A 112,458-nucleotide genomic window follows, 5' to 3' on the forward strand; every position below is an offset into this window, starting at 1 on the left:
CTCGAAGCTCGAAGCTCGAAGCTCGAAGCTCGAAGCTCGAAGCTCGAAGCTCGAAGCTCGAAGCTCGAAGCTCGAAGCTCGAAGCTCGAAGCTCGAAGCTCGAAGTAGTATGCCGAGCTCCTCCCTTGAAACGTCAAACCCTCCGAGGTGATGCCTCGGAGGGTTGTTCTTCCCGCTTCAAGCTGACGGCTTATCGCTCCCGGCGAAGCCGGCTCGCTTATTTTTCGACGAAGGCGCGCTCGATCACGTAATCGCCGGGCTCGCCCATGCGCGGCGAGATGTTGAAGCCGAGCTCGTCGAGCAAGTCGCTGGTGTCGTCGAGCATCGCCGGGCTGCCGCAGATCATGGCGCGATCCTGCTTGGGGTCCAGCGCCGGCAGGCCGGTGTCCTCGGCGAGCTTGCCGCTGCGGATATGGTCGGTCAGGCGCCCCGTGGTGTGGAACTCCTCCCGGGTCACCGTGGGGTAGTAGACCAGCTTCTCGCTGATCTCCTCGCCCAGGTACTCATGGGCCGGCAGTTCCTGGGTGATGAAGTCGGCATAGGCCAGCTCGCTCACGTTACGCACGCCGTGCACCACCACGATCTTCTCGAAACGCTCGTAGGCCTCCGGATCCTGGATCAGGCTCATGAACGGGGCCAGCCCGGTGCCGGTGGAGAGCAGGTAGAGGTTGCGCCCCGGCAGCAGGTCATCGGTGACCAGGGTGCCGGTGGGCTTGCGGCTGACCATGATCTGGTCGCCGACCTTGAGGTGCTGGAGGCGCGAGGTCAGGGGGCCGTCGGGCACCTTGATGCTGAAGAACTCCAGGTGATCCTCGTAGTTGGGGCTGGCGATGGAATAGGCCCGCATCAGCGGCTTGCCATCCACCTCCAGGCCGATCATCACGAACTGGCCGTTCTTGAAGCGCAGGCTGCGCTCCCGGGTGGTCTTGAAGCTGAACAGGGTGTCGTTCCAGTGATGGACGCTGAGGACTTCTTCCAGGGCGAATTTGCTCATGCCGGCTCCCATATATTCCAGAAACGCATAAATGCGTCGATGTGTCTTTGCAGGGGATTCTAAGAGACGCGACAATATCTGTTAAATGGGTTGTATGGATAAAGCTTATCTATACTGCCGATATACCCCCGTGGAGATCGCCGGATGCGCTATACCCTGCGCCAGCTCGAGGTGTTCGTGGCCGTGGCCCAGCACGAGAGCGTCTCCCATGCCGCCCGCGCCCTGGCACTGTCCCAGTCCGCGGCCAGCACCGCCCTGGCGGAGCTCGAGCGCCAGTTCGACTGCCGCCTGCTCGACCGCATCGGCAAGCGCCTCAAGCTCAATGCACTGGGCTTCCAGCTGCTGCCCAAGGCCGTGGCCCTGCTCGACCGCGCCGAGGAGGTGGAGGAGCTGCTGCGTGGCCAGCAGGGCATCGGCACCCTCGACGTGGGCGCCACCCTGACCATCGGCAACTACCTGGCCACCCTGCTGATCAGCGACTTCATGCAGCATCACCCGGGCAGCCGTATCCGCCTCCAGGTGCGCAACACCCGCACCATCATCGAGGGGGTCCGCCACCACGAGCTGGACCTGGGCCTGATCGAGGGGCAGTGCGAGGACGACGACGTCATCACCCAGCCCTGGGTCGAGGACGAGCTGGCGGTGTTCTGCTCGCCCCGCCACCCCCTGGCCGACCAGGGACCGGTGGAGCTCGACCGGCTGCTGCGCGAGGCCTGGATCATGCGCGAGCAGGGCTCCGGCACCCGCCTGACCCTGGAGCAGGCCGCACGCCACCGGCGCGGCCGCTTCAACACCCTGCTCGAGCTGGAACACACCGAGGGCATCAAGCGCGCCGTGGAGTCGGGGCTGGGCATCGGCTGCGTCTCCAAGCTGGCCCTGCGCGATGCCTTCCGCCGCGGCAGCCTGGTACCGATTCCGACCCCCGATCTGGACCTGAGCCGACAGTTCGCCTTCATCTGGCACCGTCACAAGTACCTGGCGCCCGGCATGCGCGAGTTTCTCAAGCTCTGCCGGCAGATGACCGAGGGCATCCGCCGCAGCGACCAGATCGACCTGCCCCCCTACTCCTGAGCCTGCCGGACGGGCCGAGCCGGGGCCCCGCGCCACCGCGAGGGCATCGGCCCCCGGGCGGGCAATCCCGTCGCGGGGCCGGGCGGCCCCGTGGCGGGAAGGGAGGGCGGTTCAGCGCAGGTCGCTCACCGCCTCCTGGATATCGGCCAGGCTGGCCTTGGTGAGATCCTTGGACAGGGTGTGGATCACCCGCTTGGCGGTGGGGGGGTCGAGCTTGTCACGCAGCTGGCCGAGAAAGCGCGGGGGGGCGACCAGGATCAGCTTATCCAGGGTGTTCTCGACCCGGGCGCGATAGAGGCGATCGGCGACTTCCCGGGCGAAGATCGTCTCGTGATGCTGGGTCGCCACGCTCTCGCCGCCGGCGGAGCGCGCCGTCGTGGATGTCGACTCGTGGACATCCCCACTGCGGTCGGTCACCAGATCGCCCTCGTGCAGCCGCCCTTCGGCATGCACCAGGCTATCCTTCTCTTCAAGCTTCAGTGCATCCCGGGTGAAGACCCGGGCCCTGGCTGCATCGGCCACCACGATATAGGTCGTCATAGTCGCTCCTTGATGCTGGAAGGCACGCGAAGGACTCTCCGCCTGCCTTCTCAACATTGGCAAGGCACCCCCGGAGCGTCAACTGGCGGCGTCGAGCGACACCCGGCGTCGGCGTCCGCGGACACTGCCGCCGGGCCGTCGACTGGGGTAGGATGCCCGCCCACCGGCCCGGATCGCCGGTGCCATCGCCCGGCACGCCCATCCCGCCGCCCCGGAGGATTCCCCATGCGGTCTTTCCTGTTTCCTCGACACCCCCTGCCGCGACGCACCCTGCTGTTCTGCCACGCCGCCCTCCAGATCGGCCTGCTGATGGCCGGCGGGCTGTGGCTGGCCGCCCAGACCCCCTGGCTCGCCGATACCGGCTGGCAGGACGCCGCCCCCCGTCTCGCCCTGGGCGGCAGTGCGCTGCTGCTGGCCATCGTCGGGCTGCGCCTGCTCGCCGAACTGTGGCTGCTGCCGTACCACCTGGCCGGCCAGCGCGCCGGCTTCGCCCCCGCCGCCGTGGTCACCCGCTCCTTCGAGCGCCGCCCCGCGGTCCACGCCGCCGAGCAGGCCTGGACCTCGGCGGCGAAGCCGATGGCGACCGAGGACACCGTGCTCGGCAGCGCCCGGGTGAGCCGCACGGCGCCGCGTCCCCAGGACGAGCCGACCCTCGACCTGGCCGGTGGCCAGGCGGAGCCGGCGCCGGAACGCGAACCGCGACTGTGAGCCCCGGGACGACGAACCCCGGCCAAGGCCGGGGTTCGTCGTTCTCGTCCTGCCCGCGGGCTCGCTCAGTCCTCGAGCAGTCGGCGCATGAAGGGCGGCAGCGCCAGGGCCCCGCGATGGGCCGCGGCGGTGTAGTACTCGAGGGGCATCTCGGTGGCCACCACGGCGGCCTCCCGGAAGCTCGTGACGTCGGCGCCCTTGCCGGCCAGGGTCACGCTCCACCAGCCCGAGGGATAGACCGGCTGGGGAAAGGGTAGCGTGGCCACGCTGTCGAAGCCGGCCTCGCCCATGTCGCGGCGCAGCTCGCGGATGATCGAGCCGCTGTGATAGAGCGGCGACTCGCTCTGCTGTACCAGCACGCCGCCGGCACGCAGCACGCGATGGCAGCGGCGCAGGAAGTCGGTCTTGAACAGCCCCTCGGCCGGCCCCACCGGGTCGGTGGAGTCGATGATCAGCACATCGACGCTGTCGTCGGCCGCCTCCTCGATCCACTTCACGCCGTCGGCGAACAGCAGTTCCGCGCGGGGATCGTCGTTGGACGCGGTGAGCGACGGGAAGAAGCGCTCGGCGGCCCGGGTCACTTCCTCGTCGATGTCGATCTGGGTGACCCTGTCGACACCGGGATGACGCAGCACCTCGCGCAGGGTGCCGCAGTCACCGCCCCCGATGATCACCACGCGCTTCGGGTCCGCGTGGGTGAACAGCGCCGGATGCGCGATCATCTCGTGGTAGAGGAAGTTGTCGCGGTCGGTCAGCATCACGCAGCCATCCAGCACCATCAGGTTGCCGAACGTCTCGGTGGCATAGACCGCGAGGTGCTGATAGGGACTCTGCACCTCGTGCAGCGTCTCGGTGACCTTCAGCGAGAAGGCGCTGCCATGGCTGTCGAAGACTTCGGTGAACCAGCCGGAATCGAGAGACGTGCTCATCGGGGACCCTCAAGGTGACGTATGGAGTGCCGTGGCCGCCACGGGAGCGGCGGCCGGCAAGGTAGCCTAAGAACGCTCGGGAAGAAAGCCCCGACGCACTCCGGCGAGCGCCAGCACGGCGACCGCCGCCCCCAGGCCGTTGGCCAGGATGTCCGTGACATCGCCACCGAAGCGCCCCGCCACGGGGATCTGGGCCAGCTCGATGGCCACGCCGAAGAGGACGGCGGCGAGGAAGGCCAGCGGCAGGCGCAGCCCGGCGAGCCCCGTGAGGCCGGCGAGCCCGGCATAGCCGAGGAAGTGGCTGGCCTTGTCCCAGGGCAGGACCTCGGGCAGCTCGCTGGCGGGCGTCAGGCTGCCCCAGGCGACGACCAGGGCCGCCGCCACCGCCAGGCAGGCCCACAGGCGGCGCCGGTCGTGCCAGCGCTTGAGCCAGCCCGGCTCAGGCATGGGCGATACCGCGGTGGTAGGCCGGACTCAGCTCGTGCAGGGCCTCCACGAAGGCCGTGACCCGGTCCGGGTCGGTGAACTGGCTGATGCCGTGGCCGAGGTTGAAGACATGCCCGGGCCCCTCGCCGTAGCTGTCGAGGATGCGGGCCACCTCGGCGCGAATCGCCGAGGGCCGTGCGAACAGCACGTTGGGGTCGAGGTTGCCCTGCAGGGCGACGCGGTGGCCGACCCGGGCCCGGGCCCCGGAGAGCTCGGTGCTCCAGTCCAGCCCCAGGCCGTCGGCGCCGGTCGCGGCCAGGTCCTCGAGCCACTGGCCGCCGTTCTTGGTGAACAGGATCACCGGCACCTTGCGGCCCTCGTGCTCGCGGATCAGGCCGGCGACGATCTGCTCCATGTAGCGCAGCGAGAACTCCAGATAGGCCGGCGTGGACAGTGCCCCGCCCCAGGTGTCGAAGATCTGCACCGCCTGGGCGCCGGCGCGGATCTGGGCGTTGAGGTAGTCGGTCACCGCCTGGGCCAGGGTATCGAGCAACTGGTGCATGGTGTCCGGGGTGTCGTAGAGCATGGCCTTGACGTGGCGGAAGTCCTTGCTCGAGGCGCCCTCGACCATGTAGGTGGCCAGCGTCCAGGGGCTGCCGGAGAAGCCGATCAGCGGCACCCGGCCGTTCAGCTCGCCGCGGATGGTCGAGACGGCATTCATCACGTAGTCGAGGTCGCGCTCGGCATCGGGCACGGCCAGCGCCGCGACCGCCTCCGGGGTGCGCACCGGCTTGCGGAATTTCGGCCCCTCGCCGGTCTCGAAATACAGCCCCAGCCCCATGGCGTCGGGAATGGTGAGGATATCCGAGAAGAGGATGGCGGCATCCAGCGGATAGCGCTCCAGCGGCTGCAGGGTGACCTCGCAGGCCAGGTCTCGGTTGCGGCACAGGTCCATGAAGCTGCCGGCCTGGGCACGCACCTCGCGGTACTCCGGCAGGTAGCGGCCGGCCTGTCGCATCATCCACACCGGCGTGCGGTCCACGGGTTGACGCGCCAGGGCGCGCAGAAGGCGATCGTTCTTGAGTTCCATGCGGGCGCTCGTCCACGGAAAATGTCGGCGTCATTGTAACCCATCACGGCGGTAGGGACTGTGGTCGTGAGCCCGCCCCGGCTTCCTGATAGAATGAGCGGAATCCGACGGCCACGCCCGGTCTTCCATCGAGGTACATCGTGACGATTCGCTACATCGCCGCCTCCCGGCTGCCCACCCCCTGGGCCACCTTCACCATGCACGGCTTCGAGGACGAGGCCACCGGCAAGGACCATATCGCCCTGACCCTGGGCGAAGTCGGCGATGGCGAGCCGGTGCTGGGGCGAGTGCACTCCGAGTGCCTGACCGGCGACGCCCTCTTCTCGATGCGCTGCGACTGCGGCTACCAGCTCCAGGAGGCCCTCAAGCGCATCGCCGAGGAGGGCCGCGGGGTGCTGCTCTACCTGCGCCAGGAGGGCCGGGGCATCGGGCTGCTCAACAAGATCCGCGCCTACCACCTCCAGGACCAGGGCGCCGACACCGTCGAGGCCAACGAACAGCTCGGCTTCGCCGCCGACCTGCGCCGCTACGACCTCTGCGTGCCGATGCTCGAGACCCTGGGCATCGGCTCGCTCAAGCTGATGACCAACAACCCGCGCAAGGTCGCGGCCCTGACCCGGGCCGGCGTCGGCGTCAGCGAGCGGGTGGCCCTGACCACCGGCCTCAACCCCCACAACGAGCACTACCTGTCCACCAAGGCCGGCAAGCTCGGCCACATGATGGCGCTGGGCGATTTCACCCAGGCCAGCGACGTGGACATCGAACGCAAGCCCTGAGCTCCTGACGGGAACCTCCCCCTCGACGCCGACGTCGAAGCACAAAGGGAGGACCCGTCATGCATCGGCCACCCGAGCACCCCGGCGACCCCGACTACTCGCTCCTCGAGGAACTGCTGCACAGCGCCAGCCATGGCCTGGGGGCGATCCTGAGCGTCGCGGGGATGGTGGCGCTGATCGCCCTGAGCAGTCGCGGCATGGCGGCCACGCCCCACAAGGTCGCCGCCGTCTCGCTCTACGGCACTACCCTGGTGCTGCTCTACACCGCCTCGACCCTCTATCACGGCACGCGCCACCCCCGCCTCAAGCGAGCCTTCCGGGTGCTGGACCACTGCGCCATCTACACCCTGATCGCCGGCACCTACACGCCCTTCCTGATGGTCAACCTTCAGGACTCCCTGGGCGAGCCCCTGCTGGCCGTGATCTGGACCCTGGCCGTGGCCGGGATCGCCCTCAAGCTGTGGCGCCCCTTCGTGCTCGGCGGCCTGCACATGGCCGTCTACCTGCTGATGGGCTGGCTGATCCTGGTCGCCGCCGGCGAGCTCGACGACGTCCTCTCCCTCACCGGCCTCGGCCTGCTGATCGCCGGCGGGGCAGCCTATTCACTGGGCATCGTGTTCTTCGCGGTGCGGGCGATCCCCTTCAACCACACCATCTGGCACTTCTGCGTGCTGGGTGGCAGCACCTGCCACTTCTTCGCCGTGGTCACCGACGTGCTGCCCTACTCTCCCTGAGGCTCCGGCCGGGCCGATCGCACCAGCGAGCCCGGCACCATGCACAAGCCCCCGACGAGGTCGGGGGCTTGGTGGATCAGGCTGCGGAGGAGGCGAGTCAGTCGGCCAGCGCCTCCCGCCTGCGGGACGCGGCGTTGCCCAGCAGGCGCAGGGCCAGCGCCGCGGCCACCAGGGCGATGACACCGGCGCCCCCGCCGACCAGGGCACTGCCCGACAGCCCGGCGACGAAGAAGGCCAGGATGCCCGCCACGCCGGCGGTGATCGCATAGGGCAGTTGGGTGCGCACGTGGTCGATATGGTCACAGGACGCCCCCGCCGACGACAGGATGGTGGTATCCGAGATCGGCGAGCAGTGGTCGCCGAAGATGCCGCCGCTCAGCACCGCGGCGATGGCCAGCGACAGCGACAGCTCCATGGCCATGGCCACCGGCATGGCGATGGGGATCATGATGGCGAAGGTCCCATAGGAGGTGCCAGTGGTGAAGGCCACGAGGGCCCCGATCAGGAACAGCAGCACCGGCACCAGGCTCGGCGCGATGCTGGCCTCGGCGAGGGTGACCAGGTAGTCGGCGGTGCCGAGCTCGGCGGTCACGCTGCCGATGGACCAGGCCAGGGTGAGGATGATGTAGACCAGGGTCATGCTCTTGATGCCGTCGACCACGATGTCCATGGCCTCGCGGAAGTCGAACAGTCTCTGGGCCATGCCCATGGCGAGGCCCACGGCCACGGCCACGAAGGTCGCGATCAGGATCGACTGGCCGCCATCGGCCTCGCCCACCGCGGTGACCAGGTCGTTCTCGGGGAAGCCGCCGGTCCACAGGAACAACGGCGGGATCATCCCCACCAGCACGGCGATGGGCACCAGCATGTTGCGCTTGCGCGCCTGGTGCTCGGGCACCGTGGCCATCTCCTCGACCTCATGGCCCGAGGGCGGGGTGGCGCCCTCGGCCATCACCGCTCCAGTGGAACGGGCGCGCTCCTCGGCCCGGACCATGGGGCCGAAGTCCCATTGGGTGACGACGATGTAGACGATCAGCCCCAGCGCCAGCCAGGCATAGAAGTTGAGGGGGATCGAGGCCAGGTAGATGAGGTACTCGGAACCGCTGGCGTCCATCGCGGCGAGCTGGGTGCCGATCAGGCCCATCACGAAGACCACCCAGGTCGAGACCGGCCCCAGCAGGCACATCGGCGCCGAGGTGGAATCGACGATATAGGCCAGCTTCTCCCGGGATACGCCCATGCGGTCGGTGATCGGCCGCATCACGCTGCCCACGGTCAGGGCATTGAAGTAGTCCTCGAAGAAGATCAGCACGCCGAGCCCGAGGGTCGCGCCCTGGGCGCCCCGCCGCGAGGCCACTCGCGCCGAGATGGCGCGGGCGATGGCCTGGGCGCCGCCGGTCCGCTGCAGCACGCCGATCAGCACCCCGAACAGGCCGCAGTAGATCAGTACGGTGACGCTCCACTCGTCGCCGACGCTGGGGATGATGAAGTCGCCGAAGCTGTCGTAGAGGCCGGCGGCCGGGTTGCCGCCCGCCAGCATGGTGGCACCCAGCCAGACGCCGCAGAACAGCGCCGGTATCACGTTGCGCGTGACCAGTGCCAGCACGATGGCCAGCACCGGCGGCAGCAGGGAAAACAGACCGAAAGTCATCAGGGGATCTCCAGGGAATTCTTGTGGACCACCGTGCGCGGGCCCGTCAGGCCGGGGCCGGCCGCCATCGGGAGTGGCGTCCGCCGGCGGCGGCGGCAGCCGCGCATCCTAGGCCGCCCGGGGCGATCCGGCAACCGCGATGTCCCATCGCGAAAAGCCGCGGCCGACGAGACGAAAGTCTCGCCGACCGCGGCGGGAGGGAGGGCGACGCGCGGGGCGTCAGGGGCCGGGCAGGCCCAGGCCGGCGCTCGGCGCCGGCTCAGGCGGTGGTCCGGGCCTTGCGGATGCGCTCATAGGCACTGCCGATCTCGCTGGTGCGCTCCTTGGCCATCTCGCGCATGCTCTCGGGCAACCCCTTGGCGGCGAGCTTGTCGGGGTGGTTCTCGCTCATCAGGCGACGATAGGCCTTCTTGACCTCGGCATCGCTGGCCTCGGCCCCAACCCCCAGCACCCGGTAGGCATCCTCCAGGGAGAGGCCCTGCTCGCCCGCCGCCTCGGGGCCGCCGCGCAGCATGGCCTCGATCTGGGCGATCTCGGCCTCGGAGCAGCCCAGGCCCCGCGCCACGCGCAGCAGCATGTCATGCTCGGCGGGATGCAGCCGGCCATCGGCGGCGATCGCCGCGAGCTGGACCTGCAGGAACACCTGCAACAGCGCGCGCTGGCGGCCCACCACCCGGCGGACCTTGGCCAGCTCCGCCTCCAGGTCGAAGTCGGGGGCCTTGCCGCGGGTGAAGGCCGCCCGAGCCTGGGCCCGCTGCGCCTCGCTGAGCCGCAGGCGATCCCACAGCTGCCGGGAGGCCTCGAGCTCGGCCTCGGTGACCCGGCCATCGGCCTTGCACATGCAGCCCATGACCGCGAAGGTCGACTCGAGGAACTGCGCCTGGGCCCCGGCCAGCCGGCCCACCAGGCTCTTGCGCAGCCGCCTCACCAGCCAGTAGCCGAGGCCGCCACCGATCAGCAGCCCCAGGGGACCGCCGATCAGGAAGCCGAGTACCGCGCCGATCAGCATGGCCATCAACATGGCGTCTCTCCGTATCGCGTGAATCTCAGGCGGCCGCCAGGCGCGCCCGGATGGCGGCCTCGATGCCGTCGGCGTCGAGGCCGCATTCGGCCAGCAGCTCCGCCGGCTTGCCGTGCTCGACGAAGGCATCGGGCAGGCCCAGGTTGAGCACGCTCACCCGCCGCCCCTCGGCCGCCAGCAGCTCGTTGACCCCGCTGCCGGCCCCACCGGCGACCACGTTCTCCTCCAGGGTCACCAGCAGGTCATGCTCATCGGCGGCCGCCAGGAGCGCCTCGCGATCCAGGGGCTTGATCGAGCGCATGTTGAGGTGCGTGGCATCCAGGGCCTCGGCCACCGCCGCCGCCGGGCCGTTGAGGCTGCCGAAGGCCAGCAGCGCCACCCGGGCGCCGTCGCCGCCGGCCCGCCGACGCGTCTCGGCCCGGCCGATCGCCAGGGGCTCGAGGTGGTCGGGGATCGCCACCCCGGGACCGGTGCCGCGCGGATAGCGCACCGCCGCGGGGCCGGGATGGTGGTAGGCGGCACTGAGCATGGCCCGGCACTCGGCCTCGTCGGCCGGCGCCAGCACCACCAGGCCGGGCACGCAGCGCAGGAAGGACAGGTCGAGGGCGCCGTGGTGGGTGGGGCCGTCCTCGCCGACCAGGCCGGCGCGGTCGATGGCGAAGGTCACGTCGAGTTCCTGCACGGCCACGTCGTGGATCAGCTGGTCGTAGCCGCGCTGCAGGAAGGTCGAATAGATGGCCACCACCGGCTTCATGGCCTCGCAGGCCATGCCGGCGGCCAGCGTCACCGCGTGCTGCTCGGCGATGGCCACGTCGTAGTAGCGTCCAGGGTACTCCTGGGAGAAGCGGATCAGGTCCGAGCCCTCGCGCATCGCCGGGGTGATGCCGATCAACCGCTCGTCGGCCGCCGCCATGTCGCACAGCCAGTCGCCGAAGACGTTGCAGTACTTCTTTTTCTTCTTGGCGACAGGCGCCGGGGCCAGCGGCGGCTCGTCGTTCTTCTCCAGCTTGGTGATCGCATGGTAGCCGATCGGGTCGGCCTCGGCGGGCAGGAAGCCGCGCCCCTTGCGGGTCTTCACGTGGAGGAACTGCGGGCCTTCCATGTCGCACATGTTGCGCAGGGTGTGGACCAGGGCCGGCAGGTCATGGCCGTCGATGGGCCCGATGTAGTTGAAGCCCATCTCCTCGAACAGGGTGGCCGGGCTGACCATGCCCTTCATGTGCTCCTCGGTGCGCCGGGCCAGCTCCAGGGCGCCGGGCAGGTGCGAGAGCACCTTCTTGCCACCCTCGCGCATGCTGGTGTAGGGCTTGCTGGCGAGGATCCGCGCCAGGTAGCTGGCGATGCCGCCGACGTTCTCGGAGATCGACATCTCGTTGTCGTTGAGCACCACCAGCAGGTTGGCATCGACATGGCCGGCATGGGCCAGGGCCTCGAAGGCCATGCCGGCGGTCAGGGCACCGTCGCCGATCACCGCACAGACCCGCCGCGGCTCGCCCTGGGTGCGGGCGGCCAGGGCCATGCCCAGGGCCGCCGAGATGGAGGTACTGGAGTGGCCGACGCCGAAGGTGTCGTACGGCGACTCGGCGCGCCGCGGGAAGGCCGCCAGGCCGCCGTACTGGCGGATCCGCGTCATCCCCTCGCGACGCCCGGTGAGGATCTTGTGGGGATAGGCCTGGTGGCCGACGTCCCACACCAGGCGGTCGCGGGGGGTCTCCATGGCATGGTGCAAGGCCACCGTGAGCTCCACGACGCCGAGGCCGGCACCGAAGTGCCCGCCCGAGACGCCCACGCTGTAGAGCAGGTAGGCGCGCAGTTCATCGGCCACCTGGGCGAGCTGGGCATCGTCCATGGCGCGCAGGGCGGCCGGCGTCTCCAGGGTGTCGAGCAGCGGCGTCGCCGGACGCTCGACCGGAATGTCATCGAACAGCTTCATGTGGGCTCTGTCTGTCAGGGAAGCCGCGGCGATGCGGGCTTCCTCAGTGGTCACGCTCGATCATGTATCGGGCCAGTTCGGCCAGGGGCGCGGCGGACGCGCCCAGCGGCGCGAGCGCCGCCACGCCCTCCTCGACCAGCTCGCGGGCCTTGGCCCGGGCGCCCTCGAGCCCCAGCAGGGTGGGGTAGGTCGGCTTGTCACGGGCGGCATCGGCCCCGGAGGCCTTGCCCAGCGTCGCGGTGTCGCCGGTCACGTCGAGCACGTCGTCATGCACCTGGAAGGCCAGGCCGATGGCGGCGGCATAGCCTTCCAGGGCCGCCAGGCGCGGGTCGTCCTCGGCCACCGCGACCAGCCCCCCCAGGCGCACCGCGGCGCGGATCAAGGCACCGGTCTTGTGGCCATGCATGGTGGCCAGCGCCGCCACGTCGGGGTGGCCGCCCACCGCGGCCAGGTCCAGCACCTGGCCGGCGACCATGCCATCGCGGCCGGCCGCCCGGGCCAGGGCAGCGACCATCGCCGGCAGCCGGGGGTGGGCGGTGCCCGCCAGGACCTCGAAGGCCAGGGCCTGGAGGGCGTCGCCGGCCAGGATGGCGGTGGCCTCGTCATAGGCGCGGTGCACCGTGGGCTGACCGCGACGCAGGTCATCATCGTCCATGGCCGGCAGGTCGTCGTGGACCAGCGAGTAGGCATGGATCAGCTCGAGGGCCGCCGCCGGGGCATCCAGGGCCTCGTCGGCGGCCCCCAGGGCGCGCCCGGCGGCATACACCAGGACCGGGCGCAGGCGCTTGCCACCGACCAGCACGCCGTGGCGCATCGCCGCCTCGAGGCGTGGCGCCGGGGCCTGCCGGGTCTCGAAGAGGGCCTCCAGGCAGGCATCCACCCGGGCCCGGTCCGCGGCCAGTCGGGCCGCCAGCATATCAGCGTTCACCGTCGTCCTCCGCCGGCGGCGCGAAGGGCTCGAGGTCGACGCCGCCGCCCTCGCCCTCGGTCAGGGTCCGCACCTTGAGCTCGGCCTCGTCGAGACGCCGCTGGGCATCGCGGGTCAGGCGCACGCCCTGCTCGAAGGCCTCGAGGGAGCCCTCCAGCGACAACTCGCCGGATTCCAGCCGCTCGACCAGCGTCTCGAGTCGCTCGACGGTCGCGGCGAAGTCCGCCGGCGCCTCGCCGGCGTCGCCCTGGTGCTGCCTGTCCTGTCCCGCCATGGCTCCCCTCGTCGCTCGCTCCCACCATGAGGGCGACAGTATACACGCTCCCCGGGGGGGGTCGTCTGCCCCATCGCCACGGCCGGGGCGGCATCCGCCGGGCCCTGCCATGCAGAGGGCTCATGCCCGCAGCGCAGCATTTTCATCTTGGCCACCCCGGGCTGTGGTAACATACCGGCCCTTGTTTCGAGCCTGACACCTTGCCGGAGAACCCTGACGTTCCCGGGCTTGCGGGCTCACCTTCCTGAACCGATAGCGGCGCGCACCGAAGAAGGGGTTGATTCGACCATGGCCAAAACGTCCCTGGACAAGAGCAAGATCAAGATCCTGCTGCTCGAGGGCGTCCACCAGAGCGCGGTGGACAATTTCCTCAACGCCGGGTACACCAACATCGAGCACCTGCCGACCTCGCTGGACGAGGCCACGCTGATCGACAAGATCCGCGACGTCCACTTCATCGGCATCCGCTCGCGCACCCAGCTCAACGAGCGTGTCTTCGCGGCCGCCGAGAAGCTCGTGGCCGTGGGCTGCTTCTGCATCGGGACCAACCAGGTCGACCTCGACGCCGCGCTGGCCCGCGGCATCCCGGTCTTCAACGCCCCCTACTCCAACACCCGCTCGGTGGCCGAGCTGGTGCTGGCCGAGTCCATCATGCTGCTGCGCGGCATCCCCGAGAAGAGCGCCAGCGCCCACCAGGGCGGCTGGCTGAAATCGGCGAAGAACGCCCACGAGGCGCGCGGCAAGTCCCTGGGCATCATCGGCTACGGCAACATCGGCGCCCAGCTCTCGGTGCTGGCCGAATCCCTCGGCTTCGACGTCATCTTCTACGACGTGGTCGCCAAGCTGGGCATGGGCAACGCCCGCCAGGTGGCCAGCCTCGAGGAGCTGCTGGCCCGCGCCGACGTGGTCAGCCTGCACGTGCCGGACCTGCCCTCCACCCGCTGGATGATCGGCGAGGAGCAGATCGCCCTGATGAAGCCGGGCGCCATCCTGATCAACGCCTCCCGGGGCAGCGTGGTGGTCATCGAGGCCCTGGCCGAGGCCCTCGAGGCCGGCCGCCTCAACGGCGCCGCGGTCGACGTCTTCCCGGTGGAGCCCAAGGGCAACAACGAGGAGTTCGTCAGCCCCCTGCGCGGTCAGGCCAACGTCATCCTCACGCCGCACATCGGCGGCTCCACCCTCGAGGCCCAGGAGAACATCGGCATCGAGGTCTCCGAGAAGCTGGTGACCTACTCCGACAACGGCACCACCGTCACCTCGGTGAACTTCCCCGAGGTGGCCCTGCCGGCCCACCCCGGCAAGCACCGCCTGCTGCACATCCACGACAACGTCCCGGGCGTGCTGTCCGAGATCAACCGGGTGCTCTCCGAGAACGACATCAACATCCTCGGCCAGTACCTGCAGACCAACGAGCGCATCGGCTACGTGGTCATCGACGTCGACAAGGACTACGGCCCCAAGGCCCTGGAGGCGCTGAGCCGGGTCGCCCATACCAAGCGGGTGCGGGTGCTCTACTCCGAGACCAGCTTCGAGGGCTGAACCACGCCCTCGACCGTGGGACCCGCTGCCGCCGCGTCATCGACGCGGCGGTTTTTTTGGTGATAATGATTCGTCGGCGACGTTTTTCCCGCCTTCGATTCATTTGCTCAAGGATCCTGCCATGCCGACCGGACCGGCGTATCTCATCGTGGTGCTGGTGTGGGCCACCACGCCGCTGGGCATCAAGTGGAGCGCCGAGGCCGGAGCGCCCATCGGCAGCGTGATGCTGCGCATGCTGATCGCCCTGATCGTCGGGACGCTGATCCTGGCCGTGCTCAGGCGCGGCCTGCGCCGCGACCGCCGGGCGCTGGCGAGCTACGCCGCCGCGGTGCCCGGGGTGTTCGGGGCCATGGCGCTGAGCTACCACGCTTCCCAGCAGCTGCCCTCGGGGCTGCTCTCGGTGATGTTCGGCATGGCGCCCTTGATCTCGGGGCTGATCCTCCAGACGCTGCCCGGCGCCCGGCAGCTGCGCCGCTGGCACTGGTTCGGCTGCGTCCTGGGCGTGGTGGGGCTGGGCGTGGTGTTCCTCGACGGCCTCGAGGTGGGGGGTGGCCAGCTCGGCGCCCTGGCCATGATGCTCGCCGCGGTGACCCTGTTCAGCGGCAGTGGCATCGCCGTGCAGCGCGTGGCGGCCGGCCTCGGCCCGCTGGAGCAGACCGTCGGTGCCCTGGCGCTGAGCCTGCCCTGCTTCCTCGCCCTGTGGCTGACCAGCGGCGAGCCGCTGCATATCCCGCTCAGCGAGCGGGGCCGCGGGGCGGTGCTCTACCTGGCGGTGTTCGGCTCGCTGCTCGGCTTCCTCTGCTACTACCTGATCCTCTCGCGACTGCACGCCGCCACCGTGGCCCTGGTGACCCTGATCACCCCGATCCTGGCGCTGGGGCTGGGCATGGCGCTGAACCAGGAACGGCCCTCGGCCTCGATGCTGCTCGGTGCCGCCCTGATCCTGGTGGCCCTCGGCGCCTACCTGTTCGGCGATCGGCTGACTCGCCTCAAGGCCGCCTCGGCGGGCTGAGCGGCAGGCCGACGAGGCGGCTCGACACGGCCGCGCTTGACAGGGGCGCAAAACCCTCTCACTTTGTACACAATCCATATTGATTATTGGATGACACGGCACGTACACACAACGTCGAAGGCACCTGAACCAAGGCTCTGGTCCGACGCGAGACTTGGGTAACCCTTTGCCCATGGCAGGGGCCGCCACGCGCGGACACCCGGGAGGACGGCATGACCCCGCAGCAACAGACCCTATGGATCCGACACCCCTGCGCCTGCAGCGATGCCCGCGCCGCCGGCGGCGTGGTGGTCCGGGACGACCGCATCGTCGAGGCGGTCCCCGCGGGCGCCACGCCCGCCACCCCGGTCGACGCCACCTTCGACGCCTCCCGGCACGTGCTGCTGCCGGGCCTGGTGAACACTCACCACCATTTCTACCAGACGCTGACTCGAGCCTATTCACCGGCGCTGAACAAGGCACTCTTCCCCTGGCTGACGACGCTCTACGAGGTCTGGGCGAACCTCGACGAGGAACAGCTGGCGGTGGCCAGCGAGCTGGCCATGGTCGAACTGCTGATGTCGGGCTGCACCACCGTGGCCGACCACCACTACGTGTTCTCCGGGGCGCTCGCGCACGCCATCGACGTCCAGGTGGAGACCGCCCGGCGACTCGGCGTGCGCGCCGCCCTGACCCGCGGCTCGATGAGCGTGGGCCGCGACGACGGCGGCCTGCCGCCGCAGTCGGTGGTCCAGGACGAGGCCACCATCCTCGACGAGAGCGCGCGGCTGATCGACGCCTATCACCAGCGCGGCGACGGCGCCATGACCACCATCGCCCTGGCGCCTTGCTCGCCGTTCTCGGTGAGCCGCGAGCTGATGCAGGACAGCGCCCGCCTGGCCGAAGAGAAGGATGTGCGCCTGCACACCCACCTCGCCGAGACCGAGGACGAGACGGCCTACTGCCAGCGACTGTTCGGCATGCGCCCGCTGGACTACCTGGAGGCCGTGGGCTGGCTCTCGGCGCGGACCTGGCTGGCCCACGGCATCCACTTCGACGACGCGGAAGTGGCCCGGCTCGGCGCCGCCGGCACCGGCATCGCCCACTGCCCGTCGTCGAACATGGTGCTGGGCTCGGGGCTGTGCCGCACCCTGGAGCTGGAGGCCGCTGGCTGCCCGGTGGGCCTGGCCGTGGACGGCTCCGCCTCCAATGATCACTCCAACCTCGCCGAGGAGATGCGCCAGGCGCTGCTGCTCGGCCGACTGCGCTACGCGCCGAGCCGGGTGACCCATGACGACGTGATCCGCTGGGCGACCCGGGGTTCCGCGGCGTGCCTCGGCCGCGACGACATCGGCGGCCTGGCGGCCGGCCAGCAGGCCGACCTGGCGCTGTTCCGCCTCGACGAGCCGCGCTTTTCCGGCGCCGAGAACCCCATCGCCGCCCTGCTGCTGTGTGGCGCCCACCGGGCCGACCGGGTCATGGTCGCCGGACAGTGGCGGGTGACCGAGGGCCAGCCGGAGGGCGTCGACCTCGACGCCCTGCTGGCCCGCCATGACCAGGCCGCCCGGGCGCTGAGGCGCACCCGCTAGGGCGGCAGGACCATCCCCCAGGTTTCCAACAACGACAACAGGAGAAACCACCCATGTCGACGACCGACACCACCACCGAGGCCGCCTCGCCGAAGGTGCGCTCCACCCACGACGTCAATGCCATGCCGCCGCTCGGCCGGGCCATCCCGCTGGGACTGCAGCACGTGCTGGCGATGTTCGTGGGCAACGTCACCGTGCCCATCATCATCGCCGGGGCCGCCGACCTGCCGGCGGACCAGACGGCCTTCATGATCCAGGCCGCGATGTTCGTGGCCGGGGTCGCCACCCTGGTGCAGTCCCTCGGCCTGGGGCCGATCGGGGCGCGCCTGCCCATCGTCATGGGCACCAGCTTCGGCTTCGTGCCGGTGCTGATTCCCATCGCCGTGGGCATGGGCCTGCCGGCGGCGCTGGGCGCGGCGCTGTGCGGCGGGATCGCCATGGCCCTGGTGGGGCTCTTCCTGCCCTGGGTGCGCTTCCTCTTCCCGCCGGTGGTCACCGGCACCTTCGTGATCATGCTCGGCACCCTGCTGATGCCGGTGGGCTTCGCCTATGCCGGCGGCGGCTTCGGCGCCGAGGACTTCGGCGCCACCCACAATCTGGTGCTGGCCGCGCTGGTGCTGATCGTCACCCTGGGTCTGCACCAGTTCGGCCGCGGCATCTGGTCGGAGACCGCCCCGCTGGTCGGCCTGGTGGTGGGCTACGGCTCGGCGGTGGCCTTCGGGCTGGTGAGCTTCGGCGAGATCGCCGCCGCCGACTGGGTCTCGCTGCCCATGCCGCTGACCATCGGCCTGGAGTTCCACCTGGCCGCCATCCTGCCGGTGGTGCTGCTGGCGGTGGTGACCTGCGCCGAGTCGATCGGCGACATCGTCGGTACCACGGCCGGCGGCCTGGACCGTGAGCCCACCGAGAAGGAACTCTCCGGCGGGGTGATGGCCGACGGCCTGGCCAGCGTCTTCGCCGCCATCTTCAACGCCTTCCCGCAGATCAGCTTCAGCCAGAACGTCGGCATGGTGGCCCTGACCGGCGTGGTCAGCCGCTTCGTGGTGGCCATCGGCGGCGTCTTCCTGCTGCTGGCCGGCCTGCTGCCCAAGCTCGGCGCGCTGGTCTCGAGCATCCCCAACGCGGTGCTGGGCGGGGCGGTGCTGATCATGTTCGGCATGATCGCCAGCGCCGGCATCAAGATGCTCTCCCACATCGACTTCAACAAGCGCAACATGGTGATCATCGGCGTCTCGCTGTCGGCGGCGGTGGGCCTGCCGGCCCAGGAAGGCCTCTATGCCGGGCTCGCCGAGAACGTCCAGGCGATCATCGAGTCCGGCCTGATCCCCGGAGCGCTGTGCGCCATCCTCCTCAACCTGGTGCTGCCCAAGCACGACCGGGCCTTCCGCGACGACGTCTGAGGCGTCTCACTCACTCGCCGACCGCCCCGCCCGGGGCGGTCAGAAGCCGGTGGCCAGGGCCTCGATCACCGCGAGGTCCTGGCCCCCCGGCACAGCCGCCGCCACTTGTCGAAGGTCCGGCAGGGGGCGCAGATGCCGGACGCCATCCACTACCCCCGGCAGGGCCGCGACAAGGCCCGCCACGCCTGCTATGGAAACCATTTCCGAAGACAAGACAGCTCGCCCGTGACACGGTATGCTGGGGCCTGGGAGTCATCGACGCGGGAGAGCAGGCAGTGAGTGAAGGCAAGCGCAGAACGGCGGGACGCCCGGCATCGGGAAAGAGCAGCGGTGGCCATAGCCAGTCCCTGGTGCGCGGCCTCAACCTGCTGGAACGCCTGGCGGGCAGCCCCGGCGGCCTGGCCCTGTCCGAGATCGCCGAGCAATCCGAGCTCGCCCCCTCGACCACCCACCGCCTGCTACAGGCCCTGCAGAGCCAGGGCTATGTCACCCAGGACACCGAGCTCGGCGTGTGGAAGATCGACGTCAAGACCTTCCGCATCGGCAACAGCTTCCTCGAGGCCCGGGACTTCGTCGGCACCAGCCGCCCCTTCCTGCGCCGGCTCACCGCGCTGACCGGGGAGACCGCCAACCTGGGCGTACGCGATGGCAGTACCGCGGTCTTCCTGGCCCAGAGCGAGTCGCCGCAGATGATGCGCATGATCACCCGGCTGGGCTCCCGGGCGCCGCTGCATGCCTCCGGCGTGGGCAAGGCCCTGATGGCCTGGCTGCCCGACGACGAGCTGGCACGGGTGCTCGAGGAACGCGGCCTGGCGCGGGTCACCACCAATACCCTGCACGATCCCGCGGCCCTGGATGCGAGCCTGGCCGAGATCCGTCGCCAGGGCTACGCCTGCGACCGCGAGGAACACGCCATCGGCCTGCACTGCGTGGCGGCCTGTATCCACGACGAGCATGGCGTCCCGCTGGCGGCGATCTCCGTCTCCGGCCCGGTGGCGCGGATCCCCGAGGCCCGCCTGATCGAGCTCGGCGAGCTGGTTCGCGAGACCGCCTGCGAGATCACCGCCCGCCTGGGCGGCCGCATCCCCCAGGCGGACGAACTGCCGGCCTGAGCCGGGCCTGACGCCCCGCGCGCCGGAGCCCTCGCGGGGCCCGGCCGGACGTCGGTTGCGCTGAGACCGACCTCCACCGCGACCGTGACACCCTACCGGATACCACGACTCGCCCTGGCCGGCTTCGCCAGCATGGCCTCGATGCGCCTCAGCGCAGCCGCTTCAACAATTCGCGGATCAGCTCGCGATGCTCGCCGTGCAGGTGGTAGGCCACATAAGCCTTGAGCTCGATCAACGGCGCCTCCTCGACGACGAACAGCCGCTCGCGGCGACACCAGGGCGCCACGATGTCCCGCGGCAGGTAGGCCGCCCCGCCGCACTCGAGCAGCAGGTTCAGGGCGATCCGCCCGCTGTTGACCCGTCCCCGGGCCAGCAGGCGCTGCGGGAAATGGCTCTCGTGGACGCTGGCGAAGGCCGTCCCCCACTCCACCCGGATGTAGCCCTCGCCGACCGCCCGTTCGGCGTCGATGCCGGGGTGAGTCGAGACCATCACCAGGGGGATGGTCGCCACCTCCTCGACGCCCACTCCACGCATCCGCGGCGTGTCGTAGAGGAAGCCCACATCGATCATGCTCTGCTCCAGCTTCTCGACCACCCGCAGCGGCGTGCTCTCCTCGGCGCGCACGCCCAGCGTCGGGTAGGCCCGGTAGATGCTCGTGAGCCAGTCCTGCAGGAAGATGTCCCAGAGGCTGGCGACCCCGGCCACCACCAGGCGCCGCTGGTGCCGTTCGCTGAGCGCGGTGTCTTCGAAGGCCCGCTCCCAGGCGCCGAGGATGAAGCGCGCATGGCGCTCCATGCGCTCCCCGGCCGGGGTCAGGTCGATGCGGTGATGGCCACGGGTGAACAGCGAAAGCCCGAGGTGCTCTTCCAGCTGGCGGATGCGCGCGCTGACGGTCGACGGTGACACGCAGAGGCTCTCCGCGGCCTTGCCGAAGTTACGCAGCCGGCCGACCTCGAGAAAGGTTTCCAGCAATTGGGTATCCATGGCAGTCACCTTCGATTTTTCTGTTCAAGAAGGCCAAAAAATTTTGTTTTCCAGGATAGCGGGTTTTCCCTAGGCTGGCTTCCCCACGCTCACCTCGAGGTTGTCATCCATGGCGTCCAGACTCTCGCGCAGCCTGCCCTTCCTGAGCTGGGGCCGGACCCTCGACCGCCGGATGCTCGGCGCCGACCTGATGGCCGGCCTCACCGGCGCCATCCTGGTGCTGCCCCAGGGGGTCGCCTATGCCTTCATCGCCGGCCTGCCGCCGGAAGTCGGCCTCTACTCCGCCATCGTCGCCGCCAGCGTGGCCGCGCTGTTCGGCAGTTCCTGGCACATGATCTCCGGCCCCACCGCCGCGCTGTCCATCGTGCTGGCCAGCGTGGTCGGCAGCCTGGGCGCGTTGACGCCCTCGGAATACCTCGCCGCCGCCCTGACCGTCACCCTGCTGGTCGGCGTCATCCAGCTGGCGATGGGGCTGCTGCGGCTGGGCAGCCTGGTGAGCTTCATCTCCCACACGGTGGTCATCGGCTTCACGACGGGGGCGGCGATCCTGATCGTCACCAGCCAGATGAAGCACCTGCTCGGCGTCTCCATCGACGGCCAGGGCTTCCTGATGGAGCTGGCGGCCCTGGTGCAGACGCTGCCCGAGACCAATCCCTACGCCCTGGCCATCGGCCTGATCTCGCTTGTGACCTCGGTGGTGACAAGACGGATCCATCGCCGCTCGCCGCACCTGCTGCTGGGCCTGGCCGCCGGCAGCCTGGCCTGCTGGCTGCTGGACGGCGAGGCCCACGGGGTCGCCCTGGTCGGCGCCCTGCCCGGCACCCTGCCACCGTTGTCGCTGCCCGAGCTGTCGCCGGACAGCCTGCGCACCCTGACCTCCGGCGCCTTCGCCATCGCCCTGCTGGGGCTGATCGAGGCGGTGTCGATCGCCCGCGCCATCGCCCTGCGCTCGGGCCAGGTGATCGACGGCAACCAGGAGTTCATCGGCCAGGGGCTGTCCAACATCGTCGGCGGCTTCTTCTCCTGCTACGCCAGTTCCGGCTCCTTCACCCGCTCCGGTGCCAACTACGACGCCGGCGCCCGCACCCCGCTGGCCTCGGTGTTCGCCGCCGCCCTGCTGGCGCTGATCCTGGTGCTGGCCCCGGGCATCACCGCCTACCTGCCGCTGCCCGCCATGGCAGGCGGCATCCTGCTGATCGCCTGGAACCTGATCGACGCTCACCATATCGCCCACCTGGTGCGCGCCAGCCGCCACGAGGCGATGATCCTGGCGGCGACCGTCGCCGCCACCCTGCTGGTCGCGCTGGAATTCGCCATCTACATCGGCGTGCTGCTGTCGCTGGTGCTCTACCTCAAGCGCACCTCGCGCCCGACCGTCATGGAGGTGGCGCCCCGCCAGGACCACCCGCGCCGACACATCCGCAACGTCGCGCGCTACGACCTCGCCCAGTGCCCCCAGCTGAAGATCCTGCGCATCGACGGCTCGCTGTTCTTCGGTGCCACCGACCACGTGCAGCGCCGCCTCAGGGCGCTCAGCGCCGCGCCGGGCACCCGAGTGCTGATCATCGGCAAGGGCATCAACTTCATCGACACCGCCGGCATCGAGATGCTGCTCCAGGAAGCCCGGCGCCTGCGCGACCAGGGCGGCGAGCTGATGATCAGCTCGCTCAAGGGCACGGTGCTGGACGAGTTGCGCCACCGCGGCGATCTGGCCCGCCTCGGCGAGCAGCGCGTCTTCGAGACGCCTGAGGCGGCGATCGGCGCCACCACTCCGAGCCTGGATCCGGAAATCTGCCGTAGCTGCCACAAGCGGATCTTCACCGAGTGCGGCCCGATGCCTCCGGAGGAAGACATCCTGGCGCGACAGGGGTAAGCCACGGGGCCTGCCCGAGCGAGACGAGCCCACGAGGGGCGCCGGGGACGGCTCGAGGTGGCGACACCCGCGCGAGAGGCTGAAGCCGGCGGCCACGGGAGGTACACTAGCGGCCGTCCACCAGCCGCCAGCCGAGGCCCGCGCATGAGTTCTCACCTGCTCTCCGTCGATTCCCTGTCCCGAGACGCTGTCGATCACCTGATGCGCGTGGCGGCGCGCATGGAGCCAATCGCTCAACGCCGCAAGGTCACCCGGGTACTGGAGGGGGCGGTGCTCGGCAACCTCTTCTTCGAGGCCAGCACCCGCACCCGGGTCAGCTTCCACGCGGCCTTCTGCCGGCTGGGCGGCAGCGTCTGCGACACCACCGGCTTCACCTTCTCGTCCATGGCCAAGGGCGAGTCGCTCTACGACACCAGCCGGGTGATGAGCGGCTACTGCGACGCCATCGTGATGCGCCACCCGGAGCAGGGCTCGGTGGCCGAGTTCGCCAAGGCCACCAACGTGCCGGTGATCAACGGCGGCGACGGCCCCGGCGAGCACCCCAGCCAGGCGCTGCTCGACCTCTACACCATCGACAAGGAATTCATCCGGCGCGGCAAGACGCTGGCCGGGGCCCATGTCCTGCTCACCGGCGACCTCAAGTACGGGCGCACCGTGCACTCGCTGATCAAGCTGCTGTCGCTCTATGCGCCGATGCGCCTGACCCTGGTCTCGCCGCCGGGCCTGGAGATGCCGCGCCACCTGATCGACCTGGTCGCCTCCCGCGGCCATCGCGTCGAGACCCGCGAGAGCCTGGCCAGCGACTTCGCCGATGTCGACGTGGTCTACACCACCCGCATCCAGAAGGAGCGCTTCACCGCCGAGATGAGCGAGGGCTTCAGCCTGTCCCGGGACTACACCGTGGACAAGGCCTTTCTCGACGGCCGCTGCAGCGACCACACCATCGTCATGCACCCCCTGCCGCGCGACAGCCGCGCCGACGCCAACGACCTCGACGTCGACCTCAACGGCGACCCGCGCCTGGCGATCTTCCGCCAGACCGACAACGGCATCCCGGTACGCATGGCGATCTTCGCCACCCTGCTGCAGGTGGAGGACCAGGTCGAACAGGACCTGCGCGACGTGCGCTGGTTCGTGCCGGCGACCGTCGGCGTGGACGACGCCCGGGACTGAGCGGCGCCAGAAGGGCGAGCCCGCAGGAAGGAGGGAATCGGGCCGGCGATCCGCCGGCCCGTTCCGTTCAGGGGAAGGGCGGGTTCAGGGACGCGGCGGCAGTCCCTCGGCCCGGGCCAGCCAGGCCTCGAGGATCAGCGCCGCGGCCAGGCCGTCGACGCCGTCGTCGCGGTAGTTGCCGCGGTGCCCGGCGTCCCGGGCGATGGCCTTGGCCTCGCGGGTGGAGCCGCGCTCGTCGGCCATCTCGCAGGGGATGCCGTAGCGGCCGAACAGCCGCTTGCCGAACTTGCGCGCCCGGGTGCTCATCACGCTCTCGCTGCCGTCCATGTTGAGCGGCAGGCCGACCACGAAGAGGTCCGGCCGCCACTCGTCCACCAGCCTCGCCACCCACTCCCAGTCGGGGATGCCGTCGCGGGCGGGGAGCGGCTCCAGGGCACGGGCGCTGCGGGTCAGTTCGTTGCCCACCGCCACGCCGATGCGCCGGGTACCGAAGTCGAAGCCCAGGATCAGGCGCTGGCCATTCATCGGCACCACTCCCCGACGCGGCACCCTGCCCGCGAACGCGCCGAGCGAAGCCCAGGCAAGGCGCCCGGCGACGAGCCAGCGGAGTCGACGCGGGGCTCAATGAGCATGGCGAGTCGCCGGGCAACGCCGCATGGGCGAGCGCAGGCCGTTCCCGACATGTCAGCTATGTCCTGCCTCGCGGGTCATCAGGTTCAGGTCGATCCCCAGCAGGTTGGCGCTGGCGCCCAGGCGCTGCTCCGGCGGCACGTCGAAGAGGATGTCGGGACGCCCCTCCACGGTCAGCCAGGCGTTGTCCTTGAGCTCGGTCTCGAGCTGGCCGGACTCCCAGCCGGCGCAGCCGAGACAGACCAGGAACCGCTCGGGGCCGCGCCCGGCGGCCAGCGCCTGGAGGATGTCCAGGGAGGTGGTCAGGGCGATGTCATCGGCCACCTGGAGGCTGGAGTCCCAGGCCTCGCTGTCGCCGCGGTGGAGGATGAAGCCGCGGTCCTTGTGCACCGGGCCGCCGTAGTAGACGGGCGCGTTGAGGTGCGGACTGCCAGCGCTCTCCAGCTCGAGCTGCTCGAACAGGGCGTCCAGGGTCAGCTCCAGGGGCCGATTGACGATCACGCCCATGGTGCCGTTGTCGTCGTGGTCGCAGAGATAGCTGAGGGTGCCGGCGAAATTGGGGTCTTCCAGGTGCGGCATCGCCATCAGGAAGTGGTTTTTCAAGCTTTGCATGGGACTCCCCGGCGGAGCTAGTGCACGCCGTAGTGGTGGCCTTCGCCGAACCGCCAGACACGGGTGATGGACAGGCTGTCCAGGTCGCCCATGCCCGCATCGAAGGGACGATAGGGCGCGGCGCCATGGACGGTATCCAGCGCCGCCTGGTCGAGCTCGGCATGTCCCGAGGATTGTATCACCTCTGCCCGGCGAACCTGACCGTCACGACCGATCACCACGCGAATCCGCAGCTGGCCGTCGAGTTCGCGGGGGGCGGGGTGCACGCGGTTGCCGTAGTCCTCCACCCGCCGGGTCCAATCGTCGATGTAGCGGGCCTCGGCGGCCTGCTGGGCGGCCGGTCGCGGCCGACCGGCGGCGTCCCCGGCATGGTCGGCGGACAGGCCCTGCTCGCGGATGCTGGAGGTCGCCTGGGCCAGCAGGTCGCGGCCAGAGGCGGAGGGCGCCGTGGCCGACGGCGTGGCGGGGGTCTCGGCGGGCCGGGGGGCACTCTCCCGCGGGTCGGGGGTGACCCGGTCCTCGCTGGGCCGCTCGGCGGCGGGAGGCGCGGTCTCCTCGGGAGCCGCCTGGTCGGCCTGACGGCTCGGGGTCTCGGCCTCGGCCGGGGTGGCGGGATCCACGGCCCGTTCCGCCGCCTGGCGGTCGGGCAGGGTCTCCATCGGCGCGGCCCGGGCCTCCGCCGGGGGCGACTCCGCGACCTCGCCGGCGGCCCGCTGGGCGGCCTCGGCCAGCGCCTCGGCCGCCACCGGGGCGTCGGTGGCGCGGCTCACCAGCACCACGTCGAGGCTGGTGCGCTCCGGCGGCGACGGCGCGAACTGGCGGCTCGCCACCACGCCGATGATCGCCAGGTGCAGCAGCAGCGACACCGACACCGCCAGCCAGCGCCGGTGGGGGCGGGTGACCGGCGCATAGCGGATGGGGTCGCTGACGGGCGCTGCCATGGCGGCTTGCCTCCGGTCAGCCCCGAGCGCGCTCGGCGAGGCGATGTTCGACGGCATTCATCAACAGCCCGGCGATATCGGTGTCGCGCTGGTCGTCGATCTCGCGTACGCAGGTGGGGCTGGTGACGTTGATCTCGGTGATGTAGTCGCCGATGACGTCGAGGCCGACGAACATCAGGCCCTTCTCGCGGATCATCGGCTGTACCTGCTCGATCAGCCAGTGGTCGCGGTCGGTCAGCTCGCGGCTGACCCCCTGGCCGCCGGCCGCCAGGTTGCCGCGGGTCTCGCCGGCCATGGGCACCCGGGCCAGGCCATAGGGCACCGGCTCGCCGTCCACCAGCAGGATGCGGGTGTCGCCGGCCTTGATCTCCGGCAGGTAGCGCTGGGCCATGATCTGCCGGCTGCCCCGCTCGGTGAGGGTCTCGATGATCGCCCCCAGGTTGCGGCCGTCGGGGAGGACGTGGAAGATGCCGCTGCCGCCCATGCCGTCCAGCGGCTTGAGGATGACGTCGCCATGCTCGGCGTGGAAGGCCCGCAGCTCGGCCTCTCGGCAGGAGACCAGGGTCGGGGCACAGCACTGGGGGAACTGCTGGGCGAAGAGCTTCTCGTTGCACTCCAGCAGCGCGCGGGTCGGATTGACCACCAGCACGCCCTCGCGCTCGGCGAAGCCCAGCAGGTGCACGGCATTCAGGAAGTGACCGTCCACCGGCGGGTCCTTGCGCATCAGGATGACGTCGAGCTCGGCCAGCGGGCGCGGCGTGGCCTCGCCCAGCGCGAACCAGCGCTCGGGGTCGCGGAACACCTCCAGTGCGCTGAGGCGGGCATGGGCCCGGCCATCGCGCAGGAAGAGATCCTCCAGCTCCATGTAGTACAGCGACCAGCCCCGATCCTGGGCGGCCCACAGCATGGCCAGGCTGGAGTCCTTCTTGTAGCTGAGGTCGGCGATGGGGTCCATCACCACACCGACCCTGAGGGGGCGTTCGCTCATCGGTCTACTCGTCTGCGCCGGGCATGCTCGGCAAGGAATGGAGGCCTGCAGTATGCCGCAGGGCCGCAGCGGACTCCAAGGCGATCGGCCCTGCGGGCATCAGCATGGCGAGAAGCACCGGGGACATGTCGAAGAGGGGGCCACAGCGCCCCCTCGCCGGTCTGTCGCCGGACAAGCTCCGGTTCGAAGATGCTGCTCAGCCCTGGTCGCCACCGGGGGCGAAGCGGATGCCGCCGGCCTCGATGGTGATCACGCGCTGCTTGTAGAGCCGGCCGATGGCCTGCTTGAAGGCGTTCTTGCTGACCCCGAGGCGGGCCTTGATCTCGGCGGCCGGGCTGGCGTCGGAGAGCGGCAGGTAGCCGCCGCTCTCGCGCAGCGCCTTGAGCACCGCCTCGCCCACCACGTCGAGGCGCGCCGGCCCCGGCGGCAGCAGCGACAGGTCCAGCCGGCCGTCCTCGCGCACCCGCTTCACGTGGCCTTTCAGGCGCTGGCCGCGGCGCAGCGGCCGAGTCACGTCGTCGCGGTAGAGCAGCCCCCAGAAGCGGCCGTCCACCACCGCCTTGTAGCCCAGGTCGGTCTGCTCGGCGATGACCAGCTCCACGGCGGTGCCGGCGGCGAGCCCCTCGGCATGATCGGACAGGTAGCGGTCGAGCCGCTGGGAGGCAAAGGGCCGGCCACGGTCGTCCTCGCGGATCATCACCAGCACCCGCTTGCCCACCGTGGGGCGGAAGCGCTGCTCGCCGTAGGGCAGCAGCAGGTCCCGGGCGTGGCCCCAGTCGAGGAAGGCGCCGGTGTCGTTGACCGTCACCACCGGCAGGTAGGCGACCTCGCCGATGCGCGCCTTGGGCTCACGGGCGCGGCGCATGGGTTCCCGGCGGGGCGTGCCGGCGCGGCGATCACGGAAGTCGGACATAGGGGGCGGGTCCCGGAGAGAGTGTCCCGCCATTATGGGCGCGGGCCCTGGGCGGGAAAAGCGGATCAGAGGGGATTTCCAAATGTGACGAGCGACGGCCAGGCAAGGCGAAATCAGCCGAAAAAGCGGAGTTTACGAATTGTAAATGAGCATTTTGAGGCTAATTTCAACGCAGCATGGTCGAGCGCAGTCGTTTGTAAACACCCTCTCAGAGGTCGCCGAAACGATACTGCAGCAGGCTCAGCGCGACCACCGGGGCGGTCTCGGTACGCAGGATGCGCGGGCCGAGGGAGAGGGCCGCGAAGCCGGTGGCGCCGGCGGCCTCCACCTCGGCCGGGGAAAGGCCGCCCTCGGGGCCGATCAGCAGCGCCGCCGAGGCGGTCGCCGCCTGGCGATCGAGCACGCCGGGGGTGCCGGGGTGCAGCACCAGGCGCAGCGCCTCGTCGCGCCCGGCCAGCCAGTCGGCGAGGGCCATGGGCGGGTGCACCGGCGGGACGGTGGCCCGGCCGCACTGCTCGCAGGCGCTGGTGGCCACCGCCTGCCAGTGGGCGAGCTTCCTCGCCTCACGCTCGCCCTTGAGGCGCACGTCGCCGTGCTCGGTATGGAGCGGGGTGATCTCGGCCACGCCCAGTTCCACGGCCTTCTGGATGGCGTAATCCATGCGATCGCCCTTGGAGATCGCCTGGCCGAGGTGCACCGCCAGCGGCGACTCGCCGCGGCCGGCGTGGAGCGCCTCGACCCGGGCCACCACCCGCTTGCGGCCGGCCTCGACCAGCACCGCCTCGGCCTCCACGCCGGCGCCGTCGAACAGCACCAGGGGCGCGCCCTCGCCCAGGCGCAGCACCCGCGCGACGTGGCGGGCGGCGCCTTCCGGCAGGACGACGTCGCCGCCGGCGTCAAGCGCGGCGGCGACGTAAATGCGTGGAGCCTTCATGGGCGGGCGCTTACTGGGTGGCCTGCTCGCCCTGCTGCTGGGCCTCGCGCTGCTTCTTCTGGGCGTAGATCGCCTCGAAGTTCACCGGCGCCAGCATCAGCGGCGGGAAGCCGCCACGGTTGACCAGGTTGTCGATGCACTCGCGGGCATAGGGGAACAGCACGTTGGGGCAGAAGGCGCCCAGGGTGTGGTCCAGCTGCGCGCCCTCGATGCCGCCGATGCGGAACAGGCCGGCCTGCTCGATCTCGGCCAGGAAGGAGGTGGTGCCTTCCTCGCTGTGGGTCACCTGGGCGGTGACCTTGATCACCACCTCGTAGAGCTCCTCGCCGACCTTCTGGTGAGTGGTGTTCAGGTCCAGGCCGACCTTCGGCTTGAACGGCTGCTGGAACACCGCGGGGGAGTTCGGCGCCTCGAAGGAGAGGTCCTTGACATAGATGCGCTGCAGGGCGAACTGCACCTGGGGCTTGTCCTGCTGGCCGGCGGCCTGGCCGTTGGCGCCGCCGCTCTGGTTGTTGTCTTCCGCCATGGGAAAGGGTCCTTTGGGTCGATGATGAGAAAGTGGAGGCCGCGGTTACTTCTTGACCACCGGCAGGCTGTCGGCCTGCCACTGGGTCATGCCGCCCCGGAGCTTGAAGACGCGCTCGAAGCCGGCCTTGGTCAGCTTGGCCAGGGCGGCGCCGGAACTCTGGCCGTGCTTGCAGACCACGATGATCGGCTTGCTCTTGAACTTGTCGAGTTCGCGCATGCGCTCGTCGAGCCGGCTCTGGGGTATGTTGCGGGCGCCGGCGATATGGCCGGCCTTGAAGTCGCCGGACTCGCGGATATCGAGCACCACGGCATCCTCGCGATTGACCAGCTGGGTGGCCTCGCTGGCGGACACGCCGCTGGCGGTGCTGTTGCGGACCTCGTAGAGGATCCAGGCAACCAGCACCAGCAGGAAGGCGCCCACCAGCAGCGGATGGTTCTGCACGAATTCGAACAGCTGATCGATCATGGCTTGGGGTAACTCTTTTTCGGGTGCACGGTGAACGGGGCCGGCGACCGCCGACGGGCGGCCAGTATACATGAAGCCCACGGCCTTCGCGGACGGCCAAAATGACGCCCGGTGGGGCCGTGCGATATGATGCCGCAAGCTGATGCAAGTCGCGACCCCGTGACGGCCGTCGCGCCGTCGCGCCCAACAAGAGGCCCTTACCCCATGACCGACGCTTCGACCCCGACGCCCCGCCCGGTGGCACTGATCATCCTCGATGGCTACGGCTACAACCCCGACGCCACCGACAACGCGATCCTGGCGGCCCGGACCCCGGTGATGGACCGGCTGTGGGAGCAGCAGCCCCACGCCCTGGTGCATACCGATGGGCGTTACGTGGGCCTGCCCGACGGCCAGATGGGCAACTCGGAGGTCGGTCACATGAACCTCGGCGCCGGGCGCATCGTCTACCAGGACTTCACCCGCATCACCAAGGCCATCGAGGACGGCGACCTGGAGCGCAACGCGATCCTCACCGACGCCCTCGATGCCGCCGCCAGCGCCGACAAGGCCGTGCACCTGATGGGCCTGCTGTCGCCGGGCGGCGTGCACAGCCACGAGGACCATATCCTGGCCATGGCCGAGCTGGCCGCCCGCCGCGGCGCCCGGCGCATCTATGTGCATGGCTTCCTCGACGGCCGCGACACCGCGCCCAAGAGCGCCCTGGCCTCCCTGGAGCGCACCAACGCCCGCCTCGCCGAGCTGGTCGGCGAGGGCAACGGCTGCGTGGCCTCGATCATCGGCCGCTACTATGCCATGGACCGCGACAACCGCTGGGACCGGGTGGAGAAGGCCTACCGGCTGATCACCGAGGGCGAGGGCGAGTACACCGCCGGCAGCGCCGAGCAGGGCCTGCAGGAGGCCTATGCCCGTGACGAGACCGACGAGTTCGTCGGCGCCACCGCGGTGACCGTCGACGGCCGGCCGGTGGCGGTCGAGGACGGCGACGCGGTGCTGTTCATGAACTTCCGCGCCGACCGCGCCCGGGAACTGACCCGCGCCTTCGTCGAGGACGACTTCGCCGGCTTCGCGCGTCGGGCACGGCCGCGGCTCGCCGGCGGCAGCCTGGTGACCATGACCCAGTACGCCGCCGACATCCCCGCGCCGGCCGCCTTCCCGCCGGCCGACCTGCCCAACACCCTGGGCGAGGTAATGGAGCAGCGCGGCCTCACCCAGCTGCGCATCGCCGAGACCGAGAAGTACGCCCACGTGACCTTCTTCTTCTCCGGTGGTCGCGAGGCGGAGTACCGGGGCGAGACCCGCATCCTGGTGCCCTCGCCCCAGGACGTGAAGACCTACGACGAGAAGCCCGAGATGAGCGCCGTGGAGGTCACCGACCGCCTGGTGGAGGCCATCGCGTCCGGCGCCCACGACCTGATCGTCTGCAACTACGCCAACGGCGACATGGTCGGCCATACCGGCGACTTCGCTGCCGCCGTGGCGGCCATCGAGGCCGTGGACGCCTGCGTCGGCCGCGTCGTCGAGGCCATCGAGACGGCCGGCGGCGCCTGCCTGATCACCGCCGATCACGGCAACGCCGAGCAGATGGTCCATCCCGAGACCGGTGCCGCCCAGACCGCCCACACCACCTTCGACGTGCCGCTGATCTATGTCGGGCCCCGCCCCGTCCGGCTGCACGACGACGGCCGGCTGTGCGATCTCGCCCCCACCCTGCTGACCCTGATGAACCAGCCGGTCCCCGAGGAGATGACGGGCCGGGTGCTGCTCGACGACGCGTGAGGGCGGTGTCACGCCCCCCCGTCGGAGCCGCCCGCCTGCTGCCCCTGCTGCTGTGGCTGGGCCTGGCCCCGGCCCTGGCCGCACCGCCCGGGGAGCAGGAGGCCCGGGCCCGGCTCGATGCCATCGGCGAGCGCATCCAGGCGGTGACGGAGGACCTCTCCGCCACCGGCCGCGCCCGCGACGCGGCCAGCGAGGCGCTGCGCGAGGTCGAGACCGCCCTGGCCGAGACCCATCGCCAGCTGGATACCCTGCAGGCCGAGCGGCGCAGCCTCGACCGCGAGATCGCGGACCTGGAGGCGCGCCGCGAGGCGCTCCAGGCGGAGCACGACGACCAGCTGGCCGCCCTCGGCGACCAGCTCGACGCCCTCTACCGGCTGGGCCTCACCCCCCAGCTCAAGCTGCTGCTCAACCAGGACGACCCGGCCCGGCTGGACCGCCTGCAGACCTACCTCAACCGCCTCGCCGAGGCCCGCCATGCGCGGCTGGACGAGATCGCCCGGCTGGAGGCGGCGCTGGCCGACAACCGCCGAGCCCTGGACGCCCGCGCCAAGCGGCTCGAGGCCCTGGCCGGCGAACTGGAGCGGCGCAGCGCCGAGCTGGCCTCGCGCATGGACGAGCGCGAGGCCCTGGTGGCCGAGCTCGAAGAGCGCTACGCCTCCGAGGAGTCTCGCCTGGCGGCCCTCGACCAGGACCGGGCCCACGCCGAGCGCGTGCTGCGCCAGGTGCAGGAGCGCCTGGCAAGGCTGCAGCAACCGCCACCGTCGACGGCCATCGCCGCCACCCGGGGCGAGCTGCCCTGGCCGGTGCAGGGCGAGGTGGTCTCCGGCTTCGGCGGGGGCCGCGGCGTGCATCGCAACGGCCTGCTGATCCGGGCCGCCGAGGGCTCGCCGGTGACGGCGGTGCACGCCGGCCGGGTGGTGTTCGCCGACTGGATGCGCGGCTTCGGCAACCTGCTGATCGTCGACCACGGCGACCGGGTCATGACCCTGCATGCCCATCTCCAGCACTTCGCCGTCCAGGTGGGCCAGGCGGTGTCCCGGGGCGACGCCCTGGGCGCGGTGGGGGCCTCGGGTGGCCAGTCCGCCCCCGGCCTCTACTTCGAGGTGCGCCGCAACGGGGAGCCCATCGATCCCGGTGGCTGGGTCGCCCGGCGCTGAGCTCCGCTATTCCATTGCCGGACGCGGCCACGCTATGCTGGACGCCCCCATACCGGAACTGCGAGAGACTGCATGCCCTTACGTCCCGCCGGGCTGACCGCCCCGCTGCGGCGCCTGAGTTCGGCGCTGGTCCCCGTCGTCGCCCTGCTGTCCCTGTCACTTCCCGCCGTCGCGGCCCCCGAGGACGACCTCCCGGTGGCCGAGATCCAGTCCTTCGCCGAGGTCTTCGAACGCATCAAGCGGGCCTATGTGGAGGAGGTCGACGATGCGACCCTGCTGCGCAACGCCACCCGCGGCATGCTCAGCGAGCTGGACCCCCACTCCACCTACCTGGATGCGGAGGCCTACCAGAGCCTGAGGGAATCCACCGAGGGCGAGTTCGGCGGCGTGGGCATCGAGGTGGGCAAGCGTGACGGCCAGCTGACCGTGATCACCCCCATCGACGACACCCCGGCCTCCCGGGCCGGCCTCCAGGCCCAGGACATGATCCTGCGCATCGACGACACTCCCACCGAGGGGCTGTCGCTGCAGGAGGCCGTGGAGCTGATGCGCGGCGAGCCGGGCACCACCCTCCGCATGACCATCATGCGCCAGGGCGAGGATGCGCCCCGCAGCGTCGAGATCGAACGCGAGATCATCCGCACCCAGAGCGTGCGCCACGAACGCCTGGCGCCCGGCTACGGCTACCTGCGCATCAGCCAGTTCCAGTCCCGCACCGGCGAGCAGGTCCTCGAGGCCCTCGAGGCGCTGGCCGAGGACGCCCCGTTGGAGGGCCTGGTGCTGGACCTGCGCAATAACCCCGGCGGCGTGCTCCAGGCCGCCGTGGACGTGGCCGATGCCTTCCTCGACAGCGGCCTGATCGTCTACACCGAGGGGCGCCTCGCGGACAGCGCGATGCGCTTCTCCGCCGGTTCCCAGACCGCTGCGCCCACGGTGCCCCTGGTGGTGCTGATCAATGGCGGCAGCGCCTCGGCGGCGGAGATCGTCGCCGGTGCCCTCCAGGACCAGCGGCGGGGCGTGGTCATGGGCACCGAGAGCTTCGGCAAGGGCTCGGTGCAGCAGATCATGCCGCTGGGTGACGGCGAGGCCCTGAAGCTGACCACCGCGCTCTACTTCACGCCCGACGGCCGCTCGATCCAGGCCCAGGGGATCGTCCCGGATGTGGAGGTGGTCCGCGGCCGCCTGGAGATCGCCGAGGGCAATGGCATGCGGGTGCGCGAGGCCGACCTCGAGGGCCACCTGACCGGCAACGGCGAAGGCGACGCACGCGACGAGCTCAGCGCCCGGCTGCGCGACGACTACCAGCTCGGCGAGGCCCTCAACCTGCTCAAGGCCCTCAACGTGCTGCGCCAGCGGGATGCCCCGGTGACCGAGGCTCGCGAGCCGGCCGAGTGACGGGGCCCCCGTCGGCCGAGGGCTGCCTTCGGCAAGCATCGTCGGGGGCGCTCGCAGGCTCGCTTACCCGACCTCCGATCAGCGGCAGGAGGCCGGCAGGCGACCACGGCGGCCGGTGGCCTGCTGCATCAGCAGCCGCTTGAGCGGGCTCAGCCGGTCGACTCCGGCGAGGCCCAGGTTGCGGGCCAGGGTCAGCGCCGGGTGGCGGGCGCCGAACAGCAGCCGGAAGCCATCCATCAGCTTGAGCATGGCGGCGTTGTCGCCGCGCCGCCGCCGCGCATAGCGGCCCAGCCAGGCCTCGCTGCCGAGGGCCACGCCCCGCCGGCGGGCCTCGAGCAGCTCCTCGGCCAGCACGGCGACATCCATCAGCCCCAGGTTGACCCCCTGGCCGGCCAGCGGGTGGATGCTGTGGGCGGCGTCCCCCACCAGTGCCAGCCCCGGCAGCACATAGCGCCGGGCATGCCGCTGAGTCAGCGGCACGGCCTGGGCGCGGTCGATCACCGTCACCGCCCCGAGCCGTCCCTCGATCGCCGTTGCCAGGGCCTGGCCCAGCGCCTCGGCGGAGAGGCCGGTCAGCCGCATGGCCTCCTCGGGAGAGGTCGACCAGACGATGGAGCAATAGCCGGCATCGTCGTCCAGGGTCAGCGGCAGGAAGGCCAGCGGCCCCTCGGCCAGGAAGGCCTGGCGGGCCACGCCGCCATGGGGACGGGCGGTACGCACCGTGGTGACCACCGCCGCGTGGCCGGTGTCATGGGCCTCGACCTCGATGCCGGCCAGCTCGCGCAGCGGCGAACGGGCCCCGTCGGCGGCCACCACCAGCGGCGCGGCCAGCCGCTCGCCGCCGGCCAGCACCACCTCACGCCCGCGGTCCGAGGCCGCCAGGCCGGTCACCCGGGCGCCGAAACGCCGCCGCACCGTCGGCAGCGCGGCCAGGCGGGCCTCCAGGGCCGCCACCACCACGTCGTTCTCGACGATATGGCCCAGCACCGGCAGCCCCGCCTGGTCGGCGGAGAAGTTCACCTCGCCGGTGCCCTCGGCGTCCCACACCTGCATGTGGCGATAGGGGGTGACACGGCGCGCGCGCATCCAGGACCAGGCCCCCAACCCGTCGAGCAGCCGCTGGGACACCGGGGTCAGGGCGCTGACCCGCAGCCCGGGCCGGCCGCACCCCGCCGCCGCGGCATCGAGGGGCCCCTCCCGGGCGTCCAGCAGGGTCACCGGCACGCCCGCCTGGCCGAGCAGGCAGGCCAGGGTCGCGCCGACCATGCCGCCGCCGACGATGATCACCTCGCCCGCCATGGCGGGAGCCTCCTCCTGCCGTGAAGCGCTCATCGTTCCACCCCCATGGCCCGCCGGGCCAGGATCCGACGCAGCGGCCCCACCAGGTTGAGCCCCACCAGGCCCGCGGCACGCGCATGGGACAACGCGGGGCTGTCGAGCCCGAACAGCCGCACCAGGCCATCGCTGAAGCGGATGACGCCGTGCCGGTCGCCGGCACGCCGGGCCTCGAAGTCCGCCAGGATCGCCGGGCTGCCCGGCGCCTCGGCCCGGGTCGCACCGGCCTCGATGGCCGCCACCAGGTCCATGACCCCGCGCAGCGCCAGGTTGAAGCCCTGGCCGGCCACCGGGTGCAGCGCGTGGGCGGCGTTGCCCAGCACCGCCAGCCCCGGTCGGGTCGTCTCCCGGGCGGTGACCAGCGAGAGCGGATAGGCGTGCCGGCGGCCCACCCGGCGGAAGCGGCCGGCCCGGTCGCCGAAGGCCGCCTGCAACTGGGCCAGGAAGTCGCCGTCCTCCAGCGCCAGTCGGGGCCGCTCGCGGCCGGCCGCGTGGGTCCAGACCAGCTCCATGGCCTGCCCCTTGAGGGGCAGCAGGGCGATGGGGCCGGCCTTGGTGAAGCGTTCGAAGGCCATGCCGCCATGGGGACGGTCGACCTCCACGCCGGCGATCAGGGCAACCTGGTCGTAGGGACGCTCCCGGCTCTCGATGCCGAGCCGTTCCTTGAGCCCCGACCGGCCACCGTCGGCGAGCACCGTCAGGCCGGCCTCGAGCCAGGCGCCGTCGGACAGGCCCAGAAGATGGCCACCGGCCACCGGCCGGATCGCCTCGACCCGGGCCGGGCAATGCCAGGCCAGGGGCAACTCGCCGAGGCGGCGGTGCAGCACGCGCCCCAGCCAGGCATTGGGAACCACCTGGCCGAGCGCCTCGCCGCCCAGTTCCTCGGCGCGCAGGCGGGTCGCCCCGAGTCGTCCCTGCTCGCTGACATGGATGCAGCGGATGGGCGCGGCCTGCTCGGCCATCGCCGACCACAGCCCCAACTCGGCGAAGTGGCGCACCGAGCCCTGGGCGATGGCGCTGGCGCGGGCATCGAAGCTCGGCTGCCAGGGGGCGTCCAGCTCCGCCGGCAGGAGAGCGGCCTCGATCACCGCCACCGTCAGGCCCAGCCGCCGGATCAGCGGCGCCAGGGCACAGCCCAGGCTGGCCCCGACCAGCCCGCCGCCGATGATGGCGATATCCACGCGACGCGGGGCCTCGCCCCCGGCCGACTCGCTCATGCGACACCCTCCATTATTCCGTAACGTACATTACATAAAGACAGCTCGACCGATCGGTCAGCTGGTCATTCTTTCGCCATCAGGGCTTCGATATCGACCACCCGCTTGGGGGCCGCGTCGCTGAGCACCTCATGCCCGTCGGGCGTCACCGCCACGTCGTCCTCGATGCGGATGCCGAGGCCACGGTAGGGCTCGGGCAGGTCCTCGTCCTCGGGCACGTAGAGCCCCGGCTCGATGGTCAGCACCATGCCGGGCACCAGGGGGCGGGGCTCGCCGTCCAGCCGGTAGCTGCCCACGTCGTGGACATCGAGCCCCAGCCAATGGGAGGTGGCGTGAGGGTAGAAGCGGCGGCAGGCATCGGCCTCGAGGCAGGCCTCCAGCTCGCCCTCCAGCAGCCCCAGGCGCAGCAGCCCCGCCGTGAGGTCCCGCACCACCCCGCGATGGATGCCGACCAGGGTGGCGCCCGGACCCACGGCCGCGATGGCGCGCTCCTGAGCCTCCAGCACCACCTCGTAGAGGGCGCGCTGGGCCGCATCGAATCGCCCGTCGACCGGGAGGGTGCGGGTCACATCGCCGGCATAGAGATCGAACTCGGCACCGGCATCGATCAGCACCAGCTCCCCGCCCCGCAGGGGCTCGCGATTCTCGATGTAGTGCAGCACACGGGCATTGGCGCCGCCAGCGACGATGCTGGCATAGGCCGGGCCGCTGCCGCCCTGCCAGCGGAACTCGTGCTCGAGGTCCGCCTGCAGCTGGTACTCGGCGCGGCCGGCGCGGGCCGCGCCCATGGCGCGACGGTGGGCGAGGGCGGTGATCTCGCCGGCATGGCGCATCAGCGCCAGTTCGGCGGCGCTCTTGACCAGGCGCAGCTCGTGAATGGCTCCGGCGATGTCGGCGAAGGACAGCGGGGCCCGCGCCCCGCGACGCGCCCCGGCCAGCAGGCTGCCGCGAATCCGCTCGGCGAGGCGCAGGGCCTTGCCGTCGTCCAGCGGCAGGTAGAGGGTGGCGCGACCATCCAGCAGCTCGGTCAGGCGCGTGTCGCGTTCGGCGTTCTCGAAGGCCTGGTCGATGCCGTGGTGGCGCTCGGCCCCCCGGGCGCCGAGACGCCGGCCGGTCCAGGCCTCCATCTCGGGATCCCGATCCTGGCAGAACAGCACGCTCTCGCCGGCTTCCCGGCCGGGCAACAGCAGCAGCAGGGCGTCGGGCTCGGGAAAGCCGGTCAGGTAGTGGAAGTCGCTGTCCTGGCGAAAGGCGAATTCGCTGTCCCGGGAACGCGTCACCAGCGAGGCCCCCGGCAGCAACACGGCGGCCTCCGGCGGCAGCTGGGCCATCAGGCGGCAACGGCGCTCTCGGAACTCCTCGAGGCCGATGGGGGCGGGGCGGGGCAGGGGATCGGCGGGCATGGCGGCTCCTCGATGGACATGGACGGTGGCAGGGCGGGGCGACACGGGCCTCAGTGCTGGGGGCCGGGGTCGTCCGCCTGCTCCACCTGGGGCTGGCCGGGGTGCTGCTCGGTGTAGAGCAGCATGGCCGCCATGCGGGCGTGCTCGGTCAGGGCGAAGAGGTCGTTCTCGTTCTCGGCGCTGTCGTCGATATCGGTGTCGATCGCGGAGAGCCCCTGGAGATCGTCGATGGCCTCCCGCAGCGCTTCGGACCACTCCTGACGCGTGGCCTCGCCGGCATCCTGGATCACCTCGAGGAAGCCCTGGGTCCATTCCTTGAGGCCCCGGGCTCGCTCGGCCAGCGAGAACAGCTCGTCCGGCAGCAGCGGCTCGAAGTTGAGCTCGCTGCCGGCCAGCGCTTCCAGGGTCTGGCGCCGCCAGCCCAGCAGGCGCTCGGCGGCGGCCTCGTCCCGCGGCTGTTCGACCCCCAGGCTGAGGCAGACCGCCTCCAGCCAGGCCTCGGCGCTGAGGTCGTGCAGCGCCAGGGAGGCGCACAGGCGACCATCGAGGAAGGCCGGCGACTGCATGCTGCCGTGCAGCAGGAAGGTGTCGGCGATATCGGAAAAATCCTGGCGTTCGTTGATCAGTGACATGGAAACCGTCCGTGCTGGAGCCGCGCGGCGCGTTGACCGCCTGCAAACGGCTCTCTTATAGTGACTCGATATTCGTGATGCCCACGATGTTAACGCATCGGGGCCCCATGGCGCGCACCCGCAAGGGCGCGTGTCGCGGCCCCCGCCGGAGACCCCATGACCGACGCCTCGCGGCCCACCACCGAGATCAGCCTGCTGGAGCGCCAGTATGTCATCGCCTGCCCCCCCGAGGAGCAGGACAAGCTGGAGCGCGCCGCCCGCTACCTGGATCGCGCCATGCAGGGCATCCATGCCCAGGGCAAGGTGGTCGACCGGGAGAAGATCGCCATCATGGCCGCCCTGAACATCACCCACGAGCTCCTCGAGGCCCTGGACGAGCGCCGCGCCGGCGAGCACAGCCTGAGCGAACTCACCCAGCGCCTGGAGCGCGCCCTGGCCGATGCCCCCGATCGCTGAGGATTCTTCACTTTGGCCCGCTCCGCGGCTCTGCTAGGATAGAGACGTTCCCTGGGGTGTGCGCCAGTCGTTATAGTCCCTCGAGCCTATGAGCAATACCCAGGGGGCCAAATGCTAGCCGAGCCCGTGTGCATGTCCGTGCGACGGAAAGCCTGACGGTTCGGCTGCGGCCACCCACCTTGAACCGCTGGGTTCAAGGGCCAGAACGACAGCGGCACTCTGGGGAACCTCATCCGACATGACCGACATGCAGGATATCGCCGCACCCGTGACACGAGACGACGCCCGCCGCCACCTGCGCCGCGACCTCAGGCATCGTCGCCGTGCCCTGACCGCCACGCAGCAACGCGAGGCCGCCGCCCGGCTGTGCCAGCGCCTGCGCCGGCTGCCGGAAGTCCGTCATGCCAAGCGCGTGGCCCTCTACCTGCCCAACGACGGCGAGATCGACCCCACCCCGCTGATGCGCTGGCTGCACGCCCGCAACGCCCGCGTCTACCTGCCGGTGCTCCGGCCGCTCACCCATAATTCCCTGTGGTTCGTCCACTACCATCGCGGCACGCCCATGGTGACCAACCGCTTCGGCATCCCCGAGCCCTGCACCCGCCATGGCGCCCACCGGGCACGCCGCCGGGCGCCCTGGACCCTCGACCTGATCCTGTTGCCGCTGGTGGGCTTCGACGACCACGGCCAGCGCATCGGCATGGGCGGGGGCTTCTACGACCGCACCCTGGCCTTCACCCGCCGCCCCGGCCCCCGCCCGAGGCTGATCGGCCTGGCCCACGACTGCCAGCGCGTCGCACGGCTGCCCGTGGCCCCCTGGGACGTGCCGCTGGACGCCATCGTCAGCGATACCCGCATCCTGCGGCCCTGAGTCGGCGCCATTCCCCGGCAACGCAAAAGGCGGCCGATGCAGGGCATCGGCCGCCTTTCGTCATCCAGGCCCGGGGCTCAGTTGCCGGCCAGCGCCTGGGCGTAGCCGGTCGCCACCACCCCGATCCCGAAGATCAATACCAGCGTCGTGACAAGATCGGGCTTGCGCTTCATCCATCGACTCCCTTCGGCCACCATGATGTTCGGGTCGCAATCAGGCGACACCGTCGTCGCCTGTCGACGACGGAAGCCTAGCGAAAGGCCCTGGACATGACAACCGTCATGCTCGACGCATGAGACAAATCATGCCAGGCATGGCCCGCCGCCCTGGGTATGTCAGCGCTCACCCCGGCTCGCCTCAGGCCATGAACAGGCGATAGGCGGGGTTGTCGGATTCCTTCCAGTAGCGATAGCCGATGTCGTCGAAGTATTCCTCGACATGGGTGCGGTCGCCGTTGGGCACCTGCATGCCCACCAGTACTCGCCCATAGGCGGCACCGTGGTTGCGGTAGTGGAACAGCGAGATGTTCCAGTCCTGGGGCAGGTGGGTGAGGAAGTTCATCAGCGCACCGGGACGCTCGGGGAACTCGAAGCGATAGACCTCCTCGTCGAAACGCTCCTGGGGCCGCCCGCCCCCCAGGTGGCGGATATGCAGCTTGGCCAGCTCGTTGTCGGTGAGGTCCTCCACCGGGTAGCCGGCCTCGCGCAGCTTGTCGATCACCGCCTGGCGATCCTCCCCGCCGGGCTTGACCTGGACGCCGACGAAGATGTGCGCCTGGGCGGGATCGGCATAGCGATAGTTGAACTCGGTGACCATGCGCTTGCCGATGGTGCGGCAGAACTTCTTGAAGCTGCCCGGCTTCTCGGGGATGGTCACCGCCAGGATCGCCTCGCGCTGCTCGCCGAGTTCGGTGCGCTCGGCGATGTGCTGCAGGCGGTCGAAGTTGGTGTTGGCCCCGGAGTTGATGCAGATCAGGGTCTCGCCCGACACGCCGGTCTGCTGGATGTACTTCTTGAGGCCGGCCAGCGACAGGGCACCGGAGGTCTCGGAGACCGCCCGGGTCTCCTCGAAGATGTCCTTGACCGCCGCGCACATCTCGTCGGTGTTGACGGTGATGACGTCATCCACCAGGTCGCGCATGACCGCGAAGGGCGCCTCGCCGATCTGGGCCACGGCGACGCCCTCGGCGAAGACCCCGACCTGGTCGAGGATCACTCGCTCGCCGCTGTCCAGGGCCGCCTTGAGGCAGGCGCTGTCCTCCGACTCCACGCCGATCACCTTGATCTCGGGGCGCAGGTACTTGACGTAGGCGGCCACGCCGGCGATCAGGCCGCCGCCGCCCACCGGCACGAAGATGGCATCCAGGCGGCCGGCGTGCTGGCGCAGGATCTCCACGGCGATGGTGCCTTGCCCGGCGATGACGTCGATATCGTCGAAGGGCGGGATATAGGTATAGCCGTGCTCGGCGATCAGTTCCTGGGCATGGGCGGCGGCCTCGGCGAAGGCATCGCCCTTGAGCACCACCTTGGCACCCCGGGCGCGCACGGCGGCCACCTTGATCTCGGGGGTGATGCGCGGCATGACGATGACCGCCTTGACGCCCATCTGCTTGGCGGCCATGGCCAGGCCCTGGGCATGGTTGCCCGCCGAGGCGGCGATCACGCCCTTGGCCTTCTGCTCGTCGCTGAGCTGGCTCATCTTGTTGTAGGCGCCGCGAATCTTGAAGGAGTGGACCGGCTGCAGGTCCTCGCGCTTGATCAGGATCTGGTTGTTGAATCGGCGAGAGAGGAAGGGGGCCGGGGAGATCGGCGTTTCCCGGGCAGCCTCATAGACCCGGGCCTGGAGAATCTTCTTGACGGTGGCTTCGAGCATCCTGATATCCCAATGGGGTGACGCGAGAGGGCCGCTGACGCGGCACGAAGGGAACCCCTATTGGTAGCATTCCGGCCACCGTGGCGTCCAGCACGGGGCCGCGCCATGGCCTATAATGGCGCGGCATTCGCCACCCACCAACAGCGAGCAGGACATGACCCAGGACGAACTCAAGGACGCCGTGGCGGCCGCCGCCCTCGACGAGATCCGCCCCCTTCTCGGACGCCACGTCGTCATCGGCATCGGCACCGGCTCCACCGCCAACCGCTTCATCGACAAGCTGGCCAGCCTGCGCGGCGACTTCCGCGGCGCCGTGGCCAGCTCCGAGGCCAGCGCCGAGCGCCTGCGTGGCCAGGGCATCGACGTCTTCGAACTCAACGAGACCGGCACCCTCCCCGTCTATGTCGACGGTGCCGACGAAGTGAACGCTCACTTGCAGATGATCAAGGGCGGCGGCGCGGCCCTCACCCGGGAGAAGGTCGTCGCCGCCTGCGCCGAGCGCTTCGTGTGCATCGCCGATGCCTCCAAGCTGGTCGAACGGCTGGGCGACTTCCCGCTGCCGCTGGAGGTGATCCCCATGGCGCGCTCCTACGTCGCCCGGGAACTGGTCAAGCTGGGCGCCGACCCGGTCTACCGCGAGGGCGTGGTCACCGACAACGGCAACCAGATCCTCGACTGCTTCGAGTTCATGATCGACGACCCGGTGGCCATGGAGGCCCGCCTCAATGCCATCGCCGGGGTGGTGACCAATGGATTGTTCGCCGCTCGCGGCGCCGACGTGCTGCTGCTCGGCACCGATCAGGGTGTCGAGCGCCGCACGCCGCAGTAAGCGCTTACTCCGCGGGGAGCAGGCGTTCCAGGCCCGCCAGGGTGCGGACCAGGGCGCCGCGGTTGGCCTCGACCACCGCCCGGCCGGCGGTGGCGAGCCGCTCGCGTTCCGCCGCATCGCCGAACAGGCGATCCAGCTCGTCGGCCAGGGCCTCGGCGTCGGCGACCTCCACCAGCGCCTCCCGCTCGCGCAGCGCCTCGGCCACGTCGGAGAAGTTGGCCAGCTCGGGCCCGGTCAACACGGGCAGTCCCATGGCGGCGGGCTCCAGCAGGTTGTGACCGCCCACCGGCACCAGGCTGCCGCCCACGAAGGCCAGGTCCGCCGCCCCGTAGAGGGACGAGAGCTCGCCCATGGTGTCACCCAGGTACAGCGCCGTCTCGGCGGTAGGGACCTCGTCCCGGGAGCGGCGCGCCGTGGCCAGCCCCCGGGCCGCGCAGAGCTCGGCCACCGCCGCGAAGCGCTGGGGGTGGCGGGGGACCAGGATCAGCAGCGCCTCGGGGCGCGTCTCGCGCAGTCGGGCATGGGCCTCGAGTACCGCCTCGTCCTCGCCGGGATGGGTCGAGCCGGCGACCCAGACCGGGCGCTCGCCGAGCTCGCGACGCAAGCGCTCACTCACCTCGCGGGCCGCCTCGTCGCGAGCCAGATCGAACTTCAGCGAGCCGGTCACCCGAATGGCGTCCGGCGCCATGCCCAACGCCCGGAACCGCTCGGCATCCGCTGCGGACTTGGCTCCCAGCCAGGCCACATGGGAGAGCGCCTCGGCCATCAGCCGCCCCAGGCGCCGGTAGCGACGGAAGGCCCGTGGCGAGAGCCGGCCGTTGACCACCGCCACCGGCACCCCCCGGCGGTCGCAGGCCGCCAGCAGGTTGGGCCAGAGCTCGGTCTCGAAGAAGATCGCCAGCCGCGGGCGCAGCCGGTCGACGAAGCGCCGCGCCGCGCCGGGGAAGTCCAGGGGCACGAAGTGATGACTCACTTCGCCGCCATCCCGCCGCTCCGCGGCCTTCTCCACCAGCGCCAGGCTGCGTTCGGCGCCGGTGGCGGTCATGGTGGTGACGACCAGCCGGTGGTCGGGATACACGCGGGTCAGAGCCTCGATCAGTGGCCGGGCGGCCTGGACCTCCCCCACCGAGGCGCAGTGCAGCCACAGGGTGCGGGAGCCCGGGGAGGCCGTCGGGATGGCGCCGAGCCGCTCGGCCCGGGGACGGCCGGGCAGTTGCTCCCGCCAGACCCGCCGCCAGATCAGCGGCGACAGTGCCAGCAGGGCGGCGGAGTAGAGCCGGCGCGTCCAGGGGTGTCCCGCCATCAGGTCTCGCGGTCGAGGATGGTGGCGATCATCGCCGTGGTGGAGACGCCGTCCTCGAAGCCGAGCACCTTCACCTCGCCCCCGGCGGCACGCACCGCCTCGCCGCCGGCGATCTGCTCGGGTCGGTAGTCACCGCCCTTGACCAGCACGTCGGGCAGCACCGCCTCGATCAGCCGCTGGGGGGTGTCCTCGGCGAAGGGCACCACCCAGTCGACGGCGCCCAGGCCGGCCAGCACCTGCATGCGCCGGGCCAGGGGGTTGATCGGCCGCGAGGGTCCCTTGAGCCGCGCGATGGAGGCATCGTCGTTGACCGCCACGATCAACCGGTCGCCGAGCTGGCGGGCATGCTCGAGGTAGGCCACGTGGCCGGCGTGGAGGATGTCGAAGCAGCCGTTGGTCATCACCACCCGCTCGCCGCGGGCCTGGGCGGCGCGAACGGCCTCGCCCAGCGGTGCCTCGCCGATGACGCCGAACTCGGCCAGCTTGTCGCCGTGCAGGGCGGTGTAGAGCTCGGCGATGGACAGCGTGGCGGTCCCGGGCTTGGCGACCACCAGGCCGGCGGCCAGGTTGGCCAGGGTCATGGCCTCGGGGAAGCCATGGCCGGCGGCGAGCGCCAGGCCCAGCACGCCGATCACCGTGTCGCCGGCACCGGTCACGTCGAAGACCTCCCGAGCCCGGGTCGGCAGGTGCAGGGGCTCGTGGTCGGCGCGGATCAGGGTCATGCCCTTCTCGCTGCGGGTGATCAACAGCGCCTCCAGCTCCAGCTCGGCGCGCAGGGCCTCGCCCTTGGTGGCCAGGGTGGCATCGTCGGGACAGGCGCCCATCACCGCCTCGAACTCGGCCAGGTTGGGGGTGATCACGCTGGCGCCGCGGTACTTGCGGAAGTCACCGCCCTTGGGATCCACCAGGACCCGCTTGCCGGCACCGCGCACCGTGGCGATCAGCCCCTCGACATCGGCCAGGGTGCCCTTGCCGTAGTCGGAGAGGATCACCAGGTCGGCCCGGGGCAGGGCCTCCTCGACCCGCAGGGCCAGGCTGCTGGTATCGACATCGCCGAGGCCCTGCTCGAAGTCGAGGCGGATCAGCTGCTGGTTGCGGCTCATGACCCGCAGCTTGGTGATGGTCGGCACCTCGCGGCTGCGTGCGAAGTGAGTACTCACTCCGGCATCCTGCAGGCGACTCTCCAGCCGGTCGGCATTCTCGTCGTAGCCCACCAGGCCGGCGAGCCCCGCCTGGGCCCCCAGGGAGGCGATGTTGAGGGCCACGTTGGCCGCGCCGCCGGGGCGGTCCTCGGCCTCGTCGACCCGCACGACCGGCACCGGGGCCTCCGGGGAGATGCGGGAGGTGCCACCATGCCAGTAGCGGTCGAGCATGACGTCGCCCACCACCAGCAGGCGCGAGCGCTCCAGGGCGGTCAGATCAAGCTTCATCGGAAGGCTCCGTTTCCTTGCGGGTCGAGGCGGCGGCGAGCAGCGCCTCGAGGTTGCGGATGACGTCGTCGGCCCGGATCAACGACATGGCATCGGGATGGCGCACCCGCTGGCCCCAGGACAGCGTCTCGGGATCCTTGTGCAGGTAGGTCGTCACCGCGTCGGGATAGCGGTTGACCACGAAGTCGCGCCAGCGATAGGGGCCGGCGCGTTCGGGGTTGGTGGTGGCGAAGAGGCCGACCACCGGGGTGTCGAGGGCGTTGGCCATGTGGACCGGGCCCGAGTCCGGGGCCACCACCACCCGGGCCCGGGCGATCAGCGCCAGCAGGCCCTTCAGCGAGGATGCGCCGATGGCATCGATCACCGCGCCGGGCTGGCTGAGGGACTGGATGCGGCTGCCCATCTCGCGCTCCGGGGTACTGCCGCCCCCCGTGAGCACGGTCGTCAGGCCATGCTGCACCCAGCCGTGTTCGACCACCGCCGCATAGCCCTCGGCGGACCAGTTGCGGAAGTTGCGCAGCCGGGGGTTGGCACAGGGACTCATCAGCATGTAGGGGGCGTCACCGGTCAGCCCGGCGGCCTCCTCGAAGGCGGCCTCGGGGATCGCCAGGTCCCATTGCGGGGACGCCTCCTCCACGCCGAGCAGCCGGGCGAAGTCGAGGAAGGAGTCCACCACATGGGCGCGGGGATGCGGCGCCAGCTGGCGATGGGTGAACCAGTGCTGGGCATCCTTGGCACGGGCCTTGTCGTAGCCGACGCGCACGTCCGCCTTGAGGCCCAGCGAGAGCACGCTGGCGCGCAGCGCCTGCTGCATGTGCAGCAAGACATCGAAGCGAGTGTCCGCGAGCTCTCGCCAGAGCGCGCGCATGCCGGCGATCCCCGAGGCCTTGTCGTAGACAACGAACTCGACCCCGGAAAGGCCGGCCAGTAGACTGTGCTCGCCCTTGCCGATGATCCAGGTGATGCGCGCCTCCGGCCACTGGCGCTGCAGGGCACGTACCGTCGGCACCAGGTTGCAGACATCGCCCAGGGCGGAGAGACGCAACACGCCGATGTGCTCGGGTCGGGCGGGCAGAGGATGCTTCATGCGATTGGCAACGTATCGAACGGGAAAGGTTTTCATTCTATATGATGCGGACAGTTTATGTGACGCCGATGGGGCGCCACAAATCGGTCCGCACAGCCTCGACCCCGACCACTGGCGCCGCTCGGGCCGGGTGGTGGGCGAGGCGCCCGGCCGCGGCGCCAGCCTGTTCCTCGAGGCCGGCGCCGAGCAGTGGGTCCTGCGCCCCTACCGACGCGGCGGCCTGGTCGCCCGGCTGAGCGAGGCCCGCTACCTGTGGACCGGGCGGGAACGCACCCGCGCCTTCCGCGAGATGCGCCTGACCGCCGAGCTCTTCGACCTCGGCCTGCCCGTGCCCCGGCCGGTGGCCGCCGGCGTCACCCGCCACGGCCTCACCTACGAGGCCGCCCTGCTCACCGTTCGCCTGCCCGGCGCCCAGGCCCTGGCCGAGCGCCTGGCGAGTGGCGAGGCCGATGCGGCCCTGCTGCGGGAGGTGGGCCGCACGGTGCGCCGGTTCCACGATGCCGGCCTCGACCACGTCGACCTCAATGCCCGCAACCTGCTGGTGGCCCCCGACGACGGTATCTGGCTGATCGACCTCGACCGCTGCCGGCGCCGACCGCCCGGCGCCTGGCGGGAGGCCAACCTCGACCGGCTGGCCCGCTCGCTGGTCAAGTTCGACGCCGGCGCGGCCATGGGCGACATCCGCCAGGGCTACTCGGCCCCCGCGCCTGCCTGAGACGCCACCGGGGGAAGGCTAGGTGGCGGGTTCGCCGGCGTATTCTCCCACCAGCGCACGCACATGGGCCGCGAGGGTGAAGGCCTCGAGCACCCGCGCCCGGCCGGCCTGGCCCAGCCGATGCTGCAGCGCAGCATCGGCGGAAAGCTCACCCAGGGCCGCGGCCCAGGCGTCGGGGTCCGACGGGGCGGCCAGGCGCCCGGTGGTGGCATCGACCAGCTCGGGAATGGCCCCGCTGTCGGCCCCCACCACCGGCCTGGCGGCGGCCATGGCCTCGATCACGGTGAGGCCGAAGGCCTCGTTGCGCGACGGCACGCAGACGATGTCCAGGGCCTCGAGACAGCGCGGCAGGTCGCCTCGAAAGCCGGCGAAGCGGATTCGCTCGGTGAGCCCCAGAGCCGCCACCCGCGCCTGCAGCTCCGCCACGAAGGCTTCGTTGCTGCCCTCGCCGACGCCGAGCCCGCCGATCAGCACCCCGTGCCAGGCCAGCTCGGGCCGCGCCACGGCCAGCCGCGCCAACGCCTCGACCCAGACCGCCTGTCCCTTGCCCGGGGTGATCCGTCCCGGCAACCCGATGGCCACCGCGCCCTCCGGCACGCCCAGTTCGGCGCGCAGTGTCCGGCGCTGGTCGGCGGCGAGGCCGGCGACATAGGGCGACGGGTCGATGCCGAGGTAGAGCCGGCGGATGCGCTCGGGGGGCAACGGGAAGGCCCGGAGGTTGCGGACCCGCGTGGTCTCGCTGATCGAGAACAACCGGGTCAGCCGTCCGTAGGCCCAGCGGTGGTAGGGGTCCCGCTTGGGCCGGGTGACGCCCATGTGGTCGGTGAAGTACAGCCGCAGTCCCGGGCGCAGCGTGGCCAGCAGCGCCCCCAGACGCAGGTCGCTGGACTTGTGGCAGTGCACCACGTCGATCTCGTGGGCCTTCAGGTAGGCGAGTATGCGTCCGACCCGCCACAGCGCCTGGCCGCGGGACGGCACCGTCAACGGCGTGACGCCCGCTTGCTCGAGGCTCGCCGCCACCCGGGAGCCTTCCAGCGCCAGGCCGTGGGCCTGCCACCCCTGGCGGGCCAGCTCGGGTATAATCCGCGCAGGATACATTTCCAGTCCGCCCCAGCCGTTCGAGAGGCAGAGCTGCATGACCTTGGGTCTCAAGGCATCCTCCATTCGGTGTCGGGGCTCGGGAGCCCAGATGACGAGTTTCTCCGATCAACGGCCGCCGCGCCTGCTGGTGGTGCGCAACGACAAGCTCGGCGACTTCATGCTGGCCTGGCCGGCCCTGGCCGGCCTCAAGGCCGCCACGCCGCGGCCCCATGTCAGCGTGCTGGTCCCGGACTATACCGCCCCCCTGGCCCGCGCCTGCCCCTGGGTCGACGAGGTGATCCTCGACCCGGGCGACGGCGCCGGCCGCGAGGCCCGATGCGCACTGCTGGCCCGCCTGAAGGCCGAGCCCTTCGATGCCTTGCTGACGCTGTTCTCCACGCCGCGCATCGGCTGGCTGGGCTGGCGAGCCGGCATCCCGCTGCGCCTGGCGCCGGCCACCAAGTGGGCGCAGCTATTCTACAACCGCCGCATCCCCCAGCGCAGGTCGCGCTCGGAGAAACCCGAGTACGTCTACAACCTGGAGCTCGCCGAGGCCCTGGTGGACGCCCTGGGCCTGTCGCCTCCGCCCCGGCCGGCACCGCCCTACTGGCCGCTGTCCGCGGCGGAACGGGCGGCGCAGCGGGATGCCATCGCCGCGAGCCTGGGCCTCGAGACCGCGTGCCCCTGGCTGTTCCTGCATGCCGGCAGCGGTGGCTCGGCGGTCAACCTGACGGCCGAGGCCTATGCGACCCTGGCGCGGGACGTGGATGCCCGCCTGCGCGCCACGGGCGAGGCGCCGGCCTGGGTGCTGACCGCCGGTCCCGGCGAGGAGGGCCACGCCGAGGCCCTCGCCGCCACCCTGCGCGAGGCCGGCCTGGCCGCCCACCGCCTGCCGCCGAGCCCGGGGCTCGAGGCCTTCTCCCGCCGTCTCGCGGCGGCGGATCTGTTCATTGCGGGCTCCACCGGGCCGCTGCACATCGCGGCCTGCCTGAACCGCCCCACCGCCGGTTTCTACCCCTCGCGGCGCTCGGCGACGCCGCTGCGCTGGCAGACCTGCAACGCCGAGGACCGGCGCCTGGCCTTCTGCCCTCCCGACGACGCCCACGAGGCGGACATGACGGCCATCGACCTGGACGACGCCGCGGCGCGCATCGCCCGACAGCTGCAACCCTCCCCCATCAGCGAGCCTCATTCATGACGTCCATCACCGGCATCATCATCACGCTCAACGAAGCCGACAACGTCACCGACTGCGTCGCCTCCCTGCAACGGGTCTGCGACGAGGTGATCGTCGTCGATTCCGGCAGCCAGGACGATACCGTGGCGCTCGCCGAAGCCGCCGGCGCCAGGGTCATCCATCAGCCCTACCTGGGCGACGGCCCCCAGAAGGCCTTCGCCGTGCCCCAGGCACGACACGACTGGATTCTGGCGCTGGACGCCGACGAACGCCTGGACGACGACGCGGTCGAGGCGATCCACGGCCTGCCCCTGGACGATCCCCGCACGGCCTATCGCTTCCGGCGCCGCAACTTCGCCGGCCACCACTGGATCCGCGCCGCGGGCTTCTACCCCGATCCGGTCACCCGGCTCTACAACCGCACCCACGCCGGCTACCTGCCGAAGAAAGCCCATTCCTCGGTCCAGGCCCCCAGGGTGGTGGACCTCTCGGCGCATATCCGCCACTTCACCTACCGCGACCTGTCCCACTGGATCATCCGCATCGATGCCCTCTCCAGCCGCGACGCCTGGGCCATGAAGGAGCGGGGCAAGCCCCCCTCGCGGTATCGTCCCATCCTGCACGCGACCAGCGCCGGCTTCCGCAAGCTGATCCTCAAGGGCGGCCTGCTCCAGGGACCGGACGGCTTCACCGTGGCCATGACCACGGCATTTCATGCCTACATGAAGTATGCCAAGCTGAACGAACTCTACGAGAACGAGCGCACGATCCCCGACGCCGATCATGTCTGACCTCGCCCTGCCCCCCTGGCTGCGTGGACCGCGCTGGTGGGCCCTGCTCACCCTGGGCCTGGCCCTCGGCTTCAGCGCCGTGACCGTCACCCGCCTGCCGGACATGACGCTGGTGCCACTGGCCGCCGGCTGGCTGTTCCTGGCTCGACGGTGGCGCTGGGGCGCACCTCCTCCCCCCGAACCGCCGGCCCGGGTCTGGCCCTGGTCGCTGGTGCCGCTGATCCTGTGGGGCATCTACGTCTTTCTGGCCGACCGCTTCGGCATCGTCGACCTGGGCGCGGTCTTCTTCCATCTCCAGGCGGGCATCAGCGAGCACGGCGGCGGGCGACTGGTCGTCGCCGCGCTCTTTACCCTGGCCATGCTGCTGGTGCTGGCGGCCTTCACCTGGCTGGTGCGCGTCGACTTCCGCTGGCGGCGACGGGAACGCCTGCTGGCCGTAGCGCTGCTGGTCGGCAACCCCCTGCTGATCGATCTCGGCCAGCGTGGGGCGGCCATCGTTACCGAGGACGGCGCCTGGCTGGATCGCCAGTACGTGGCGCCGGTGATCCGCGAGGCGCCGCCGACGCCCCCCAACCTGCTGATCTTCTACCTGGAGAGCCTGGAGCGTACCTATGCCAACCGCGAACGCTTCGGCGACGCCTATGCCCCGCTCGCGGCGCTGGGGGAGCGAGGCGTAGTCTTCGAGGGCGTGCGCCAGCTCGACAACACCGGCTGGACCATGGCCGGCATGATCGCCAGCCAGTGCGGCACGCCGCTGATGCCCGCCGGGCTGCTCCACGACCGCCAGTTCGAGCCCCTCGAGCGAGTCGTCCCGGGGGTCACCTGCCTGGGCGACCTGCTGGATGCCCGGGGCTATGCCCTGAGCTATCTCGGCGGCGCCAGCACCCGTTTCGCCGGCAAGGGGCGCTTCTATACCGACCATGGCTTCGATCGGGTGCGGGGGCGCGAGACCCTGGCGCCGCGCCTCGACGATCCGGACTACCTGAACAGCTGGGGCCTCTTCGATGACAGCCTCTACGGCTTCGTGGAGGAAGAGGTCCGCCGCCTCGAGGCCGAAGGAGGCCCCTGGGGGCTGGTCAGTCTGAGTCTCGGCACCCATCCGCCCAACGGCTTCCCGGCGCGCGCCTGCCGCGAGCGGCAGGGGGAATTCGACGGCGTGGATATCCTCTACTCGGTGGAATGCTCGGCCTGGCTGGTGAGCCGCCTGGTGCGACGCCTGGAGGCCGAGGGACTGCTGGAGGATACCCTGGTGGTGATCGCCAGCGACCACCTGAGCATGCGCGTCTCGGCGTGGGACCGGCTGATCGCCGGGCCCCGCGCCAACACCTTCATGCTGATCGGCAATGATCTCCCGCCCCGCCGCATCCGGGTCGAGGCCTCGACCATGGACGTGCTGCCCACGGTGCTGGAAGCCATGGGCTTCTCCCTCGACCGCCACCGGGCCGGCCTCGGCGTCTCGCTGTTCGCCGGCGCCCCTACCCTCGTCGAGGAGCACGGCCTGGAGACCCTCAACGCCCGGCTCAAGGAGGAGACGGCCCTGCAGGAACGCCTGTGGCAGGGTGTCGACATCCGTCCGCCCTTCCCGCCGGCGGAAATCCCGCCGCCTAGGTCGACAGCAGCGCCCGGAGCACCCGGGACGGCGTCAGCAGATTGAGGCAGTTGGTGTGGCCCAGCGGACAGGTCCGCTGGAAGCAGGGGGAGCAATCCAGCGCCAGGTAGTGGATCACGGCATCCTCGGTGAGCGGCGGCGTGTACGCCGGGGAGGAGGAACCGTAGAGCGCCTGGATCCGGGTGCCCGCCGCGGCAGCCACGTGCATCAGGCCGGAATCGTTGGTCACCGCCTGGCGGCAGTCGGCGAGCAGGTCCACGGCATCCGCCAGACGGGTCTTGCCGCAGAGGTTGTGGACATGCGCGAGGCCAGTGGCGATGGCGTCCCCGGCCTCCGCCTCCTTGGGGCCGCCCAGCACACGCACCTCATGCCCCTCGGCCACCAGCGCCTCGGCCAGTTCCCGGAAGTAGGCCAGCGGCCATTGCTTGGCCGGGCCGTACTCGGCACCGGGCATCATGGCGATGGCCGGTCGCGTTCCCAGCCCGTGCTCGGCCTGCAGGGCCGCCAGGTTGGCGTCGTCGCGGCGCAGCACCGGCCGCGGCACGGCGAAGTCGCCCCGCGCGGCCTCGTCCGCCGGCAGGCCCAGGGCCACGAAGCGCTTGACGGTCTGGTCGAGGACCGTCTTGTCGAGCTCGCGACGATCGTTGAGCAGGCCATAACGCTGCTCGCCGAGGAAGCCGGTACGACGGGGAATGCGCGCCAGGAAGGGCACCAGCGCCGACTTCCAGGAGCGCGGCAGGACGATGGCGCGGTCGAAGCGTCCGCGCAGCCCGGCCGCCAGCCGGCGCCGACCCGACCAGCCGAACTCGCCGTGGCCCACCGCCAGGGCGGCCACCTCGTCGACCTCGGCCATCCGCTCGAGGATCGGCCGCGACCAGGCCGGCGCCACCACGCCGATGCGTGCCGCCGGGTCCTGGCCCTTGAGCGTCTTGAACAGGCTCTGGGCCATGACCATGTCGCCGACCCAGGAGGGGCCGACGACCAGGATACGCTCGCCCGGCTCAGCCATTCAGCCACTCCAGATAGGCCCGCACGCCCTCAGCGACGGTGCGGAACTCGTGGTCATAGCCGGCCTCGCGCAGCCGGGCGATGTCGGCCCGGGTGTAGCTCTGGTAGCGGCCCTTGAGCTCCTCGGGAAAATCGATGTACTCGATCCGGCCCTGGCCGTAGTAGTCGATCACCGCCTCGCCGATGGCCTTGAAGGGCTCGGCGCGGCCGGAGCCCAGGTTGAAGATGCCGGAGGCCTCGGGATGGTCCAGGAACCACAGGTTGACGTCGACCACGTCGCCCACGTAGATGAAGTCGCGGCTCTGCATGCCGGCCTCATAGCCGTCCCAGGCACCGAACAGCTTGAGGTCCTGGCCGGCGCTGACCTGGGTATGGTGGTGATAGGCGACGCTGGCCATCTTGCCCTTGTGCTGCTCGCGGGGGCCGTAGACGTTGAAGTAGCGGAAGCCGACCACCTGGCTCTCGAAGTCGTCGTGGCGGGTGCGCACGTACTGGTCGAACAGCAGCTTGGAGTAGCCGTAGACGTTGAGCGGCTTCTCGTGCTCGGGCTCCTCGCGGAACACCTCGCTGCCGCCGTAGGTGGCCGCCGAGGAGGCATAGAGGAAGGGAATGCCCTTGAGCTGGCAGAAGTGCAGCAGCTCCTTGGAGTACTCGAAGTTGTTCTCGAGCATGAAGCGGCCGTCCCACTCCGTGGTGTCGGAGCAGGCGCCCTGGTGGAAGATCGCCTCGATGGGCGGCAGGTGCGGATTCTCGCCGTTGAGGGCGGCCCGCACCCGGGCCAGGAAGTCGTCCTTGTCCAGGTAGTCGCCGAGGGTACAGTCGGCGAGGTTGACGAACTTGGTGCCGTCGCGGAGGTCGTCGACCACCAGCACGTCGTCGCGGCCGCGGGCATTGAGTGCCTTGACCAGATTCGAGCCGATGAAGCCGGCTCCGCCTGTCACTACGATCATGAGGATTCCTCTCTATGCGATTGAGACCATTGCGGTTGGCCGATGACGCGGGGCGCCGGGGACGGGGCGAAGAGAGGGTCCTACGCCAGGGATGGCGTCGGTAGCGCCCAGGGAGGGGTTCACAGCGCCCTCTCGCATCCCCGTCGACGGATCAGCCCCGAGCACTCGCTCGACGGCGATGGCCCCATGTATTCCGGGCTGCGCCTATAACCGATCTGCCCGTGATTGTATACTTGACGGCTCGTGAATTCATGGCCAACGGTGCTTCCGCAATGACACAGTCGACGCCAGACGTGACAACCTTCCAGGGCCTGATCCTGGCCCTGCAGCAGTACTGGGCCGAACAGGGCTGCGTGGTCCTCCAGCCCCTGGACATGGAGGTCGGCGCCGGGACCTTCCACCCGGCCACCTTCCTGCGCTCCATCGGTCCCGAGACCTGGAATGCCGCCTACGTGCAGCCTTCCCGTCGCCCCACCGACGGCCGCTACGGCGAGAACCCCAACCGCCTGCAGCACTACTACCAGTTCCAGGTGGTGATGAAGCCGTCCCCGGCGGACCTGCAGGACCTCTATCTCGGCTCCCTGAAGCGTCTCGGTCTCGACCCCCTGGTTCATGATATCCGTTTCGTCGAGGACAACTGGGAGTCCCCGACCCTGGGCGCCTGGGGGCTAGGCTGGGAGGTCTGGCTCAACGGCATGGAGGTGACCCAGTTCACCTACTTCCAGCAGGCCGGCGGCCTGGAGTGCTACCCGGTCACCGGCGAGCTGACCTACGGCATCGAGCGCATCGCCATGTACGTCCAGGACGTCGACAGCGTCTACGACCTGGTCTGGACCGTCGCCCCGGACGGCACCCGAGTCACCTACGGCGACGTCTTCCTGCAGAACGAACGCGAGCAGTCGACCTACAACTTCGAGCACGCCGACGTGCCGGCCCTGTTCGGTGCCTTCGACCATCAGGAAGGCGAATGCGCCAAGCTGATCGAGGCCGGCCTGCCGCTGCCCGCCTACGAGCAGGTCCTGAAGGCCTCGCACACCTTCAACCTGCTCGATGCGCGCCATGCCATCTCGGTGACCGAACGCCAGCGCTACATCCTGCGCGTGCGCACCATGGCCCGTGAAGTGGCCCACGCCTACTACGAATCGCGCAAGGCCGCCGGCTTCCCGCTGGCTCCCGAAGCCCTGCGCCACGAACTGCTTGCCGAACAGGGAGACGCTTGAGATGGCAGCCGATACCTTTCTGGTCGAACTGGGCGTCGAGGAACTGCCGCCGGGGGCGATCGACGACCTCTCCGATGCCTTCGCCGAGGGCCTGACCCGCGGCCTGGCCGAGGCCGATATCGCCCACGGCGAGGTGACCGCCTACGCCAGCCCGCGCCGCCTCGCCGTGCAGGTCAAGGCGCTGGCCGACAAGCAGCCGGACCGCGAGGTCGAGCGCCGCGGCCCTGCCCTGGCCGCCGCCTTCAAGGACGGCCAGCCGACCAAGGCCGCCGAGGGGTTCGCCCGTTCCTGTGGCGTGTCGGTGGACGAGCTGATTCACCTGGAGACCGCCAAGGGCACCTGGCTCGGCTACCGCGAGCAGCAGCAGGGCGAGGCCACTACCGCGCTGCTGCCGGGGATCGTCGAGAAGGCCATCGCCGCCCTGCCGGTGCCCAAGAACATGCGCTGGGGGGCCTCGCGGGTGGAATTCTCCCGGCCCGCCCACTGGCTGGTGATGCTCTACGGCGACCGGGTCGTCGCCGCCAGCGCCCTGGGCCTCGAGGCCGGCCGCACCACCCGCGGTCATCGTTTCCACGCCCCGGCCCCCATCGAGCTCTCCCATGCCGACGACTACCTGACCACCCTGGAGCAGGCCTGGGTGCTCGCCGATCGCGGGATGCGCCGCGAGCGCATCCGCGAACAGGTACTGGCCGAGGCCGAGGTACAGGAGGCCCAGGCGGTGATCGACGAGGACCTGCTGGTCGAGGTGAGCGGCCTGGTGGAATGGCCGGTGGCACTGACCGGTAGTTTCGACGAGCGCTTCCTCGAGGTCCCCGCCGAGTGCCTGATCTCCTCGATGAAGGCCAATCAGAAATACTTCCACCTGCTGGATGTACAGGGTCGGCTCAAGCCGCAGTTCATCACCATCTCCAATATCGACAGCCAGTCGCCCGAGCTGGTGATCCAGGGCAACGAGAAGGTCATCCGCCCGCGGCTGGCCGATGCCGCCTTCTTCTACGACACCGATCGCCAGCGGCCGCTGGCCGAGCGCATCGAAGAGCTCTCCAGCGTGGTCTTCCAGCAGAAGCTCGGCACCCTGGCCGACAAGGCCCATCGCAGCGCCGCCGTGGCCGCCTTCATCGCCGGTCGCATCGACGGCGAGGTGGCCCATGCCCGACGCGCCGCCGAGCTGGCCAAGTGCGACCTGGTGACCGAGATGGTCCTGGAGTTCCCCGAACTGCAGGGCATCATGGGGCGCTACTACGCCACCCATGACGGCGAACCCGCCGAGGTCGCCCAGGCCCTGGAGGAGCAGTACCTGCCGCGCTTCGCCGGTGACGCCATCCCCCGGACGCCCACCGGCCTGGCGCTGGCCCTGGCCGACCGCCTCGATACCCTGACCGGCATCTTCGGCATCGGTCAGCGTCCCAGCGGCACCAAGGATCCGTTCGCCCTGCGCCGTTCCGCCATTGGCGTGCTCAACATCCTGATCAAGGGCGAACTCGACCTGGACCTGCGCGAGCTGCTCGAACTGGCCGCCGCCCAGCATCAGGAGTTGCCTTACGCCGAGGGCCTGGTCGACGAGGTGCTGACCTACATGCTCGATCGCTTCCGGGCCTGGGGCCGGGACGAGGGCATCGAGGCCGAAGTCTACCTGGCCGTGCGCGCCCGGCCCGTCACCAAGCCGTTGGACTTCGCCCGCCGGCTCCATGCCGTGCATGCCTTCGCCCGCCGCGAGGAGGCCGCCGCCCTGGCCGCCGCCAACAAGCGCGTCTCCAACATCCTCTCCAAGCAAGGGGATGACGTCAGCGCCCGGGTGGACGCCGCCCTGCTTCAGGAGGCGGCCGAGAAGGCCCTGGCCGAGGCCCTGGTGAGCTGCCAGGAAAGGGTCGCCCCGTTGTTCGCCGAGGCGCGCTACAGCGACGCCCTGGACGTACTGGCGACCCTGCGCCGGCCGGTGGACACCTTCTTCGACCAGGTGATGGTGATGGCCGAGGACGAGGCGGTGAAGCGCAACCGCCTTGCCCTGCTGGCGAGCCTGCAGGCGCTGTTTCTCGAGGTCGCGGATATCGCCCAGCTCCAGCAATGACAGCGACTCGATGACCCGGGCCGGCACGGCGACTCGCCGGCCCTTTTTTGCCGATGTTTCACGTGGAACATGGGGGTAAGGGGTAAGGGGTAAGGGGTAAGGGGTAAGGTAGTAACCTGGTTGCTACAGCATGGAACGGACAACACGCTCTGCCTCGCCCCTCGCCCCTCGCCCCTCGCCCCTCGCCCCTCGCCCCATATATCCTGATACTTGGCAGCGCATGTTCCACGTGAAACACTCGCTCGTGCCTACTCCTTCCCTGCTTCAGGTTCTCCCATGCCCACACCCAACAAGCTGGTCATCCTCGATCGCGACGGCGTCATCAACCAGGACTCCGACGATTACGTGAAATCCCTGGATGAGTGGCTTCCCTACCCCTCCGCCATCGACGCCATCGCCCGCCTGTCGCGAGCCGGCTGGACGGTGGCCGTCGCCACCAACCAGTCCGGTATTGCCAGGGGCTACTACGATGAAGCCACGCTCGCGGCCATGCACGAACGACTGGAGGCCCTGGTCGAGGCCAGGGGCGGCGAGATCCGGCGGATCGTCCACTGCCCGCATGGCCCCGACGATGACTGTGACTGCCGCAAGCCCCTGCCGGGCCTTCTGGAGCAGATTCGCCAGGACCTCGGGATAGCCTCCCTGCAGGGGGCCTGGATGGTCGGTGATAGCCTGCGTGACCTCCAGGCGGGGGAAGCGGTCGGCTGCCATTCGGTACTGGTACGCACCGGCAAGGGAGAGCGGACACTGGCCAAGGGCAAGGGGCTTGAGCGGGCCCGGGTCTTCGCGGACCTCGCCGCCTTTGCCGACTGGCTGCTGGGCTAGGTCGATACATTAGCTATATACGAATCATCTTCGCCGTGGACGACGATCGCACAGGCGGGGAGGCCTGCCCTTTCCCCCTCTCGCACCACTGCGCTACGGGATCCCGGTTCCTGCCGCCCCCATTGCCGGGCTGGGCGGCGTTGCGCCAAATTCAATTCACCCCCTGAGTGGAAGGCGAGCAGCGCCTGGCAGTCCCTGGCCGCCACCGTTACCGAGAGCCCTCCGAGGCGTCTTTCGCGGCTTTCATCCGGGAGCGGTCGACGATCCGCTGTGCAGGTGCCTCCCCTCGGCTCCTGATCGGAGAACCGGCTAAGGTCGCAGCTGATGCCTGCTCGCCTCCCCGGCACCTCACCGTGTCGTGGCAGGCGAACCGGCCTCCCAGAGCAAGGCGCACGACCTTCCCCCATCTACCGACTGCCTCTACTGCCACATCTTCGGGATAGCTATTGGGCTTCGAGTGCCATGGCCCTCTCGCCCCGGGGTGGCTGCCTCCTATGCGGTGCCTGGCCGTCGGGCCAGGAGTTTGCCTACAGCTTCCTTCGGATTCCACCTCGCGACGGACACCCCTGCTGTTCGGCTGCCAACGGTTCCCGCTACAGCGGTCCGCAGGGGACCCTCCTCCCAGGACATCCCGCGAGCCGCCACGCTCGACCGGCTTGCGCCTGAACGGCGCTATGCGCCATTGCCTGGCGCATAGCAAGAAAGAGGCCGGCTGTTAAGCCGGCCTCCCTCTCGAATAGCGAACGGAGCGGATGTTCCACGTGAAACATCCTCTCTCGGGCGTCACACGTCCAGGTTGGCCACCAGGGCATTGCGCTCGATGAAGTCGCGGCGAGGCTCGACCTCGTCCCCCATCAGGGTATTGAACATCATGTCCGCCGCCACGGCATCCTCGATGGAGACACGCAGCATGCGGCGGGTGCCGGGATCCATGGTGGTCTCCCACAGCTGGTCGGGATTCATCTCGCCCAGTCCCTTGTAGCGCTGGATGGACAGGCCGCGCTGGGCCTCGTTCATCAGCCACTCCAGGGCATCGTAGAAGCTGCCGATCGGCTTGTGGCGATCGCCCCGGGCCACGAAGGCGCCCTCCTCGACCAGGCCATCCAGGGTCTCGCCGAGACCGGCGATGGCCCGGTAATCGGCGCTGGTGAAGAAGTCGACGCCCCAGACGTAGTCGGTGGTGACACCATGGGCGGTGAGGCTGACAGCAGGCAGGTAGAAACCGCGCTCGGCGTCCTCCTCCAGGCGGAAGGTATAGCGGGGCCCGCCCTCGTAGGCGACGATGGCGTCCATCTCGGCCTGCAGGTACTCGATCCAGTTCTGCATGGTCACGCGATCGCGCAGGCTGGTCTCGCCCTCGAGGCGGGCCGCATGCACGATCTTGCGCAGCACCACGTCCGGGTAGACCCGCGACAGGCGGTCGATGCGGCGCATGACGTCACGGTACTGGTCGACCAGCGACTGCAGCTGTTCCCCGCCGATCCCCGGGGCGTCGGCATTGACGTGCAGACGCGCTCCATCCAGCGCCGTGGTGGTCAGGTAGTCGGTCAGTGCCTGCTCGTCCTTGAGGTAGCTTTCCTGCTTGCCGCGCTTGATCTTGTAGAGCGGCGGCTGCGCGATGAAGACATGACCGCGCTCGATGAGCTGCGACATCTGGCGGAAGAAGAAAGTGAGCAACAGGGTACGGATATGCGAGCCATCCACATCGGCATCGGTCATGATGATGATCGAGTGATAGCGCAGCTTGTCGGGATTGAACTCCTCCCGGCCGATGCCGCAGCCCAGCGCCGTGATCAGGGTGCCCACCTCGGCGGAGGACAGCATCTTGTCGAAGCGCGCCTTCTCCACGTTGAGGATCTTGCCCTTGAGCGGCAGGATCGCCTGGGTGCGACGATCGCGCCCCTGCTTGGCACTCCCGCCGGCCGAGTCACCCTCGACCAGGAAGAGTTCGGAGAGGCTGGGATCCTTTTCCTGGCAGTCGGCCAGCTTGCCGGGCAGGCCGGCGATATCCAGGGCTCCCTTGCGACGGGTCATGTCGCGGGCCTTGCGCGCCGCCTCCCGGGCCCGGGCCGCATCCAGCATCTTGTTGACGATGGCCTTGGCCTCATTGGGCTTTTCGACCAGGTAGTCAGCAAACTGCCGGCCCATTTCCTGCTCTACAGCCGTCTTGACCTCGGATGAGACCAACTTGTCCTTGGTCTGTGAGGAGAACTTGGGATCGGGCACCTTGACCGAGATGATGGCCGTGAGCCCCTCCCGGGCATCGTCCCCGGAGGTGTTCACCTTGGTCTTCTTCAGCAACCCCTCGCTATCGATGTAATGGTTGAGCGTGCGGGTCAGGGAGGCCCGGAAGCCGGCCAGGTGGGTACCGCCGTCTCGCTGGGGGATGTTGTTGGTATAGCAGAAGATATTCTCGGCGAAGGTGTCGTTCCACTGCATCGCCACCTCGACACCGACGCCATCCTCACGCTCCACATTGAAGTGGAAGACCGGATTGAGCACCGTCTTGTTGGTGTTCAGGTGGTCGACGAAGGCCTTGAGGCCGCCCTCGTAGTGGAACAGCTCCTCCTTGCCGCTGCGCTCGTCCATCAGCCGGATCGCCACGCCGGAGTTCAGGAAGGAGAGTTCCCGCAGCCGCTTGGCGAGCACATCATAGTGGAACTCGATGTTGTGGAAGGTGGCCGGGGACGGCTTGAAGTGCACGCGACTGCCGGTCTGCTCGGTCTTGCCGACCACGCTGAGCGGGCTCGCCGGAACGCCATGGTGGTAGATCTGCTCGTGGACCTGGCCCTGACGCCAGATGGTCAGCTTGAGCTCTTCGGAGAGCGCATTGACCACCGAGACCCCCACCCCATGCAGGCCTCCGGAGACCTTGTAGGAATTGTCGTCGAACTTGCCGCCGGCATGCAGCACGGTCATGATCACCTCGGCCGCCGAGACGCCCTCGCCCTCGTGGATCTCGGTGGGGATCCCGCGACCGTTGTCGCTCACCGTGATCGATTCATCGGGGTGGATCACCACCCGGATCTCGCTGCAATGGCCGGCCAGGGATTCATCGATGGAGTTGTCCACCAGCTCGAACACCATGTGGTGCAGGCCTGTCCCATCATCGGTGTCGCCGATGTACATGCCGGGCCGCTTGCGTACCGCATCCAGGCCCTTGAGAACCTTGATGCTCGATGAGTCGTAAGCCTGTTCGCTCATTGACTACTCCGTCATGAAGTCTGTCTGTCCATTGGCAGCAGCTGCCCCTGCCCCGTCCCGGCCTGTTTCACGTGAAACATCGCGACCGGGGTCTGTGCACTCCACAGGTCGGCCAGGGCATCCGGATCGACGCTGGTGATGAACGCCTGGCAGCGCATGCCCTCCAGCCATTCGCAGAAGATGCGGCGATGCGCGCTGTCCAGCTCGGCGGGGAGATCGTCGATCAGGTAGACGCAGGAAAGGCCGGTGGCCTGCTCCAGCAGGCGGCCCTGTGCCAGCTTGAGAGCGCTGACCACCAGCTTCTGCTGGCCGCGTGACAGCACCTCCACCGCCGGCCGCTTGCCCAGGCGGATCCCGAGATCGGCCCGTTGCGGCCCCTGCTGGGTGAATCCCATCTGGCGATCGGTGTCCCTGCCCTGGCGAAGGACCTCGGCCAGAGGGCGCTTGCGGTCCCAGCCTTGCGAGTAGCGCAGTTCCAACCCCGGCAGGCTGATCAACCCCTCCAGCGTCTCCGCGAACACCGGCTGGAAGGCAGCCATCCAGTCCCGGCGCAAAGCGTCCAATCGCTCGCCCCACAGCACCAGTTCCTGTTCCCAGGCGTTCAGTGAAGCATCGCTCATTCTACCATGCCTGAGGAGGGCATTCCGATGTTTCAGCGCGCGCCGGAAGCGTCGCCAGACACCCAGGAAGTCCTGTTTCACGTGAAACACGCCCCAGTCGAGAAACTCCCGCCGCCCCGCCGGCGAGCCCTCGAGCAGACGGAAGGCATCCGGATTGATCAGCTGCAGTGGCAGCACCTCCACCAGCCGGGAGACACGCTCCAACTTCTCGCCGCCCAGGCGCATCTCCAGCTCGCTGGCATCGCGGCGACGTCGCACGCCGATGCCCAGAGGCGGGTCGCCGGCCAGTCGCCCATGGAGGGTCACGCTCTCGCCATCGTGGGCGATGGCATGGCGCAACTGGCGCGTACGGAAGGATCGCCCCATGCCGAGCACATGGATGCCCTCCAGCAGGCTGGTCTTGCCACTGCCGTTATCACCGACGAAGAGGTTGATGCGCGGGGAAGGATGCAGCTCCAGGGCCTGCAGGTTGCGCAGGCCCTGGAAGGCGAGACGATCGAGGGGCATGGCCGGGGAGCTACTCGCCAATGACGGGCTCGGCGCGCTCAGAGGCGCATCGGCATGACGACATAGAGGGCGTCGCCACCACCGGGCTCTTCCATCAGGGCACTGCTGTTGGGATCGGCGAGCGTCATCTGTACCCGGTCCTCCCCGAGCACGTTGAGCACGTCGACCAGGTAGCCGACATTGAAGCCGATCTCCATGGCCGAACCACTGTACTCGATGGCCACGTTTTCCTCGGCCTCTTCCTGCTCGGGATTGTTGGCCATCACGCGCAGGTTGCCTTCCTCGAGGTTGAGGCGCACGCCCCGGTACTTCTCGTTGGAGAGGATGGCCGTGCGCGACAGCACCTGGCGCAACTCGGCCCGCTCGGCGATGAACACCTTGTCGCCGCCGCGGGGTACCACTCGCTCGTAGTCGGGGAACTTGCCATCCACCAGCTTGGAGGTGAAGGTGAAATCCCCCGTATGGGCTCGCACATGGGTGGCGCCCAGGGTCAGGCTGACCGGCTCGTCACCGTCGTCGAGCAAGCGCACCAGTTCCATCACGCCCTTGCGCGGCACGATCAACTTCTGGGCGGGTTCGACACTGATCTCCGCGGGACGGGAACACACCGCCAGGCGATGGCCGTCGGTTGCCACCGTACGTACCAGGTTGGGCCCGAACTCCAGCAGCATGCCGTTGAGGTAGTAACGCACGTCCTGCTGCGCCATGGCGAAGGAGGTGGCATCGATGAGGTGCTTCAGGGTGCCCCGCGGCAGGCTCAGCTCGACGCTGCTCTGGCCATCCTCGATGTTCGGGAACTCGGCCACCGGCAGGGTCGACAGGGTGAAGCGCGACCGGCCACTGCGCAGCACGGCACGCCCCTCTTCCAGGGACAGCTGGATCTCCGCCTGGTCGGGCAGCGACTTGCAGATATCCATGAGCTTGCGAGCCGGCACGGTGGCGGCTCCCGCCTCCTCCACGAGACTGGCCGCGGTGCGCCCGATCAACTCGACTTCGAGGTCGGTACCGGTCAACGAGACCTGATCCTGGTCGACCTGGATCAGCACGTTCGACAACACCGGCAGGGTCTGGCGGCGCTCCACGACGCCGGCCACCAGCGTCAAGGGGCGCAGCAGCGCTTCTCGGGAGATGGAAAATTTCATGTCGACTCCACTTCTGGTCCTGGAGAGATTGAGGCCGGCGACCCGACCGGTCGATCAAATATCAATAAAATCAGCTGGTTAAAATACGCAAAAGATTCTTGTAGTCCTCGCGGATGTCCGCGCTTTCTTCCTGAAGCGCCTGCACCTTGCGACAGGCATGCAGCACCGTGGTGTGATCACGTCCACCGAAGGCATCACCGATCTCGGGCAGGCTATGATTGGTCAATTCCTTGGCCAGCGCCATGGCGACCTGCCGTGGCCGCGCCACCGAGCGCGAGCGACGCTTTGAGAGCAGATCGGCCAGCTTGATCTTGTAGTACTCGGCCACGGTGCGCTGGATGTTGTCCACCCCCACCTGCTTGTCCTGCAGGGCCAGCAGGTCCTTGAGGGATTCGCGAATGAAGTCCTGGGTGATCGACTTGCCCATGAAGTGGGAGTCGGCGATGACCTTCTTGAGCGCGCCCTCCAGTTCCCGGACATTGGAGCGGATCTTCTGGGCGATGAAGAAGGCCGCGTCATGGGGCAGATCGACCTTGGCCTGATCGGCCTTCTTCATCAGGATCGCCACCCGAGTCTCGAGCTCCGGCGGCTCGATCGCCACCGTCAGCCCCCAGCCGAAGCGGGACTTGAGCCGCTCTTCCACCCCACTGATTTCCTTGGGGTAGCGATCCGAGGTCAGGATCATCTGCTGACCGCCCTCGAGCAGGGCATTGAAGGTATGGAAGAACTCCTCCTGGGAGCGTTCCTTGCCGGCGAAGAACTGGATATCGTCGATCAACAGGGCATCGACGCTGCGATAGAAGCGCTTGAAGTCGTTGATGGCGTTGAGCTGGAGGGCCTTGACCATGTCGGCGACGAAGCGCTCGGAGTGCAGGTAGACCACCCGGGCGTTCTCGCGTCGGCCCGCCAGCGCATTGCCGACGGCATGCATCAGGTGGGTCTTGCCCAAGCCGACCCCGCCGTAGAGAAAGAGGGGATTGTAGGCGCCTCCCGGGTTCTCCGACACCTGGCGGGACGCGGCGCGTGCCAGCTGGTTGGACTTGCCCTCGACGAAGGTCTCGAAGGTGAAGTTGGGATTCAGGCCACTGTTGTGCTTGAGGCTGCCCTCCACCTGGACCTGGCGCTCTCCCGTGGCACGGCGGGCGCCCTCCCCCTCCCCCCGGAGCTGATCGATCTCGCGCTCATCGGCCACGTCTCCCCGCGGAGGCGTCTGCACGGCCGGCGCCCGGGGCGCGGCGGAGATCGGATCGCCCAGCTCGCGAGGCTGGGGCGCAGGCGCGGCCGCCCGGCGACTGCCCACGGTGAGGACGACCTTGGGCGGCTTGGCCGGCGACAGCTCCCGCATCAGCTCGCTGATGCGCTTGGCATACTTGTCGCTGACCCAGTCGCGCACGAAGCGATTGGGCGCCAGCAGGCGCAGCTGGTTGGATTCCCCTTCCTCCGCCTGCAGCGGACGGATCCAGGTGTTGAACTGCTGGGAGTTCAGTTCGTCCTGCAGGGTATCCAGACATTGTTGCCAGAGAGCGAGCGACACGCGACCTCACCATTCGGTTGAAGAACGACCGCACATTGTATCGTCCTGCCGCCGGGTTATCCACATGAGGCACGGTGGCGGGAAGTGCTGTGGAAAACCTGCCGTTGCCTCAGGGACAATCTGGGTGCCGAACGTGAAGAATCCTGTGACTGTGGACAGCTCACGGATCGACCCACCGCTCATCAACAGGTTGCGGACCGGGCATCCCCCCACTGTCCACAGCCCTGTCTTTTCCATAGATGATTGAATCGAGCACGATATTCAGACTTGTCCACAATAACTTTCCCCACTAGTAATAACAGGGCTCAATAGAACTTCATAATTAGTAATGATAGTGCCTACGCGGCGGAGCCGGCGCAGCGACAGCTATCCTGGGGCGCACGGAAAAATTGCGCTGGCGGCTCGAAATCACTACAATTTCCGGTCTTGAGCCGAATCTACCCGGATTCCCCATCGGAACCCGGGCGCCTCTGAATCGCCGATTTGTTCCAAAAACCACGTGGGAATAACGAGTTATGAAACGCACCTTTCAACCCAGCGTTCTCAAGCGCAAGCGCGCGCATGGTTTCCGTGCTCGCATGGCCACCAAGAACGGTCGTGCCGTCCTGGCGCGTCGTCGCGCCAAGGGCCGCAAGCGCCTGAGCGCCTGACGCGCGGACCTCGCGTGTCCTGTCAGGGCTTTCCCCGGCGGCTGAGGCTGCTCAACGCCGGGGACTATCGGCGTGTCTTTGATACGGCTGCCTTCAAGGTCCACGGCAAGGGGTTGATGGCCCTGGCCACTCCCAACTCCCTGGGACATCCTCGCCTCGGGCTCATCTTCAGCAAGAAGAATGTCCGGCGCGCCGTCGACCGCAACCGCCTCAAGCGCCTCGCGCGTGAATCCATTCGCCTTCGCCAGCATCGCCTCCCCGCCGTGGATATCGTGCTGCTCGCCCGACGCGGGGTGCAGGAGCTGGACAACGAGACCGTGCATCGCCAGTTGCACGGCATGTGGCGACGACTGGAGCGGGACGCGAGGAAGGGGGAAGGGAGAGAATCGACCGGCGCCCTCGCGACCGAGCGTCGATGACACGCCCAGCCAACCGCTGTCGGCACCCTGCGGAGCCTGCATGCGCATGACCACGCTTCTTGACGCCGTCACGCCGAAAGCAGATGCTCTGCTGACCAACGCTAGCCTGCCCTCGGCAGGCTTTCGCGTTTGTCGGGTGGGCGACCTGCGTTGCGCCATCGGAATGTTCACCACCCATCGGGCAGAACCCTCATGGACGTAAAACGACTCTTATTGCTGATTCCCCTGGCGGTCCTCGCCTACCTGATCGTCGTGCAGTGGAATCAGGATTACGGCCAGGTGGCCACGGCACCGCAGGCCCCGGCCATCTCCAGTGACGCCGGCGACGCCCCGTCACCGACGACCACCGGCAGCGATGACCTCTCGGTCCCCAGCGACGCCGAGGCGTCGGACATGGCCGGCTCCATGCCGGGCGAAGCCGGTGCCGGCAACAGCCGCGACCTGGTGGCCGTCACCACCGACGTGCTCGATGTGCGCATCGACCCGGAGGGCGGCGACATCGTCTACGCGGCCCTGCCCCAGCACAAGTTCGCCCAGGAGTCCGAACAACCCTTCGTGCTGATGGCGGACAATGCCTCGATGAGTTACGTGGCACGCTCGGGCCTCCAGCTGGAAGGCCATCAGGGCCGTATCACCTTCAATCCGGAGAAGACCGAGTACCGCCTGGGCGAGGACGAGGGGCAGCTGGAAGTCGACCTGAGCGCCACGCTCAACGGTGTCGACGTGCTCAAGCGCTTTACCTTCGCGCGGGACAGCTATGCCGTCGACGTCGACTACTTCGTGACCAACAACGGCGAGACGCCGGTCACCGCGCGCTTCATCGGCCAGTTGGCCCGCGACAACAGCAGCGACCCCTCCAGCGGCCCCAAGATGGGCATGCGCTCCTTCCTCGGCGCCGCCTATTCCTCGCCGGAGACCCGCTACGAGAAGATCGACTTCGAGGACATCCAGGAAGGCAACTTCGCCAATCGGGACGTCGAGGGCGGCTGGGTCGCCGTGATCCAGCACTACTTCACCTCGGCCTGGGCCCCACCCCAGGACCAGCAGAACCTCTACTACGCCACCACCGACTCCCAGGGGCGCAACGTGGCCGCCTTCGCCGGTCCCACCCGCACCGTGGCGGCCGCCGGCGAGGCCGCCCTGGGCTCGACCCTCTACATGGGCCCCAAGGTGCAGGATCGCCTGGAAGAGGTCGCGCCCCACCTGGAACTGACCGTGGACTTCGGCTGGCTGTGGTTCATCGCCAACCCGCTGTTCTGGCTGCTCGATCACATCCACGACCTGATCGGCAACTGGGGATGGTCCATCGTCATCCTGACCCTGCTGGTCAAGGCCGCCCTGTGGCCGCTCTCGGCCAAGGCCTACAAGTCCATGGCCCGCATGCGAAAGCTGGGTCCGGAGATGCAGCGGCTCAAGGAACAGTACGGTGATGATCGCCAGAAGATGTCCCAGGAGATGATGAAGTTCTACCAGAAGGAGAAGATCAATCCGCTGGGGGGCTGCCTTCCGATCCTGGTGCAGATGCCGGTATTCATCGCCCTGTACTGGATGCTACTCGAGTCCGTGGAGCTGCGCCATGCGCCCTTCATGTTCTGGATCCAGGATCTCTCGGTGAAGGATCCCTACTTCATCCTGCCGATCCTGATGGGCGCCTCGATGTTCGTGCAGCAGCTGCTGAACCCGACACCGCCGGACCCGACCCAGGCCAAGATCATGAAGATGCTGCCGGTCGTCTTCACCTTCTTCTTCCTGTGGTTCCCGGCCGGCCTGGTGATCTACTGGGTGGTGAACAACATCACCTCGATTGCCCAGCAGTACGTGATCACCCGCAAGATCGAGGCCGACCCCAACATCGGCAAGGGCATGAAGACCAAGTAGCGAGGCCCCGCTACCGCACCAGACCCCCGCTCCGGCGGGGGTCTGGCGTTTGGCCCCCCCGACACGGACAATAGCGACGTCTCACCCGAGGAGTCACCGATGGCCGAGAGCCTCTACCCCCAGGACACCATCGCCGCCCTGGCCACCCCGCCGGGCCGCGGCGGCGTGGGCATCATTCGCGTCTCGGGACCCACCTGCCGGGCGATCGCCGGCAGCCTGCTGGGCCATTACCCCGAGCCCCGACGGGCCCTGTATGGCCCCTTCCGGGGCGAGAAGGCCATGATCGACGAGGGGATCGCCCTGTACTTCGCGGGCCCCCACTCCTTCACCGGTGAGGACGTCCTCGAGCTGCAGGGCCACGGCGGCCCGGTGATCATGGACCTGCTGCTGGAACGCTGCGTACAGCTGGGGGCCCGACTGGCCCGCCCCGGCGAGTTCTCCGAGCGGGCCTTCCTCAACGACAAGCTCGACCTGGCCCAGGCCGAGGCCATCGCCGACCTCATCGAGGCCAGTTCCCGCGGCGCCGCCGAGAACGCCCTGCGCTCCCTCCAGGGGGAGTTCTCGCGCCGGGTGGAGGGGCTGGTGCAGCGACTGATCGAGCTGCGCATGTACGTGGAGGCCGCCATCGACTTCCCCGAGGAAGAGATCGACTTCCTCGCCGACGGCCGGGTCGGGGACAGGCTCGCCACGATCCAGACGGAGCTCGCCGACGTACGGGCGGCCGCCGGCCAGGGGGCCCTGATGCGCGAGGGCATGAACGTGGTCATCGCCGGACGCCCCAATGCCGGCAAGTCGAGCCTGCTCAATGCCCTCACCGAGCAGGACACCGCCATCGTCACCGATATCGAGGGCACCACCCGCGACGTGCTGCGCGAGCACATCCACCTGGATGGCATGCCCCTGCACGTGATCGATACCGCCGGGCTGCGTGACACCCCCGACGCGGTGGAGAAGATCGGCGTGGCCCGGGCCTGGACGGAGATCGAGACGGCCGACCGGGTGCTGCTGCTGGTGGATGCCGCCACCACGGATGCCGTGGATCCCATGGCCATCTGGCCGGAGTTCGTCGAGCGCCTGGCCGACCCCTCGCGGCTGACGCTGGTTCGCAACAAGGTCGACACCAGCCACGAGATACCGGGGCTCGACTCGTCCACCACCACACCGGTGCTGCGACTGTCGGCGAAGACCGGCGAGGGTGTGGATAACCTCAAGGAGCATCTCAAGGCGGTGATGGGGTTCTCGGCCACCACCGAGGGCCGCTTCTCGGCGCGCCGACGTCACCTGGACGCCCTGGACCGGGCCGACGCGGCACTGGACAACGGGGCGGCCCAGCTATCCGGCTACGGTGCCGGCGAGCTGCTCGCCGAGGACCTGCGGGACGCCCAGCAGGCCCTCGGCGAGATCACCGGCGAATTCAGCGCAGATGACCTCTTGGGCGAGATCTTCGGCAGCTTCTGCATCGGCAAGTAACGCCATTTCACTGCCCTGGCTGCCCTGCAGTCGCGCTGGGGGCGCCGGCTCATCCGACGGCTGCTGGGCGAGATCTTCGGCAGCTTCTGTACCGGCAAGTAGGCACTCCGCCCTACTCCGGGACCCACCAACTCCCCTGATGGCGACCGGCATCGCCCAGCAGCGGCATGAGGGAGGTCATGGCGCCTTCCAGACGCTCCTCCAGTCCCCAGGGGGGATTGACCACCAGCATGCCGCTGCCGTGCATGCCATGCCCGCTGCCCCGCCTCGCCACCGTCAGTTCACTGCGCCAGATCTTGCGCAGCCCTCCCTCACGCAGCCCGTCGAGCAGCGCCTGATGTCGCCCCGCCGGCAATAGCGGATACCACACCAGGACCACGGCATGGCGCGCCTTGCGCATGGCCTTCAGCACGGTCTCGGCGACCTCGCCATACTCCATCTTGCGTTCATAGCTGGGATCGATCAGCACGCACAGCCGGGGCGTCGGGGCAGGCAACCCCTGCAGCAGGCCCGCCAGGCCATCGCCATGGATCCGTCGCACATTGGCGGGCAGCGCCTGGTGGGTCAGATGACCATGCTCCCCGGGATGCAGCTCGAACAGGCACAGCCGGTCCTGGGCGCGTAGTCCCTGGCTCAGCCACCAGGGGGATCCCGGGTAGCGTTCGAGCCTTCCCGACGGCTGGACCGTGGCCAGGGCCGCCAGCCAGTCTCCCAGCAGGGGGATGCCGGCGAGGCGCTGGCGAGCCTGCCACAGCCGCCCGATGCCGTCCCGATGCTCCTGCAGCTTGCTGGCCTCCTCGGACGCGAGGGAATAGAGGCCACGACCGGCATGGGTATCAATATACGTAATGGCGGATTTTTTACGTAAAAGGTGCTCGACGACCGTAAAAAGCACCAGGTGCTTGTGAACGTCGGCGAAGTTACCCGCATGATAGGCGTGCTGATAGGAAAGCATGGCTCTCACATCGGTGATTCGGCAAGGAAAAGGCCCGCCACCGGCAAGGTGACGGGCCCGAGTGGCGCCTGACGGCTGATTCAGCGCTGGGCGATGGGGCTCAGGGTGATCTCCACGCGACGGTTCTGGGCACGTCCCGATTCGGTATCGTTGCTGGCCACCGGCTGGTTCTCGCCGTAGCCGCTCATGTAGAGGCGATTGGAGGCGACGCCGGTCTGGGACAGGTAGTTGCCCACGGCCTGGGCACGGCGCTCGGAGAGCTGCTGGTTGTAGGCGGCCTCCCCGGTGCTGTCGGTGTGGCCGGCGATATTGACCCGCGTCTCCGGGTACTGCGTCAGTACCGAGGAGACGTCGTTGAGGGCATTGCGAGCCGTGGTGGTCAGCTCACTGGAATCGAAGCCGAAGGTCACGCTGCTCGGCATGTTGAGCACGATGTCGTCGCCGCGGCGCTCCACCCCGATGCCGGTGCCCTGCATGTCCTGCCGGAGCTGCTCTTCCTGCTTGTCCATGTAGGCACCGATGCCGCCGCCCGCGGCGGCACCCACGGCGGCACCGATCAGGGCACGGTCGCGACGACTGGTGCTACCATCCCCGCTGAGGGCACCGGCGGCGGCGCCAACCGCCGCGCCGATGGCGGCGCCGGTACCGGTCTTGCTGCGCTGGGTCTGACCGGAATAGGGGTCGGTGGTGGTACAGCCCACCAGCAGGACAGCGGCGGCAACTGGCGCGATCAGGCGAAAGCTTCTCATGGTGTCGTCGACTCCTTGTTGTGACGATTGGCATCCTGCACTAGCCCGACATGTCGATCGAGGCCAGCAACTCGTTCAAGAATAATAGACCTTGGGGGGAGGCTTGTAGCCTGGTGGCGTCTTCCACGAGAAGTCCTTTTTTGCGGGCGGCGGCGAGGCGGTCGAGCAGCACCGGCGCGGGACGTCCCGTCGTGTCCCGCCAGTCGGACAGCGGCACCCCCTCGGTCAGGCGCAGGGCGTTCATGGCGAACTCCAGCGGCAGCTCCTCGGGGTCGATCGCCTCACGGCCCGCCACGAAGCCTCGAGGGTCGTGCCGTCGACGCAGGTAGGCATCGGGTTGACGGGTCTTCCAGCGCCGTTCGATGGCATGCCCCCCCGTTCCAGGCATACTCACCTTGCCATGCGCCCCGGCACCGATGCCCAGGTAATCACCGAAGCGCCAGTAGTTCAGGTTATGGCGGGCACGGCATCCGGCACGTGCATAGGCGGAGATCTCGTAGCGAGCGAAGCCGGCAGCCTGCAGCCGCTCGTGGCCCAGATCCTGGATGTCCCATAGTACCTCCTCCCGAGGCAGGACGGGCGGATGGGAATGGAACTCGGTGTTGGGCTCGAGCGTCAGTTGGTACCAGGACAGGTGCTCCGGGCCAAGCGCCAGCGCCCGCTCCAGATCATCCAGGGCCAGGGCGGGAGTCTGGCCGGGCAGGCCATGCATCAGGTCGAGATTGAGGTTATCGAAGCCAGCCTCACGGGCCTCCTCGAATGCCACCATGGCATCGTGGCCGGAGTGGATACGCCCCAGGGCGGTCAACTGGGCGTCCTGGAAACTCTGCACGCCCAGCGACAGGCGGTTGATGCCGGCCTGCCGATAGCCGTCGAAACGGCCACGCTCGAGGGTGCCGGGATTGGCCTCCAGGGTGATCTCGATGTCGGCGGCCAGCGGCAACCGCTCGGCGACGGCGTCGAGCAGGTCGCGGTAGAAGGCCGGTGACATCAGGCTCGGCGTGCCTCCCCCGATAAAGACACTCACCAGCTCCCGCCCGGTCACCAGCGGCAGATCCGCGTCCAGATCGGCAATCAACGCCGCCAGATACGGCCGCTCCGGCAGCTCGGTGGCGCGCCCCACGCCATGAGAGTTGAAGTCACAATAGGGGCACTTGCGCACGCACCAGGGCACATGCACATAGAGGGCGAGCGGTGGCAAGGCCGTGGTGCTCATGCCAGCGACCCGGCGGACAGCGACTCGCAGAGGGCGCGAAGAGCACGCCCGCGATGGCTGCGGCGATTCTTTTCCTCGGCGGACAATTGGGCCGCGGTCATGTCCAGCTCGCGGATCCAGAACACGGGGTCATAGCCGAAGCCCCCTTCCCCCCTTGGGGCGGTGAGGATCTCCCCCTCCCAGCTGCGTTGGACGATCAGTGGCACGGGATCCTCGGCATGACGGAGCAACACCAGCACGCACCAGTAGCGAGCGGTGCGCTTGGCGTCGGGCACCTCGCTCAGGGCATCCAGCAAGCGGCGAGTGTTGCGCCCATCATCTCGCGGCTCACCGGCAAAACGCGCTGAATGGATACCGGGTCGGCCCTGCAGGGCATCCACGGCCAGCCCCGAGTCATCGGCCAGGGCCGGCAGTCCACTGATACGGGCGGCCTCACGGGCCTTGAGCAGGGCATTCTCGACGAAGGTCAGCCCAGTCTCCTCGACCTCGGTCACGGCGAAATCCGACTGGGGCCGAACATCGACGCCAAGGGGGGCAAGCAGTTGGTCGAATTCGCGTAGCTTGCCGGGATTACCGCTCGCCAGCACCAGTCTCGTCATCATGGCAGCACCTTGGTTGGATTGTTGCGGGCCAAGTCTACGCGAGCCGGCAACCAGGGAGGAGGGAGAACGTAAAAGAACAAGTACGAATCGGAATCGTTCAATTTCACTATGGATAAGGATTAAATACTGTAGGACAAGTTATCCACAAGGGTATGGTTTATCTAATGCTTCTGGAAGTATATCTCTGGTGGAAAGGGGCGAAAAACTGATTTAAACTTCTGATTTCATGGAGTAAAAAGTATAGTTAACATCGAAGAGAACTAAGCGGGCGACATCATATAACGAAAAGTTAGTTACATGTTTTTACATTGCATCCGACACTCATAACTGGCAGACGACATTGCCCAAGGAATTCATCGGTCGAGGTGATGGTTATCGTCACAGATGCTGAGGTTACACCATGGTCCAGGATAAACGCCAAATACTGCTGGTGACCGAGTCCAACCCCCAGTCACAGCTCTTCACCGACTACTTGCACCAGCAGCTCGAGTGCCCTGTGGGGGTCGTGGCACCAGGCACGGCCTGGAAGCCCAGGGAAAACAATGGGGATGTCCTGGTGCTCCTGGACGCGGACCACATGGACGAAGCCTCCATGCAGGCCTGGCAGACCCATCGAGCCGAGCACCCCAATATTTCCCTGGCTGCCTTCAACCTGCGGGATGAGGATCATGCTGTCGAGACCCTGTCCGGCATGCACCTCCAGGGCATCTTCTATCGCAATGACCCGCTTCCCCTGATTTGCAAGGGTCTGTCCACTCTGCTGGATGGTCAGTTATGGATGTCACGGCAGCTGATGGCACGCATGCTCGAATTCTATCGTCGCCACCAGATCAATGCCTACCGACCGGCCTGCGGCCTGACTCAGCGGGAACTGGAAATCATCGGCCTGCTCGGGTCCGGCGCATCCAATATGGAAATCGCCGATCGGCTCTTCGTCAGTGAGCATACCGTCAAGTCTCACCTCTACAATATCTTCAAGAAGATAGAAGTACATAATCGGCTGCAAGCCGTCAACTGGGCAAGACAGAACCTGGGGACCCCCCCTCCGTTGACCGAACGACGATCCAACTGCAAGTAATGCTTATCAATCAGAAAAATCATGGAAGCATCGATGAAAAGAGATGCTATTTTGATGTCTATTGCGCTCGGAACCGTGTTTTCCTTTACTTGACGAAAAGTCAAAGGATGAGTAATGAAGACACTAGACAACATCTTGATCATAGGAAAAGGGGCGATTAAGGAAAAAACGATCAGCCAACTTTCAAGCTTGGGATGGTCGCCACATCAGATAGAATGCATCAGAGCAGCTACCAAAATCCCCAAGGATGACCTTCCTCTGGTTGGGCTGTTTGTTTTTGAGTCACAGGCCCCTTATTTATCCAGTGAAATCGAAAATTTCATCAATGAAGGCAAGACACGCTGGATCGCCATTATTGATATAAAATTAATTAAAAACAATGACATACGTCAATCTGTCGGGCGGCTTTTCTGCGCATTTCATGTGACACCAATCGACATCAATAGACTCCATTTTACTTTGGAAAGTCTTCGAGACATTGCTGATCTTGCAAGTTCATCATCTTGCCAAAGTGAAGTAGGGAAAAGCGAGTGCCAGATGGTGGGTAACAGTCCCATCATGAAGGAGCTCTTCAAGACCATACACAAGGTGGCTGTTGTCGATGCTCCGGTGTTCATCCAGGGAGAATCAGGCACCGGCAAGGAGCTGACTGCCCGCGCCATCCATGACGAATCGTCCCGAGCAGGGCATCCCTTCAATGCCGTTAACTGTGGAGCCTTGCCTACTAACCTTATCCAGTCGGAACTGTTCGGCCATGAAAAGGGCGCTTTTACCGGGGCGAGTCAGCGCAAGATCGGCATCATAGAGAACACCGAGGGCGGAACTCTGTTCCTCGACGAGATCGGCGATCTCCCTCTGGAACTACAGGTAAACCTGCTGCGGTTCCTCGAAAATCATACGATACAGCGGGTCGGTGGCCTGAAGGAAATCGAGGTTGACGTTCGCGTCCTCGCGGCCACCCATGTGGACCTGGAGAAAGCCGTCGAGAAGGGCAGCTTCCGAGAAGACCTTTACCACAGGCTCAATGTCCTGCAGGTCAGGATTCCACCGCTGAGGATGCGTGGCGAGGATATCGAGGTCCTCGCCCACCACTTCTTCCACCAGTTTGCCAATGAAAAGTCCTTGCAAGTGACAGGCTTCAACAAGGAAAGCCTGGCGCTGATGCGCCTGTATGAATGGCCAGGAAACATTCGCGAGCTTATCAATCGTGTACGACGTGCCATGATCATGTGCGATCATCACCTGATCCGCCCTACCGACCTTGGGCTGGAGAGGCGTCACTGTGCTTCACGGCATGCCGAGAGTCTCGAGGAAGCCCGCGACATCGCCGAACGGGGCGTCGTGCTGGCGTCGCTGACTCGGAACAGCTTCAACATACAGCATGCCGCCCGAGAACTTGGCATATCTCGAGTGACCCTCTATCGTTTGATGGAGAAACACAAGGTCAACCGGGCAAGCGAGGCTCAAGGACCAAAAGGAAAAGTTGAGGGTGGGACACCGAGGGAGGCTCCCAATGTGCTTCACCTCTCTTCGCTCAAGAAAGGGCCATCATAGCATGTTGAATGCAGCCTTCCCGCACCAGCAATATCTCGACGTTTCTTCCTGGCAGCCATATGGCCTCGCAGTAGCAGATGAGGGGGCAATGCCCCTCGACCCGAAAAGTTGACATCTCCGGCTCGATCCTGTGCCGTCGAGGGACTACCCTAGAAAATCACGGTGTGCGTGAACCCGAAAATGACAAGGAGTCGTGAATAACTTTCAATTTTTTATCTTTAACCAAGGGAATAGGGAACGCGATAATGATGTTCGATCTCAAGAAGCTTACCCTCGCCTGTAGCCTGATCCCCCTGACAATCTCGGGCCATGCCACCGCCCAATCGTCGGGAGAGGGCACCATTCAGCCAGTCGGGCAGCGTCCACCGCCCACACGGGAGGCACCCGAAGTCCAGGCGATCCCGGATATCGGCGGTGTCTTGACGCCCAAGGGCCGTCTCGTGCTCGAACCTGAATTCCAGTACTCCCATGCCAGCGTCAACCGCCTGACGTTCCGAGGGGTGGAAATCCTCGAGACCCTGCAAATCGGTCTATTGACCGCCGATGATATCGATCGGGATACCTTTACCGCTGCCGTCACCGGCCGCCTGGGGGTCACCGACCGTCTGGAACTTGAGCTACGCGTCCCTTATCTTTACCGGGACGATACGGAAGCCAATGAGCTTGAGGAACCTCCATTCAGGCTCGAGCGAAATCGGACCGGCAACCATCTCGGCGATATCGAGCTGGCCGCCCATTACCAGATCAACAGTGGCGAAGATGGAGTCCCTTTCTTTGTCGGTAACCTGCGTTACAAGTCGACTACTGGCCAGGGTCCCTTTGATGTCGACCGTGACGCCAATGGCATCGAGGAAGAGCTCGCCACGGGCTCCGGCTTTCATTCCATCGAACCCAGCCTGACGGTGCTCTACCCTTCGGCGCCGGCGGTCTACTTCGCCAACCTGGGCTACCAGTTCCACCTCGAGGACGATGTCAACGAGCAAGTCGGTGAGGCCGAGGTCGAGGAGGTCGATCCGGGCGACGCCGTTCGACTGAGCTTCGGCATGGCCTACTCCATCAATCCCAGGACCTCTTTCACCCTAGGCTACAAGAACGATTTCATCGACGAGACCGAGACGACCTTTTCCGGCGAAACGGGCAATTCAGTGACGGGAGAATCCGGCAGTCTGAACGTGGGGTCGATGCTGCTGGGCTGGTCCTATCAGTTCAACCAGGATGCGGCACTCAACGTGGGCCTGGAACTCGGCGTTACCGATGATGCACCCGATACCGTCCTGACGTTGCGGGCCCCCTTCGGCATGAACGTCTTCTGAATCCAGACAGGCAACAGTTTCATGGCTCTTGTAGTCATATGTAGGGAGGTAGGGGCTGGCTCGGCCCCTGCCAACCCCATTCGAAGCATCCTATCCTGCCAATCAGACCTCCTGCTAGTCAGCCCTCCTGCCAATAAGACCTGCTACTGGCCGGTGGCAGTGGGGCCATCCAGCCACTCCCTCAGCGAACGATACCCTGCAGGGAATTGAGGATTCTGGCCTTCTGCTGTGCCGCTTTCAGTTCGCCGATATTGTTGACATATACCCCGATATCGACCTTGTTCTGGATGTTCTGCCCAGAGGCCGTGGTCGCCAGAGTGCTGACGATGGCCTGGCGCGTGATGCTGTGCAGTACCGCGGTACTGCCGATACCTCCCGGACCATCGATCACGATACCGGAGAAGTCGGTGAGCCCGGAGAGATCGAGTCTGCCACCTCCAATGCTGCTTCCGGCCAAGTTGTCGCTCGGCGAGCGAGTCGACGTAGAGGTCGTCGTTCCTGGGGATGAACCAGGGCCCACCTGGGTGACGGCACTACTGCCCGCGTTGCTCAGGGTCTGGGATAGGACCTCCATACCGGCGTTGCGAAAGGCCACCTCGGTCTCGTAACGAATGGTGTTATTGATCAGGGTGGTCAGCTTCGCCCCGAAATCCAGTTCCATCCCCCCCAGGTTGAAGCCACCTCGCAGGGTGGCCAGTCTGTCCTCGGGGATAACCACGCCACGCCGGTAGATAGCGGGTTCGTCTGATTGAACACCTTGCACTGCATGGACGAAGGTGGTTGCCGCCAAAGCAGGCGATACCCCCGTCGGGGCCAGGGATGCGGCCCCGACCAACAGCACGGCAGACAGAACCCCCAGGGAGCCTGCTCGCCGTCGTACTGCTTGTGCGTTCATGGTCGGTAACTCCTTGGTGATTACCTACCCAATTCGATACTGCCCGGTAGCGAGAGCAGGTTGGCGCCGAGGTTATAGCGCTGAACCCCTTCCTCGATAGGCGAGACAGGTCGGACACGCCAGTCACGCTCGCTGTTGAAATGGTTCTGAGCCACGTCCAGATCGGCCCGAGCACCGAGAACCGTACCGGTCCACAGCGTCTCGAACATCTCCTTCGGGACCACGACGGTTCCCGCCGCCGGGTCGCCGACAAGGACATTCCGGTCATCCACGCCCTTGACGACCACGAAGTGCTTGTAACCGCCGGTATTGACCAGGGTGATGGCGGGCACGCCGATGCGCATGAAGTCATTCAGGGAAATCTCGAAGCCATCGGAGTCGAGTCCCTGGGCATCCAGATAGCGCTTCATGTCCAGCATGGAAAACCCGTAGGTCTGGATCTGATCCCGGTCTCCCTCACGAATCATCGCCTCGAAGACCTCGCCTTCCGTGGTTGGACGATCATAGTGATAGGTCAGCAGGGTCGCCACTGCCGCCGAGCCACAGCTGAAGTCGTATTCCTGCCGAACCACTCTCTCCCAACTGATCTCCGACAGGCTCTTGGCCTCGACGTGGAAGGAGCCGAAGGGACTCGATATATTGACTTGGCCGGCTTCCGTGGAACCGACCCCACCGCCCCCCAACATGGCCAGCAGTACCACCAGCAGAAGGGGGGGAGCTTGTGAATCCTTCATCATGGATTGTGTACCTCCAGCACTCCTCATCAGAGACTCATGCCTGTTGATCGCTAGTGTCTCCCCCGACACGGGGATCACGGGTTCTGGATATAGACGCTGATGCCGATGGCGTTATTGACGGCGTTGGCGTTGCCCGTGATGTTGTTGAAGATCCCGGTGCCGCTGTAGTGGCCCATGGCCCCCTGTTCAAAGGTGATATCGCCGGTCATCATGTTGCCGTTGGTGACATTGAACCCGGAGCCGACGGTGATGGCGTCCATATCCTGGACGCTCTGGACATTGACCCGTTCGAGATGCACATTGACGCCATCCCGGCCACGAGTCTGCCCCATCGCCTCGAGATCCATGCTCTGCAGGGCCTCGAAGCCCCCGCTCGCCGGTATGCCCCTTCCGGCCTCGTCGGCACCGGCATAGCCGATCCCCGCCAGTCCCATTGACAACCCGACCAGGGACACCATGAATCGCTGCCTCAGCGGGATGCTCATGATTGCCTTCATCTCTTAGCCTCCTTCCAGCTTGCCCAAGCAGTGGAAGGAACCGGCGGAGCTCGCTCCGCCAGTTCCCGACCGTGACGGGACAACTCGGGCCCGTCCCTGGGCCTTCCCTCAGTTGCCGATGCTCACGTTGCTGTGGGCAGCGATGCTGGTGCCGGACAGCTGCGAGTTGTAGAAGCCGGTGGAGTTGTTGATGTTGGAGACACCCCCGTAGACCCCACCTGCGGCAACCGAGACGCTGGCCGCACCGGTTGACAGGATGGCCGCACCGCCGTTGCCACCGTTGCCGCCGTTGCCACCGTTGCCGGCCACAGCATGGGCAGTGCCGCCAATACCCTGGCCGCCGCCGCCGCCGCCGCCATAGCCATCGCCGCCGTCACCGGCCACCGCGCCGGCCCAGCCGGCACCGCTGCCGTCGCCGCCGGTGCCAGTGCCGGTGCCGCTACCGGCTCCGGCTCCGGCACCGCTGCCGGCCACGCCGGAGCCGCTGCCGCCATAGCCGCCATCGTTGCTATCGGCGCTGCCGTCGTCACCGTTGTTGTTGGCAGAGCCGTAGCCAGAGCCACCGTTGCCACCGTCGTTGCTGTCGGCGCTGCCGCCGACACCCAGGCCAAGACCCAGACCGAGCCCCAGGCCTGTCCCGTCTCCGCCCTGGCCGGCGCCGGCACCCACTGCGACGGCATCACCACCGTGGCTGCCGTTACCGTTACCGCCATGGGCCCCGACACCGATGCCGATGCTGGTAGCAGTGGCATCTCCGCCGGGCGCACCGGAGGCACCACGGGCACCATTACCGCCATAAACATTGATGGACGAACCACTGACATTCGAGCGCATCTTCTGCAGCGAGATGACGCTGACGGAGGTGTTATAGGACTCGCTCATGGCCCAGGCATCGCCGCCGCGGCCGGTCATGCCGCCGCTGCCGCCGCTCCCCAAGCCAGCGCCGACGCCGGCACCGCCGGCACCACCGGCACCACCATCGTTCGAGTCGTTATAGTCGCTGGAGTTGTCGTTGGTGGTGTTGCCACCGTTGCCACCGCTGCCACCGACGCCCAGGCCCAGCCCGAGGCCGGACCCGCCATCGGCACTGCCGCTGCTGCCACCCACGGCAACAGCATTGGAGTCGACATTCTGATCGGCGTCATCGGCGACGCCGACGCTGGGGTTGGCCTGGGCGGTGGAAATCGCCATGACCAGGGTCAGCAGGGAAGTCCCCGCGATTGCATATGCTTTCATGATCACTCTCCCGTTCGATTCGGCTGGACCATTCTCGTCCACTGCGAACCGGGCCGATTCGAAGGTCGATAACGGCATCGGTTCTGGTTGCCTGCACTTGGTCAACGTCGATGGTCGACCTTGAGCCCTCGAAGATCCCGCTCGCAGGCAAGCTACCTAGGGCATATTGCATGCCAGGAAAGCGTAACCTGCTGATAATCTTGGAGAGAAGTCGCGTTCATGGCCGTGGGGCACGGCGGGGGATGCGGTTTTGGGGAGGGATTCATGCAGGAACTGTTAAGCCCATGAAACAGGCTGCCAGCACCATGCCGCGGGTTTTCCGGATAAATAAATAAAAATCAATCGATTAACTTATCGATACAAGGAGAAACAAAACCGTTGCAAGAGTGACACTCCCAACACACTTCCATTTTTAATCGCTAAATCAATGTGTTGTAAGGTGATTTACGGTTTACGCAATCGCTACGGATTATCACTCTATGTAATATCCGGCCCCTCAGCCTGAGAGGAAGGGGGCAACAGGGGGAGAGACCGGCGATGGTCATGCTCCCTTACCGGTGGCCAGGGGGCCGGGCCTGGGGGTCAGGTCCAGTGGGCATGTTCCTGGATCAGGCCGGCGAGCGTCTCGCCAGCATTGTCGGCCGTGGTGTCCAGGTGAATCAGGTGCAGGCGTTCATCATCGGTGAAATCCTCGAAGCCGCTTCGCTGGCGGTGGAGAATGGCCAGACCGTCCCGGACGTCGCCGCCTCGTCGGCTGGCCCGCTTGCGGATGCGTCGCTCCAGGGTGGCATCGTCTGCCTCGAAACTGATCAGCAGGACGGGCAGGCCGCGGCTCTCCGCCTGGTGGCGCAACCGGTTGCGTTGTTCCCGCTTGAGGCAGGTGGCATCGATGCAGACCGGAAAGCCGGCATCCAGGAGCCTGCCGGCACAGTCGGCCAGTCGCCGGTAGGTGCGCTCGGTGGCTGCCTCCGAGAAGATATCCACAGGCGGTTCGTCGGGAGTCGCCTGTGGATAGTCTCCATGCAGGCGCCGGCGCTCCGCGTCCGAGCAGACCCGAACCGCTCCCAACTGACCGACCAGGGCACGGGTGAAGCGACTCTTGCCGCTACCGGTCACCCCCACCCCGATCACCAGCGGGGGGAAGCGGAACTCGGCATGCTGCTCGGCCAGCGTCAGATAGCAACGACAGGCTCCCATGGTCTCCGCCAGCAGGGCCGGCTGCTCATCGTCGCCAACGGCATCCTGCCGGCGCCTCAGGGCCCGCCTCGCACCGGCCAGGGTCTCGATCACCCGGAACATCGACAGCAGGCGAGGCATGCCATAGTCGCCGGACACCCGCAGGTAATGATCGAGCGCCCAGTTGGCCAGGCGCGACTCGCCACGGATCTCGAGTCCGACCAGCAGCGAGGCCAGGTCGCCCCCCGGATCCAGCGCGATCTGCGCACCGACGCCCTCGAGATCTCGGTCGATGGCATTGGCCATCAATACGCGCTCTTCCTCCACCAGGCGACTGTGGGGATGGTCACAGGCCCAGCTGTGCGGCAGCCGGTATTCTCCCCGGGACTGCAGCACCGGGGTCAGTCGCTCGAGACTCTCCTGCAGCCAGCTAGCCAGCCCGGCCAGGCGCCGGCGGTCCTCGTCACCGGCCATCAGCGACTCCAGGGCCTTGATCTCGGCGTCCATGCGCTCACTGACTGCCGCCGGGGTGGCCGAGGCGTCCCGACCCTGGCCGCGATGCTCGCGGTGCCAGCCGCTCAGCCGCTCGACCACGGCCTCGAGGGAGAGATCCTCCCCGGCAGTCATGGCGTCTCGGGGATGTCGCTGATTCATCGCACTCTCCTCACTTGGCCACCGGCGCCTCACTGGGCCACCGGCGCGGGTCACGCCTGGCGCATCGACGCGAAGGTCGCCTCGGCCGCGTCCAGGGTCAGTTGGATATCCTCGGGCGCATGGGCACTGGACATGAAGCCGGCCTCGAAGGCCGAGGGCGCCAGGTACACGCCGTGATCCAGCATGGCGGCGAAGAAGCGGCGGAAGGCATCACCATCGCAGGCGGTGGCCTGGGCGAAGTTGTCCACCCGGCTCTGGCCGGTGAAGAACAGGCCGAACATGCCGCCCGCCTGCTGGGTGATCATGTCGATGCCGGCCTCGTCGGCACGCGTCTTGAGGCCATGGCAGAGCGTCTCCACGCGCTGGGCCAGGGCATCGTGGAAGCCGGGCTCGCGCAGCTTGGTGAGCAGGGCGATGCCGGCCGCCATGGCCAACGGATTGCCCGCCAGGGTCCCGGCCTGGTAGACCGGCCCCAGCGGCGAGATGTTCTCCATGATCGCCTGACGACCGCCGAAGGCCCCGACCGGCATGCCACCGCCGACGATCTTGCCCAGGCAGGTCAGGTCCGGCTCGACGTTGTAATGCGCCTGGGCCCCGCCCATGGCCACCCGGAAGCCGGTCATCACCTCGTCGAAGATCAGTACGCTGCCGTGCTGGTCGCAGACCCGACGCAGGGTCTCGAGGAAGCCGGGCTGTGGCGGGATGCAGTTCATGTTGCCGGCCACCGGCTCGACGATGATGCAGGCCACCTCGTCGCCGATCTCCTCGAAGCAGGCCTCGACGGCATCCGGATCGTTGTAGGACAGGGTCACGGTGTGCTCGGCCAGTGACGCCGGCACGCCGGGGGAACTGGGCTCGCCATGGGTCAGGGCGCCGGAGCCGGCCTTGACCAGCAGGGAGTCGGAGTGGCCGTGGTAGTTGCCCTCGAACTTGACGATCTTGTCACGCCCAGTGTAGCCGCGGGCCAGGCGGATCGCCGACATGGTGGCCTCGGTGCCGGAATTGACCATGCGCACCATCTCGATGCTGGGGATCATCTCGCAGATCAGGTCGGCCATGGTGGTCTCGATGGCCGTGGGGGTGCCGAAGGACAGGCCATTGTCGAGGCGCTCGCGCACCGCCTCCAGGACCTCTGGGTCGGCATGCCCGGTGATCATCGGTCCCCAGGACCCGACGTAATCGACGTAGCGCTTGCCTTCCACGTCGAACAGATAGGCACCCTGGGCACGCTCCATGAAGACCGGGGCGCGCTCCAGCCCCTTGAAGGCACGCACCGGCGAATTGACACCGCCGGGAATGTGTCGGCAGGCCCGTTCGAAGAGCTGTGCGGATGTGATCATGTCAACCCCTTTGCTGTTGAACGAATATGTCTCGTCGGCCGGAAAGCCCCGAGGCGTGGCGCCCCGGCCTGTGGATAATTCTCTGGATAAGCTTTTGGCGACCGGTGATCTGACGGTGAATGCCGCCGAAATGCGTCGCTTTGTCCCGGAACCCTCCCACTGGTCCTATTCTCGGTGCAGACGCCCCGGATGGCCAGCCCATGCCCGGCTCGCCTCAGTCCTCCAGAGTCACCGGCAGGCGCCACAGCCGACGCGGCAGTCGCTGGTCCCGTCCCGGCTGCCAGCCATGGGCCAGTGCCTGCCAGGTGAAGACCTGAGCCTGCTGGCAGGCAGCGATCAGTGACTCTCCCAGTGCCAGGCGGGTGGCGAGGGCCGCCGCCAGGGTACAGCCGGAGCCATGGAACTGGCCGGGCAGACGCGGCCAGCTCCACTGGCGGTCACCATCCGGCGCATGGAGGGTGTTCACCACCCGGTCGGGTGCGGTACGGACATCGGGGTCGTCGGTGCCGGTGACCAGCACGCCCTGGCAGCCCAGATGCATCAGGTTCACCGCGCGCTGGGTCTCGTCCAGGCAATCGGCGTCGGCCAGACGAGCGAGTTCCTGGCGATTGGGGGTGAGGATATCCACAAGGGGCAGCATGCGCCGGCGGAAGGCCGCCACCAGCCCCTCTGTGGACAACTCCTTGCCCCCGCCGGCCCGCAGGACCGGGTCGACCACCACCGGCACCCCGGGACGACGGACGATGATTTCCACCACGGCCTCCAGGGTCTCCGGGGCGGCCAGCAGGCCGACCTTGATGGCGGCGACATCGATGTCCTCGAGGGCGGACGCCATGTCGCGAATGGTGTCCGCCGCCACCGGCTGCACGGCCGTGACATCGCGACAGTTCTGTACCGTCAGGGCGGTGGGGATGGTCAGCGCCCAGCCGCCGCAGGCCGCCACGGCCTCGGCATCGGCCACCAGGCCGGCGCCGCCGGAGGGATCGTGGCCGGCGAGGACCAGCACCGTGGGCAGATGGGGGAGCGTTTCGGCGGACGGCGACATCAGAACGGCTTCACGACGGCGAGGATGACGATCGCCAGCAGGGCGATCACGGGCAATTCGTTGAACACCCGGAAGAAACCCTGGGTGCGGGTGCAACGACCGGCGGCGAACCGCTTGAGATAGACCAGGCAGGCATGGTGGTAGACGACCAGCAACACGACCAGGGCGAGCTTGACGTGCATCCAGCCCTGCCCGAGCCAGGCCGGATTGAGATAGAGCAGGCCGCCGCCCAGGACCAGCACGGCGATCATCGACGGCGTCATGATGCCGCGATAGAGCTTGCGCTCCATGACGGTGAAGTAGTCGATGGCCTGCCGCTCCCCCCGGTCCCGGGCCATGGCGTGGTAGACATAGAGCCGCGGCAGGTAGAAGAGGGCGGCAAACCAGGTCACCACGGCCACCAGGTGCAGGGCCTTGATCCAGGGATACATGTCGCTTCCTTAGGCTGGAGGTGTGTCGCTGTAGCGATAGTAACGCTCGATGGCGTCCCGGGTGATGATACCGGAAATCCGCTTCTGCTTCGGCCGGTGGCCGTGCTCGACGTAGAGCGCATCCACGGCCTTGTCGTTGAGCCGGGTGAAGGCCTCCGAGAGCGTGGCCTGCAGATGGATCGGCGCCATGTCCAGTCGCTGGCCGGGGATCTCCATCAGGTCCAGCTTGCCGTCCTTGCCGATCTTGTCATCGTCATCATGCTCCAGCATCCAGCGGGCCAGATCCGCGGCCTTGAGCGCCAGGACGGGCTTGTCGTCGCGGGAGCCCTCGATGACCACCCACACCGGCTTGGCCTCCAGCAGGGCACTGGCCTGTTCCCGAGTCACACGCCGGCGGGTACGCACCAGGTCACGCTCCATCACCGCCGGCACCGAGACCCGCGAGAGGGCCTGCATCAGGGGCTGCTGCAGCGGATGCAGGCCATGCCGGGTAACGCTGATGAAGAAGCCGTCGCAGCCACACAACTGACGGGCGGTCAGCCCGGACACCACCACGGCCAGCATGCCCGGCAGGATCAGGTTGGGATTGTGGGTCAGCTCGAGCAGCGCCATCAGCGCGGCCAGCGGCGCCTGGAGCACGGCGCCCATCATCGCCGCCATGCCGAGCATGGCATAGACCTCGGGACCGGCGGCCAGCGCCGGCATCAGCTGGGCACCGAGCAGCCCGCACAGGGCGCCGGCGGCGCCCCCCGCCACCAGGATCGGGCCGATGATGCTGACCGGGATACCGCAGGCCACGGCGCCGGCGGTCAGCAGCAGCTTGCCGATGGCCACCGCCAGCAGCACGTCCAGGCTCAGCTCACCGGCCAGGGTCAGGCCCAGGGTGTCGTACCCCATGCCCTGCACCTGGGGATACCACCAGGCGACCGCCCCGACCAGGCTGCCGGCCAGGGCGAAGCGGGCCGCCATGGGCAGGCCATCGAGCCGCACGCCGCAGCGGCCCACCCGCACGAAGAGACCGGCCAGCAGGCCGATGACCAGGGCGCTGACCACGATCCAGGGCAGATTGAACAGCGAGCCCAGTGCCACGCCGGTCTCCTGGAAGGGGCGCTCGAAGCCATACACCGCCTGGGCCACCACCGCCCCCATGGTCGAAGCCAGGATCACCGGCATGAAGCCGGTGATGGTGTACTCCATCATCACCACTTCCATGGCGAAGATGACTCCGGCGATGGGCGTGTTGAAGGACGCCGAGATGCCCGCGGCGGTGCCGCAGGCGACCAGCACGCGCAGGCTGTTGTGGGGCAGCCGCAGGCGCTGGCCCAGCCCACTGCATGCCGCCGCGCCGAGATGGATGGCCGGACCCTCGCGCCCCGCGGAGAGCCCGCCCAGCACCGAGATCAGCCCCACCCACCACTGGGTCAGCCAGTTGCGCAGCGGGAAGCGCCCCTGGTGGTAGGTCAGACGGGAGATCACATGGGCCACGCCGATCTGGCGGCCGGCGACCGGCTGGCGCCATAACCACAGGCCGATCAGCGCCACCGCCAGCAGCGGCAGCAGCGCCCGGGTGGTTGGCGCCAGGCCCTCGAAGGCCTCGGGGTTGCCGTCGGGCAGGAAGGTCATGGCCCCGAGGGCCAGCAGCAGGCGGAAGCCCACCATCAGGCCGCCGGTGATCAACCCCGACACCACCCCGAGCACGCACAGCTGGGGGAGGGCATCGACACTGGCCAGCCGGCGACGAAAGCGGTCCATGCTGTAAAGGGGTAACGGCAGACGCGGCAAGCTGACCTTCCTGTTCGTCCAGGCAACAAGGGCCCACCCGGCGGTGGGTGGAACACGCCTCTCTTGTGTATCATATCCAGTCACAGAGGTCCCAGCGTCCCACAACGAGGTGTCCATCGTGATCAAGGTCGGAATCGTCGGCGGCACCGGTTACACCGGTGTCGAACTGCTCAGGCTGCTGGCCCGCCACCCCGAGGTGCGCATCGAGGCCATCACCTCGCGCAGCGAGGCCGGCCTCGGCGTCAGCGAGCTCTACCCCAACCTGCGCGGCCACTATGACGAGCTGCGCTTCAGCGAACCGGATCCCGCTCGGCTGGCGGCCTGCGATGCCGTCTTCTTCGCCACCCCCCACGGCGTGGCCCATGCCCTGGCCGGCGAGCTGCTCGAGCGCGGCACCCGGGTGATCGATCTCTCGGCGGACTTCCGCCTGCGCGATGCGCTCGAATGGGAGAGCTGGTACGGTCAGCCCCACGGTGCCCCCGAATTGCTCGACGACGCCGTCTACGGCCTGCCCGAGGTCCATCGCGAGCGCATCCGCCAGGCCCGGCTGATCGCCGTGCCCGGCTGCTATCCCACCGCGGTGCAACTCGGCCTGCTGCCGCTGCTGGAGGCCGGGCTGATCGATGTCGAGCACGTCATCGCCGACTGCAAGTCCGGCGTCACCGGGGCCGGCCGCGGGGCCAAGGTGCCCTCGCTGCTGGCCGAGGCCAGCGAGTCCATGAAGGCCTACGGCGCCTCCGGCCACCGCCACCTGCCCGAGATCCGCCAGGGCCTGGGCGATGCCGCCGGCGGCCCGGTGGGCCTGACCTTCGTGCCTCACCTGACGCCGATGATCCGCGGCATCCACGCCACCCTCTACGGGCGCCTCAGCGGCGAGCCGGGCGACCTGCAGGCACTGTTCGAGAAGCGCTTCGCCGACGAGCCCTTCGTCGACGTCATGCCGGCCGGCAGTCATCCCGAGACGCGCAGCGTCAAGGGCGCCAACGTCTGCCGCCTGGCCGTCCACCGCCCCGGCGACGGCGATACCGTGGTGGTCCTCGCGGTGATCGACAACCTGGTCAAGGGCGCCTCCGGGCAGGCCGTGCACAACCTCAACCTGATGTTCGGCCTCGACGAGAACGCCGGCCTCGACGCCCCGGCGATGATGCCCTGATCTCACCACATCCCACACTGGCGGAGTCCGGGGACAGGGTGCAGCGAGGGTCTTTTTCCAGGGAAGGAAAAAGTAGCGTACAGGGACGTATTCACAGCGCCCTCGCGGAGGCCTGTCCCCGGAATACCTCCGCCCAGACCTCCCCAATAGTTGACCCTTTTGCTGGGGGTTGTGGATAATCGTCGTCCTGCACGACATTCACCGATTCCGGGGAGGTCACCCATGAGCGGTGCCGCAACCTTCGTTCCCACCCCCTTGCTGCTCTCCGACAGCGCCAAGGCGCGGCTCCATGCCCTGATCGAGGAGGAGAGCAACCCCCGCCTCAAGCTGCGGGTCTACGTGACCGGCGGCGGCTGCTCGGGCTTCCAGTACGGCTTCGACTTCGCCGAGGACGTCGCCGAGGACGACACCCTGGTCGAGTTCGGCGAGGTGGCACTGGTCATCGACCCGCTGTCCTATCAGTACCTGGTCGGTTCCACCGTCGACTACGAGGAAGGCCTGGCCGGCGCCCGCTTCCTGATCCAGAACCCCAATGCCACCACCACCTGCGGCTGTGGCGCCTCCTTCATGGTCTGACGCCGAGCGTTGAGACGCCCCCGCATAGCGTCATTTGCCGAAACTTGACGCTCTCACGACAACTCGCCATGGTTGATTAGGTACTCCACAACAAATCTTCCATGGAGAGTCACATGACACGTCACCTGAAGGCGGCCTCGCTGGCGTCCTGCCTCGGCCTGACCCTGGGCCTGTCCGCCATGGCCCAAGCCCAGGACACCACCCTGGACGTCGTCACCGACCCAAGCTTCGTGCCCTTCGAGATGATGGACCAGGAAACCGGCGAGATGGTCGGCTTCGACATGGACATCATCGCCGAGGTCGCCGAGCGGGCCGGTTTCGACTACAACCTGCGCACCATGGACTTCAACGGCATCATTCCCGCCGTGCAGACCGGCAACGTCGACATCGCCATCGCCGGCATCACCATCACCGATGAGCGCGCGGAGATCGTCGACTACTCCGATCCCTACTACGACAGCGGCCTGCGCATCCTGGTCAATGCCGGCGACGACAGCGTCGACAGCATCGAGGACCTGGAAGGCAAGAAGATCGGCACCAAGATCGGCTCCACCAGCTACGACTACCTGGAAGAGAACCTCGGCGAGTCCGCCGACATCACCCCCTACCCGGGCTCGAGCGACATGTACATGGCGCTGCTCGGCGGCAGCGTCGATGCGGTCTTCTACGATGCCCCGAACGTCGGCTACTTCTCCCAGACCCGCGGCGAGGGGCGCACCAAGGTCGTCGGGCCGCTCTACGAGGGCCAGCAGTACGGCATCGTCTTCGTCCAGGGCAGCGAGTGGGTGGAGCCCGTCAACGAGGCCCTGGCGGCCATGAAGGAAGACGGCACCTACGACGAGATCCACGCCAAGTGGTTCGGCAGCCCCAGCGACGAATGACGCTGACGATTGCCTGATGACGGGGTCGGGTCCCATGACCCGGCCCCGTTGCGTTGCGCCCCCGGCGTTGCGACACCGCTTCTTCATGACGCACCCTGACGGAGATCCCTCTTGGACGTCACTTTCCAATTCGACTGGCAGGCGGCCTTCGCCTCCATCCCGCACCTGCTGACGGGTATCCCCTACACCCTGCTGATCTCCTTCGGCGGACTGGCCATCGGCTTCATCATCGGCATCATCTTCGGCCTGCTGCGCATCAGCCCGCTCTCCTGGTTGCGCTGGCCGGCCGTGGCCTACATCGAGATCTTCCGCGGCACCCCGGTCCTGGTCCAGGTGCTGTTCATCTTCTACGGCCTGCCCCAGCTGCTCGGCGGTCCCATCAATGCCCTGGTCGCCGGCATCGCGGCGATCGCGGTGAACTCCGGAGCCTACATCTCGGAGATCGTCCGCGGCGGCGTCCAGTCCATCGAGCGCGGCCAGCGCGAGGCCGGCCTGTCCCTGGGGCTGTCCCGGCGCCAGACCTTCCGCTACATCATCTGGCCCCAGGCCTTCCGTCGCATGATCCCGCCGCTGGGCAACCAGGGCATCATCAGCATCAAGGACACCTCGCTGTTCTCGGTCATCGGTGTCGGCGAGCTGGTCCGCCAGGGCCAGGTCTACATCGCCACCACCTTCAACGCCCTGGAGGTGTACCTGATGGTCGCCATGCTCTACCTGGTGATCACCCTATCACTGTCGGTGGCGCTGCGTTTCCTGGAGCGCAAGGGCCTGGTCGGACAATAAGGAATGCGAGCCATGAACCAAGAGACGTCCAAGTCCGGCGGCGAGCCCATCGTGCGCCTGGACAAGGTCAACAAGCACTTCGGCAGCCTGCATGTCCTCAAGGACATCGACCTCGAGGTCAGCCCCGGCGAGGTGGTGGTGGTCATCGGCGCCAGCGGCTCGGGCAAGTCCACCCTGATCCGCTGCATCAATGGCCTCGAGGAGTTCCAGAAGGGCAGCCTGGAGGTGGACGGCAAACCGCTGCTGCCCTACGGCAAGGCCACCAAGGCGCTGCAGAAGATCCGCACCGAGGTGGGCATGGTGTTCCAGCAGTTCAACCTCTTCCCCCACCTCAGCGTGCTCGACAACGTGACCCTGGCGCCCATGAAGGTCCGCGGCTGGAGTCGGGCCGATGCCACCGAGATCGCCGAGCGGCTGCTCGAGCGGGTCGACATCAGCGACCAGGCCGCCAAGTATCCCGGCCAGTTGTCCGGCGGCCAGCAGCAGCGGGTGGCCCTGGCCCGGGCCCTGGCCATGGAGCCCCGGCTGATGCTCTTCGACGAGCCGACCTCGGCGCTGGACCCGGAGATGATCGGCGAGGTCCTGGATGCCATGCGCGAGCTCGCCAACGAGGGCATGACCATGATGATCGTGACCCACGAGATGGGCTTCGCCCGGGAGGTCGCCGACCGGGTGATCTATATCCACAAGGGGGAAATCGCCGAGGAGGGTCCTCCCGAGACGATCTTCGATTCGCCCCGGGAGGAAGCCACCCGGAACTTCCTGGCCCGGGTGTTGAAGCACTGAGGCCACGCCTCGAGCCCTGGACAAAGGCCCTGTCGTTCGCGACAGGGCCTTTTTTTGGCCTGTGGACAAGATTCTCCGCCGAACCGCGTCGAACCGGCGCCAGTGCCCATGATGGCGGGCCTGGGGATGAAACACGGTGGTTGTTCACAGCCGCGGTGACAAGCGCGGTAGAGGACGGTGGACAAGCGGTGTCCGGTCGCGGCTGTGGGCAACTCGGCCTTTCGTCCACAGCTCCCGAACATCTCCTCCGCAGGCAGCACGCCGCTTTTCCTTGTTTTGGTCAACAGTACAAGCTGTTGATAAATAAAAGATAAGCCTGCTTTTCCACGGAAAGTATCCACACCAGTAATTACTACAACAACAGAACTTCTCTTTCTTATTCTATGTATTTGTTTATCTGCTACCCGAGGATGACGGACGCCTGGTCATCCGGGTGTGGAAAACCCTGACGATTACCCACAGGAGGGTTATACTGGCTGGCTGATTTCATACCCCCGATTCGCAATATCGGCGCCGTCGCGCCGAACGAGGTGAACCTTGGAGTACCCCGACCGCTTCGACGTCATCGTCATCGGTGGCGGTCATGCGGGGACCGAAGCCGCCCTGGCCTCGGCCCGCATGGGCTGCCGGACCCTGCTGCTGAGCCACAACATCGAGACCCTGGGCCAGATGTCCTGCAATCCCGCCATCGGCGGGATCGGCAAGAGTCACCTGGTCAAGGAGATCGACGCCCTCGGTGGGGCCATGGGCCTGGCCACCGACATGGGCGGCATCCAGTTCCGGGTGCTCAATGCCCGCAAGGGCCCCGCCGTGCGCGCCACCCGCGCCCAGGCCGATCGAGTCCGCTACAAGGCGGCGATCCGCGGCATGCTGGAGAACCAGCCCAACCTGACACTCTTCCAGCAGGCCGCCGGGGACCTGATCGTCGACGGCGACACCGTGCGGGGTGTGGTGACCGAGACCGGCGTGCGCTTCCTCGGTGAGGGCGTGGTGTTGTGCACAGGCACCTTCCTCGGCGGGGTTATCCACATCGGTCTCGACCACAGCCGCGGCGGCCGAGCCGGCGATCCGCCCTCCAATGCGCTGGCCGAGCGGCTGCGGGCCCTGCCGTTCCGGGTCGATCGGCTGAAGACCGGGACACCGCCGCGCCTCGATGCCAAGAGCGTGGATTTCTCGGTCCTCGATGAACAGCCCGGCGACAGCCCCACGCCGGTGATGTCCTACCTGGGTCGCCGGGAGATGCATCCGCGTCAGGTGAGCTGTCACATCGCGCATACCAACGAACGCAGCCACGAGATCATCCAGGCCAACCTGGATCGCTCGCCGATGTTCTCGGGGACGATCGAAGGCGTGGGGCCGCGCTATTGCCCGTCCATCGAGGACAAGGTGCACCGCTTCGCCGACAAGGCCAGCCACCAGATCTTCATCGAACCCGAGGGACTGGATACCCATGAGCTCTACCCCAACGGCATCTCCACCTCGCTGCCCTTCGACGTCCAGCTGCAGGTGGTACGCTCGATCCGGGGACTGGAAAACGCCCATATCACCCGGCCCGGCTATGCCATCGAGTACGATTTCTTCGATCCCCGGGACCTGAAGCATTCCCTGGAGACGAAATTCATCCACAACCTGTATTTCGCCGGCCAGATCAACGGCACCACCGGCTACGAGGAGGCCGGCGCCCAGGGGCTGCTGGCCGGGCTCAACGCGGCCCGGCGTGCCCGGGGCCTGGACGCCTGGTGGCCGCGTCGCGACGAGGCCTACCTGGGTGTGCTGGTGGACGACCTGATCACCCTCGGCACCAGGGAGCCCTATCGGATGTTCACCTCCCGGGCGGAATATCGCCTGCTGCTGCGCGAGGACAACGCCGATCTGCGCCTCACCGAGGCCGGCCGGGAGCTCGGGCTGGTGGACGAGGCGCGCTGGAGCGACTTCAGCAGCAAGCGCGAGGCCATCGAGCGCGAGAGCGCCCGCCTCAAGGCCAGCTGGGTACAGCCCGGCAGCGAGGCCGCGGCGCGGGTCGCCACCAAGACCGGCAAGCCGCTGTCCCGCGAGTACAGCCTGATGGACCTGCTCAAGCGCCCCGAGCTCGGCTACGCCGACGTGGCCGACCTGAAGGGCGAGCCGGTGGCGGACGAGCGCGTGGCCGAGCAGGTGCAGATCCAGGCCAAGTACCAGGGCTACATCGACCGGCAGCAGGACGAGATCGACAAGCTGAAGCGTCACGAGGCCACGCGACTGCCCGAGGACCTGGACTATGCCCGGGTCGAGGGGCTGTCCCACGAGATCCGCCAGAAGCTCGCCGAGGCCCGGCCGGAGACCCTGGCCCAGGCCTCGCGGATCTCCGGCGTCACCCCGGCGGCCGTCTCGATCCTGCTGATCCACCTCAAGAAGCGTCGCCTGCTCGATGACAGCCGGGTGGCCAACGGATGACGAGCGACGACAAGCGACTCAAGAACCGCCTGGAGGGCGGCCTGGACGAGCTCGGCCTGGACGTGGACCAGTCCCGCCGCGACCGGCTGCTGGTCCTGGTGGGGCTGTTGCACAAGTGGAATCGCGCCTATAACCTCACCGCGGTACGCGACCCCGAGGAGATGGTCACCAAGCACCTCCTCGACAGCGCCGCCGTGCTGCCCTTCGTCAGCGGGCCGACGGTCCTCGATGTCGGTGCCGGCCCCGGCCTGCCGGGCCTGGTGCTGGCGATCCTGGCCCCCGACCTGCGGGTGACGCTGCTCGACAGCAACGGCAAGAAGGTACGCTTCCAGCGCCAGGCGGTGATGGAGCTGGGGCTGACCAACGTCACCCCGGTGCAGGCGCGGGTCGAGGCCTTCGCGCCGCCCGCGGGAGGCTTCGACCAGGTGATCTCCCGGGCCTTCGCCAGCCTCCGGGACTTCGTGACGTTGAGCGAGTCGTTGCCGAGCGTGGACGGGCAATGGCTGGCCATGAAGGGGCCTGCCGTGGAAGATGAACTGGGCGGGTTGCCCGACGACGTGGCGCCGGTCGCCTGCCACGAGCTGAAGGTGCCCTTCGAGGCCGGCAGCCGCCGGCTCGTGATCCTCGAGCGCACTCATACCACCCAGGGCCGCCCCTGAGGCGTCCGTCACTCGCAAGGAAGTCGCCGTGACCAAGATCATCGCCTTGACCAACCAGAAGGGGGGCGTGGGCAAGACCACCACCGCCGTCAACCTGGCCGCCAGCCTGGCGGCGCTGGACCGTCGCGTGCTGCTGGTCGACCTGGATCCCCAGGGCCATGCCACCATGGGCAGCGGCGTCGACAAGCACGAGCTGGATGGCAGCGTGCTCGACGTGGTGCTCGGCGAGCGCCGTTCCAGCGAGGTCATCCTCGACTGCCCCGAGGCGGGCTATGCCCTGCTGCCCGGCAACGGCGACCTGACCGCCGCCGAGGTGGAGCTGCTGGATCGTGACGAGGGGCGCGAGCAGAGCCTGGTCAAGGCCCTGGCCGAGGTGGCCGGCGAGTATGACGTGGTGCTGATCGACTGCCCGCCGTCGCTCAACATGCTCACCGTCAACGGCCTGACCGCCGCGGACGGCGTGCTGATCCCCCTGCAGTGCGAGTTCTATGCCCTGGAGGGACTCTCGGCGCTGCTCGATACCGTGGAGCAGATCAAGGACAGCGTGAACTCGCGCCTCGAGATGTTCGGCATCCTGCGCACCATGTTCGATTCCCGCAACAGCCTGACCCGGGATGTCAGCAAGCAGCTGCGCGACTACTTCGGCGATGCCCTGCTCAAGACCACCATCCCGCGCAACGTACGGGTCGCCGAGGCCCCGAGCCACGGCCTGCCGGTGACCAAGTATGCCCGCTTCTCGCGAGGCAGCCAGGCCCACCGGGTGCTGGCCAAGGAACTGATCCGCCGACTGTCGCTGTAACCCGAGCACCTACTCCGCTCTTAGTGATGAGGGATTGTCGATGACGCGTAAACGCGCCCTGGGACGCGGCCTGGATGCCCTGATCGGCGCCGGCGCCCGCCGCCGCGAAAGCCTGGACCTGCCCGAGGTCGACACCACGCTGCAGGACGGCGAGCTGAACGGCGCGGTACCCGAGGCCGCCGGCGCCGAGGAACGCCTCGAGCGCCTGCCGCTGGGCCAGCTGTGCCGCGGCAAGTACCAGCCCCGTCGGGACATCCAGCCCGAGGCCCTCGAGGAGCTGGCCGACTCGATCCGCGCCCAGGGGGTCATGCAACCCATCGTGGTGCGGCCGATCGACGAGCAACGTTACGAAATCATCGCCGGCGAGCGGCGCTGGCGAGCGGCCCAACTGGCCGAGCTCGACGTCATTCCGGCGGTGGTGCGCGAGGTCAGCGACGAGGTCGCCCTGGCCCTCGCCCTGATCGAGAACATCCAGCGCGAGAACCTCAATCCCATCGAGGAAGCCATGGCCCTCAAGCGGTTGCTCGACGAGTTCGAGCTGACCCAGCAGCAGGCCGCCGATGCCGTGGGTCGTTCCCGGGCCCAGGTCGCCAACCTGCTGCGCCTGCTGGCCCTGGACCCCGAGGTGCAGACCCTGCTCGAGCGCGGCGACCTGGACATGGGCCATGCCCGGGCCCTGCTGGCGCTGTCCGGGGCCAAGCAGCGCAAGGCCGCCCACGAAGTGGTCAACAAGGATCTCACCGTGCGCGCCACCGAGGCGCTGGTGAAGCAGTTGAGCAGCGGCGAGACGAAGAAGGCCGAGACCCCGTCGCCGAGCCCGGACGTGGCCCGCCTCGAGTCGCGCCTGGCCGATCTGCTCGGCGCCCCGGTGAAGATCCAGCACGGCCGCGGCGGCAAGGGGCGAGTGACCATTCGCTACGCCAGCCTCGACGAGCTGGATGGCATCCTCGAACACATCCGCTGAGCGACCCGCTCGAGCGATCCAAAGAAGCGATTAGCGAGCTAACTGAAGCTGCGGATCTTTTCTCGACTTTTAGTCGTAAGCTGGCGCGATATCGTGCGAAATCGCTTCGTGATCGGTTGAAGCCTTGGTGGGCCTTCCCTATAATCGCGCCGGACCCGCCGTTGGCATCCCGAGCGGTGGTTCTCGAGGCAGAGGGGACGTCAAGCGTCGGCAGAGTTCACGGAGACCCCATGGCAGCCAGCATCAAGCGTCCCAGCGTCCGACGACTGCTCCTGGTGCAGCTTGCGGTGGTCGGCCTCGCAACGGCGCTCGCCGCGGGATCGGGAGGCGCTCCCGCCGCGCTTTCGGCGCTGCTGGGGGGGATGGTGGCCTTCCTGCCCAACGCCTATTTCGCCTGGCGAGTCTTCCGCTATCAGGGGGCTCGGCATTCCAGGAACATCGTCAACGGCTTCTACCGTGCGGAAGCCGGGAAGTTCGGTTTGACGGCGGCTCTGTTCACCCTGGTGTTCGTTGCAGTGCCCCCCTCAAACCCCGCTTTCTTCTTTGGCGCTTACGTGGTGACGCTGTTCGTCCACTGGCTGGGACCCTGGCTCCTTAGGCGACCGTCACACACCTGAAATCGAGGCAGATCATGGCAGGCAACAACCCGACTCCGACGGAGTACATCCAGCACCACCTGCAGAACCTGACCTTCGGGAATCATCCGGAGCACGGCTGGAGCATCGCCCATTCGGCCGAGGAGGCCACCGAGATGGGCTTCTGGGCCATCCATCTCGACACCCTGGGCTGGTCGATCGGCCTCGGCCTGATGTTCATGCTGCTGTTCCGCAAGGTGGCCCAGAGCGCCACCACCGGCATCCCCGGCGGCGTGCAGAACTTCGTCGAGCTGATGGTCGAGTTCGTCGACAACTCGGTCAAGGACACCTTCCACGGCAAGAGCAAGCTGATCGCGCCGCTGTCGCTGACGATCTTCTGCTGGGTCTTCCTGATGAACCTCATGGACCTGGTGCCGGTGGACGTCCTGCCCACGCTGGCGCAGAAGATCGGTGCCATGTTCGGGGCCGATCCCGCCCACGTCTACTTCAAGGTCGTGCCGACCACCGACGTCAACGCCACCCTCGGCATGTCGCTGTCGGTCTTCGCCCTGATCATCTTCTATACCATCCGCGAGAAGGGCGTCTCGGGCTTCATCGGCGAGTTGACCCTGCACCCGTTCAATTCCCCGAACAAGCTGGTGCAGGCGCTGTTCGTGCCGGTCAACTTCGTGCTCGAGACCGTGACCCTGATCGCCAAGCCGATCTCGCTCGGTCTGCGTCTGTTCGGCAACCTCTACGCCGGCGAGCTGATCTTCATCCTGATCGCCATGATCGGGTTGTGGCAGCTGCCGCTGCATTTCACCTGGGCGGTGTTCCACATCCTGGTCATCACCCTGCAGGCCTTCATCTTCATGATGCTGACCATCGTCTATCTCGCCATGGCGGTGGAAAAGCACTGACCTTTCAACCCTTAACCCACTCACCCTTAACCATTAACCACTAGACGAAAACTGGAGAGACCACCATGGAAGCACAAGTTCTGGGTATGACCGCCATCGCCGTGTCCCTGCTGATCGGCCTGGGTGCCCTGGGCACCGCCATCGGCTTCGGCCTGCTGGGCGGCAAGTTCCTGGAAGGCGCCGCGCGTCAGCCGGAAATGATCCCGATGCTGCAGGTCAAGATGTTCATCGTCGCCGGCCTGCTGGACGCCGTGACCATGATCGGTGTGGGTATCGCGCTGTTCTTCACCTTCGCCAACCCGTTTGTCGGTTAAATCGCGACGGTCGCAAGACCCGTCGTGACGTTAACCCCAAACCTGTGACGCGAGAGGTGCTGGCGTGAACCTGAACCTAACCCTGATCGGCCAGGCTATCGCCTTTGCGTTCTTCGTCTGGTTCTGCATGAGGTTTGTCTGGCCGCCGGTCATGCAAGCCCTGCAGGAACGTCAGAAGAAGATCGCCGATGGCCTGGATGCTGCCAGCCGTGCTTCACGCGATCTCGAACTGGCCGAAGAGCAGGCCAACGAGACGCTGCGCGAGAGCAAGGAGCAGGCGGCCGAAATCCTGGAGCAGGCCCACAAGCGGTCCAACCAGATGATCGACGAGGCGCGTGAGCAGGCCCGCCAGGAAGGCGAGCGCATGATCACGCAGGCCAAGTCCGAGATTGAGCAGGAAATCAACCGCGCGAAAGATGAGTTGCGCAGCCAGGTGTCGCGGCTCGCCGTCGTGGCCGCGGAGCGCATCCTGGAGTCCGCCATCGACGAGAAGCAGCACGGCAAGCTCGTTGACAAACTCGCCGAAGAGCTCTGAGGAGGTGACCCATGGCGGAACTGTCAACCGTCGCTCGCCCCTACGCCAAGGCGGCCTTCGAACACGCCGTTGAGAACAAGGCGCTCGCCGACTGGTCCGGCATGCTCGCCATCGTGGCGCAGGTCGTCGCCGACGACGACCTGCGCCGCCGGGTGCTGGGCAATCCGCGCCTTTCCAGCGCGCAGAAGGCGGAGGCGCTCGTCGACATCTGCGGCGACGCCGTCGACGACGGCGTCCGCAACTTCCTGCGCCTGGTCGGCCAGAAGGGGCGCCTGGCGGCCCTTCCCGCCATCGCCGAGCAGTTCGAGCTGCTCAAGGCCCAGCAGGAGAAGCGCATGGACGTGAACATCGTCTCCGCCTTCCCGCTGGACGACGGGCAGCAGGAAAAGCTGGCGAGCGCGCTGGCCAAGCGTCTGAACCGCGAAATCTCCATTACCACTCAGGTGGATTCCACCCTCCTGGGGGGCGTCATCCTGCGCGCCGGCGACACCGTCATCGACGGGTCGGTCCGCGGTCGACTGAACCGCCTCCACGAGGCCCTTTCCGCCTGAGTCTGAGGGACATGGCATGCAGCAACTGAATCCTTCCGAGATCAGCGACATCATCAAGCAGCGTATCGAGAAGCTGGATGTCGCATCCGAAGCCCGTAACCAGGGCACCATCGTCAGCGTGTCTGACGGCATCGTGCAGATCCACGGCCTCGCCGACGCGATGTTCGGCGAGATGATCGAGTTCCCCGGCGGCATCTTCGGCATGACGCTGAACCTCGAGCGCGACAACGTCGGTGCCGTGGTGCTGGGCGACTACCAGCAGCTCGAAGAGGGCATGACCGCCCAGTGCACCGGCCGCATCCTCGAGGTGCCGGTGGGCCCCGAGCTGCGCGGCCGCGTGGTCGATGCCCTGGGCAACCCCATCGACGGCAAGGGCGACATCAACGCCAAGATGACCGACGCGGTGGAAAAGGTCGCCCCCGGCGTGATCACCCGCCAGTCCGTCGACCAGCCGATCCAGACCGGCTTCAAGTCGATCGACGCCATGGTGCCGATCGGCCGCGGCCAGCGTGAGCTGATCATCGGCGACCGCCAGATCGGCAAGTCCGCCATCGCCATCGATGCGATCATCAACCAGAAGGGCAAGGACGTCACCTGCGTCTATGTGGCCATCGGCCAGAAGCAGTCGACCATTGCCAACGTGGTGCGCAAGCTCGAGGAGCACGGTGCCATGGAACACACCATCGTGGTCGCCGCCGGCGCCGCCGATCCGGCCCCGATGCAGTTCCTCGCCGCTTACTCCGGCTGCACCATGGGCGAGTACTTCCGCGACCGCGGCGAAGACGCCCTGATCGTCTACGACGACCTGTCCAAGCAGGCCGTGGCCTATCGCCAGGTCTCCCTGCTGCTGCGTCGTCCGCCGGGCCGCGAGGCCTTCCCGGGGGATGTCTTCTACCTCCACTCCCGCCTGCTCGAGCGTGCCGCTCGCGTCAACGCCGACTACGTCGAGAAGTTCACGGATGGCGAGGTGAAGGGCAAGACCGGCTCGCTGACCGCCCTGCCGATCATCGAGACCCAGGGCGGCGACGTCTCCGCCTTCGTGCCGACCAACGTGATCTCCATCACCGACGGTCAGATCTTCCTCGAGACCGACCTGTTCAACTCGGGCATCCGTCCGGCCATCAACGCCGGCCTCTCGGTGTCCCGTGTCGGTGGCTCGGCCCAGACCAAGGTCATCAAGAAGCTCGGCGGCAGCGTGCGCCTGGCCCTGGCCCAGTACCGCGAGCTGGCGGCCTTCGCCCAGTTCGCCTCCGACTTGGACGAGGCCACCCGCAAGCAGCTCGAGCACGGTCAGCGCGTCACCGAGCTGATGAAGCAGCACCAGTACTCGCCGATGTCCGTGGCCGAGATGGCCGTCTCCCTGTATGCCGCCAACGAGGGCTACCTGGAGGACGTCGACGTCAAGAAGGTGCTGGACTTCGAGCGTGCCCTGCAGGACTTCATGAAGTCCGAGTACGCCGAACTGCTCGACAAGATCAACCAGACCGGCGACTACAGCGACGAGATCAAGAATGGCCTGAAGGAAGGTCTCGACAAGTTCAAGGCGACTCAGAGCTGGTAATCCCGTTGGCCCGTCCCCGCCAGGGGGCGGGCCCTGGAGCTTTCTGAGGCCACGAACAAAGGTAGATCGCTATGGCAGCTGCAAAAGAGATACGCACCCAGATCGGGAGCATCAAGAACACGCAGAAGATCACCAGTGCCATGGAGATGGTCGCTGCGTCGAAGATGCGCAAGGCGCAGGATCGGATGAAGGCCAGCCAGCCCTACGCCAAGCAGATCCGCAACGTCGTGGGCCACATCGCCGATGCCAACCCGGAGTACAAGCATCCGTGGATGGATGAGCGCGAGGTCAAGCGGGTCGGCTACATCGTGGTGTCCAGTGACCGCGGCCTGTGTGGCGGCTTGAACGTCAACCTGTTCAAGTCCGTCGTCAGGGAGGCCAAGGCCTGGCGCGACAGCGGCGCGGAACTCGACTTCTGCGCGCTGGGCAGCAAGGCCACCACCTTCTTCCGCAAATATGGCGGCAGCCTGGTCGCGGCCAAGAGCGGCCTGGGCGAGGCCCCGGCACAGGACGACCTGATCGGCAGCGTGAAGGTGATGCTGGATGCGTACGACGAGGGCAAGCTGGACCGCCTCTACGTGGTGTTCAACGAGTTCGTCAACACCATGACCCAGAAGCCGGTGGTCCGTCAGCTGCTGCCCTTGTCCGCCGAGATGAGCGCGGATGATGCGCAGATTGAAGAACACAAGCGTCCCGGTAGCTGGGACTACCTGTATGAGCCGGATGCCAAGGAGCTATTGGATAGCCTGCTCGTGCGTTTCGTCGAGGCGCAGGTCTATCAGGCGGTGGTCGAGAACGTGGCCTGCGAGCAGGCCGCGCGCATGATCGCGATGAAGAGTGCCACCGACAACGCCGGCAATCTGATCGACGACCTGGAGCTGGTGTACAACAAGGCCCGTCAGGCGGCCATCACCCAGGAAATCTCCGAGATCGTCGGTGGCGCCGCCGCCGTATAGCCCGGGGGAGGGCGCGGCCCTCCCGGCAAGCAGGTTTCATTTGCAGGTATTTGAGAGGAACCAAGATGAGCGGACGTATCGTACAAATCATCGGCGCGGTGATTGACGTAGAGTTTCCGCGGGACGATGTTCCCAAGGTCTACGACGCGCTGAAGGTCTCCGAGAAGGAGACCGTTCTCGAGGCCCAGCAGCAACTGGGCGACGGCGTGGTGCGCACCATCGCCATGGGCTCCACCGAGGGCCTCAAGCGTGGCATGGACGTCGCCAACACCGGCGCGGCCATCTCCGTGCCGGTGGGCAAGGAGACCCTGGGCCGCATCATGAACGTGCTGGGCGAGCCCATCGACGAGGCGGGCGAGATCGGCGAGGCCGAGCGCATGCCGATCCACCGCAAGGCGCCGGGCTATGCCGACCAGGCGGCCACCAACGAGCTGCTGGAGACCGGCATCAAGGTCATCGACCTGGTCTGCCCGTTCGCCAAGGGCGGCAAGGTCGGCCTGTTCGGCGGCGCCGGCGTCGGCAAGACCGTCAACATGATGGAGCTGATCCGCAACATCGCCACCGAGCACAGCGGTTACTCCGTATTCGCCGGTGTCGGCGAGCGGACCCGCGAGGGCAACGACTTCTACCACGAGATGGAGGAGTCCAACGTTCTCGACAAGGTGTCGCTGGTCTACGGCCAGATGAACGAGCCGCCCGGCAACCGCCTGCGCGTGGCCCTGACCGGCCTGACCATCGCCGAGAAGTTCCGCGATGAAGGCCGCGACGTGCTGCTGTTCGTCGACAACATCTACCGCTACACCCTGGCGGGTACCGAGGTCTCGGCGCTGCTGGGCCGCATGCCCTCCGCGGTGGGCTACCAGCCGACCCTGGCCGAGGAGATGGGTGTGCTGCAGGAGCGCATCACCTCCACCAAGACCGGCTCCATCACCTCCGTGCAGGCGGTGTACGTGCCCGCGGACGACCTGACCGACCCGTCCCCGGCGACCACCTTCTCGCACCTGGACGCCACCGTGGTACTGGCGCGTTCCATCGCCGAGCTGGGCATCTACCCGGCCATCGATCCGCTGGACTCCACCTCGCGTCAGCTGGATCCGCTGGTCGTCGGCGACGAGCACTACAACACCGCCCGCGGTGTGCAGGGCGTGCTGCAGCGCTACAAGGAGCTCAAGGACATCATCGCCATCCTGGGCATGGACGAGCTGTCCGACGAGGACAAGCTGGCCGTCTCCCGGGCGCGCAAGATCCAGCGCTTCCTGTCGCAGCCGTTCTTCGTCGCCGAGGTCTTCACCGGAGCGCCCGGCAAGTACGTGTCGCTGAAGGAGACCATTCGTGGTTTCCAGGGCATCCTCGACGGCGAGTACGACGAGCTGCCGGAGCAGGCCTTCTACATGGTCGGCACCATCGACGAGGCCGTCGAGAAAGCCAACCAGATGAAGTAATCCCTCCACCTGGGAGACGTCATCATGACGAAAAGCTTCAAGTGCGAGATCGTCAGCGCCGAGGCGTCGATCTTCTCCGGCAATGCCGAGCAGGTCGTGGCGGCCGGGCGCATGGGGGATCTCGGGATCCTGGCCGGTCACACGCCGCTGCTCACCGAGCTGGCCCCCGGTCCGGTCCGTATCGTCCTGGGGGGAGGTGACGAGGATCACTTCTACGTCTCGGGCGGCTTCCTCGAGGTGCAGCCCGACGTCGTCACCGTGCTGGCCGATACGGCCATCCGCGCCGATGACCTCGACGAGGCCGCCGCCGAGGAGGCTCGCCAGCACGCACTCAAGGCGATGGACGAGAAGTCCGCGGAGATGGACTACACCCGTGCCGCGGCCGAGCTGGCCGAGGCCATGGCCCAGCTGCGCACCATCCAGCAGCTGCGCCGCAAGGTGGGCCGGAGCTGATTCCGGGCTCCTGCCATGCATGACGATCGCGCCCCCCGGACTCGTGTCGGGGGGCGTTTTCGTTGCCGTTGCCTGCCCGCCCGGGCATCGCGAGGACGAGCCCGATGCCACTCGATGATTCCCTGACCCCGCACAAGACCGCGCTGCTGGCCGCCCTGGAGGCGGACGACCGCGCGCGTCTCGATGCCCAGCTGCCCGAACTGCGCTCCGCCGACATCGCCGAGATCCTCCAGGACCTGCTGGAGGACGACGACGTGCTGCGCGGGCGCGCCCTGCTGGATTGCCTGCCGCTGGAGCGGCGGGCCAGCGTGATCGGCCACCTGCACGCCGAGGAGCAGCTCGTCATCGCCGAGGCCATGGGCGATGACGTGTTGCTGGCGGTACTGGAGGAGATGGGCGCCGACGAGCGCACCGACCTGTTCAAGGTGCTCGGCGAGGACCGTCGCGAGGTGCTGTTGCGGCGCATGGCACGCCAGGAGCGCGAGGACCTCAAGCGCCTGGCCAGCTACGAGGAGGGCACCGCCGGGGCGCTGATGACCTCCGACTATGTGGCCATCCCCGCCGGCATGACGGTGTCCCGGGCGATGATGCGGGTGCGCCAGACGGCGCCGGATGCCGAGACCGTCTACCAGCTGTATGTGATCGATCCCGAGGGCCGGCTGGCGGGCACCATGTCGCTGCGCCAGTTGATGGTGGCGCGGCCGGGGGCCCGGGTCGACGAGCTGATGATCCGCGACGTCATCCATGCCAAGGTGGACACGCCCCAGGAGGAGGTGGCGCGGATCGTCGCCCGCTACGACCTGCTGGCGCTGCCGGTGGTCGACGAGAGCCGTCGCCTGGTGGGCATCGTCACCCACGACGATGCCATGGATGTGGTGGAGTCCGAGGCCACCGAGGATATCCACAAGGGGATGTCCATCGGCCAGCTGGAGGATGGCGTCGGGCGGGTGCCGCTCGCCAGCCTGTACCGCAAGCGGGTCACCTGGCTGGTATTGCTGGTGTTCGGCAACCTGTTCTCCGGCGCCGGCATCGCCTACTTCGAGGACACCATCGCCGCGCAGGTGGCGCTGGTGTTCTTCCTGCCGCTGCTGATCGGCAGCGGCGGCAACGCCGGCGCCCAGGCCGCCACCCTGATGGTGCGCGGCATGGCCACCGGCGACGTCGGGGTCAAGGACTGGGGCAAGCTGCTGGGGCGGGAACTGCTGGTGGCCGGCTCGCTGGGGCTGACCATGGCGCTGGCCGTGGCGCCCATCGGGGTGATCCGTGCCGGCGAGGCGGTGGCCCTGGTGGTGGCGGTGAGCATGATCGCCATCGTGCTGTTCGGCAGCCTGCTCGGCATGTGCCTGCCCTTCGTGCTCGACCGCCTGGGCTGGGACCCGGCCACCGCCTCGGCGCCGCTGGTGACCACCCTGATCGACGCCTCGGGCGTGCTGATCTACTTCGGCTTCGCCACCCTGATCCTGTCCGCGGGCTGACGGGCGGGGCGGACAGCTAGGTCCCGAGCGTGTATTCTCTGCACCGCCCGAACGTCGTTTCCCAACGTCTCACATCACAGGATACTTCCATGGATTGGTTACAGATTGTCCTGCTGTCTTTCATCCAGGGGCTGACCGAGTTCCTGCCGATCTCCAGTTCCGCCCATCTGATCCTGCTGCCGGTGTTGACCGACTGGTCCGACCAGGGCCTGGCCTTCGACGTGGCCCTGCACCTGGGCAGCCTCGCCGCGGTGGTGCTCTACTTCCGCCACGAGCTGGTCGCCATGGTCGGCAGCTGGGGACGCAGCGTGGCGGGGCGCGGTACCGACGAGGATGCCCGCCTGGCCTGGTGGGTGATCCTGGCGACCGTGCCGGTGGGCCTGGCGGGGCTCGCCTTCAAGGACAGCATCGAGGTGGTGATGCGCTCGCCGCTGGTGCTCGCCGGCGGGCTGATCGCCTTCGGCCTGCTGCTCGGCTATGCCGACTGGCGGCACCGCGGGGCGCGAAACGAGTACCACATGCACTGGCGCGATGCCCTGTGGATCGGCCTGGCCCAGGCCCTGGCGTTGATTCCCGGGACCTCGCGGTCGGGCATCACCATGACCGTGGCGCTGCTGCTGGGCCTGAACCGCGAGGCCGCGGCGCGCTTCTCCTTCCTGCTGTCGATCCCGGTGATCGTGCTGGCCGGCGGGCTCGAGGCGCTGAGCCTCGCCGAATCGCCGGTCCCGGTGGCCTGGCTCGACCTGGCGGCGGGCACGCTGCTGTCCGGCATCAGTGCCTATCTGTGCATCCATTTCTTCCTGGTGTTCATCAAGCGGATCGGCATGCAGCCCTTCGTGGTCTATCGACTCATTCTCGGGGTGGCCCTGATCTGGCTGTTCGGCTGAGGAAGCACTGATTTATTGCTGCGCTCGATATCCTGGCCGCCGGCGGTGCTCGGAATCCTCATGTAGCAGGCTACACTCCGGTTCCTGCGCTCCGGCGGCAACCAGCCTCTCTTCGCTCGCGACATAAATCAGCGCATCCTTCGGTCTTTATTTGTTGGAGTCCTCATGTCACTCCCTCACCATCGCCTCGCCTTGCTGACGCTGCTGCTGGTCGTCCTGCTGGCCGGCTGCTCGGAGCGCACGCTGGAGACGCCGGTCAGGCTCGAGGGCGATATCTTCGGCACCTACTACCAGGTGAACCTCGCCGACCCGATCACCGCCGAGCGGCGCGACGCCCTCGGGGCAGGCATCCTGGCCGAGCTCGAGAGTGTCGATGCCTCCATGTCCACCTACCGTGACGATGCCGAGCTGGTGGCCTTCAACCAGGCCCCGGTGGGCGAATGGCAGACGCTCTCCGCGCCGCTGATCGAGGTGCTGTCGATCGCCCATCGGGTGGGCGAGGCCAGCGGCGGCGCCTTCGACGTCACCGTGGGTGGGCTGGTCAACCTGTGGAGCTTCGGCCCCGAGGCGCGGCCCCGGGAGGTGCCGGAAGACGCGCTGATCGCCGAGCGGCTCGCCGAGGTCGGCATGGATACCCTGGAGATCGATGTGGACCAGCGGCGCGCGCGCCGCCTGAAGGATGTCTTCGTCGACCTCTCCGGGGTGGCCAAGGGACATGCCACCGACCGGGTGGCGGCCTATCTGGCCGAGCAGGGCATCGAGAACTACCTGGTCAACATCGGCGGCGAACTCGAGGTCGCGGGATTCCGCGACGGCGAGGCCGAACCCTGGCGCATCGGCGTCGAGATTCCCCGGGACGGCCGGCCCCAGGCCCAGCATGTGCTGGCCCTCCACGATACGTCGGTGGCCACCTCCGGCGACTACCGCAACTACTTCGAGGAAGACGGGCGTCGCTACTCGCATACCATCGACCCGCGCACCGGCCGCCCGATCCAGCATCGCCTGGCCTCGGTGACGGTCGTGGATGCCTCCAACGCCCGCGCCGATGCCTGGGCCACCGCCATCTCGGTGCTCGGCGAGGACGAGGGCATGGCCCTGGCCCGCGAGCACGACCTGGCCGTGCTGGTGCTGGTGCGCAACGAGGCCGGCGATGGCTGGGTGAGCCTGGCCAGTCCGGCCTTCGCGGTGCGCTTCGGCCGCGACAGGCTCGAGGAGATGGGCGTCGAGGTGGCCGACGGGGCGGTCGGCGACGTGGCAGCCGAGGCCCCGTAAGCACTAGAATGACCCGATTCAACGAGTGATCGGCAAGGAGTCACGATGAGCCTCGACGTGGTAATACTGGCGGCCGGGCAGGGCACCCGGATGCGTTCGACCCTGCCCAAGGTGCTGCACCGCCTGGCGGGCAAGCCCATGGTGCGTCACGTGATCGATACGGCCCGGGGGCTCGAGGCCGAGCGTACCCATGTGGTGGTCGGCCATGGCGCCGAGCATGTGCGCGAGGCCCTGGCCGACTGTCGTGTGCGCTTCGCCCTGCAGGCCGAGCAGAAGGGCACCGGCCACGCCGTGGCCCAGACCCTCGATGCCCTCGGCAACGGCAAGGTGCTGGTGCTCTATGGCGATGTGCCGCTGACCCGCCGCGAGACCCTGCGCGGGCTGCTCGAGGCCGTCGACGAGCAGCACCTGGGCCTGCTCACCGTGACCCTCGATGAGCCCGACGGCTATGGCCGTATCCTGCGCAACGAGGCCGGCGAGGCCGTGGCCATCGTCGAGCACAAGGATGCCTCGGAGGCCGAGCGCGCGGTGTGCGAGTGCAACACCGGCATCATGGCCATGACCGCTGCCCAGCTGCGTCGCTGGCTGCCCCGGCTGTCGGCCGACAATGCCCAGGGCGAGTACTACCTCACCGATATCATCGCCATGGCCGCCGCCGAGGGCGTGAAGATCGCCACCGCCCAGCCGGCGCGCCCCCTGGAGGTCGAGGGCGTCAACAACCGGGCCCAGATGGCCCGTCTCGAGCGCGCCCACCAGGCGGATATCGCCGAGGCGCTGATGGCGCAAGGCGTGGCCCTGCTGGACCCCTCGCGGCTGGACGTGCGGGGCACCCTGACCTGCGGGCACGACGTCGAGATCGACGTGGGCTGCGTGTTCGAGGGCGAGGTGGAGCTCGGCGAGGGGGTGCGCATCGGGCCGCATTGCGTGATTCGCGACAGCCATATCGGCGCCGAGACCGCGGTCGAGCCACACAGCGTCATCGAGGGCGCCGTGGCCGCCGGGCACAACCGCATCGGGCCCTTCGCCCGGCTGCGTCCCGGCTCGCGGCTGGCGGTGGGGGCACGGATCGGCAATTTCGTCGAGACCAAGAACGCCGAGGTGGGCGAGGGCAGCAAGATCAACCACCTGAGCTACGTGGGCGATGCCCGGCTGGGGCGAGACGTCAACGTCGGTGCCGGCACCATCACCTGCAACTATGACGGCGCCAACAAGCACCACACCGAGATCGGCGACGGTGCCTTCATCGGCTCCAACACCGCCCTGGTGGCCCCGGTGAGCGTCGGCAAGGGCGCGACCGTGGGGGCCGGTTCGACCCTGAGCCGCGACGTGGCGGACAACGCCCTGGCGGTGAGCCGGGCGCGGCTGATCACCAAGGACGATTGGTTGCGACCGGTCAAGCACAAGGACTATTGAGGAGAACGGCATGTGTGGAATCGTCGGCGCTGTCGCCCAGCGCAACGTCCAGGGCATCCTGCTCGAGGGCCTCAAGCGCCTGGAATACCGCGGCTATGACTCGGCGGGCATGGCCATCCGTGCCGACGACGGCCGGTTGCAGCGCTGCCGCGCCCTGGGCAAGGTGGCGGCCCTGGAGGACAAGCTCGCGGCGGCCCCCCTGGCCGGCCACAGCGGCATCGCCCACACCCGCTGGGCCACCCATGGCCGGCCCAGCGAGGCCAATGCCCACCCCCACCAGTCCGGGGAGCGCCTGGCGGTGGTGCACAACGGCATCATCGAGAACCACGAGGCCCTGCGCGACGAGCTCGAGGCCGTCGGCTACTCCTTCGCCTCCGAGACCGATACCGAGGTGGTGGCGCACCTGCTCGAGCGCGAGGCGCGTCAGGGCGACCTGCTCGGCGCGGTGCAGCGGGTGCTGGCGCGCCTCGACGGGGCCTATGCCCTGGGCGTGATCCATGCCGACGAGCCGGACGTGGTGATCGGAGCGCGCAAGGGCAGCCCCCTGGTGGTGGGCGTGGGGATCGAGGAGGCCTTCCTGGCCTCCGACCCCCTGGCCCTGCTGCGCGTCACCGACCGCTTCATCTACCTGGAAGAGGGCGACGTGGTGCGCCTCGCCGCCGGCGGGGAGATCACCATCCTCGATGCCGCGGGGACCCCGGTGACCCGGGAGATCCAGACCTTCGAGCACGGCGATGGTGCCGCCAGCAAGGGCGAGTATCGCCACTTCATGCTCAAGGAGATCCACGAGCAGCCAACGGTGATCGCCGCGGCCCTGGAGGGGCGCCTGGGCGATCGCAACGTGCTGGTGGAGAGCTTCGGGCCCGAGGCCGAGACGCTGTTCGCGGGCGTCCGGCAGATCCACCTGGTGGCCTGCGGCACCAGCTACCATGCCGGCCTGGTGGCCCGCTACTGGCTGGAGCGCTATGCGGGGGTCCCCGTGCAGGTGGAGGTGGCCTCGGAGTACCGCTACCGCCGGGTGGTGGTCCCCGAGGGCACGCTCTTCGTCACCCTGTCCCAGTCCGGCGAGACCGCCGACACCCTGGCGGCCCTGCGCTTCGCCAGGGACCGCGATTACCTGGGCAGCCTGGCGATCTGCAACGTGCCGGGCAGCTCCCTGGTGCGGGAATCCGACCTGACGCTGATGACCCGGGCGGGGCCGGAGATCGGGGTGGCCTCGACCAAGGCCTTCACCACCCAGCTGACCGCGCTGATGCTGCTCACCCTGGCGCTGGGCCGGCTGCGCGGCCAGGACCCCGACGAGCAGGCCGGCCTGGTCGAGGCCCTGCGCGGCCTGCCGGGGCTGGTGCGGCGCGTGCTGTCCCTGGACCCGGCCATCGAGGCGCTGTCCACGGCCTTCGGCGAGAAGCACCATGCCCTCTTCCTCGGCCGCGGCGCGCACTTCCCGATCGCCCTGGAGGGGGCCCTGAAGCTCAAGGAAATCTCCTACATCCATGCCGAGGCCTATCCGGCCGGCGAGCTCAAGCACGGGCCGCTGGCCCTGGTCGACAGCGAGATGCCGGTGATCTCGGTGGCGCCCAACGATGAGCTGCTCGACAAGCTCAAGTCCAACCTCCAGGAGGTGCGGGCCCGGGGCGGCGAGCTGTTCGTCTTCGCCGACGCCGAGGTGGGCCTGGCCGAGGAGGAGGGGGTCCATGTGCTGCGCCTGCCCCATGTGCACGAGGCGCTGGCGCCGATCCTCTATACCCTGCCGCTGCAGCTGCTCTCCTACCACGTGGCGGTGCTCAAGGGCACCGACGTGGATCAGCCGCGCAACCTGGCCAAGTCCGTGACGGTGGAGTGAGCGCGGCGGACGCCCCGCCGCCCCTGCACCTGGGCCTGCCCATGTGGGCCAATCCCGACTGGCGCGGCGGCCTCTACCCGCCGCACGGGGGCGGCGACGGGCACCTGGCCGACTATGCCCGGGTGTTCTCCGCCGTGGAGGGCAATACCACCTTCTACAGCGGGGCCCCGCGGCCGGAGACCGTGGCCGCCTGGTCGCGCCAGGCGCCCTCGGCCTTCCGCTTCTGCTTCAAGCTGCCGGCGAGCCTGACCCACGAGCGCCGCCTGGTCGGAGTGGCCCCGGACCTGGAGGCGTTCCTGGCGACCCTGGCTCCCCTGCGGGATCGCCTGGGCCCGGTGATGGTCCAGTTGCCCCGCGACTTCGGCGCCGACGAGCTGCCACGGCTCGACGCCGTGCTGTCCCGCTGGCCGAAGGCGATTCCCTGTGCCGTGGAGGTGCGGCACAGCGAATTTTTCCACAAGGGCACGGCCGAGACGGCTCTCAACAGATTGTTGATAAGTCATGGCGTGAACCGCGTCATGCTCGACGTCCGGCCGCTGTTCTCCACGCCGGCCGGCGACCACCCCGGCATGCGTCAGGCCCAGGGGGAAAAGCCGAAACGTCCATTACACGTGCTTTCCACGGCGAATCATCCACTGGTGCGCTTCATCGGGCATGTTGACGCAGCGATCAATATCCGCTATTTCGGCCCCTGGATCGACCGCCTCGCCCTGTGGATAAAACAGGGGAAAACCCCTTTCCTCTTTGTGCATACCGCCGACAATCGCCAGGCGCCCGAGCTGGCCCGGCGGCTCTACCGGGACCTGGCGGTCCGGGCCGATCTCCCCGCCTTGCCGGCCTTCCCCGGCGAGCGGCAGACGCGACTGTTCTGATCGACCACGAGGCGCCGGATGGTTTCGTGCCGATGGCTGGCCATCAAGCGTATGATCGGATACTTTTACGGCTCGATCGTCACTTGCCATCGGATATTGCGGATTCTCACGCCTATCCCGCGTGATCCTGCGTATATCCCTCCATGAGGTTTCCGCCGCCACGAGGGCGGCGGAAGCGTTGCCTCGGCAGCGATCCTGCTCGGCATTCGTTATGCCCTTGAATGCACCATCCCGCGATCCGGGGTGGCGCGGACGTGGCGACTACAACCACAACGCCGTCATCGCATCCGATCGATCGATGACGACACGTACCATCAGGGTGATCTATGTCCATCAAGCAACATCAACACGCGCACTGGTCGTCCCGGCTGGCCTTCATCCTCGCGGCGACGGGGTCCGCGGTCGGCCTGGGCAACATCTGGAAGTTTCCCTACATGGTGGGGGAGAGCGGCGGGGCGGCCTTCGTGCTGATCTACCTGCTGTGTATCGGCCTGATCGGCCTGCCGATCCTGGTGGCCGAATGGCTGATCGGCCGCCGCGGCCAGAACAATCCGGCGAACGCCATGGCCGACCTGGCCAAGGGCGCCGGACGCCCGCGGGCCTGGATGCTGGTCGGCATCAGCGGGATCCTCGGCGCCTTCCTGATCCTCTCCTTCTACAGCGTGATCGGCGGCTGGTCGCTGTACTACACCCTGAACTCGGTCACCGGCGCCTTCAGCGGCCAGGACGCCGACGGCATCGGCGCACTGTTCAACGCCATGCTGGCCAGTCCCGGCCTGCTGCTGGCCGGTCATTCGGTGTTCATGCTGCTGGTCATCGGCATCGTGGCCCGCGGCGTGACCAAGGGCCTGGAAGGCGCCGTGCGCACCCTGATGCCGGCGCTGGGCGTGCTGATGGTGGTGCTGGTCGGCTACGGCATGACCACCGGCCACTTCGGCCAGGCACTGACCTACCTGTTCAACCCGGACTGGAGCGCCCTGTCCGGCGAGACCGTCCTGGCGGCCCTGGGCCATGCCTTCTTCACCCTGTCGCTGGGAATGGGGATCATGATGGCCTATGGCTCCTACCTGGGCCGGGAGGTCGACCTGCTCAAGACCGCCCGCACCGTGGTGATCATGGACACCGTCATCGCCCTGGGGGCCGGCCTGGCGATCTTCCCCATCGTCTTCGCCAATGATCTCGACCTGGCCTCCGGACCGGGCCTGATCTTCGTCACCCTGCCGCTGGCCTTCGGCAAGATGGGCGGCGGCATCATCGTCGGCCTGATGTTCTTCCTGCTGCTGACCTTCGCCGCCCTGACCTCGGCCATCTCGCTGCTCGAGCCGGTGGTGGAGTTCGTCGAGGAGCGCACCCCGCTGTCCCGTGTGGCCTCCACCCTGGTGGCCGGCGTGGCCGCCTGGGGGCTGGGCATCGCGGCGCTGCTGTCGTTCAACCTGTGGAGCGAGCCGGTGCTGTTCGGCCTGAACGTCTTCGACCTGCTCGACAAGCTGACCAGCAAGTTCATGCTGCCACTGACCGGGCTGGGGGTGATCCTGTTCACCGCCTGGCAACTGGATCGCCATGAGGTGGCCCGGGAACTGGGGCTGTCGGGCACCGCTGCCGGCATCTGGCACCTGGTGACCCGCTTCATCGCCCCCATCGGCGTGGCGGTGGTGTTCGTCTCCAGCCTGTAAGGCAGGCCCGCGACCATCGAGGGAAAGCGCCCCCCAGAGC

At 68.0% G+C, this 112,458-nt stretch carries 103 protein-coding genes and 1 other RNA gene; 57 read left to right on the forward strand and 47 right to left on the reverse strand.

The genetic code is table 11. From position 1 onward, the window contains the following. Nucleotides 1-217: 217 nt before the first annotated feature. Nucleotides 218-994 (reverse strand): ferredoxin--NADP reductase, encoded by a 777-nt coding sequence (locus tag FHR97_RS06925; RefSeq protein WP_183383042.1) that lies wholly within the window; start codon nt 992-994, stop codon nt 218-220. Nucleotides 995-1,138: 144 nt separating this feature from the next. On the opposite strand from FHR97_RS06925, the gene FHR97_RS06930 reads away from it, so the two are divergent. Further along, entirely contained in the window at nt 1,139-2,065 is a 927-nt protein-coding gene (locus tag FHR97_RS06930; protein WP_183383043.1) for a LysR family transcriptional regulator, read from the forward strand. 111 nt (nt 2,066-2,176) lie between these two features. On the opposite strand, the gene FHR97_RS06935 is transcribed toward FHR97_RS06930, so the two are convergent. Next, a complete protein-coding gene (locus tag FHR97_RS06935; RefSeq protein ID WP_183383044.1) occupies nt 2,177-2,605 on the reverse strand; it encodes a host attachment protein in 429 nt (142 codons plus the stop codon). A gap of 225 nt (nt 2,606-2,830) precedes the next feature. Between FHR97_RS06935 and FHR97_RS06940 the strand changes: the two genes are divergently transcribed. Beyond that, complete coding sequence (locus FHR97_RS06940; RefSeq protein WP_183383045.1) at nt 2,831-3,313, forward strand: hypothetical protein; 483 nt, start codon at nt 2,831-2,833, stop codon at nt 3,311-3,313. Nucleotides 3,314-3,378: 65 nt separating this feature from the next. On the opposite strand, the gene speE is transcribed toward FHR97_RS06940, so the two are convergent. The 3 genes from speE to hemE form a co-directional block, all read right to left on the reverse strand. Beyond that, on the reverse strand, nt 3,379-4,242 hold the full coding sequence (gene speE / locus FHR97_RS06945) for a polyamine aminopropyltransferase (protein ID WP_183383046.1): 864 nt from the start codon (nt 4,240-4,242) through the stop codon (nt 3,379-3,381). A gap of 66 nt (nt 4,243-4,308) precedes the next feature. After that, nucleotides 4,309-4,689: a VanZ family protein gene (locus FHR97_RS06950; RefSeq protein ID WP_183383047.1), complete on the reverse strand. Its 381-nt coding sequence runs from the start codon at nt 4,687-4,689 to the stop codon at nt 4,309-4,311. After that, on the reverse strand, nt 4,682-5,758 hold the full coding sequence (gene hemE, locus FHR97_RS06955) for a uroporphyrinogen decarboxylase (RefSeq protein WP_183383048.1): 1,077 nt from the start codon (nt 5,756-5,758) through the stop codon (nt 4,682-4,684). The genes FHR97_RS06950 and hemE overlap by 8 nt, the downstream gene beginning before the upstream one ends. Nucleotides 5,759-5,898: 140 nt before the next feature. On the opposite strand from hemE, the gene ribA reads away from it, so the two are divergent. Continuing rightward, nucleotides 5,899-6,534, forward strand: coding sequence for a GTP cyclohydrolase II (ribA, locus tag FHR97_RS06960; protein WP_183383049.1), 636 nt, complete (start codon nt 5,899-5,901; stop codon nt 6,532-6,534). Between the two features lie 59 nt (nt 6,535-6,593). Then, nucleotides 6,594-7,268: a PAQR family membrane homeostasis protein TrhA gene (gene trhA / locus FHR97_RS06965; RefSeq protein WP_183383050.1), complete on the forward strand. Its 675-nt coding sequence runs from the start codon at nt 6,594-6,596 to the stop codon at nt 7,266-7,268. A gap of 97 nt (nt 7,269-7,365) precedes the next feature. Here the strand turns inward: trhA and FHR97_RS06970 are convergent, their stop codons facing one another. The 5 genes from FHR97_RS06970 to FHR97_RS06990 all read right to left on the reverse strand — a co-directional run bounded on the left by FHR97_RS06970 (nt 7,366) and on the right by FHR97_RS06990 (nt 13,075). Next, nucleotides 7,366-8,919: a Na+/H+ antiporter NhaC family protein gene (locus FHR97_RS06970; RefSeq protein ID WP_183383051.1), complete on the reverse strand. Its 1,554-nt coding sequence runs from the start codon at nt 8,917-8,919 to the stop codon at nt 7,366-7,368. Between the two features lie 259 nt (nt 8,920-9,178). Continuing rightward, on the reverse strand, nt 9,179-9,940 hold the full coding sequence (gene djlA / locus FHR97_RS06975) for a co-chaperone DjlA (protein WP_183383052.1): 762 nt from the start codon (nt 9,938-9,940) through the stop codon (nt 9,179-9,181). Nucleotides 9,941-9,965: 25 nt separating this feature from the next. Further along, nucleotides 9,966-11,873: a 1-deoxy-D-xylulose-5-phosphate synthase gene (gene dxs, locus FHR97_RS06980; RefSeq protein WP_183383053.1), complete on the reverse strand. Its 1,908-nt coding sequence runs from the start codon at nt 11,871-11,873 to the stop codon at nt 9,966-9,968. Nucleotides 11,874-11,916: 43 nt separating this feature from the next. Further along, on the reverse strand, nt 11,917-12,789 hold the full coding sequence (locus FHR97_RS06985; protein ID WP_183383361.1) for a farnesyl diphosphate synthase: 873 nt from the start codon (nt 12,787-12,789) through the stop codon (nt 11,917-11,919). 1 nt (nt 12,790) lies between these two features. Further along, on the reverse strand, nt 12,791-13,075 hold the full coding sequence (locus tag FHR97_RS06990; RefSeq protein ID WP_183383054.1) for an exodeoxyribonuclease VII small subunit: 285 nt from the start codon (nt 13,073-13,075) through the stop codon (nt 12,791-12,793). 288 nt (nt 13,076-13,363) lie between these two features. On the opposite strand from FHR97_RS06990, the gene serA reads away from it, so the two are divergent. The 5 genes from serA to FHR97_RS07015 all read left to right on the forward strand — a co-directional run bounded on the left by serA (nt 13,364) and on the right by FHR97_RS07015 (nt 19,706). Further along, entirely contained in the window at nt 13,364-14,614 is a 1,251-nt protein-coding gene (gene serA, locus FHR97_RS06995; protein WP_183383055.1) for a phosphoglycerate dehydrogenase, read from the forward strand. 121 nt (nt 14,615-14,735) lie between these two features. Next, nucleotides 14,736-15,626 (forward strand): DMT family transporter, encoded by an 891-nt coding sequence (locus tag FHR97_RS07000; protein ID WP_183383056.1) that lies wholly within the window; start codon nt 14,736-14,738, stop codon nt 15,624-15,626. A gap of 212 nt (nt 15,627-15,838) precedes the next feature. Continuing rightward, the gene (locus tag FHR97_RS07005) at nt 15,839-17,194 is read left to right on the forward strand and encodes an 8-oxoguanine deaminase (RefSeq protein ID WP_183383057.1); all 1,356 of its coding nucleotides are present in this window, start codon (nt 15,839-15,841) and stop codon (nt 17,192-17,194) included. A 53-nt stretch (nt 17,195-17,247) separates the two neighbouring features. Next, nucleotides 17,248-18,594 carry a uracil-xanthine permease family protein gene (locus FHR97_RS07010; protein ID WP_183383058.1) on the forward strand — a complete coding sequence of 449 codons (1,347 nt, stop codon included), beginning with the start codon at nt 17,248-17,250 and terminating at the stop codon, nt 18,592-18,594. A 275-nt stretch (nt 18,595-18,869) separates the two neighbouring features. After that, entirely contained in the window at nt 18,870-19,706 is an 837-nt protein-coding gene (locus FHR97_RS07015; RefSeq protein ID WP_183383059.1) for an IclR family transcriptional regulator domain-containing protein, read from the forward strand. A 148-nt stretch (nt 19,707-19,854) separates the two neighbouring features. Here the strand turns inward: FHR97_RS07015 and FHR97_RS07020 are convergent, their stop codons facing one another. Next, nucleotides 19,855-20,691, reverse strand: a complete 837-nt coding sequence (locus FHR97_RS07020; RefSeq protein WP_183383060.1) for a LysR family transcriptional regulator — start codon at nt 20,689-20,691, stop codon at nt 19,855-19,857. Between the two features lie 109 nt (nt 20,692-20,800). Here FHR97_RS07020 and FHR97_RS07025 point away from each other — a divergent pair, with 109 nt between their 5' ends. Then, on the forward strand, nt 20,801-22,564 hold the full coding sequence (locus tag FHR97_RS07025) for a SulP family inorganic anion transporter (protein WP_183383061.1): 1,764 nt from the start codon (nt 20,801-20,803) through the stop codon (nt 22,562-22,564). A 144-nt stretch (nt 22,565-22,708) separates the two neighbouring features. After that, entirely contained in the window at nt 22,709-23,737 is a 1,029-nt protein-coding gene (locus tag FHR97_RS07030; RefSeq protein WP_183383062.1) for an aspartate carbamoyltransferase, read from the forward strand. 84 nt (nt 23,738-23,821) lie between these two features. Here the strand turns inward: FHR97_RS07030 and ruvX are convergent, their stop codons facing one another. The 8 genes from ruvX to FHR97_RS07070 form a co-directional block, all read right to left on the reverse strand. Continuing rightward, nucleotides 23,822-24,262, reverse strand: coding sequence for a Holliday junction resolvase RuvX (gene ruvX / locus FHR97_RS07035; protein WP_221187716.1), 441 nt, complete (start codon nt 24,260-24,262; stop codon nt 23,822-23,824). A 159-nt stretch (nt 24,263-24,421) separates the two neighbouring features. Further along, nucleotides 24,422-24,979 carry a YqgE/AlgH family protein gene (locus FHR97_RS07040; protein WP_183383063.1) on the reverse strand — a complete coding sequence of 186 codons (558 nt, stop codon included), beginning with the start codon at nt 24,977-24,979 and terminating at the stop codon, nt 24,422-24,424. A gap of 17 nt (nt 24,980-24,996) precedes the next feature. After that, a complete protein-coding gene (locus FHR97_RS07045) occupies nt 24,997-25,920 on the reverse strand; it encodes a TonB family protein (RefSeq protein WP_183383064.1) in 924 nt (307 codons plus the stop codon). 16 nt (nt 25,921-25,936) lie between these two features. Then, nucleotides 25,937-26,908, reverse strand: a complete 972-nt coding sequence (gene gshB / locus FHR97_RS07050) for a glutathione synthase (protein ID WP_183383065.1) — start codon at nt 26,906-26,908, stop codon at nt 25,937-25,939. 196 nt (nt 26,909-27,104) lie between these two features. After that, the gene (locus tag FHR97_RS07055) at nt 27,105-27,821 is read right to left on the reverse strand and encodes a CvfB family protein (RefSeq protein WP_425486071.1); all 717 of its coding nucleotides are present in this window, start codon (nt 27,819-27,821) and stop codon (nt 27,105-27,107) included. Nucleotides 27,822-28,029: 208 nt separating this feature from the next. Continuing rightward, nucleotides 28,030-28,755 carry a 16S rRNA (uracil(1498)-N(3))-methyltransferase gene (locus FHR97_RS07060; protein ID WP_183383066.1) on the reverse strand — a complete coding sequence of 242 codons (726 nt, stop codon included), beginning with the start codon at nt 28,753-28,755 and terminating at the stop codon, nt 28,030-28,032. Between the two features lie 10 nt (nt 28,756-28,765). Continuing rightward, the gene (gene secB / locus FHR97_RS07065) at nt 28,766-29,281 is read right to left on the reverse strand and encodes a protein-export chaperone SecB (protein ID WP_183383067.1); all 516 of its coding nucleotides are present in this window, start codon (nt 29,279-29,281) and stop codon (nt 28,766-28,768) included. Nucleotides 29,282-29,326: 45 nt separating this feature from the next. Beyond that, the gene (locus FHR97_RS07070) at nt 29,327-29,749 is read right to left on the reverse strand and encodes a rhodanese-like domain-containing protein (RefSeq protein WP_183383068.1); all 423 of its coding nucleotides are present in this window, start codon (nt 29,747-29,749) and stop codon (nt 29,327-29,329) included. A gap of 204 nt (nt 29,750-29,953) precedes the next feature. Between FHR97_RS07070 and gpmI the strand changes: the two genes are divergently transcribed. From gpmI to FHR97_RS07085, 3 genes are all read left to right on the forward strand, one after another. Further along, the gene (gene gpmI / locus FHR97_RS07075; protein WP_183383069.1) at nt 29,954-31,528 is read left to right on the forward strand and encodes a 2,3-bisphosphoglycerate-independent phosphoglycerate mutase; all 1,575 of its coding nucleotides are present in this window, start codon (nt 29,954-29,956) and stop codon (nt 31,526-31,528) included. A gap of 5 nt (nt 31,529-31,533) precedes the next feature. Beyond that, complete coding sequence (locus FHR97_RS07080) at nt 31,534-32,685, forward strand: peptidoglycan DD-metalloendopeptidase family protein (protein WP_183383070.1); 1,152 nt, start codon at nt 31,534-31,536, stop codon at nt 32,683-32,685. A 72-nt stretch (nt 32,686-32,757) separates the two neighbouring features. Further along, nucleotides 32,758-34,080 (forward strand): S41 family peptidase, encoded by a 1,323-nt coding sequence (locus FHR97_RS07085; RefSeq protein WP_183383071.1) that lies wholly within the window; start codon nt 32,758-32,760, stop codon nt 34,078-34,080. A gap of 78 nt (nt 34,081-34,158) precedes the next feature. Here the strand turns inward: FHR97_RS07085 and FHR97_RS07090 are convergent, their stop codons facing one another. The 4 genes from FHR97_RS07090 to FHR97_RS07105 form a co-directional block, all read right to left on the reverse strand. Beyond that, nucleotides 34,159-35,412: a UbiH/UbiF/VisC/COQ6 family ubiquinone biosynthesis hydroxylase gene (locus tag FHR97_RS07090; RefSeq protein ID WP_183383072.1), complete on the reverse strand. Its 1,254-nt coding sequence runs from the start codon at nt 35,410-35,412 to the stop codon at nt 34,159-34,161. After that, the gene (gene ubiH, locus FHR97_RS07095) at nt 35,409-36,632 is read right to left on the reverse strand and encodes a 2-octaprenyl-6-methoxyphenyl hydroxylase (protein WP_183383073.1); all 1,224 of its coding nucleotides are present in this window, start codon (nt 36,630-36,632) and stop codon (nt 35,409-35,411) included. The genes FHR97_RS07090 and ubiH overlap by 4 nt, the downstream gene beginning before the upstream one ends. Nucleotides 36,633-36,697: 65 nt before the next feature. Then, nucleotides 36,698-38,035: an aminopeptidase P N-terminal domain-containing protein gene (locus tag FHR97_RS07100; protein WP_183383074.1), complete on the reverse strand. Its 1,338-nt coding sequence runs from the start codon at nt 38,033-38,035 to the stop codon at nt 36,698-36,700. A 50-nt stretch (nt 38,036-38,085) separates the two neighbouring features. After that, a complete protein-coding gene (locus FHR97_RS07105) occupies nt 38,086-38,667 on the reverse strand; it encodes a UPF0149 family protein (RefSeq protein ID WP_183383075.1) in 582 nt (193 codons plus the stop codon). 156 nt (nt 38,668-38,823) lie between these two features. Between FHR97_RS07105 and FHR97_RS07110 the strand changes: the two genes are divergently transcribed. From FHR97_RS07110 to FHR97_RS07120, 3 genes are all read left to right on the forward strand, one after another. Next, a complete protein-coding gene (locus FHR97_RS07110) occupies nt 38,824-39,123 on the forward strand; it encodes a cell division protein ZapA (protein WP_183383076.1) in 300 nt (99 codons plus the stop codon). 45 nt (nt 39,124-39,168) lie between these two features. Beyond that, nucleotides 39,169-39,353: non-coding RNA, 6S RNA (ssrS, locus tag FHR97_RS07115), on the forward strand. A gap of 8 nt (nt 39,354-39,361) precedes the next feature. After that, on the forward strand, nt 39,362-39,994 hold the full coding sequence (locus tag FHR97_RS07120) for a 5-formyltetrahydrofolate cyclo-ligase (protein ID WP_183383077.1): 633 nt from the start codon (nt 39,362-39,364) through the stop codon (nt 39,992-39,994). Between the two features lie 357 nt (nt 39,995-40,351). Here FHR97_RS07120 and ilvA read toward each other — a convergent pair whose 3' ends face one another. After that, nucleotides 40,352-41,866: a threonine ammonia-lyase, biosynthetic gene (ilvA, locus tag FHR97_RS07125; protein ID WP_183383078.1), complete on the reverse strand. Its 1,515-nt coding sequence runs from the start codon at nt 41,864-41,866 to the stop codon at nt 40,352-40,354. Nucleotides 41,867-42,020: 154 nt separating this feature from the next. Between ilvA and rpiA the strand changes: the two genes are divergently transcribed. Then, the gene (gene rpiA / locus FHR97_RS07130) at nt 42,021-42,695 is read left to right on the forward strand and encodes a ribose-5-phosphate isomerase RpiA (RefSeq protein ID WP_183383079.1); all 675 of its coding nucleotides are present in this window, start codon (nt 42,021-42,023) and stop codon (nt 42,693-42,695) included. Between the two features lie 4 nt (nt 42,696-42,699). Here the strand turns inward: rpiA and waaA are convergent, their stop codons facing one another. Genes waaA through FHR97_RS07145 form a run of 3 tightly spaced genes read right to left on the reverse strand, consistent with a single transcriptional unit; the run spans nt 42,700 to nt 46,515 of the window. Further along, nucleotides 42,700-43,998 (reverse strand): lipid IV(A) 3-deoxy-D-manno-octulosonic acid transferase, encoded by a 1,299-nt coding sequence (waaA, locus tag FHR97_RS07135; protein ID WP_183383080.1) that lies wholly within the window; start codon nt 43,996-43,998, stop codon nt 42,700-42,702. Next, nucleotides 43,998-45,428 (reverse strand): bifunctional D-glycero-beta-D-manno-heptose-7-phosphate kinase/D-glycero-beta-D-manno-heptose 1-phosphate adenylyltransferase HldE, encoded by a 1,431-nt coding sequence (gene hldE / locus FHR97_RS07140; RefSeq protein ID WP_183383081.1) that lies wholly within the window; start codon nt 45,426-45,428, stop codon nt 43,998-44,000. Before hldE ends, waaA begins: the two co-directional genes overlap by 1 nt. After that, nucleotides 45,418-46,515, reverse strand: a complete 1,098-nt coding sequence (locus tag FHR97_RS07145; protein WP_183383082.1) for a glycosyltransferase family 9 protein — start codon at nt 46,513-46,515, stop codon at nt 45,418-45,420. Before FHR97_RS07145 ends, hldE begins: the two co-directional genes overlap by 11 nt. Between FHR97_RS07145 and FHR97_RS07150 the strand changes: the two genes are divergently transcribed. Further along, the gene (locus FHR97_RS07150; protein ID WP_183383083.1) at nt 46,514-47,230 is read left to right on the forward strand and encodes a 3-deoxy-D-manno-octulosonic acid kinase; all 717 of its coding nucleotides are present in this window, start codon (nt 46,514-46,516) and stop codon (nt 47,228-47,230) included. The genes FHR97_RS07145 and FHR97_RS07150 overlap by 2 nt on opposite strands. An 18-nt stretch (nt 47,231-47,248) precedes the next feature. Here the strand turns inward: FHR97_RS07150 and FHR97_RS07155 are convergent, their stop codons facing one another. Beyond that, entirely contained in the window at nt 47,249-48,382 is a 1,134-nt protein-coding gene (locus FHR97_RS07155) for a glycosyltransferase family 4 protein (protein ID WP_246403825.1), read from the reverse strand. A 37-nt stretch (nt 48,383-48,419) separates the two neighbouring features. On the opposite strand from FHR97_RS07155, the gene FHR97_RS07160 reads away from it, so the two are divergent. The 3 genes from FHR97_RS07160 to FHR97_RS07170 are packed head-to-tail and all read left to right on the forward strand — an operon-like array spanning nt 48,420 to nt 51,932. Continuing rightward, nucleotides 48,420-49,508: a glycosyltransferase family 9 protein gene (locus FHR97_RS07160; protein WP_183383084.1), complete on the forward strand. Its 1,089-nt coding sequence runs from the start codon at nt 48,420-48,422 to the stop codon at nt 49,506-49,508. Next, a complete protein-coding gene (locus FHR97_RS07165; RefSeq protein ID WP_183383085.1) occupies nt 49,505-50,278 on the forward strand; it encodes a glycosyltransferase family 2 protein in 774 nt (257 codons plus the stop codon). Before FHR97_RS07160 ends, FHR97_RS07165 begins: the two co-directional genes overlap by 4 nt. Next, nucleotides 50,271-51,932 carry a sulfatase-like hydrolase/transferase gene (locus FHR97_RS07170; protein ID WP_183383086.1) on the forward strand — a complete coding sequence of 554 codons (1,662 nt, stop codon included), beginning with the start codon at nt 50,271-50,273 and terminating at the stop codon, nt 51,930-51,932. The genes FHR97_RS07165 and FHR97_RS07170 overlap by 8 nt, the downstream gene beginning before the upstream one ends. On the opposite strand, the gene waaF is transcribed toward FHR97_RS07170, so the two are convergent. Together waaF and rfaD are read right to left on the reverse strand one after the other, a co-directional pair. Beyond that, a complete protein-coding gene (gene waaF / locus FHR97_RS07175) occupies nt 51,883-52,896 on the reverse strand; it encodes a lipopolysaccharide heptosyltransferase II (RefSeq protein ID WP_183383087.1) in 1,014 nt (337 codons plus the stop codon). The two genes, FHR97_RS07170 and waaF, sit on opposite strands and share 50 nt — an antisense overlap. Continuing rightward, complete coding sequence (gene rfaD, locus FHR97_RS07180) at nt 52,889-53,845, reverse strand: ADP-glyceromanno-heptose 6-epimerase (RefSeq protein WP_183383088.1); 957 nt, start codon at nt 53,843-53,845, stop codon at nt 52,889-52,891. Before rfaD ends, waaF begins: the two co-directional genes overlap by 8 nt. A 272-nt stretch (nt 53,846-54,117) precedes the next feature. Between rfaD and glyQ the strand changes: the two genes are divergently transcribed. From glyQ to gmhB, 3 genes are all read left to right on the forward strand, one after another. After that, nucleotides 54,118-55,065, forward strand: a complete 948-nt coding sequence (gene glyQ / locus FHR97_RS07185) for a glycine--tRNA ligase subunit alpha (protein WP_183383089.1) — start codon at nt 54,118-54,120, stop codon at nt 55,063-55,065. Between the two features lies 1 nt (nt 55,066). Then, nucleotides 55,067-57,133: a glycine--tRNA ligase subunit beta gene (gene glyS, locus FHR97_RS07190; RefSeq protein ID WP_183383090.1), complete on the forward strand. Its 2,067-nt coding sequence runs from the start codon at nt 55,067-55,069 to the stop codon at nt 57,131-57,133. 276 nt (nt 57,134-57,409) lie between these two features. Next, on the forward strand, nt 57,410-57,958 hold the full coding sequence (gene gmhB / locus FHR97_RS07195; protein ID WP_183383091.1) for a D-glycero-beta-D-manno-heptose 1,7-bisphosphate 7-phosphatase: 549 nt from the start codon (nt 57,410-57,412) through the stop codon (nt 57,956-57,958). Between the two features lie 783 nt (nt 57,959-58,741). Here gmhB and gyrB read toward each other — a convergent pair. The 4 genes from gyrB to dnaA form a co-directional block, all read right to left on the reverse strand. Continuing rightward, nucleotides 58,742-61,162: a DNA topoisomerase (ATP-hydrolyzing) subunit B gene (gyrB, locus tag FHR97_RS07200; protein WP_183383092.1), complete on the reverse strand. Its 2,421-nt coding sequence runs from the start codon at nt 61,160-61,162 to the stop codon at nt 58,742-58,744. An 11-nt stretch (nt 61,163-61,173) separates the two neighbouring features. Beyond that, nucleotides 61,174-62,289, reverse strand: a complete 1,116-nt coding sequence (recF, locus tag FHR97_RS07205; protein ID WP_183383093.1) for a DNA replication/repair protein RecF — start codon at nt 62,287-62,289, stop codon at nt 61,174-61,176. A gap of 38 nt (nt 62,290-62,327) precedes the next feature. After that, nucleotides 62,328-63,431 carry a DNA polymerase III subunit beta gene (dnaN, locus tag FHR97_RS07210; RefSeq protein WP_183383094.1) on the reverse strand — a complete coding sequence of 368 codons (1,104 nt, stop codon included), beginning with the start codon at nt 63,429-63,431 and terminating at the stop codon, nt 62,328-62,330. Between the two features lie 70 nt (nt 63,432-63,501). Beyond that, nucleotides 63,502-64,965, reverse strand: a complete 1,464-nt coding sequence (gene dnaA / locus FHR97_RS07215; protein ID WP_183383095.1) for a chromosomal replication initiator protein DnaA — start codon at nt 64,963-64,965, stop codon at nt 63,502-63,504. A gap of 515 nt (nt 64,966-65,480) precedes the next feature. Here dnaA and rpmH point away from each other — a divergent pair. The 4 genes from rpmH (at nt 65,481) to mnmE (ending at nt 69,382) form a co-directional block, all read left to right on the forward strand. After that, nucleotides 65,481-65,615 carry a 50S ribosomal protein L34 gene (rpmH, locus tag FHR97_RS07220; protein WP_008959105.1) on the forward strand — a complete coding sequence of 45 codons (135 nt, stop codon included), beginning with the start codon at nt 65,481-65,483 and terminating at the stop codon, nt 65,613-65,615. 14 nt (nt 65,616-65,629) lie between these two features. After that, on the forward strand, nt 65,630-66,034 hold the full coding sequence (gene rnpA / locus FHR97_RS07225; protein WP_183383096.1) for a ribonuclease P protein component: 405 nt from the start codon (nt 65,630-65,632) through the stop codon (nt 66,032-66,034). A 192-nt stretch (nt 66,035-66,226) separates the two neighbouring features. Next, entirely contained in the window at nt 66,227-67,912 is a 1,686-nt protein-coding gene (gene yidC / locus FHR97_RS07230; protein ID WP_183383097.1) for a membrane protein insertase YidC, read from the forward strand. A gap of 99 nt (nt 67,913-68,011) precedes the next feature. Then, nucleotides 68,012-69,382 carry a tRNA uridine-5-carboxymethylaminomethyl(34) synthesis GTPase MnmE gene (gene mnmE, locus FHR97_RS07235; RefSeq protein ID WP_183383098.1) on the forward strand — a complete coding sequence of 457 codons (1,371 nt, stop codon included), beginning with the start codon at nt 68,012-68,014 and terminating at the stop codon, nt 69,380-69,382. Nucleotides 69,383-69,494: 112 nt separating this feature from the next. On the opposite strand, the gene FHR97_RS07240 is transcribed toward mnmE, so the two are convergent. From FHR97_RS07240 to rdgB, 4 genes are all read right to left on the reverse strand, one after another. Beyond that, a complete protein-coding gene (locus tag FHR97_RS07240; protein WP_183383099.1) occupies nt 69,495-70,337 on the reverse strand; it encodes a 23S rRNA (adenine(2030)-N(6))-methyltransferase RlmJ in 843 nt (280 codons plus the stop codon). 80 nt (nt 70,338-70,417) lie between these two features. Then, the gene (locus FHR97_RS07245; protein ID WP_183383100.1) at nt 70,418-71,086 is read right to left on the reverse strand and encodes a YiaD family glycine zipper/OmpA-like lipoprotein; all 669 of its coding nucleotides are present in this window, start codon (nt 71,084-71,086) and stop codon (nt 70,418-70,420) included. Nucleotides 71,087-71,126: 40 nt separating this feature from the next. Beyond that, entirely contained in the window at nt 71,127-72,302 is a 1,176-nt protein-coding gene (hemW, locus tag FHR97_RS07250; RefSeq protein WP_183383101.1) for a radical SAM family heme chaperone HemW, read from the reverse strand. After that, nucleotides 72,299-72,904, reverse strand: a complete 606-nt coding sequence (gene rdgB / locus FHR97_RS07255) for an RdgB/HAM1 family non-canonical purine NTP pyrophosphatase (protein WP_183383102.1) — start codon at nt 72,902-72,904, stop codon at nt 72,299-72,301. The genes hemW and rdgB overlap by 4 nt, the downstream gene beginning before the upstream one ends. 400 nt (nt 72,905-73,304) lie before the next feature. Between rdgB and FHR97_RS07260 the strand changes: the two genes are divergently transcribed. From FHR97_RS07260 to FHR97_RS07270, 3 genes are all read left to right on the forward strand, one after another. Continuing rightward, complete coding sequence (locus FHR97_RS07260) at nt 73,305-73,982, forward strand: LuxR C-terminal-related transcriptional regulator (protein WP_183383103.1); 678 nt, start codon at nt 73,305-73,307, stop codon at nt 73,980-73,982. Between the two features lie 114 nt (nt 73,983-74,096). Next, nucleotides 74,097-75,536 carry a sigma-54 dependent transcriptional regulator gene (locus FHR97_RS07265; RefSeq protein ID WP_183383104.1) on the forward strand — a complete coding sequence of 480 codons (1,440 nt, stop codon included), beginning with the start codon at nt 74,097-74,099 and terminating at the stop codon, nt 75,534-75,536. A gap of 245 nt (nt 75,537-75,781) precedes the next feature. Beyond that, nucleotides 75,782-76,849, forward strand: coding sequence for a transporter (locus FHR97_RS07270; protein WP_183383105.1), 1,068 nt, complete (start codon nt 75,782-75,784; stop codon nt 76,847-76,849). A gap of 181 nt (nt 76,850-77,030) precedes the next feature. On the opposite strand, the gene FHR97_RS07275 is transcribed toward FHR97_RS07270, so the two are convergent. The 9 genes from FHR97_RS07275 to FHR97_RS07315 all read right to left on the reverse strand — a co-directional run bounded on the left by FHR97_RS07275 (nt 77,031) and on the right by FHR97_RS07315 (nt 86,642). After that, the gene (locus FHR97_RS07275) at nt 77,031-77,744 is read right to left on the reverse strand and encodes a hypothetical protein (protein ID WP_183383106.1); all 714 of its coding nucleotides are present in this window, start codon (nt 77,742-77,744) and stop codon (nt 77,031-77,033) included. Nucleotides 77,745-77,764: 20 nt separating this feature from the next. After that, on the reverse strand, nt 77,765-78,481 hold the full coding sequence (locus tag FHR97_RS07280; protein ID WP_183383107.1) for a C39 family peptidase: 717 nt from the start codon (nt 78,479-78,481) through the stop codon (nt 77,765-77,767). A 74-nt stretch (nt 78,482-78,555) separates the two neighbouring features. Then, the gene (locus FHR97_RS07285) at nt 78,556-78,978 is read right to left on the reverse strand and encodes a hypothetical protein (protein ID WP_183383108.1); all 423 of its coding nucleotides are present in this window, start codon (nt 78,976-78,978) and stop codon (nt 78,556-78,558) included. A gap of 108 nt (nt 78,979-79,086) precedes the next feature. Next, nucleotides 79,087-80,214: a hypothetical protein gene (locus tag FHR97_RS07290; RefSeq protein ID WP_183383109.1), complete on the reverse strand. Its 1,128-nt coding sequence runs from the start codon at nt 80,212-80,214 to the stop codon at nt 79,087-79,089. Between the two features lie 582 nt (nt 80,215-80,796). Next, on the reverse strand, nt 80,797-82,044 hold the full coding sequence (locus tag FHR97_RS07295; protein WP_183383110.1) for a P-loop nucleotide/nucleoside kinase family protein: 1,248 nt from the start codon (nt 82,042-82,044) through the stop codon (nt 80,797-80,799). Nucleotides 82,045-82,094: 50 nt separating this feature from the next. Next, a complete protein-coding gene (hemL, locus tag FHR97_RS07300) occupies nt 82,095-83,384 on the reverse strand; it encodes a glutamate-1-semialdehyde 2,1-aminomutase (protein WP_183383111.1) in 1,290 nt (429 codons plus the stop codon). Nucleotides 83,385-83,598: 214 nt separating this feature from the next. Continuing rightward, nucleotides 83,599-84,429 (reverse strand): bifunctional hydroxymethylpyrimidine kinase/phosphomethylpyrimidine kinase, encoded by an 831-nt coding sequence (gene thiD / locus FHR97_RS07305; RefSeq protein ID WP_183383112.1) that lies wholly within the window; start codon nt 84,427-84,429, stop codon nt 83,599-83,601. After that, a complete protein-coding gene (gene hemJ / locus FHR97_RS07310; protein WP_183383113.1) occupies nt 84,429-84,860 on the reverse strand; it encodes a protoporphyrinogen oxidase HemJ in 432 nt (143 codons plus the stop codon). Before hemJ ends, thiD begins: the two co-directional genes overlap by 1 nt. 9 nt (nt 84,861-84,869) lie before the next feature. Beyond that, complete coding sequence (locus FHR97_RS07315) at nt 84,870-86,642, reverse strand: chloride channel protein (RefSeq protein WP_183383114.1); 1,773 nt, start codon at nt 86,640-86,642, stop codon at nt 84,870-84,872. Between the two features lie 118 nt (nt 86,643-86,760). Here FHR97_RS07315 and argC point away from each other — a divergent pair, with 118 nt between their 5' ends. From argC to FHR97_RS07440, 25 genes are all read left to right on the forward strand, one after another. After that, a complete protein-coding gene (argC, locus tag FHR97_RS07320) occupies nt 86,761-87,795 on the forward strand; it encodes an N-acetyl-gamma-glutamyl-phosphate reductase (RefSeq protein ID WP_183383115.1) in 1,035 nt (344 codons plus the stop codon). Between the two features lie 222 nt (nt 87,796-88,017). Further along, nucleotides 88,018-88,371 (forward strand): iron-sulfur cluster insertion protein ErpA, encoded by a 354-nt coding sequence (gene erpA, locus FHR97_RS07325; RefSeq protein WP_183383116.1) that lies wholly within the window; start codon nt 88,018-88,020, stop codon nt 88,369-88,371. 113 nt (nt 88,372-88,484) lie between these two features. Next, nucleotides 88,485-89,252 carry a transporter substrate-binding domain-containing protein gene (locus FHR97_RS07330; protein WP_183383117.1) on the forward strand — a complete coding sequence of 256 codons (768 nt, stop codon included), beginning with the start codon at nt 88,485-88,487 and terminating at the stop codon, nt 89,250-89,252. Between the two features lie 111 nt (nt 89,253-89,363). Next, entirely contained in the window at nt 89,364-90,035 is a 672-nt protein-coding gene (locus FHR97_RS07335) for an amino acid ABC transporter permease (protein ID WP_183383118.1), read from the forward strand. 12 nt (nt 90,036-90,047) lie between these two features. After that, nucleotides 90,048-90,821, forward strand: a complete 774-nt coding sequence (locus FHR97_RS07340) for an amino acid ABC transporter ATP-binding protein (protein ID WP_183383119.1) — start codon at nt 90,048-90,050, stop codon at nt 90,819-90,821. A 537-nt stretch (nt 90,822-91,358) separates the two neighbouring features. Beyond that, on the forward strand, nt 91,359-93,254 hold the full coding sequence (mnmG, locus tag FHR97_RS07345) for a tRNA uridine-5-carboxymethylaminomethyl(34) synthesis enzyme MnmG (protein ID WP_183383120.1): 1,896 nt from the start codon (nt 91,359-91,361) through the stop codon (nt 93,252-93,254). Then, entirely contained in the window at nt 93,251-93,913 is a 663-nt protein-coding gene (rsmG, locus tag FHR97_RS07350; protein WP_183383121.1) for a 16S rRNA (guanine(527)-N(7))-methyltransferase RsmG, read from the forward strand. The genes mnmG and rsmG overlap by 4 nt, the downstream gene beginning before the upstream one ends. 28 nt (nt 93,914-93,941) lie before the next feature. Beyond that, nucleotides 93,942-94,712: a ParA family protein gene (locus FHR97_RS07355; protein WP_183383122.1), complete on the forward strand. Its 771-nt coding sequence runs from the start codon at nt 93,942-93,944 to the stop codon at nt 94,710-94,712. 40 nt (nt 94,713-94,752) lie between these two features. Continuing rightward, nucleotides 94,753-95,676, forward strand: a complete 924-nt coding sequence (locus tag FHR97_RS07360; RefSeq protein ID WP_183383123.1) for a ParB/RepB/Spo0J family partition protein — start codon at nt 94,753-94,755, stop codon at nt 95,674-95,676. Between the two features lie 230 nt (nt 95,677-95,906). After that, nucleotides 95,907-96,293 (forward strand): ATP synthase subunit I, encoded by a 387-nt coding sequence (locus FHR97_RS07365; RefSeq protein WP_183383124.1) that lies wholly within the window; start codon nt 95,907-95,909, stop codon nt 96,291-96,293. Nucleotides 96,294-96,307: 14 nt separating this feature from the next. Beyond that, nucleotides 96,308-97,171 carry a F0F1 ATP synthase subunit A gene (gene atpB, locus FHR97_RS07370; protein WP_183383125.1) on the forward strand — a complete coding sequence of 288 codons (864 nt, stop codon included), beginning with the start codon at nt 96,308-96,310 and terminating at the stop codon, nt 97,169-97,171. A 65-nt stretch (nt 97,172-97,236) separates the two neighbouring features. Further along, nucleotides 97,237-97,485 (forward strand): F0F1 ATP synthase subunit C, encoded by a 249-nt coding sequence (gene atpE / locus FHR97_RS07375; RefSeq protein ID WP_126482095.1) that lies wholly within the window; start codon nt 97,237-97,239, stop codon nt 97,483-97,485. A 64-nt stretch (nt 97,486-97,549) separates the two neighbouring features. Next, entirely contained in the window at nt 97,550-98,020 is a 471-nt protein-coding gene (locus FHR97_RS07380) for a F0F1 ATP synthase subunit B (RefSeq protein ID WP_183383126.1), read from the forward strand. Between the two features lie 11 nt (nt 98,021-98,031). Beyond that, the gene (locus FHR97_RS07385; RefSeq protein WP_183383127.1) at nt 98,032-98,571 is read left to right on the forward strand and encodes a F0F1 ATP synthase subunit delta; all 540 of its coding nucleotides are present in this window, start codon (nt 98,032-98,034) and stop codon (nt 98,569-98,571) included. A gap of 16 nt (nt 98,572-98,587) precedes the next feature. Then, on the forward strand, nt 98,588-100,132 hold the full coding sequence (gene atpA / locus FHR97_RS07390; RefSeq protein ID WP_183383128.1) for a F0F1 ATP synthase subunit alpha: 1,545 nt from the start codon (nt 98,588-98,590) through the stop codon (nt 100,130-100,132). A gap of 71 nt (nt 100,133-100,203) precedes the next feature. Beyond that, nucleotides 100,204-101,088 carry a F0F1 ATP synthase subunit gamma gene (gene atpG, locus FHR97_RS07395; protein ID WP_183383129.1) on the forward strand — a complete coding sequence of 295 codons (885 nt, stop codon included), beginning with the start codon at nt 100,204-100,206 and terminating at the stop codon, nt 101,086-101,088. 65 nt (nt 101,089-101,153) lie between these two features. Continuing rightward, nucleotides 101,154-102,530 carry a F0F1 ATP synthase subunit beta gene (gene atpD / locus FHR97_RS07400; RefSeq protein WP_183383130.1) on the forward strand — a complete coding sequence of 459 codons (1,377 nt, stop codon included), beginning with the start codon at nt 101,154-101,156 and terminating at the stop codon, nt 102,528-102,530. Between the two features lie 24 nt (nt 102,531-102,554). Beyond that, a complete protein-coding gene (locus tag FHR97_RS07405) occupies nt 102,555-102,983 on the forward strand; it encodes a F0F1 ATP synthase subunit epsilon (protein WP_183383131.1) in 429 nt (142 codons plus the stop codon). Between the two features lie 104 nt (nt 102,984-103,087). Beyond that, the gene (gene mgtE / locus FHR97_RS07410; RefSeq protein ID WP_183383132.1) at nt 103,088-104,458 is read left to right on the forward strand and encodes a magnesium transporter; all 1,371 of its coding nucleotides are present in this window, start codon (nt 103,088-103,090) and stop codon (nt 104,456-104,458) included. An 89-nt stretch (nt 104,459-104,547) separates the two neighbouring features. Beyond that, nucleotides 104,548-105,345 (forward strand): undecaprenyl-diphosphate phosphatase, encoded by a 798-nt coding sequence (locus FHR97_RS07415; RefSeq protein WP_183383134.1) that lies wholly within the window; start codon nt 104,548-104,550, stop codon nt 105,343-105,345. Nucleotides 105,346-105,510: 165 nt separating this feature from the next. Then, nucleotides 105,511-106,617: an FAD:protein FMN transferase gene (locus tag FHR97_RS07420; RefSeq protein WP_183383135.1), complete on the forward strand. Its 1,107-nt coding sequence runs from the start codon at nt 105,511-105,513 to the stop codon at nt 106,615-106,617. A 45-nt stretch (nt 106,618-106,662) separates the two neighbouring features. Further along, entirely contained in the window at nt 106,663-108,030 is a 1,368-nt protein-coding gene (glmU, locus tag FHR97_RS07425) for a bifunctional UDP-N-acetylglucosamine diphosphorylase/glucosamine-1-phosphate N-acetyltransferase GlmU (protein ID WP_183383136.1), read from the forward strand. A 10-nt stretch (nt 108,031-108,040) separates the two neighbouring features. Further along, entirely contained in the window at nt 108,041-109,873 is a 1,833-nt protein-coding gene (glmS, locus tag FHR97_RS07430; RefSeq protein ID WP_183383137.1) for a glutamine--fructose-6-phosphate transaminase (isomerizing), read from the forward strand. A 41-nt stretch (nt 109,874-109,914) separates the two neighbouring features. Next, the gene (locus tag FHR97_RS07435; protein WP_183383365.1) at nt 109,915-110,745 is read left to right on the forward strand and encodes a DUF72 domain-containing protein; all 831 of its coding nucleotides are present in this window, start codon (nt 109,915-109,917) and stop codon (nt 110,743-110,745) included. 326 nt (nt 110,746-111,071) lie between these two features. Next, nucleotides 111,072-112,418 carry a sodium-dependent transporter gene (locus FHR97_RS07440; protein WP_221187717.1) on the forward strand — a complete coding sequence of 449 codons (1,347 nt, stop codon included), beginning with the start codon at nt 111,072-111,074 and terminating at the stop codon, nt 112,416-112,418. The last annotated feature ends 40 nt before the right edge of the window (nt 112,419-112,458 follow it).

This window comes from Halomonas stenophila (assembly GCF_014192275.1).
GTDB classification, from domain to species: domain Bacteria; phylum Pseudomonadota; class Gammaproteobacteria; order Pseudomonadales; family Halomonadaceae; genus Halomonas; species Halomonas stenophila.

Bases quoted from the DNA above. Each gene is read 5' to 3' on its own strand.
- hldE (WP_183383081.1), bottom strand. From the start codon at position 45,428: ATGAAGCTTGATCTGACCGCCCTGGAGCGCTCGCGCCTGCTGGTGGTG.
- rfaD (WP_183383088.1), bottom strand. From the start codon at position 53,845: ATGATCGTAGTGACAGGCGGAGCCGGCTTCATCGGCTCGAATCTGGTC.
- FHR97_RS07285 (WP_183383108.1), bottom strand. From the start codon at position 78,978: ATGAAGGCAATCATGAGCATCCCGCTGAGGCAGCGATTCATGGTGTCC.
- waaF (WP_183383087.1), bottom strand. From the start codon at position 52,896: ATGGCTGAGCCGGGCGAGCGTATCCTGGTCGTCGGCCCCTCCTGGGTC.
- ubiH (WP_183383073.1), bottom strand. From the start codon at position 36,632: ATGAGCGAGTCGGCCGGGGGCGAGGCCCCGCGTCGCGTGGATATCGCC.
- dxs (WP_183383053.1), bottom strand. From the start codon at position 11,873: ATGAAGCTGTTCGATGACATTCCGGTCGAGCGTCCGGCGACGCCGCTG.
- atpB (WP_183383125.1), top strand. From the start codon at position 96,308: ATGGCAGGCAACAACCCGACTCCGACGGAGTACATCCAGCACCACCTG.
- gpmI (WP_183383069.1), top strand. From the start codon at position 29,954: ATGACCGACGCTTCGACCCCGACGCCCCGCCCGGTGGCACTGATCATC.
- FHR97_RS07030 (WP_183383062.1), top strand. From the start codon at position 22,709: ATGAGTTCTCACCTGCTCTCCGTCGATTCCCTGTCCCGAGACGCTGTC.
- FHR97_RS07435 (WP_183383365.1), top strand. From the start codon at position 109,915: ATGTGGGCCAATCCCGACTGGCGCGGCGGCCTCTACCCGCCGCACGGG.
- FHR97_RS07170 (WP_183383086.1), top strand. From the start codon at position 50,271: ATGTCTGACCTCGCCCTGCCCCCCTGGCTGCGTGGACCGCGCTGGTGG.
- FHR97_RS07145 (WP_183383082.1), bottom strand. From the start codon at position 46,515: ATGAAGCATCCTCTGCCCGCCCGACCCGAGCACATCGGCGTGTTGCGT.
- ilvA (WP_183383078.1), bottom strand. From the start codon at position 41,866: ATGCTCGAAGCCACCGTCAAGAAGATTCTCCAGGCCCGGGTCTATGAG.
- FHR97_RS07070 (WP_183383068.1), bottom strand. From the start codon at position 29,749: ATGATCGATCAGCTGTTCGAATTCGTGCAGAACCATCCGCTGCTGGTG.
- hemW (WP_183383101.1), bottom strand. From the start codon at position 72,302: ATGAGCACCACGGCCTTGCCACCGCTCGCCCTCTATGTGCATGTGCCC.
- gyrB (WP_183383092.1), bottom strand. From the start codon at position 61,162: ATGAGCGAACAGGCTTACGACTCATCGAGCATCAAGGTTCTCAAGGGC.
- FHR97_RS07120 (WP_183383077.1), top strand. From the start codon at position 39,362: ATGACCGACATGCAGGATATCGCCGCACCCGTGACACGAGACGACGCC.
- glyQ (WP_183383089.1), top strand. From the start codon at position 54,118: ATGACACAGTCGACGCCAGACGTGACAACCTTCCAGGGCCTGATCCTG.
- FHR97_RS06985 (WP_183383361.1), bottom strand. From the start codon at position 12,789: ATGCTGGCGGCCCGACTGGCCGCGGACCGGGCCCGGGTGGATGCCTGC.
- FHR97_RS06970 (WP_183383051.1), bottom strand. From the start codon at position 8,919: ATGACTTTCGGTCTGTTTTCCCTGCTGCCGCCGGTGCTGGCCATCGTG.
- thiD (WP_183383112.1), bottom strand. From the start codon at position 84,429: ATGTCGCCGTCCGCCGAAACGCTCCCCCATCTGCCCACGGTGCTGGTC.
- FHR97_RS06935 (WP_183383044.1), bottom strand. From the start codon at position 2,605: ATGACGACCTATATCGTGGTGGCCGATGCAGCCAGGGCCCGGGTCTTC.
- FHR97_RS07000 (WP_183383056.1), top strand. From the start codon at position 14,736: ATGCCGACCGGACCGGCGTATCTCATCGTGGTGCTGGTGTGGGCCACC.
- atpA (WP_183383128.1), top strand. From the start codon at position 98,588: ATGCAGCAACTGAATCCTTCCGAGATCAGCGACATCATCAAGCAGCGT.
- FHR97_RS06930 (WP_183383043.1), top strand. From the start codon at position 1,139: ATGCGCTATACCCTGCGCCAGCTCGAGGTGTTCGTGGCCGTGGCCCAG.
- glmS (WP_183383137.1), top strand. From the start codon at position 108,041: ATGTGTGGAATCGTCGGCGCTGTCGCCCAGCGCAACGTCCAGGGCATC.
- atpE (WP_126482095.1), top strand. From the start codon at position 97,237: ATGGAAGCACAAGTTCTGGGTATGACCGCCATCGCCGTGTCCCTGCTG.
- FHR97_RS07085 (WP_183383071.1), top strand. From the start codon at position 32,758: ATGCCCTTACGTCCCGCCGGGCTGACCGCCCCGCTGCGGCGCCTGAGT.
- FHR97_RS07280 (WP_183383107.1), bottom strand. From the start codon at position 78,481: ATGATGAAGGATTCACAAGCTCCCCCCCTTCTGCTGGTGGTACTGCTG.
- hemE (WP_183383048.1), bottom strand. From the start codon at position 5,758: ATGGAACTCAAGAACGATCGCCTTCTGCGCGCCCTGGCGCGTCAACCC.
- FHR97_RS07110 (WP_183383076.1), top strand. From the start codon at position 38,824: ATGACCGACGCCTCGCGGCCCACCACCGAGATCAGCCTGCTGGAGCGC.
- speE (WP_183383046.1), bottom strand. From the start codon at position 4,242: ATGAGCACGTCTCTCGATTCCGGCTGGTTCACCGAAGTCTTCGACAGC.
- gshB (WP_183383065.1), bottom strand. From the start codon at position 26,908: ATGAGCGAACGCCCCCTCAGGGTCGGTGTGGTGATGGACCCCATCGCC.
- FHR97_RS07150 (WP_183383083.1), top strand. From the start codon at position 46,514: ATGCGATTGGCAACGTATCGAACGGGAAAGGTTTTCATTCTATATGAT.
- hemL (WP_183383111.1), bottom strand. From the start codon at position 83,384: ATGATCACATCCGCACAGCTCTTCGAACGGGCCTGCCGACACATTCCC.
- FHR97_RS07100 (WP_183383074.1), bottom strand. From the start codon at position 38,035: ATGCCCGCCGATCCCCTGCCCCGCCCCGCCCCCATCGGCCTCGAGGAG.
- atpD (WP_183383130.1), top strand. From the start codon at position 101,154: ATGAGCGGACGTATCGTACAAATCATCGGCGCGGTGATTGACGTAGAG.
- atpG (WP_183383129.1), top strand. From the start codon at position 100,204: ATGGCAGCTGCAAAAGAGATACGCACCCAGATCGGGAGCATCAAGAAC.
- trhA (WP_183383050.1), top strand. From the start codon at position 6,594: ATGCATCGGCCACCCGAGCACCCCGGCGACCCCGACTACTCGCTCCTC.
- FHR97_RS07385 (WP_183383127.1), top strand. From the start codon at position 98,032: ATGGCGGAACTGTCAACCGTCGCTCGCCCCTACGCCAAGGCGGCCTTC.
- FHR97_RS07260 (WP_183383103.1), top strand. From the start codon at position 73,305: ATGGTCCAGGATAAACGCCAAATACTGCTGGTGACCGAGTCCAACCCC.
- FHR97_RS07295 (WP_183383110.1), bottom strand. From the start codon at position 82,044: ATGAATCAGCGACATCCCCGAGACGCCATGACTGCCGGGGAGGATCTC.
- rpiA (WP_183383079.1), top strand. From the start codon at position 42,021: ATGACCCAGGACGAACTCAAGGACGCCGTGGCGGCCGCCGCCCTCGAC.
- glyS (WP_183383090.1), top strand. From the start codon at position 55,067: ATGGCAGCCGATACCTTTCTGGTCGAACTGGGCGTCGAGGAACTGCCG.
- FHR97_RS07045 (WP_183383064.1), bottom strand. From the start codon at position 25,920: ATGGCAGCGCCCGTCAGCGACCCCATCCGCTATGCGCCGGTCACCCGC.
- FHR97_RS07160 (WP_183383084.1), top strand. From the start codon at position 48,420: ATGACGAGTTTCTCCGATCAACGGCCGCCGCGCCTGCTGGTGGTGCGC.
- FHR97_RS06940 (WP_183383045.1), top strand. From the start codon at position 2,831: ATGCGGTCTTTCCTGTTTCCTCGACACCCCCTGCCGCGACGCACCCTG.
- FHR97_RS07005 (WP_183383057.1), top strand. From the start codon at position 15,839: ATGACCCCGCAGCAACAGACCCTATGGATCCGACACCCCTGCGCCTGC.
- gmhB (WP_183383091.1), top strand. From the start codon at position 57,410: ATGCCCACACCCAACAAGCTGGTCATCCTCGATCGCGACGGCGTCATC.
- FHR97_RS07290 (WP_183383109.1), bottom strand. From the start codon at position 80,214: ATGAAAGCATATGCAATCGCGGGGACTTCCCTGCTGACCCTGGTCATG.
- FHR97_RS07440 (WP_221187717.1), top strand. From the start codon at position 111,072: ATGTCCATCAAGCAACATCAACACGCGCACTGGTCGTCCCGGCTGGCC.
- FHR97_RS06990 (WP_183383054.1), bottom strand. From the start codon at position 13,075: ATGGCGGGACAGGACAGGCAGCACCAGGGCGACGCCGGCGAGGCGCCG.
- FHR97_RS06950 (WP_183383047.1), bottom strand. From the start codon at position 4,689: ATGCCTGAGCCGGGCTGGCTCAAGCGCTGGCACGACCGGCGCCGCCTG.
- hemJ (WP_183383113.1), bottom strand. From the start codon at position 84,860: ATGTATCCCTGGATCAAGGCCCTGCACCTGGTGGCCGTGGTGACCTGG.
- FHR97_RS07240 (WP_183383099.1), bottom strand. From the start codon at position 70,337: ATGCTTTCCTATCAGCACGCCTATCATGCGGGTAACTTCGCCGACGTT.
- secB (WP_183383067.1), bottom strand. From the start codon at position 29,281: ATGGCGGAAGACAACAACCAGAGCGGCGGCGCCAACGGCCAGGCCGCC.
- FHR97_RS07055 (WP_425486071.1), bottom strand. From the start codon at position 27,821: ATGTCCGACTTCCGTGATCGCCGCGCCGGCACGCCCCGCCGGGAACCC.
- dnaN (WP_183383094.1), bottom strand. From the start codon at position 63,431: ATGAAATTTTCCATCTCCCGAGAAGCGCTGCTGCGCCCCTTGACGCTG.
- FHR97_RS07245 (WP_183383100.1), bottom strand. From the start codon at position 71,086: ATGAGAAGCTTTCGCCTGATCGCGCCAGTTGCCGCCGCTGTCCTGCTG.
- FHR97_RS07340 (WP_183383119.1), top strand. From the start codon at position 90,048: ATGAACCAAGAGACGTCCAAGTCCGGCGGCGAGCCCATCGTGCGCCTG.
- rdgB (WP_183383102.1), bottom strand. From the start codon at position 72,904: ATGATGACGAGACTGGTGCTGGCGAGCGGTAATCCCGGCAAGCTACGC.
- rsmG (WP_183383121.1), top strand. From the start codon at position 93,251: ATGACGAGCGACGACAAGCGACTCAAGAACCGCCTGGAGGGCGGCCTG.
- yidC (WP_183383097.1), top strand. From the start codon at position 66,227: ATGGACGTAAAACGACTCTTATTGCTGATTCCCCTGGCGGTCCTCGCC.
- FHR97_RS07025 (WP_183383061.1), top strand. From the start codon at position 20,801: ATGGCGTCCAGACTCTCGCGCAGCCTGCCCTTCCTGAGCTGGGGCCGG.
- FHR97_RS07010 (WP_183383058.1), top strand. From the start codon at position 17,248: ATGTCGACGACCGACACCACCACCGAGGCCGCCTCGCCGAAGGTGCGC.
- FHR97_RS07270 (WP_183383105.1), top strand. From the start codon at position 75,782: ATGATGTTCGATCTCAAGAAGCTTACCCTCGCCTGTAGCCTGATCCCC.
- mgtE (WP_183383132.1), top strand. From the start codon at position 103,088: ATGCCACTCGATGATTCCCTGACCCCGCACAAGACCGCGCTGCTGGCC.
- FHR97_RS07060 (WP_183383066.1), bottom strand. From the start codon at position 28,755: ATGAAGGCTCCACGCATTTACGTCGCCGCCGCGCTTGACGCCGGCGGC.
- glmU (WP_183383136.1), top strand. From the start codon at position 106,663: ATGAGCCTCGACGTGGTAATACTGGCGGCCGGGCAGGGCACCCGGATG.
- FHR97_RS07105 (WP_183383075.1), bottom strand. From the start codon at position 38,667: ATGTCACTGATCAACGAACGCCAGGATTTTTCCGATATCGCCGACACC.
- waaA (WP_183383080.1), bottom strand. From the start codon at position 43,998: ATGGCGGGACACCCCTGGACGCGCCGGCTCTACTCCGCCGCCCTGCTG.
- FHR97_RS07265 (WP_183383104.1), top strand. From the start codon at position 74,097: ATGAAGACACTAGACAACATCTTGATCATAGGAAAAGGGGCGATTAAG.
- FHR97_RS07020 (WP_183383060.1), bottom strand. From the start codon at position 20,691: ATGGATACCCAATTGCTGGAAACCTTTCTCGAGGTCGGCCGGCTGCGT.
- djlA (WP_183383052.1), bottom strand. From the start codon at position 9,940: ATGTTGATGGCCATGCTGATCGGCGCGGTACTCGGCTTCCTGATCGGC.
- serA (WP_183383055.1), top strand. From the start codon at position 13,364: ATGGCCAAAACGTCCCTGGACAAGAGCAAGATCAAGATCCTGCTGCTC.
- FHR97_RS07365 (WP_183383124.1), top strand. From the start codon at position 95,907: ATGGCAGCCAGCATCAAGCGTCCCAGCGTCCGACGACTGCTCCTGGTG.
- FHR97_RS06925 (WP_183383042.1), bottom strand. From the start codon at position 994: ATGAGCAAATTCGCCCTGGAAGAAGTCCTCAGCGTCCATCACTGGAAC.
- FHR97_RS07090 (WP_183383072.1), bottom strand. From the start codon at position 35,412: ATGAGCGCTTCACGGCAGGAGGAGGCTCCCGCCATGGCGGGCGAGGTG.
- ruvX (WP_221187716.1), bottom strand. From the start codon at position 24,262: ATGAATGGCCAGCGCCTGATCCTGGGCTTCGACTTCGGTACCCGGCGC.
- rpmH (WP_008959105.1), top strand. From the start codon at position 65,481: ATGAAACGCACCTTTCAACCCAGCGTTCTCAAGCGCAAGCGCGCGCAT.
- FHR97_RS07360 (WP_183383123.1), top strand. From the start codon at position 94,753: ATGACGCGTAAACGCGCCCTGGGACGCGGCCTGGATGCCCTGATCGGC.
- FHR97_RS07405 (WP_183383131.1), top strand. From the start codon at position 102,555: ATGACGAAAAGCTTCAAGTGCGAGATCGTCAGCGCCGAGGCGTCGATC.
- FHR97_RS07330 (WP_183383117.1), top strand. From the start codon at position 88,485: ATGACACGTCACCTGAAGGCGGCCTCGCTGGCGTCCTGCCTCGGCCTG.
- FHR97_RS07040 (WP_183383063.1), bottom strand. From the start codon at position 24,979: ATGCAAAGCTTGAAAAACCACTTCCTGATGGCGATGCCGCACCTGGAA.
- FHR97_RS07420 (WP_183383135.1), top strand. From the start codon at position 105,511: ATGTCACTCCCTCACCATCGCCTCGCCTTGCTGACGCTGCTGCTGGTC.
- FHR97_RS07165 (WP_183383085.1), top strand. From the start codon at position 49,505: ATGACGTCCATCACCGGCATCATCATCACGCTCAACGAAGCCGACAAC.
- recF (WP_183383093.1), bottom strand. From the start codon at position 62,289: ATGCCCCTCGATCGTCTCGCCTTCCAGGGCCTGCGCAACCTGCAGGCC.
- mnmE (WP_183383098.1), top strand. From the start codon at position 68,012: ATGGCCGAGAGCCTCTACCCCCAGGACACCATCGCCGCCCTGGCCACC.
- FHR97_RS07275 (WP_183383106.1), bottom strand. From the start codon at position 77,744: ATGAACGCACAAGCAGTACGACGGCGAGCAGGCTCCCTGGGGGTTCTG.
- erpA (WP_183383116.1), top strand. From the start codon at position 88,018: ATGAGCGGTGCCGCAACCTTCGTTCCCACCCCCTTGCTGCTCTCCGAC.
- FHR97_RS07415 (WP_183383134.1), top strand. From the start codon at position 104,548: ATGGATTGGTTACAGATTGTCCTGCTGTCTTTCATCCAGGGGCTGACC.